Here is a 112,657-nt window from a genome sequence, read left to right as displayed (position 1 = left end):
GTGCCTGGTCTTCACCCGCAGCCTCGATGCCTCCGGCAAGACGCATTACGAGGACTATTTCTCCATCGACCCCGAGACCAAGGTCGCCAGCCATGTGGTGGACGACCGGCTGTGCATCGCGGGCCTGGACTTCAACAAATCCTACCAGGTGACGCTCAAGAGCGGGCTTCCCGCCGCCACCGGCGAGAAGCTGACCGAGGACGAGACCGTCCCGGTCGAGCTGCGCGACAAGCCCTCGCTGGTGCGCTTTGCCGGCGGCATCGTGCTGCCGCGCGAGAACGCCGAGGGCGTGCCGGTCACGACCGTCAACATCGCCAAGCTGCGCCTGAAGATCATCCGCGTCGGCGACCGGCTGCTGTCGCAGATCGAAAGCGGCACGGTGGACGAGACCACGCTCTATTCCTGGAAGGACACCGACCTGGAGAACAGCCAGGGCGCGCTGGTCTGGCAGGGCACGATGGACGTCGCCAACGTCAAGAACGATTCCGTCACCACCCTGATCCCGATCCGCGACATCCTGAAGGACAAGCCGCCCGGCGCCTATGTGCTGATCGCGATGGACGCGGCGCAGGACGAGACCAAGGACTATTACGACGAAGGCACCATCGCCGCCCAATGGGTGGTCGATTCCGATATCGCCGTCACCAGCTTCCAGGGCGCCGGCGGGCTCACCGTCTTCGCCCGCTCCTACGCCAGCGCGAAGCCGCTGAGCGGGGTCAAGCTCAACCTCGTCGCCAAGGACAACAACGTCCTCGCCACCGTGACGACCAATGGCGACGGCCGCGCCGATTTCGCGGCCGGGCTGTTGCGCGCCACCGGCGGCGACACGCCCGTCGTGGTGATGGCCTATGGCGCGGGCGGCGATTTCAGCTTCCTCGATTTGCGCCGCTCCGGCTTCGACCTGACCGACCGCGGCGTCAGCGGCCGCGAGGCGCCCGGCCCGATCGATGCGTTTCTTTATACCGAGCGCGGCGTCTATCGCCCCGGCGAGACGGTGCAGTCCACCACCCTGCTGCGCGACCGCATCGGCGCCGCGATCAGCTCGGTCCTGACGCTCATTGCGACAAGGCCCGATGGGCTGGAGGTTTCGCGCACCACGGTTCCCGCCGCCGCGCTCCAGGCGGGCGCCACGACCTGGCCGCTCAAGCTCGGCAATCGCGCGCCGCATGGGCGCTGGCAGATCGCCGCCTATATCGATCCCAAGGCGTCGCCGGTCGGCCGCGTGCAGTTCGACGTCGCCGATTTCGTGCCGCAGCGCCTGAAGGTGACACTGACGCCCGAGACCAAGGTCGTGAAGCCGGGCGAGGACATCAAGGTCCGCGCCGATAGCCGCTTTCTCTATGGCGCGCCGGCCTCCGGCCTTTCGGGCGAGGGCACGGCCAAGATCGAAGCCGACGGCACGCCGTTCCCCGAGTTCAAGGAATATCAGTTCGGCCGGGTGGACGACACGTTCTCCTCCGTCGACGTGCAGATGACGGTGCCGGAGACCGACGCCAACGGCTCGACCGAGGCGACCGGATCGGTCGGCGATCTCGCCGACACCACCCTGCCGCTCAAGGCCAGCGTCACGATCTCGATCCACGAGCCGGGCGGACGCACCACCGACAAGAATGTCGAGATCCCGGTGCGCACCCGCGATGCGATGATCGGCCTGCGTCCCGATTTCGACGACGGCTCGGTGGCCGAGAACGCCCGCGCCGGCTTCGAGGCCATCGCGGTCGATGCCGACGGCAAGCGCGTCGCGCTCGCCGGCCTGACCTATTCCTGGGTGCGCGAGGACACGACCTATCAGTGGTACCAGAAGGACGGCTCGTGGAAATACGAGGCGGTCACCCGCGACCGGCTGATGACCAGCGGCAAGATCGACATCGGCGCCGGCGCGCCGGTGAAGCTGGCACAGAACTTCCCCTATGGCTCCTACCGGCTGACGATCACCGATCCGAAGTCGGGCACGGCGTCGTCCTATCGCTTCTATTCCGGCTGGGCGGCGAGTTCCGCCGGCGATCGGCCGGACCGTATCCCGGTCGCGGCCGACAAGCCCTCCTATCGCGCGGGCGAGACGGCGCATGTCCAGATCAAGCCGACCGCGAACGGCAAGGCGCTGGTCGTGGTGGCCGGCGACAAGGTGTTCTCCTCCCAGGTGATCGACGCGCCGGCGGGCGGCGCCAGCGTCGACGTGAAGGTCGATGCCGATTGGGGCCCGGGCGCCTATGTGCTCGTGACCGACTACCGGCCGCTGAACGAGGCGACGGGCCATGAGCCGGTGCGCGCCATCGGGCTGGCCTGGCTGCAGGTCGACAACAAGGACCGGACGCTGACGGTGACCGTCGGCGGGCCGCAGAAGGTGACGCCGCGCCAGAAGATCGTCATCCCGGTGGCGATCGCCGGCCTGGCGAGCGGCGAGCAGGCCTATCTGACGCTGGCGGCGGTGGACGAGGGCATCCTCCAGCTCACCGATTTCGTCTCGCCCAATCCCAACGACTACTACTTCGCCAAGCGCCAGCTCGGCGTGACGATGCGCGACGACTACGGCCGCCTGATCAAGGCCGAGAAGGGCGCGGTCGGCGCGATGCGCGAGGGCGGCGACAGCTTCGGCGGACGGCCGCTGGCGGTGGTGCCGACGCGCACGGTGGCGCTGTTCTCCGGCCTGGTGAAGGTCGGCGCGGACGGCAGGGTCTCGGTCGCGCTCGACATCCCCGACTTCAACGGCGAATTGCGCCTGATGGCGGTGGCGATGACCGACACCAAGCTCGGCCATGCCGACCGGCCGCTGACGGTACGCGATCCGGTGGTCGCCGACATCGTGTTGCCGCGCTTCCTGGCGCCGGGCGATCATGCCGCCGCCGCGCTCAACATGAACAATGTCGAGGGCAAGCCGGGCACCTATGTCGCGACGCTGACCGCGTCGGGACCGGTCGGCCTGCCCAACGGCGCGCGCCAGACGGTGGTGACTGAGGCGCTGCGCGTCGGCCAGCGCGTGCTGGTGCCGATGGAGCTCAACGGCACCGGCATCGGCATCGCGACCATCGCGCTCAACGTCAGGGGTCCGGGCGGATTTTCCGTCGACCATTCCTGGCAGATCGAATCGCGCGCGCCGCAATTGGATGTCGCCCGCGACGAGACGGTGCCCTTCGCGCCCAAGGCGACCTATACCGCCAACGGGCAACTGGTCGCCGACCTGATCCGCGGCACGCCGACCGTGGGGCTGACCGTCGCTTCGGCGCACGGCTACAGCGACGTGCCGGGCCTTCTGAAATGGCTCGACAAATATCCCTATGGCTGCATCGAGCAGACCACCAGCCGCGCCATGCCGCTCCTGGTGTTCAACGACCTCTCCGATCTCGCCGGCCTGCCGCGCGACCAGGCGCTGCGCCCGCGGGTGCAGGACGCGGTCGACGCGGTGCTCGACATGCAGAACTACGCCGGCAATTTCGGGATGTGGGCGCCGGGCAGTGACGCCGATCCATGGATCAGCGTCTTCGCGCTCGACTTCCTCACCCAGGCCAAGGAGAAGGGCTATGTCGTGCCCAACGATGCGCTCAAGCGCGGCTCGACCTGGCTGCGCGGCACGGCGGCGAGCGATTCCAACTCCGACAACGTCCGCGCCTATGCCTTCTACCTGCTGGCGCGGTCGGGCCAGGTGAACCTGTCCGACCTGCGCTACTTCATCGACACGCGCGGGCCGGAGATGAACACCGCCATCGCGGAGGCGCTGTCGGCCTCGGCGGCGGCGCAGGCCGGCGACCGGGCGCGCGCGACCTATGGCTTCAACCGGGCGCGCGACATCGCGCTGAAGGGCGAGGCGTTCAGCTATCCGGTCGGCGATTACGGCTCGCTCTTGCGCGACGTGGCGGGTTCCACTGCTCTGGCGGCGGAGAACGGCCAGCCGGACCTCATCCCGGCCCTCTTGAAGAAAAGCGCCGAGCTCGACTCCAAGCTCGACGATACGACGACGCAGGAAAAGGCGTGGATGCTGCGCGCCGCCTATGCGCTGACGCGCCAGACCGTGCCGCTGAACATCCTGGTCAACGGCCAGCCGGGCATCCCGCGCGCCGGCGCGATCCGCCTGTCGCCCTCGCCGGCGCAGCTCAGCTCCGGCATCACCTTCCTGAACCGCGGCGACGCCAGCGTGTGGCGCACCACCTCGGTCCAGGGCACGCCGGCGGCGCCGCTGCCGGCCGAGGCGAGCGGGTTTACCCTCAGCAAGACCTATTGGACGATGGGCGGCACGCCGGCGGACCTGTCGCATCTGCACCAGAACGACCGCGTGATCGTGGAGGTCACCGGCCAGATGCAGCACAACACCTATCGCCAGATGGGCGTGATCGATCTTCTGCCGGCGGGGCTGGAGATCGAGATGCCGCTGGGCAGCGAGGACGGCAAGCCCTACGCCTTCCTCGACACGCTCTCCGACACGACGATGGCGGACGCGCGCGACGACCGCTTCGTGGCGGCGTTCACCATCGGCTCGTCCTATGTCAGCGACGAGGACAAGAAGAAGCCGGAGCCGCAGCCGATCTTCCGCATCGCCTATGTGGCGCGCGCGGTGACGACGGGCACCTTCGTGCTGCCGGCCGCCGCGGTGATGGACATGTACGCGCCGACGATCCACGCCCGCACGACCATGGGTAACGTGACGATCGCGCCGTGATTTTCCTCCCCCGCTGTTGCGGGGGAGGTGCCGAGCGGTGCGTAGCGACAGCGTGCGCACGGGCGGTGGGGGCTAGCGCCGGCGTTGGAGCGCGTTTCCGCCCCCTCCACCGCTTCGCGGTCCCCCTCCCCCGCAAACGCGGGGAGAGGAAAGAGTTGGCGATGAGATCGAGCCTTACACATAGTCTTGTAACATCCCTCTTCGCCCTCTTCGGCGCCGCCTGCGCCGTCGCCACGGCCGATGTCGCCAATCCGCCCGACATGACGCGCGCCATCCATGTCTCGCCCGAGGTCGTCGACCGCCATGGCGTGCCGCTGCGCGCCTTCCTGACCGACGACGGCTATTGGCGGATGAAGACCGATGTGCGGGACGTCTCGCCGCGCTATCTCGCCATGCTGATGGCCTATGAGGACAAGCGCTTCTACGACCACGCCGGCGTGGACCCCGCCGCGATCCTGCGCGCCGGACTGCAATTCGCCGGCGCCGGGCACATCGTTTCGGGCGGCTCGACGCTGACCATGCAGGTCGCGCGCATCCTGGAACCGCCGAAATCGCGCGGCATCGGCACCAAGCTGTTCCAGATGATGCGCGCTCTCCAGCTCGAAGAGCGCTATTCCAAGGACGAGATCCTGTCCTTCTACCTGACGCTGGCGCCGTTCGGCGGCAATCTCGAAGGCGTGCGCGCCGCCGCGCTGTCCTATTTCGGCAAGGAGCCGTCGCGGATCGATCTTTCGGAGGCCGCGCTCCTCGTCGCCCTGCCGCAATCGCCGGTGAAGCAGCGGCCCGACCGCCATGCCATCCGCGCCGCCAAGGGCCGCGACAAGGTACTGGCCCGCATGGTGAGCGAAAGCGTGGTCACGCAAGGCGACGCCGACGTGGCGCGGCGCGAGGGCGTGCCCTTCGCGCGTCAGGCGATGCCGCTGACGGCGCCGCATCTCGCGGTTCGGCTCAAGCTGCGCGATCCCCGCGCCACCCGTATCGTCACGACGTTGGACGCCGACCTGCAAGGCGCGGTCGAGCGCATGGCGGCCAACGAGCAGCCCTATTTCGGCGAGGGCACGGCGCTTTCCATCGTGGTGGTCGACAACCGCACGCGCGACGTGCTCGCCTATCTGGGCGGGGTGCATTATTGGGGACCGTCCGGGCAAATCGACCTGGCGCAGCGCTGGCGCTCGCCGGGCTCGGCGCTCAAGCCCTTCATCTACGGCATCGCCTTCGACAATCTCATCCTGCATCCCGCCTCGCTGATGACCGACGCGCCGACCATGTTCGGCGACTACGCGCCGAAGGATTTCGAGGGCAGCTTCCAGGGCGCGGTGTCGGCGACCGAGGCGCTGCGCATGTCGCTCAACGTGCCGGCGGTGATGGTGCTGGACCGCGTCGGGCCGCTCGCCTTCACCACCACGCTGGAGAATGCCGGCGCGCGGCTGGCCTTCCCGGCGGGCGACGGCAGCCCAAGCCTGCCCGTGGCGCTCGGCGGCCTCGGCATCAGTCTCGCCGATATCACCATGCTCTATGCCGGCATCGCCAATGGCGGCGAGGCGCGCGGGCTGCGCTATGTCATGGGCGCGCCGGACGCCGCCGATCACCGCCTGTTCGGGCCGGTGGCGGCGTTCTATCTCAAGCAGATCCTGCGGGGCGTCTCGCTGCCCGACGGCTGGGCGATGGGGCAGGGGATCGACCGCGCCCGCCGCATCGGGTTCAAGACCGGCACCTCCTATGGCTATCGCGACGCCTGGTCGGTCGGGTTTTCGAACGACTACACGGTCGGCGTGTGGGTCGGCCGCGCCGATGGGAGCCCGCGCGCCGGCCATGCCGGGCGCGAATCCGCCGCGCCGATCCTGCTCAAGACCTTCGAGCTCCTGCCGGCCGACCGCCATGCCGACGATCCGCCGCCCGCGGGCGCGCTGCTGACCACCGCGAACGACCAATTGCCGCCCTCGATGCGCCTCTTCCGGCGCGAGAGCGCGCCGGCGCCGCCGCGCGAGACCAATGTGCCGCCGCCGACCATCGCCTTTCCGCCCAACGGCACGGTGGTGCCGCTGCCACCCGACGACGCCAAGGACAAGAGTGTGGTGCTCAAGGCCGACGGCGGCAGGGAGCCGCTGACCTGGCTGGTCAACGGCCAGTTCATCGGCAATTTCACGCGGTTCCAGCCGGTGCTGTTCACGCCCGACGGCGAGGGCCTGGCGCGTATCACCGTGGTTGATGCGCAGGGTCGGAGCGATACGGCGCAGGTAAGGTTCAAGAAGGCGAAGAGCTGAATTCGCGTTTTCCTCCCCCGCAAACGCGGGGGAGGAAAACACATTGCTACCTTGCGCCGCGCCGCCTTGACCCCGCCATGCAATTGCGGTGCTTAGCGCCGCCATGCCCGACAAAATCCCCGATCCTCCCGCTGTGCGCGATGTCGTGCACATCACCACCCATGCCGAGCGCCGCCGTGCCTTCGCCATCCTGTTCGTCAGCCTGCTCTGCATGGGCGCCGGCCAGACCGTGCTGTTCAACATCCTGCCGCCGCTGTCGCGCCAGCTTCACCTGGGCGCCGTCCAGACCACCAGCGTCTTTGCGGTCTCGGCCGCGATCTGGGTCGTCACCGCGACCTATTGGGGCAAGAAGAGCGATCATTGGGGCCGCAAGCCCGTGATGCTGCTGGGGCTTCTGGCCTTCGCCGCATCCTTCGCGCTGTTCGCCAGCGTGATGCTGGCCGGGCTGAAGAACTGGCTGCCGGCCATCGCGATCTTTCCGCTGATGATCCTGACGCGCTCGATCTACGGTACGTTCGGTTCGGGCACGCAGCCCGCGGCCCAGGCCTATGTCGCCGACCGCACCACGCCGCAGGAGCGGCTGAAAGGCGTCGCGACCATCGGCTCGGCCTTCGGCCTCGGCACCGTCGGCGGGCCGGCGATCGCCAGCCTGTTCACGCCGTTCGGCCTGCTGGTTCCGTTCTATTTCATCTCGGGCCTCGCGCTCGCCAGCGCCGCGATGATCTGGTTCCTTTTGCCGGAGCGCACGCCGCCCAAGGCGCGGCGCGTCGAGAGCGTTGCGATGAAATGGCACGACCGCCGCGTGCGGCCCTTCGCGATCTTCGCCGTCGGGCTTTCGACCGCGAGCACGGTGCCGATCCAGACCATGGGCTTCTTCTTCATGGACGTGCTGCACGTCGCGCCGGAGCACGCCGCGCAATACAACATGATCGGCCAGCTCGCGACCTCGCTGGCGGCGCTCTTCGCCCAGCTCGTGGTGGTGCAGTACGTGCGCGTCTCGGCGCGGGTGCTGACCAATTGGGGATTGGGCGCGGCGCTGGTCTCGACCGTCGTCTTCCTCCTGTTCGGCAATTTCCTTCTGCTGGTGGTCGGCCTGGCGCTGTCGGGCCTCGGCTTCGGCATGGCGCGGCCGGGATTCACCTCCGGCGCCTCGCTGTCGGTGGCGCCGCACGAGCAAGGCGCGGTCGCCGGCATCATCGGCGGCGCCAGCGCCATGGGATTCATCGCCGGCCCGCTCATCGGCTGGATGTATGAATGGTCGCCCTATGTTCCTTATGCCTTCGCGGCGGTGCTGCTGGTCGGGCTGTTCGCCTATCAATGGCTGTCGCCGGCGCTGCGCAATGCCGGGATCGTTCCGCCGGATGTCGAGATCGTCGATGAGGATATCGAGACGCCGGTGGCGAATGCGTGACTAGAGCCCCTTGCTCTTCGCTTCGGTCAGGATCTGCGCCAGGACGCCCATGGTCGGAAACCCGTCGGCGGGCAGGGCGTGCGCCTTCTGCCAGAGCCTAAGTGCCGCCTTGCCGTCGTGTCCGATGACGCCGTCGATCTTGCCGGGATTGTAGCCGAGCTTGGTCAGTCCGTTCTGCAGCGCGATGCGCTCGTCATGCGACAGGGGCTCCTCGTCGCGCGGCCAGGACGCGACGATGGCGGGGCGGCCGGCGATCAGATCGGCGAGATAGCACACCGCCAGCGCATAGGACGCGGCGTTGTTGTATTTCAAGATCACCTTGAAATTGCCGAACGTCAGGAACGCCGGCCCGCGCGCCCCGGCGGGCAGATAGATCGCGCCGGCTTCGGTGTTCGCCGGCAGGGCAGCGCCCATCGCGGTGGTCACGCCGAGCTTGCTCCAATCCGCGACCGGCTTGGTCGAATCGCCGTCCGCCATCTCATAGGCGAAGTTCGCCGGCAGTTTCACCTCATAGCCCCAGACGCGGCCGCGCTGCCAGCCATCGGTCGACACCTCCACCGCCGCGCTCGCCAGCGCGTCGGGCGCGGAGTGCCACAGGTCGCGCCTGCCGTCGCCGTCGCCGTCGACCGCGCTTTTGAGGAAGGTCGAGGGCAGCATCTGAAGCTGGCCGAAGGCGCCGGCCCAGGACGCGACCATCTGGCCCGGATCGAGCTTCTCCTGCTGCATCATCTTCAGCGCATCGAGCAGTTCGGTGCGGCCGAAATCGGCGCGCGGCCCGTCATAGGCGAGCGTCGCCAGCGCCTGGAAGATGTTGAAGCCGCCGAGCGCGCCGCCGAAATCGGTCTCGTTGCCCCAGATCGAGACCAGGATCTCCTTCGGCACGCCGTATTTCGCTTCGATCGTCGCCAGCGCCGCCGCCTGCGACGCCAGCGCGGCCCGTCCGTCGGCGACGCGGCGCGGCGAGGCGGCGGTGTCGAGATAGGTCCACACCTGCTTGACGAATTCCGGCTGCGCCTCGGTCAGGGCCTCGATCTTGTCGCTGCGCTTGAGGCCGCCCATCGCCGCGTCATAGGTCGCGGGCGTGATCCCGGCGGCGAGCGCGGTCACGCGGAAGTCGGCGACGAACTGGGCGAATTTGACGTCCTGGGGGTCGATCTTGGGTTTGGGCGGCGCCGGCGCGTGATGCCCCGTGCGGCGATGGGCATCCACCGGTTCCACCGTGGTGCAGGCCGCGACCAGGACCGCCAGCGCCACCAGACCCAATCGGAAGCCGGCTCTCATCAAAAGTTGCATCCCCACCCTCGGTCGCCCCAAGCCGGGCGGATTACCATAGCAGAGCGCGCCGGCAAGGCCGGAATGTGGCGGAATTCCTGGGTTTTCTCCCGGTTGACAGGAAAAGGGGGGCCGCATAGCTTCCGCGCCTCTTTGCGGGGCCTTGTGGCCCAGATCCAAGGCCATAAGACCATGAAAGTTCGCAACTCTCTCCGCTCGCTCAAGAAGCGCGACAAGGACTGCCGCGTCGTCCGCCGCAAGGGCCGCGTCTACGTCATCAACAAGAAGAATCCGCGCTTCAAGGCACGCCAGGGCTAAGCCCGCGCCGTGCTAGCCTTCGTGCGTGGTTGAGGGGCGCACGCGTGGATTTTTCGCCACCCGATTCCGAGATCATCGCCCATGGCGCCGACATCGTCGCGGCGCTTCGTGCCATCGTGCCCGACGGGGTGGTGTCCGATCCCGCCGGCCTCGCCGCTTTCGACGCCGATGCGCTGACCGCCTATCGCCAGAAGCCGCTGGTCACCGTGCTGCCGCGCGATGCCGAGCAGGTGGCCGCCATCCTGGCCTATGCCAGCGAACACGGCGTGCCGGTCGTGCCGCGCGGGGCGGGGACCTCGCTGTCGGGCGGGGCGCTGCCGCGCGCCGATGCCATCCTGCTCAGCCTGACGCGGATGAGCCGGATCCTCGACATCGACATCGAGAACCGCTGCGTCGTCGCCCAGCCCGGCGTGACCAATCTGGCGATCACCCGCGCGGTCGAGGCAAGCGGCTTCTATTACGCGCCCGATCCGTCGAGCCAGATCGCCTGCACCATCGGCGGCAATGTCGCGGAGAATTCCGGCGGGCTGCATTGCCTGAAATACGGGTTGACGACGAACAACCTTTTGGGCGTCGAATTCGTGCTGATGAGCGGCGAACGGATGCGGCTCGGCGGCAAGGCGCCCGGCGCCGGCGGGCTCGACCTGCTCGGCGTGGTGTGCGGCTCCGAGGGACTGCTCGGCGTCGTGGTCGAGGCGACGGTTCGGATTTTGCCCAAGGCGCCCGCGACGCGCACGCTGCTGGCGGCGTTTTCCTCCGTGCCGGATGCCGGGCAATGCGTCGCCGACATCATCGCGGCGGGCATCGTGCCGGCCGCGATGGAGTTCATGGATCGCCGCTGTATCGCGGCGGTGGAGGCCTATTCCGCGCCCGGCTATCCGGCCTGCGAGGGCGTTCTCATCATCGACGCCGACGGCATCGGCGCCGAGGTCGATGACGCCATCGCCCGCATCGGCGACATCGCGAGGGCCAACGGCGCGGAAGTCCGCGAGGCGCGGGACGAAATCGAACGCGGCAAGCTCTGGGCCGGCCGCAAGGCGGCGTTCCCGGCGATGGGGCGGCTGGCGCCCGACATGCTGTGCATGGACGGCACGATCCCGCGCCACAAGCTGCCCGCGGTGCTGGCGCGGATGGGCGAGATGGCGCAGCACTACCGGCTCGGCTTCTGCAACGTGTTCCATGCCGGCGACGGCAACCTGCATCCGCTCATCATCTTCGACACGATGAAGCCGGGCGAGCACGACCGCGCCGAAGCGTTCGGCGCCGATATCCTGAGGCTCTGCGTCGAGGTCGGCGGCGTCTTGACCGGCGAGCACGGCGTCGGCGTCGAAAAGCGCGATTTGATGCCGGTGATGTTCACCGAGGCCGACCTGGCGCAGCAGCAGCGGCTGAAATGCGCCTTCGACGCCGGCGGGCTGCTCAATCCCGGCAAGGTGTTTCCGACGCTGTCGGCCTGCGTCGAGGGCGGGCATATGCATGTGAAGGACGGCCGCGTGCCGTTCCCGAACCTGCCGCGGTTTTGAAATGGTTGTCATCTTTGCTTCCAAAGCTCTCTTGTCATGGCCCGCGAATGCGGGCCACCCAGGTGACGCATGTCTTGCTTTCTCAGGACGGTCACCGCTTCTCCCTGAAAGGTCGCGCCGCGCTTCAACTGGGTGGCCCGCATTCGCGGGCCATGACAGTGTGGGTGTGATCTAGAGATGCCGACCCACAAAGCATCCACCGAAGCAGAGATCGTCGAGGCCGTGATGACGGCGCGCGCATGGAAATCGCCGCTCGAAATCGTCGGCGCCGGCACCAAGCAGGCTTTCGGCCGCGCCGTGGTGACGATGGGTTCGGTGCTCGACGTTTCGGGCCTGCGCGGCATTCTTTCGTACGAGCCCAACGAACTGATCCTGACCGCGGCGCCGGGCACGCCGGTGGCGGAGATCGCGGCGGCGCTCGCCGAAAAGGGCCAGCGGCTCGGTTTCGATCCGCCGGACTGGGGCCCCTTGCTCGGCGCGGCGCCGGGGCTGGGTACGATCGGCGGCGCGATCGCGTGCGACGCCAACGGTCCGGCGCGGGTGCGCCTGGGCGCGGTGCGCGACCAATTGCTCGGCTTTCGCGGCGTGAACGGCTTCGGCGAGGCGTTCAAGGCCGGCGGCAAGGTGGTCAAGAACGTCACCGGCTTCGATGTTCCCAAACTGATGTGCGGCGCGATGGGAACGCTGTGCGTGCTCACCGAGGTGACGCTGCGCGTGTTCCCCAAGCCGCCGCTGTCCACCGTGCTGGCGGTGCGCGATCTGTCGCCCGAAGAAGGTTTCGCCTTGCTGCGCAAAGTGTGGTCCTCGCCGCTGGACGCGACGGGGCTGGCCTTCAGCCGGGATCGCGCTCTCATCCGCCTGGAAGGCGAGAAGGCACCGCTGGCCGAGAAATGCACGATGCTGCGCGCGCTGCTGGGCGGCCGCGCCGCCGAAGAGGTGCCGGACGGCGAGATCGCCTTCCGCGCCATCGCCAACGGCGAGATGTTCCTCGATACGCCTTACGACGTGTGGCGCGCTTTCGTGCCGCCGGCGGCGGCGGCCGGGGTCGCCGCCGAGATCGACGCGCCGCTGTGGCTCGGCGACTGGGCCGGCGGGTTGCTGTGGCTCGGCACGCTGCCCGGCAGCGACACGGTGCGCGCGGCGGTCCATCGCGCCGGCGGCCATGCCGTGCTGCTGCGCGCCGCCGAGGAGACGCGCGAGCGGCTCGATACATTCGAACCGCAAAGCGCGGTTCGAATGGCGGTCACCAAGTCCGTCAAGGCGGCGTTCGATCCGCTGGGCTTGTTCAATCCCGGCCGGATGTGGGACGGGGTGTAGTGTTTCTTTCGATGAAAACAAAAAAGGTGTCATCCGCCGCGAATGCGGCGGACCCAGGTGATGCCTGCTCTGCAAGATGTCACCTGGGTGGCCCGCATTCGCGGGCCATGACATTCTTTTTTTGTCGGATTTGATCGGTAGTCCTGAGAGAAAATGCGCACCGCCTTCACGCCCACCCAGCTCACCGATCCGCACATCGCGGAAGCCGAGAAGAATCTGCGCGCCTGCGTCCATTGCGGCATCTGCACCGCGACCTGCCCGACCTATGTCCTGCTCGGCGACGAGCGCGACGGGCCGCGCGGCCGCATCGTGCTGATGCAGAACATGCTGCAGAAGGGCGGCGTGCCGGATGCCGAGACGGTGCTGCATGTCGACCGCTGCCTCTCCTGCCTGGCCTGCCGCAGCGCCTGTCCGTCGAGCGTCGACTATGCGCGGCTGATCGACGAGGCGCGGTCGCACATCCAGACCCATTACCGCCGCCCCTGGGGCGACAGGCTGCTGCGCTGGCTGATCGCCACGGTGATGACGCGGCCGGCGCTGACCCGCATCGGCCTGTTCGCGGCGCATCTCGCGGGGCCGCTGACCTGGCTGCTGCCCGGACGGCTCAAGGGCATGGCGCGCACCGGGCTCGCGACGCCGATCGCCGGGCCCGCCGCTTTGCCGCGCGCGATCCTGCCCAATGCGCGGCGCGTCGCACTGATGCCGGGCTGCGTGCAGGGCGCGATCGCGCCGGGGATCGACGCGGCGGTGGCGCGCGTGCTGGCGCGGCGCGGTATCGAGCTGGTGCCGCTGGAAGGCGCGGGCTGCTGCGGCTCGCTGGTGTACCATCTGGGCCGCAGCGAGGACGCCAAGAACTGGGCGCGCCGCGCCATCGAGGCCTATGAGCGCGGCGGCGGCGCCGACGCTTTCGAGGGCGTGCTGATCACCGCGACGGGCTGCTCGGCGCATCTGAAGGACCTGACGCATCTGTTCCTCGACGATCCCTTGTGGCTGCCGCGGGCGCGGGCCTTCGCGGCGGCGTCGCGCGACTTCCTCGACCTGGCGACGCCCGTCGCCGCGCCGGAGCCGCGGCCGCTGCGCGTCGCCTGGCATGCGGCCTGCTCGCTGCAGAACGGGCTGAAGCTGGCCGGCAAGGGCGAGGCGCTGCTCGCCGCCGCCGGGTTCGAGGTCGCCTCGGTGCCGGAGGGCCATCTGTGCTGCGGCTCGGCCGGGACCTATTCGATCCTGCAGCCCGAGATTTCCCAGGCCCTGCGCGCCCGCAAGCTCGACAATATCGCGGCGACCGAGCCCGACATCGTGGCGAGCACCAATTTCCCCTGCATGAACCATTTGGCGGGAGCCGACGGGCCGCCCTTCGTGCATGCCGCCGAACTGGTGGACTGGGTCGAGGGCGGGCCGATCCCGGTGGCGTTGATGGCGCGCGCGGGATAAAATCCGGCCATGCGCGTTCTCGCCGTTCTGCTCTTCTGCCTGATACCCGTCGCGGCTTCCGCCGCGCCGCTGGACGCGCTGTTCGGGCAGCTCAAGAAGGCCGCTTCGCCCGAGGAGGCCAAGCCGATCGAGGACAAGATCGGCGGGGTCTTCCTGCAATCGGGCAGCGCCAGCGTCGAGCTCCTGATGACGCGGGCCCAGGCGGTGCTGGCCGCCGGCGACAAGGACACCGCCAGGCAATTGTTCGACGCGATCACCGGCGTGGCGCCGAACTATGCCGAGGGCTGGCACGCGCGCGCCAGCCTGCAGCACGACAATGGCGACGATTCCGGCGCGATCGTTTCGCTGGAGCACACCATCCTGCTCAATCCGCGCCAGTTCACCGCGATGTATGAGCTCGGCAACATCCTGGAGGACTACGGCAACAAGGAAGGCGCGCTGAAGCTCTACCGCAAGGCGCTGGAGCTGGATCCGCAGCTCGAAGGCGCGCAGAAGCACGTCGATGCGCTCGGCCGCGATGTCGAGGGCCAGGGGATTTAGGCGCGGGCTTTGAAACTAAGCTGCCTTCTTCCGCTCGATAAAGACTTTCTCGCTGTCCTGTTCGATGTCTGGCTTGCGCCAGAATTTTTCGTACTCCCGGTCAACGGCACTAGTCAGCTTAGCTTCGAGCGCGTCGAGCTTTGGCGCAATAAGACGCTGCAAAAACCAAATGGTTTCGTCACAGTCCTTTGGGCCTAGAATGCGCAAGCCGCTAGCATGACGCTTTCCAAGATACTCCAGAGCCCTACCGGGAGGGGCGTTGTCCCATGCATCTCTAAATTCGCTATGGAAATACGCGAATGGGTCCATCAGCAAATCGCGCAACAGCGGGGACAGCATCTCCCGTTCTGCAGCCGACAGCGACTTGCGCGCCTTTAAGGCCAGCCCTCGGGATTTCTGGTTGCTAGCCTCAGCAAACACGCCAAGGGGGATAATAGGCGCCCCCTCGCGCGTCACATCCGTGACGTAGACGATTTGGGCGACTCGGAATTCGGGGTCGATCATCAGCACCTCCTCCTAGCAGAGTCCGCGAACGGCTGCACGCCGTTCGAGTAAATTCGCACAAATTGAGTCCCGGACGGCCTTCTCCAGGCAATTTCCGGGAATACGGTTAACAACCCCCTCAATTTCCTCATCTTTCATGGCTTCAATGCGACATGCAATCTCCTTCATTATAGCGGGGTCCGGCTCACCGAGAGGCGGATAGCAGGGAGGAAGCGTGCAGGTTGTGTGCAGGTTCCTTTCCCAAGCGTGATCAAGCGAAAATGCATAATCAATCCAAGCTGCTACTGGTTCCCCCGTGGGCAATACGGCAACCAGCACGTTCCCACCATTTTGGCGGTCGCCAGCAGCTATCCAAGCCTCGAATGGCACCATCGCGCTCATTGCAGGAACCAACGCTGCCCCAGCCACGCCCCCCAGCATCCCTCTAATCTGTCCCCATTGCAGCGGTTTCTCAAATGCCCATGCCGACACCGCGGCATAGAGATCTCCTGTGGTATTCCAGAGCGTAACTGGGGGAACTGGAAGACCGAGAAGATAGGCTAAGTCCGCAACAATCTTTTCTCTCGCTGCGATTAAGTTTCCGGATTGTGGTGTTCCTGGTTTTTTTACCCCAATAAGCCCATTCCTCGCCTTGACCAGGATAGGCCCGGTACTAGTAGGCCAGTTATGGGCAGTCTCCTGCCACGCATCACCGGATACGGCTGTCGTGCACCACGCCTCTTCAATGGCAACGGTGGCAGGCGCAAACCGACGGAAATTGAATGGCAGGTGGCCTCTCCCCCCGAAGAGTACAGCAATTCACAATCGTGGCTGGATTCGCCAGTAGTTTGCAATCTGCCTTTTCCTTGTTGGTGCAGGCAAAAGCCGGATCGATCCACACCCAAAGCATCTTGAGCGGAATCTGAACAATGCCGCGCCCATCGGCGTGGCGACATGGTTTGCTACTGCGCGGTCGGGATAGGACCAGGACGCCGGCCCTTGCGGGCATAATGGTTTCACAGTTTGACGTCGCGCACTCTATTGACTTCTGATCTTTCATATGTAAGTTATTTCTTACACATGAAAGAGGTATCCCCAATTGCCGATCACAGGCGACCAGTTGCTGACCGTGCTCGCGGCGCTCGCCAATCCGCACCGGTTGCGGATCGTCGCGGCGCTGAAGGCGGACGGGCGCAACTATGTCAGCCAGCTCGCCCGCGAGGTCGGCATCAGCCGGCCGCTGCTCCACCTGCATCTCCAGAAGCTGGAAGAGGCCGGGCTCGTCACCGGCAAGCTCGAACTCTCCGCCGACGGCAAGGCGCTCAACTATTTCGAGGTCGCCGATTTCGCCGTCGAACTCACGCCGGCCGCCATCGTCGCGGCGGCCAAGACCCTCACCGCATCGTCCACCAAATCCGAGTCGTGAAAGGACTTGCCATGTCTCCAACCATCTATCTCCTCACGCTGGGCGTGCTCTTCGGAACGATCCTGGCCGTGTTCGGCATGAAATACCTCGCCTCCGCGCGCGTCGCGCAGTCGCGCATCCTGGCGGAGGACACCTATCGCGCGCTTGCCGAAAAGGCCGTCGTCGCGCAGGCCGGGGGCGTGAGCGCGCTCTTGGCCGTCCAGGCCGATCTGGCCGAGATCAAGACGCGCCTCACGGCGGTCGAGAAGATCCTGAAGGAGGTCGGCTGATGTCCATGATCGCGTCGGCGCCGTTCGCGGCGTCCGGGAGAAAATCGTCCGAGGTCTCGCTGCTTCGCCTTTACGTGCTGCGCGCGACCTATCTGCTGATCGTCGTGGGGCTCGGCTCGGAGATCTGGCCGCAGATCTTCGACCATCCCCTGTCGATGCACCGGGCCACGTCGAGCCTGCTGGCCGGCGTGTCGGCGATGGCCGTGCTGGGCCTTCGATATCCGCTGCGCATGCTGCCCTTGCTGCTGTTCGAACTGTTCTGGAAATCGACCTGGCTGATCGCCATCGCGCTGCCGCTGTGGCGCGCCGGCCAGATCGACGCGGACACGGCGGAGTCGGTGAAGGCCTGCCTGATGGGCGTGGTCGTATTTCCGATCGTCATTCCCTGATCCTATGTGGTCGCGAACTACGTCAAGGCCGCGGGCGACCGCTGGCGGTGAGCGTCGAACGGAGCTGTCGGGATTTGAGAGATTTGGTGCGTGGACCGACTCGGTTCAAGGGCGGCGCGGAAATAAATCCGTAGACGGAGTTATCCGGCGGATGACTCACGCGGAGCCGCGGAGAACGCGGAGTTCTTGGCGATGCTGCGTGGATAAGTTCTTTGGGTGCGGCGCGGCGAACGATATTTCGTTTCGCGAAATATTTTCACCGCCGGCTCGCGCCATGGCGCAGACCGTCGACCAGCAGGGCGACCATGCGGCGGGCGTGGCCGGGCTTGTCGCCCGGGGCCTGCATGCACAGGCCCGCGACCGCGCTCAAAAGTTCGTCCGGCGCGATATCGGCGCGCACCTCGCCCGAAGCGGCCGCGGCGTCGAGCAGGGATCGCAGCGCCGGCAGGAGCCGTCCACTGAAATAGGCCGGCAAGCAGTCGAAGGCGGAGTCTCCGGAATGCAGGGCCGTCGCGAGGCCGCGCTTGGTCGCGACGAAGGCCGCGTAGCGCTGCAGCCAGCGCGCCAGCGCCTCGCCCGGCGGATGCGCCGCCGCCAAAGCCGGCGCGGCATCGGCGCAGGCATCGACCTCGTGGCGGAACACGGCGGCGACGAGATCGGCGCGCTGCGGGAAATGGCGATAGACGGTGGCGACGCCGACGCCCGCCTTGGCGGCGATCTCCCGCACCGGCGCGTCCACGCCCGACGTCGCGAACACCGCGAGCGCCGCTTCCAGCAAGGCGACCGTGTTGCGTTGCACGTCGGCGCGCACCGGCCGGGACTTCGGCGCCGCGCGCGCGGGGCCGCGCCCGGCCGCCTTTCCGCTCATGCGCAAATCTTCCCTTGCAAAACGGAACACTGTTCCGTATTAATGCGGAATGCCGTTCCGTTTCTAGCCGTCGTCGCGCGCCGCCGCAACGGTTCATCGCCTTGGGAGCAAAGCCATGCAGTACCGCACGCTGGGACGAACCGGCATCAAGGTCACCCCCTATTGCCTGGGGGCGATGATGTTCGGCGCCATGGGCAATCCCGACCATGACGATTGCATCCGCATCGTCCACAAGGCGCTGGATTTCGGCATCAACTTCATCGACACCGCCGACCGGTACGGTGCCGGCGAGTCCGAAGAGATCGTCGGCAAGGCGCTCAAGGGGCGGCGCGACAGGATCGTGCTCGCGACCAAGGTGTACGGGCCGATGGGCGACGACCCCAACCAGCAGGGCGGGTCGCGGCGCTGGATCGTGCAGGCGGTGGAGGGCTCGCTGCGGCGCCTGCAGACCGACCACATCGATCTCTACCAGATCCACCGGCCGTCGCCGGACACCGATATCGAAGAGACGCTGTCCGTGCTCACCGATCTGATGCGCGCCGGAAAAGTCCGCGCGATCGGCTCTTCGACCTTTCCGGTCTCCGAGATCGTCGAAGCGCAATGGGTTTCCGAGCGGCGCGGCCTGGCCCGCTTCCGCACCGAACAGCCGCCCTATTCGATCCTGGACCGCGGCATCGAGCGCGAAGTGCTCCCCGCCTGCGAGCGCTACGGCATGGGGGTGATGGTCTGGAGCCCGCTGTCGAAGGGATTGCTCACCGGACGCTATCGCAAGGGACAGCCGATGCCCGACAGCCTGCGCGCGAGATACTTCGCCAAACAGATGTCCGACGTACGCAATCTGGACGCGGTCGAGCAGCTCATCCCGCTGGCGCGGGACGCCGGGCTGTCGCTCACGCATATGGCGATGGCCTTCGCGATGGCGCATCGCGGCGTGACGTCGGCCATTCTCGGGCCGCGCACGATGCAGCATCTCGACGACCTGCTGGCCGGCGCCGGGGTCCGTCTCAACGACGACATGCTGGACCGGATCGACAGGATCGTCCCGCCCGGAACCGATGTCGGGCCGAACGGGGCGGCCTATGTTCCGCCGGCGATCCTGAAAGCCGAGCTGCGCCGGCGGCCCGTTGCCGAACGCGCGGCCGCCTAGAGTCGATATTTATCTCGGGAGATGATCATGCAGGACAAACAAGTCGCCCTGGTCACCGGGGCCAATCAGGGAATCGGCCTTCAGATCGCGAGGGATCTCGCCGGCCACCGCTTCACCGTGCTGGTCGGCTCGCGCGATCCGGCGCGCGGCGAGGCGGCGGCCAGGACGATCGCCGGCGACGCCCGCGCCATCCAGCTCGACGTGACGGATCGGACGTCGATCGACGACGCGGCGAAACGCATCCGCTGGGAATTCGGCCGCCTCGACGTGCTGATCCAGAACGCGGCGATCTCGCATACCGGAGGCATGTCGGGCCGGACCGTCGAGGAATACGCGCTGGCGAGCCGCCCGAGCAACGTGTCGCTCGATGAGATGCGCGCGGTGTGGGAGACCAATGTGTTCGGCGTGCTATCCGTCTACCAGGCGATGCTGCCGCTGCTGCGCGAGACGCCGGGCGCCCGTATCGTCAATGTGTCGAGCGGCGTCGGCTCGCTGACGCAGAACGCCGATCCGGCTTTCCCCTGGCGTGCGATTTTCGGTCCGGTCTATCCGGCGTCCAAGACGGCGCTCAACGCGCTGACGGTCGCCATGGCGATCGAGCTGGAGCCGGAGGGGATCAGGGTCAACGCCGTCACCCCGGGCTTCACCAAGACCAACCTCAACGGCTATGCCGGCACCGAGACGGTCGAAGAGGGCGCCCGCGAGGCGGTGCGCGTGGCGCTGCTCGGCCACGAGGCCCCGACGGGCACGTTCACACGCTGGGAAAACCAGACGGTTCCGTGGTGATGGGGTCCGGCGCCGTCAGCCCGCTTTCGGTCCCACGAACGCCACGCGCAGAAGGTTGGTCGAGCCCGGCGTGCCGAGCGGCACGCCGGCGGTGATCACCACGCGGTCGCCGGCGCGGGCGAAGCCTTCCTGCTGGGCGATGCGCGCGGCGCGGTCGGTCACGTCGTCGAGGTCGTGCGCGTCTTCCGTCAGCACGCAGTGCAGGCCCCAGCCCAGCGTCAGCCGCCGCGCGGTCTCGATCTGCGGCGTCAGCACGACGATCGGCGCCTCGGGCCGCTCGCGCGAGGCGCGCAGGCCGGTCGAGCCGGACTTGGTCCAGCACACCACGGCGCGGGCATGGATCGTGTGCGTCACCTGCCGCACGGCGGCCATGATGGCGTCGCCGGTGTTTTCCTCCGGCTCGTTGCGCTGCGCCTCCAGGATGGAGACGTAGAGCGGATCGTTTTCCACCGATTGGGCGATGCGGTCCATCATCTGCACCGCTTCGACGGGATGGGTGCCCGACGCGGTCTCGCCCGAGAGCATCACGGCGTCGGCGCCTTCGAACACCGCGGTCGCCACGTCGCTGACCTCGGCGCGGGTCGGCACCGCCGCGGCGATCATCGATTCCAGCATCTGGGTCGCGACCACGACGGGCTTTCCCGCCTTGCGCGCGGCGCGCACGATCTGCTTCTGGCGGCCGGGCACCGCCTCGGGCGGCAGTTCGACGCCGAGATCGCCGCGCGCCACCATCAGCGCGTCGGCGATGTCGAGGATGTCGGCGAGGCCTTCCAGCGCCTTGGGCTTCTCGATCTTGGCCAGCACCGCGGCGCGTCCCGCCACCACCTTCTTGATCTCGGCCACGTCGTCGGCGCGCTGCACGAAGGACAGCGCGATCCAGTCGACGCCGAGATTGAGCGCGGCGTCGAGGTCGGTGCGATCCTTCGGCGTCATCGCCGAGACCGGCAGCAGCGTGTCGGGAAGGTTGACGCCCTTGCGGTCCTTGATCTCGCCGCCCACCACCACCATCGCGTCGGCGTAATAGTCCTTCACCGTCAGCAGGCGCAGGCGCACGCGGCCGTCGTCGATCAAAAGCGTGTGGCGCATCTTCATCGCGGCGAAGACTTCGGGATGCGGGATCGGGATGTCGTTGGGGTTGTCGGCCTCGACCTTGCGCACGAAGCGGACCTGCTCGCCGTCCTTCAGGATGCGCGAGCCGCCGGGCAGGATGCCGAGGCGGATCTTGGGGCCCTGCAGATCGACCAGGATGCCGATCGGCCGCTCGGCCTCCACCTCCTGGGCGCGGATCATGCGGTGCAGGTCGGCCAGCATGGCGTGCGAGGTGTGGCTCATATTGATGCGGAAGACGTCGACGCCGGCGTCGAACAAGGCGCGGATCTTCCCCGGGCTCGACGAGGCGGGGCCCAGGGTTGCGACGATCTTGGTCTTGCGGCGGCGTCTCATGCGTCAATCCGAAAGGGTTTGGGTGAAGTCGTAGTGGTTGCCGGTGTCGATCTCGAAGAAGCCGCGCCGGTCATAGCCGCGCTCGGTGCAGCCGCCGCGGCCGACGATGACGAATTTCGCGGCCGTGCCGACGCAGAAGCTCTTGCCGCCGTCCCACACCCCGACCGCCCCGTCGGAGGCGTACATATAATAATAGCGCGCCAGCAGCTTGCCCGGCACCAGTTCGGTGCATTTGCGCGGTTCCACGCGCCACCAGCCCTCGCTGGCCCAGCGCGTGCCGTTGAACCGGCCGATCGCGACCGTCACGACACGGGCGCCCTTGTTGCAGACGCCGAGCCCTGCCTCGGCGGGACCGGCGGCGGCGAGGAGGAAGGCGAGGACGAGAGTGAATCGCATGAAGGTCGCCTTGCAGCCGGCCCGGTGTCGCGCAGGAAGGCCCGCGCTGTCAACGCACTTGCCCCGGGCGGAGGACCGCACAATGATCGGCTTGCATGACCGATCCTCCCTTCGAGCTGCACCGGCCGGCGGGCGCGGGCGCCGGGCTGCTGTTCCTGTGCGACCATGCCGCGAACGCGCTGCCGCCCGCCTATGGGACGCTGGGGCTGGACCCGGCTTTGTTCGCCACCCATATCGCCTCCGATATCGGCGCGGCCGAGGTGACGCGGGCGCTGGCCGCCGCGTTCGGGGCGCCGGCCGTGCTGGCGCGCTGGTCGCGGCTGCTGGTCGACCTGAACCGCGGCGAGGACGATCCGACGCTCGTCATGAAACTGTCGGACGGCAGCCTCATCCCCGGCAATGCGCGGATCGACGAGGCCGAGACCGCGCGGCGGATCGCTGCGTTCCACGCGCCCTATCACGCGGCGATCGCGGGCGAGATCGACGCGATGGGCATGCCGGTGCTGGTTTCGGTGCACAGCTTCACGCCGGTGTGGAAGGGCCAGCCGCGGCCCTGGGAGATCGGCGTCCTGTGGGACCGCGACGGCAGGCTGGCACGGCCGCTGATCGCGGAATGCACGCGCGCCGGTTTCGTCGTCGGCGACAACGAACCCTATGACGGCGAACTGGAGAACGACTGCCTCTATCGCCACGGCACGATGCGCGGCCTGCCGCATGTGCTGATCGAGATCCGCCAGGACCTGGTCGCGACGCCCGAGGCGGCGCGCGATTTCGCGGCGCGGCTGACGCCGATCCTGGAACGCGCGCTGGCCGCGATGGGGCCGGCCGCGCTATGCTTCACTAGGCCCCTGGCCGCGAAAGGCGCTGCGATGGACGAGAAGACCCGCACGGAACTCGAAGCCGCCGCGTTCCGCCGGCTGGTCGCGCATCTGCGCGGCCGCACCGACGTGCAGAACATCGACCTGATGAATCTCGCCGGCTTCTGCCGCAACTGCCTGGGCGACTGGTACCGCGAAGCCGCCGCCGAGAAGGGCATCGCGATCGAGAAGGACGCGGCGCGCGAGATCGTCTACGGCATGGCGCCCGCCGAGTGGAAGAAGCGCTATCAGACCGAGGCGTCGCCGGCACAACAGGCGGCGTTCGCCCAGGCCTCGAAGAAGACTCACAGCTAAAGCGTGCCGCGCGGTTGCGCGGCTTATCCCCAGACCCTAATTGTCATGGCCCGCGAATGCGGGCCATCCAGTTGAAGCGCCTTCGCTGTCGAATGCGTGCCGCGATCACCTGGGTGGCCCGCATTCGCGGGCCATGACAATAGCGCGGCGGAGGTAGCAGAGTGGCCAAGTCAGGCTTCGCGAAGGAACATCTTCGCTCGTTCATCGAGCGCATCGAGCGGCTCGAGGAAGAGAAGAAGGCGCTCGCCGACGACATCCGCGAGGTCTATTCCGAGGCCAAGGGCACCGGCTTCGACACCAAGGTGATGCGCCAGGTGATCCGCCTGCGCAAGATGGAAAGCGCCGAGCGCCAGGAACTGGAGGCCCTGCTGGAGATGTACAAGAGAGCTCTGAACATGGCTGAATAAGGCCAAGGCCTTTGCCTCAATCCCCACCTATCGAGTTCAGGGCGCCTATTCCGTTGAGATGATCTTCGATAAGCGTCGCGGCCTCGTGTAGCTTCTTGGAGCGTCGGTCCAATATGAGCAGGTAGCTATCGATCTGCTCGAGAGTCGGATGAAATCCGTTCGAAGCTCCCCGCAACATTAAGATCCGATCCGCGACATGGAACGTCCTGTAGATCGCTTGCACAACTGTACCGGCAATTTCCGCAGGTAAGTGTGCCGCCATTTTTGCACGCGGCAGGAGTTCAGCGAAGAATTTCGCCGACATGACTTCCCGGAACTGCTCAATAGGCATTTCGAGTCGCGATGCATCGTCGGCAACGAGATGCTCGCGCGTCTTGGCGAGCAAATTCGCGATGAATTCGACTTCATTGGCGGCATGCTCAAGCCAGAAGCACAAATCTATCGCTTCGGCAGTGGCGTCCTGCTTTCGCAGTATATCGTCACGTCGCCTTGTCAGTTCGTCCTGATAGTAGGCGCCCAGGACCACAGCGACCGCCGCCACGATCGCGGCGGTGAAGGCGCCATAGAATTCTGGTGCCTTGTCGCTCCCCCACAGTGCAATCGGAATTGCGGCCGCTACGCATAGCGCCGCCAGTGTCGAACCAATGAACAAATATCGCAGAACGGTCGATGGCACCTGTTCCCCCGACGTCGCGTATTCTCACGCAAGACGAGAGAGTTTGGCTTCGTGCTACCTAGGAGGTCAACCCACGACTTGCTGCTGCGCCGCCTCGTGCGGTGCTTCGGCGGCGGCCTGCGGCGCATCCGGATCCAGCCCCAGCTCCTTCAGCTTGCGATACAGCGTCGAGCGGCCGATGCCGAGGCGGCGCGCGACTTCGGACATGTGGCCGTCATAGCGGCTGATCGCCATGCGGATGACTTCGGACTCGATCTCCTCCAACTTGCGCATGTGGCCGGCGGCATCGGTGCCGCTGAGCGCGTAGGGCGAGACATGCGCCGGCGCCGGCGCGGGCGCCGCATAGCTCGGCGTCGGCGCGTGCGCCGACGACATCGCGGCCGAGGCCGGCGGCCGCGCGGCGCGGGCGTCGACGCCCAGCGCGGCGGCGATCTGCGGGAAATCCGCGACGTCGAGCAGCGTGCCGTCGCACAACACCACGGCGCGGAAAATCGTGTTCTCGAGCTGGCGCACATTGCCCGGCCAGTTGAACGCCTCCAGCAGCGTCGCCGCTTCCGGCGTCAGGCCGGCGACCGGCTTGTTTTCCTCCGCCGCGAAGCGGGCGATGAAGTGGCGGGCCAGCGCCGGGATGTCGTCGCGGCGGTCGCGCAGGCTCGGCACGAAGATCGGAAACACGTTGAGCCGGTAGAACAAATCCTCGCGGAACTGGCCGTCGCGGGCCAGCGCCGCGAGATCGCGGTTGGTCGCCGAGATGATGCGGACATCGACCTTCACCGGGCGCTTGGAGCCGACCGGATCGACCTCGCCTTCCTGCAGCGCGCGCAACAGCTTGACCTGCATGTCGAGGCGCAGTTCTCCGATTTCGTCCAAGAACAGCGTGCCGCCATCGGCCTCCTGGAACTTGCCCAGATGCTTGTCGGACGCGCCGGTGAACGAGCCTTTCTCGTGCCCGAACAGGATCGACTCGATCAGGTTCTCCGGAATGGCGCCGCAGTTCACGGTGATGAACGGCTTGCCGGCGCGCTCCGACGAGCCCTGGATCGCGCGCGCGATCAGCTCCTTGCCGGCGCCGCTTTCGCCTTCGATCAGGATCGGGATGTTGGACTGCGCCGCGCGGGTGCCGAGCCGGAAGACCTGGCGCATCTCGGGCGAGGTGGCGATGAGGTCGTCGAAGGTCAGGCGGTTCTCGGTCTTCTTCTTGAGCTGCTTCACCTCGCCGGTCAGCGTGCCGATCTTGAGCTGGTTGCGGATCGAGATCGCGATGCGCTCGGGCGAGGCGGGCTTGACGAGGAAATCGTTGGCGCCGGCGCGCATCGCCTCGACCGCCGAATCGATGCCGCCCTTGGCGGTCAGCACGATGACGGGAAGCTCGGGATGGGCCGGACGCAGCTTGGCGAGGACTTCGAGCCCGCCCATGTCGGGCATCACGAGATCGAGCAGCACCAGATTGATCTGCTCGCCCCTGGGGCCGCCGATCAGGTCGAGCGCCGGCCCGCCGCCGGGCGCGGTGACGACATGCATGCCCGAGCGCGTGATCGCGGCTTCCAGCAGGCGGCGCTGGACGGGATCGTCGTCGACAACAAGAATGGTCTGCGCCATGAAAGGAGTGCCTCGAAACGGAACAGCCGCCATTGTGGCGGAGAGGGGTAAACGGCACGTTTAGGCGCGCCGAATGAGGCTTTCCCCGGATTGCGCCCGTAACGTGGTGAAGGAACGGTAAAGATCGCGATGACCCTGGACGCGGCGGCGGTAAAGCGGTGGATTGCGGGCTTGGCGCTGCTCGGCCTCGCGCTCGCGCCGGCGCGCGCCGAGACGGTCGCCGCCGATGTGCGCTTCGCGCTGATCGACAACCGCGTCTTCGTGCCGGCGATGCTGAATGGGCGCGGACCCTATGCGCTGCTGCTCGACACGAGCACCGACACCGGCGGCGTGTCGCTCGCGGTGATGGAGGAGATTGGCGCCAGGGCCGATGGGCGCGTGGCCGGCGCCGGCCGGGCTGTCGTCTTCAGGACGCATGTCGCGTCGCTGCGCATCGGGCGGGCCGAACTGCGCAACCTGCCGGCGCTCGCGCAATCCTTCGCGGCGCCGAACGATGTCGACGGCTTTCAGCGGTTCGACGGCATCGTCGGGCAGGCGGTGTTGCGCCGCTATGTCGTCGACATCGATTTCGCGCGGCGGCGCCTGAGGCTGATCGAGCCGAAGGATTATCGCGGCCCCGCTGGCGCCATCGCGATCCCCTTCGCCGCCGGCGCCGCGCCGGCGGTGCGCGCCACCGTCGCCGGCGTGCGCGGCCGGTTCGTCGTCGATACCGGCGAGCCCTTCTCGCTGACGCTGTTCGGTCCGTTCTGGCGGGCGCATCAGCTCGACGACAAGCTCGGCCCCGGCGTCGAGGCGCTGACCGGCTATGGGGCCGGCGGACCCGTCAAGGGCATCGTGGTGCGCGTGCCGCAATTCGGTTTCGGCAAGGCGAGCGCGAAAGCCCTCGTGGCGCGGCTGTCGCTGCAGACATCGGGCGGTTTCACCGATCCCAAGATCGCGGGCGGCATCGGCACCGGCCTGCTCCGGCATTTCCGCACGATCATCGACTATCCGCACGGCCGCCTGCTTCTGGTGCCGCTGAAATCCGAGCCCGACCGTTTCGACCGCGCCGGGCTGTGGCTCGGCCGGCACGGCGCGCAGTTCGCGGCGCTCGACGTCATCGCCGGCGGGCCGGCCGACATCGCGGGGCTGCGAACCGGCGATATCGTCACCGAGATCGACCGCAGCAAGGTCGAGACGCTCGATCTGTTCGCGATCCGTGAGAAGCTGCGCGATCCCGGCTATAACGAGCCGGTGCTGATCGACTATCTGCGCGGCGGCCGCGCCGGGCAGGCGACGCTGCGCCTGCGCGATCTGCTGCCGGGAGGGTGAGATCATCGGCGAGGCGGTCGACTATTGGAAATTCTTCGCGGAGGACGCGAAGCGCACCGGCAGCGCGCTCTATGCGCGGCTGGCCGCCGGCATCGGCGCGGACGACGCGCTGAAGGCGCTGGCGGCGCGCGCCAGGCCGGGGCAGCCGCACGCGAACCTGATCCTGGGCGCGGTGCATTTCCTGATCCTGCGCGGGGCGACGCATCCGTTGACGCGGTTCTATCCGACGGCGGGCGGCGCGGTCTCGGCCGAGGCCGAGGATCCGATGCCGGACTTCCGCGACTTCGTGCGGACGCATCTGGGCGAAATCGAGACGCTGATCGCGACGCGGGTGACGAACACCAACGAGGTCGGGCGCAGCGCGCTGTTGCATCCCGGCTTTCGCGCCATCGCGGCGCGGACCGATGCGCCGCTGTCGCCGATCGAGATCGGCCCGAGCGCGGGGCTCAACCTCATCTGGGACCGCTATGGCGTGCGCTACACGCGGGATGGCCAAGTCGTGGCGGCGGTGAATGCGGACGCGCCGCTGGTGATCGATTGCGCGTTGCGCGGCGAGCGCGTGCCGCCGGCCGGACCCGCGCCGCGCGTCGCCGGCCGGGTCGGGCTGGAGCTCCATCCCGTCGATCTCGCGAAGCCGGAGGACCGCGACTGGCTGCGCGCCCTGATCTGGCCGGACCAGGTGTCGCGATTGGCGCGGCTGGATCGCGCCATCGATCTGTTCCGCGCCGAGACGCCGCCGATCCTCGCCGGCGATGCGCTGGCGCTGCTGCCGGACGCGCTCGCCCGCGTGCCGCGCGAGGCGACGCCGGTCGTCTATCACACCATCGCGGTCTATCAGTTCAGCCGGGAGATGCGCGAGGTGCTGGAGAGCATGCTGGTGATCGCCGGCCTGCGCCGGCCGGTGTGGCGGCTGTCGTTCGAATTCGACGGCATGCTCTATCTCCTGTCGGCGATCCGCTATGCCGACGGCGTGCGCGAGGAGACCCGACTGGCAAGTTGCCACCCGCACGGGACGTGGATCGAATGGCTCGGGTGACGCGGCGCGCCTTCGCGCGCCAGGGACTCACGCGGAGCCGCGGAGCACGCGGAGGTCTTCGCGAACCTCCACGTGCTCCGCGGCTCCGCGTGAGACAAAATGCGCTTCGCGCAGGCACCCATGACGGGATTGTCGATTCCATGCCAGATTGTCCGATATGAGCGACGACCTCTTCGAATCCGAGACCACCCAGATCCCGGCCGGCTTCGCGCCGATGAACTGGTCGCGCGGCTTCGGCCGCCAGGTCGGGCCGTTCTACGAGAAAGCCACGCCGGACGGCGGCTTCGTCCGCGCCTTCCAGGTCGGCGAGCACCACGTCAACGGCATGGGCAATTGCCATGGCGGCATGCTGATGGCCTTCGCCGACATGGTGTGGGGCCATTCCATCTCCAACAGCCGCTCGCATTACTGGGTGACGGCGCGGATGACGACCGATTTCGTCGCCGCCGCGAAACTCGGCGAGTGGGTCGAGGGGACGAGCGAATTGGTCGGCGACGAGGACGGCTTCTATACCGTCAAGGGCCGCATCTGGAGCGGACCGCGCACCATCATGACCGGCACCGGCGTGTTCAAGGTGATGGGCCCGCGCGCGGAGCCCCAATCTTCAGGGCATAAGCCATGAGCGATACGCCCAGCCTGCCGCCCTTGCCCGGCCTGACGGCCGAGGCCGAACAGCGGATGTTCTCCGTTTCGGCGACGCAGGGGCCGCTCGCCGGCTTCGACGGCGCGCCGCCGCCGGCGCCCAAATGGTTCGCGGAGGCGGTGGCGGTGACGCCGGAAAGCCGCTTCATCGAAGTGGCCGGCGCCCGGATCCACTATTCGCGCTGGGGCGATGCCCACCGGCCCGGCCTTTTGCTGGTGCACGGCAACGCGGCGCATGCCCATTGGTGGGACTTCATCGCCCCCTTCCTCGCCCGCGACTACAACGTCGCCGCCATGGACCTTTCCGGCATGGGCGACAGCGACTGGCGCCCGGGCGGCTATGCCATGGAGGTGTTCGCGCGCGAGCAGATCGCGGTCTGCGAGGACGCCGGCATGTTCAAGCTGGACGAGCCGCCGGTGATCGTCGCGCACAGTTTCGGCGGCTTCGTCACCATGCTGACCGGCGGGCTCTATGGCGAGCGGCTGGCCGGCGTGGTGATCGTCGATTCGCCGGTCAATCCGCCGGACCGGCCCGGCGGGCCGCCCGACCGCCCGGCGCGGCCGCACAATATCTATCCCACGCTGGCGACAGCGATGGCGCGGTTCCGCCTGATGCCGCCGCAAATCTGCGAGAACCTCTACCTCGTCGACCATGTGGCGCGGCACTCGCTGAAGGAGGTGCCGGCGCCGGGCGGCGGCACCGGCTTCACCTGGAAATTCGACCCGGCGATCTGGCAGCGCTTCTCCATCGGCGACATGGCCGAGCGGCTGAAGGCGACGCGCTGCCGCATCGCGGTGTTCCGCGGCGAGCATTCCGTGCTGCTGCCGCCCTCGATCGGGGAATACATGTTCAACCTGCTCGGCCGCCAGGCGCCGGTGGTCGAGATCCCCCAGGCGCAGCACCACATCATGCTCGACCAGCCGCTGGCGCTGGTGGCGGCGCTCCGGGCCCTTCTGGCCGACTGGGAGCACTCCACCGCGACGCGCAAGACCGTTTGACGACGGCGCCGAACCGTCCGCGACGGCCGGGGACGATTCGGCGAGCGAACCGTCCAAAAATCGTCGAAGGCGACCGCACCGCGCGGGTTGCCCCTCAAGGCGCAATTGCTATAGTCCCGCCGGTTCGAAAGCTTTGATTGGCGCGCAACGAACGTTGCGCTGATGGGGTACCGCATGGCCGCGCACGGCGATTCTCACGGCGATTACACACCCGGTTCGATGGACATCACCTCCCAGGTCAAGACCTGGGCCGGCTTCACGGTGTTCGTGAAATGGTCGGTCATCGGCGTCGTGGCCATCATGGTGTTCCTGGCCCTGTTCCGGACCCACGGCTGACGCCGGCAACACGATGAAACTCGCCGTCCTCAAGGAACGTCGCGACGGCGAGACGCGCGTCGCGGCCTCGCCCGACACGGTCAAGAAGTTCAAGGGCCTCGGCCTGGACGTGGCGGTGGAGGCGGGCGCCGGCGCCGCGGCGCGGGTGTCGGACGCCGATTTCCAGGCGGCGGGCGCGAGCATCGCGGCGGACGCGGCGGCGGTGCTTGCGGGCGCCGATATCGTCCTGTCCGTGCGGGCGCCCGATGCAAGCGAGATCGCCCTGATCAAGAAGGGCGCGGTGCTGGCCGCGCTTCTTGCTCCGTATACGGATAAGGACACGCCGGCAAAGCTGGCGGCGCAGGGCGTCGACGCCTTCGCGATGGAATTGCTGCCGCGCATTTCCCGCGCGCAGTCGATGGATGTGCTGTCGTCCCAGGCCAATCTGGCCGGCTACAAGGCGGTGATCGACGCGGCGGCGACCTTCGGCCGGGCGATGCCGATGATGATGACGGCGGCGGGCACCATCGCGCCGGCGCGGGTGCTGGTGATGGGCGTCGGCGTCGCGGGCCTGCAGGCCATCGCGACGGCGCGCCGGCTCGGCGCCATCGTGTCGGCGACCGATGTGCGGCCGGCGACCCAGGAACAGGTGCAGTCGCTGGGTGCGACCTTCGTCGCCGTGATAGACGAGGAATTCAAGAACGCGCAGACGGCCACCGGCTACGCCAAGCCGATGTCGCCCGAATACCAGGTCAAGCAGGCCGCGCTGATCGCCGAGACCATCAAGAAGCAGGACATCGTGATCACCACCGCGCTGATCCCGGGCCGCAAGGCGCCGGTGCTGGTGACCGAGGACATGATCAAGACGATGAAGCCCGGCTCGGTGATCGTCGACCTGGCGGCGGAGCAGGGCGGCAACACGCCCCTGACCAAGGCCAACGAAGTCTATGAGATCCATGGCGTCACGATCATGGGCTACACCAATCTGCCGGGGCGGCTGGCGGTGGATGCGTCGTCGCTTTACGCGCGCAACCTGTTCAACTTCGTCTCGCTGATCGTGGACAAGAAGACCGGCGCGCTGGCGCTGAACTGGGACGACGAGATCGTCAAGGGCGCCGGCCTGACGCGCGGCGGCGCGGTCGTGCATCCGAGCTTGAAGGGCTAGCCATGGAACTGGTCGATCCCATCGTCTTTAGGCTGACGATCTTCGTGCTGGCGATCTTCGTCGGCTATTTCGTGGTGTGGGGCGTGACGCCGGCGCTGCACACGCCGCTGATGGCGGTGACCAACGCGATCTCCTCGGTGATCGTGGTCGGCGCACTGATCGCGGTCGCGGTGCCGGTGCTCAATTCCGGCTCATGGATATCGAAAGGCCTCGGGTTCGGCGCCCTGATCCTGGCCAGCGTCAATATCTTCGGCGGCTTCCTCGTCACCGCGCGCATGCTCGCGATGTACAAGAAGAAAGAGAAATGAAGCTGAGCAGGACACAGTCCGAGTTGCTGGTGCAGATCGCCTTGGCGGCGCTGCTGACTCTGCTCTTCGCGGTCATCTTCTTCGTGAAGCCCGGCTCCAGCCCGGTCGTGATATACGGGCTCGAGATCGACGATTGGCTGACGATGGCGATGTCGGGGCTGGTCTTCGCGTTCAGCGCCGTCACGCTCGATCGCGTTCTGGCACGTCCGCCCGGGACATTTTCGAATGTCTGGATTGGCATCTTTTTCGCTCTACAGGATCTGACCAGGACGCATGACCGCGTCCTGACGACGATGAATCTGGCCGCGCTCGCGCTCTATGCGCTGGCGGGCGCCGTCATTCTGACGCGCCACATCATGGCGAGGATGGTCCGATGAAAGCCGATCTTGCCGCCATCGCCTATCTGATCGCGGGCGTGCTGTTCATCCTGGCGCTGAAGGGACTGTCTTCGCCCGCCTCGAGCCGCGCGGGCAACCGCAACGGCATGATCGGCATGGCGATCGCCGTCGCCACCACGCTGTGGGTCAGCGAGGTCGTGGACGGGCTGACCTGGGGCCTGATCGTCGCCGGCGTCGCGATCGGCGGCGGCATCGGGGCGGTGATCGCGCGGCGCATCGCGATGACGGCGATGCCGCAGCTCGTCGCGGCGTTCCATTCCCTCGTCGGCCTCGCCGCGGTTCTGGTGGCCGCGGCCGCGTTCTATTCGCCCGAGACCTTCGGCATCGGCGGCGAAGGCGCGATCCGCACCCAGAGCCTGATCGAGATGAGCCTCGGCGTCGCCATCGGCGCCATCACCTTCGCCGGGTCGCTGATCGCCTTCGCCAAGCTGAACGGCAACATGTCGGGCGCCTCGATCCTTTTGCCCGGGCGGCACCTGATCAACATCCTGATCGCGCTCGGCATCGTGGCGCTGATCGTCGTGCTGGTGATGCAGCAGCCGGTCTGGGCGTTCTGGGCGATCGCGGTCCTGAGCTTCGTGTTCGGCATCACGCTCATCATCCCGATCGGCGGCGCCGACATGCCGGTCGTGGTCTCGATGCTCAATTCCTATTCCGGCTGGGCGGCGGCGGCGATGGGCTTCACGCTGGAGAACACCGCGCTGATCATCACCGGCGCCCTCGTCGGCTCGTCGGGCGCGATCCTGTCCTACATCATGTGCAAGGGGATGAACCGCAGCTTCATCTCGGTGATCCTGGGCGGCTTCGGCGGCGAAGCCGCCGGCGCCGCCGGGCATGTCGAGACCCGGCCGGTGAAACAGGGCTCGGCCGACGACGCCGCCTTCATCATGAAGAACGCCGGCAGCGTGATCATCGTGCCGGGCTACGGCATGGCGGTGGCGCAGGCGCAGCACGCGGTGCGCGAGATGGCCGACATCCTGAAGAAGGAAGGCGTCAAGGTCTCCTACGCCATCCATCCGGTGGCGGGGCGCATGCCGGGGCACATGAACGTGCTGCTGGCGGAAGCCAATGTTCCTTACGACGAGGTGTTCGAGCTCGAGGACATCAACAGCCAGTTCGCCAACACCGACGTGGCCTATGTCATCGGCGCCAACGACGTGACCAATCCGGCGGCCAAGACCGATCCCAAATCGCCGATCTACGGCATGCCGATCCTGGACGTGGAAAAGGCCAAGACGGTGTTGTTCGTCAAGCGCGGTATGGGTTCGGGCTATGCCGGGGTGGAGAACGAGCTGTTCTTCCGCGACAACACGATGATGCTGTTCGGCGACGCCAAGAAGATGACCGAAGAGATCGTCAAGGCGCTGGGGTGATCCGGCGGGGGGACGTTCTGGAACGGCGCGCATTCGGCTTGCATTGAATCATCCAAACCCGTCATCGCCCGCTTCATGCGGGCGATCCATTTTTGTCCCCAGGAAAAAATGGATTGCCCGGACAAGCCGGGCAATGACGACATTTGGCCCCTACGCCGCGTTGCGGAACTGCCGCGGCGTCGTGCCGACGATGCGGCGGAAGTGCTTCGTCAGGTGGCTCTGGTCGCCGAAGCCGACAGTCGGCGCGATCTCGGCGATCGGCAGCTTGCTCGTCGCCAGCAGGTCCTTGGCCAGCTCGATGCGCCGGCGCAGGATGTATTGATGCGAGGCCATGCCCATCGAGGCGTGGAACGCCCGGCAGAAATGCGCGTAGCTGACGCCGGCGATGCCCGCCAGATCGGACAGCGTGATCTCGTTCACCAGATTCGCCTCGATATAGTCCTTGACCAGGCGCAGGCGCTTGGGCGTCAGCCCGCCGCGCGCGACGGCGGCCGGCGGCGCGCCGGCCTGGGCCCGCGCGGTCCTGACCGCGATCTCGCAGCACAGGCTCTCGACATAGAGCCGCCCCATCAGGCCCGGATGGTCGAGCTCGGCCTGCAATTCGTGCAGGCGGCCGGCGATCGCGCCGTCGCCGAGGTCGTGGCGATAGCAGAGCGCGACGCGGCCGCGCGGCTTCTCGTCGTCGATCATCTCGTCGAGCATCGCGGTTTCGATCAGCACGACGACATGGCGGAAATTCTCCGGGAAGTCCGACCAGCCTTCGATCGCGTGATGGGCGGGCAGCAGCATCACCTGGCCCAGCGAGCCGCCGGTCGTCTGCTGGGCGCCGCCGTCGCGCCGCACCGACATCCGCGTGTTGGCGCCCGCCGCGTGCAAGGCGATGGCGTGCCGGTTCAGCCGCTGGCGGAAATCGGTGCGCTCGCCATGCCCGCGCCGATCGAACACCAGCGCCTCGCCGCCGGTCCAATCGACGGATTGCTTCTTGAGCAGCTCGCCGCCGAACGAATAAGCCTCGCCGGGAAGGGCCATTGCCTCGCACATCGTCGCTCTCCTCCAATTGCTCGCGCCGCGGGCGTTCGCGGCTCGATCGTGCCGTGCCGGGTTCGCTATGGGCGATCCCGACGGGCCAAAATTATTGGAAAGAGCCTGGGCTGTCGCTCATGCTTAGGTATACGAATGCGAGACATTCGCACGCCGTGGCGATCCCGGATTCAGCCGAGCACGGCCAGGACCGCAAGCGCGCCGACCGGCACCAGCAGGGCCCAGGGCCCGGCCTGCGCGGTCATCGCGCCGGACAGCGCCGCGCCCAGGAAGAAGCCGCCCCATATGCCGGCCAGCCACAGCGCCCGCCGCAGATGGGTGTCCCACGCGCCCTCGCTGTCGGGCAGCGGCGCGCGCCTTGCCGCCAGGGCGAGATGCGTGCCCAGCCGGTTCAGCGTGCCGGTGACGAAGGTGAGGTTGACGGCCTGCCTGCCGACGCTCGGCAACGCGGTGTTCATCGCGCCCATCGCGATGCTGAGCAGCGCGACCGACAGGATCGTGATGGAATGGCCGGTGACGGCGAGGCCGAAGATGAACGCCAGCGCCAGCGCGATCGCGCCCAGCGTCGCGCGCCGCGTCAAGGGGTACAGATTGCCGGCGAAGGAGCCGAACAGAAATCCCACGATGCCGGTGCCCAGCAGCGGCACGACGGCGAATTGGCCGAGGCCGGTGTGATAGCCGACCTGCGTCGTGTTTCCGCTCATGAAGGAAAGATAGGTGCCGTAGCGCACGATGCCGTAGGCGTCCATGTAGCCGGCGACCGCGGCCAGCGCCATCGCCGTCAGCTCCTGGCGGCGGGCCGCCCGTTGTGCCTGAAGGTCCATGCCGTGTTCCTGGCAGAAGCGGACGGCGCCGCCTTGTGCGTCCTTGCGAGGACCATCGCGTTTTTTGCACGAATGTCTGTCGAACCCGACGCGCGATGCGGCCGGCTGGTCCGGGATCTGTCTTTCGCGACCGTGCCTTCAGCCCAGCAATTCGCGAACCGTGCCGACCACCGTATCGAACTGCGTGTCCGTCAGCCCGGCATACATCGGCAGTGAAACCGCGCGTTCGTAATAGCGTTCGGCGGCGGGGAACTGGCCGCGTTCGAAGCCCAGGCGCTGGAAGTCCGGCTGCCAAGGGATCGGAATGTAGTGCACGTTGACGCCGATGCCCCGGGCGCGCATCGCGTCGAAGAATTCGCGCCGCGAAAGCTTGGCACCCTCGGCAAGCTGCACGACATAGAGATGCCACGCCGAACCGCGCCCCGGCGCGACTTTCGGCAGGATCAGTGGAAGGCCGGCGAGCGCTCCGTCATAGGCCCGCGCGATGGCGTTGCGCCGCGCGATCCACGCGTCCAGATGCGAAAGCTGCGACAGGCCGAGCGCCGCCTGCATCTCGGTCATGCGATAATTGAAGCCGAGCGCGTGCTGCTCGTAATACCAGGCGCCTTCGTCGGAGCGCGTCAGCCGCGCCGGATCGCGCGTGATACCGTGGCTGCGCAAGTCCGCCATCCTTTGCGCCAGCGCGTCGTCATTGGTCATCGCCATGCCGCCTTCGCCGGTGGTGATGATCTTGACCGGATGGAAGCTGAAGACCGCGATGTCGGCATATTCGCAGCCGCCGATGCGTCCGTTGCGATAGGTCCCGCCCACCGCGTGCGCGGCGTCCTCGATCACCTTGGCGCCGTATTCGTGCGCGATGGCGCGGATCTCCGCCATGTCGCAGCTCTGGCCGGCGAAGTGCACCGGGATGATGACCTTGGGCAGGCGGCCGGTCTTTTTCGCCGCCGCGAATTTCTCCGCGAGGAGCTTCACGCTCATGTTGAAGCTGACCGGATCGATGTCGACGAAATCGACCTCGGCGCCGCAATAGCGCGCGCAATTGGCCGAGGCAACGAAGGAATTGGGGCTGGTCCACACCAGATCGCCCGGCCCGACGCCGAGCGCCAGGCAGGCGATGTGCAGCGCGCAGGTCGCGTTCTGCACCGCGACGCCGTGGCGCGCGCCGACCGCCTTGGCCAGCGCCTGCTCAAAGGCCGGAACGGCGGAGCCCTGGGTCAGGAAATCGGATTTGAGGACGCGCACGACCGCCGCGATATCGGCCTCGTCGATCGACTGGCGTCCGTAGGGAATGTGCATGCGTGGCGCTCTTTGCGGCGCCGGATGTTCTCAAGCGGGAATTAAGGAGTCGTAAAGCATAAGAAACCACTCGGTGTCATCCGCCGCAGTTCGTAGCGACAGCGTACGAACGGCGGACCCAGGTGAAACCCGCACTGCTGGAACGGGTGTCGCCTGGGTGGCCCGTTGATACGCTGTCGCTATCAACTCGCGGGCCATGACAGTCTTTATTTCATCCCAACACGAGCTGCACCGCATGCGTCTTGCCGTCGTCGGCGAGCGGGATGCGGTTGCCGGCGAGGATCTCCCCGTCGAGCTTCAGCGAAAGCACGCCGCGGCACACGCCCAGCGGGTTCTCCACCGCGATCGTATAGGTCGCGGTGCCGTGGCGGTAGACGATCTCGAAACTCGGCCAGCCGCGCGGGATGCAGGGATCGAGCACCACGCTCTCGCCCTCCTTGCGGAAGCCGAGCAGCCGTTCCAGCGCGGTGCGATAGAACCACGCCGCCGATCCGGTGTACCAGGTCCAGCCGCCGCGCCCGACATGCGGCGGCATCGAATAGACGTCGGCCGCCACGACATAGGGCTCGACCTTGTAGCGGTGCATCGCCGCCGGATTGTCGGAATGGTTGATCGGATTGAGCATCGCGATCAGCTCATGCGCCCGGTCGCCATTGCCCAGCATGGCATAGGCCTGCGCCGCCCACACCGCGCCATGGGTGTACTGCCCGCCATTCTCGCGGATGCCCGGCGGATAGCCCTTGATGTAGCCCGGATCGTGCGCCGGCCTGTCGAAGGGCGGCGTGAACAGAAGCGACAGCTTCTGGTCGCGCTGCACGAGATATTTGTCGACCGCCGCCATGGCGCGCGCCGCGCGCGTCGGCTCGGCGGCGCCGCTGATCACGCCCCAGGATTGCGCGATGGAATCGATGCGGCAATCGGCGCTGGAGACCGAGCCCAAGGGCGTGCCGTCGTCGAAATAGGCGCGGCGGTACCAGTCGCCGTCCCAGGCCTGGGCTTCCAGCGCATCCTTGATCTGGCCGGCATGGGCGCGCCAGCGCCGCGCCGCTTCGGCCGCCTCGGCGGAGTCGCGCCGCTCGGCGATCTTCGCAAAATCGCCCAGCGCGCCATAGAGGAACCAGCCGAGCCACACGCTCTCGCCCTTGCCGCCGGCGCCGACATTGTCCATGCCGTCGTTCCAGTCGCCGGTGCCCATCAGCGGCAGGCCGTGCACGCCGGTCGCCAGCGCGCCGTCGAGCCCGAGCACGACGTGCTCGAACAGGCTGGCGGTGCGCTCGGTGACGTTGGGCTGGGAGAAGCTGTCGTGATCCTGCGGCCGCAGCAGCGGCGCGTCCAGGAACGGCACCTGTTCGTCGAGCACGCCGAAATCGCCGGTGGTGTTCACGTAATGCGCGGCGACATGGGCGAGCCAGACCCGGTCGTCGCTGATGCGCGAGCGGATGCCGCGGCCGCTCTCGGCCAGCCACCAATGCTGCACGTCGCCTTCGGGGAATTGCCGCGCCGCGGCGCGCAACAAATGCTCGCGCGCGATGTCGGGCCGCGTCACGCACAGCGCCATCGAATCCTGGAGCTGGTCGCGGAAGCCGTAGGCGCCGCTCGCCTGGTAGAAGCCGGTGCGCGCCCACATGCGGCAGCCCAGCGTCTGATAGAGCAGCCAGCGGTTCATCAATATGTCAAGCGCGCGGTCGGGCGTCTTGACCTGCAGCGTGCCGAGCACGGCGTCCCATTGCCCGGTCGCGGCGCCGAACACCGCGTCGAGATCGGCGGCGCGGTATTTTTCGAGCAGGGCCTGCGCCTCGGCACGGGTCGCGGTCTCGCCCAGGAACACCACGACTTCGGTCGTGCCGACGGGGCTCAGCCTGACGCGCGTCTGCATCGCGCCGCAGGGATCGAAGCCGGCGCCGCAGCGGTTGGAGAGCCTGGTGCCATGCACCAGGCCGAGCGGCCGGTCGCGCCCGCCGTCGCGCCCGATGAACTCGGTGCGGTCGCCGGTCCAGCCGCTCTGCTTGCCGGCGAGGTCGAGGAAGGCGACGCGCTCGCCGGCATCGTTGTTCCAGCGGTTCTGCGCGAACATCGCGCCGGTGGTGCTGTCGATCTCGGTGACGATGACGGTGCGGCCCTGGCGCTGCGAGGCGCCCAGCACCCAATCGACGAAGGCGGTGACCGACAGCCGGCGCTCGCGCCCCGACAAATTGGTCAGCTTCAGCCGCGCGATCTTGATCGAGTCGTCCGGCGGCACGAAGAGCGTCAGCTCGGCGCCGATGCCGTGCGCATTGTGCTCGAACCGGCTGTAGCCCTGGCCGTGGCGCGCGGTATAGCGCGCGTTGCGCTCGCGGATCGGGGTGGAGACCGGCGTCCAGAGCTGGCCGGTGTCGTCGTCGCGGATATAGAGGCTCTCGCCCGGCGCGTCGCCGACCGGATCGTTCGACCACGGCGTGATCTGGTTCTGCTGGCTGTTGACGCTCCAGGTGAAGCCGCCGCCGCTGGCGGAGGCGAGGAAGCCGAAATCGCGGTTGGCGACGATGTTGCTCCACGGCATCGGCGTGCGCTCGCCGCCTTCCATGATGGTGACGAATTCCTTGCCGTTCTCGGCGAAGCCGCCGAGCCCGTTGAAGAACTCCATCGGCGGCGGCGGCAGCTGCGCCTCCGCCGTGCCGGGCGCGAAGTCCCGGCGCGGCGGCGGGGCGCCGACCGAGCGGCGCTCGCGCGCCGCGTTGATCTGGTCGACCAGCGAGCCGTGCTGGCCGCGCAGCACCGCGCGCGCCGATGCCTGCAACAGCTCGGCCGCCTCGCCCGCGATCAGATCGGTGCGCAGGGTGATCACGCTGCCTTTCACGTCGGCGCGCGAGATGTGCGGCATGGTCTTGTTCATGCGCACCAGGGCGTCGATCGCGCCCTGGAAGTCCTGGACATAGGACGCGGCGCGCTCGTTGAGGATCACCAGGTCGACGGCGAGCTGCTTGGCCCGCCAATATTCGTGCGCCCGCAGAAGCTGGCGCACCAGCGGCAGGTCGTCGTCCTCCGCCACGCGCACCAGCACGATCGGCAGGTCGCCCGACACGCCGCAGGCCCACAGCGTCGAGGCCTTGCGCACCGCGCGCTTGATGAACTCGGGCGGCGGCCTGAGCGTCGAGTCGGAATAAAGAACATGGTTGGCGAGGCGCTGATAGATATGCGCGTCGGCGGCGCGGATGCCCAGATGCTGGAGCTGCACCTGCGCCTGGGTCCAGGCCAATGTGCGCGCGCGGTCGAAGGCGCCCTCGTCGGCGTATTTCTCCGCGAGTTCGACAACCTCCTCGCGCGTCGGCGCCACCACGGTCCAGAACGCGACCCGCACCGTGCCGCCGCGCGGCACGGTCACGCGCCGCCGCAGCGAGAAGATCGGATCGAGCACCGGCCCCACCGTGTTCGACAGCGGCCAGCCCTCGGCGATGGCGGCCGGATTGCGGATCGTCTGGCCGCGGCCGAGGAAGCGGGCGCGGTCGGTCTCGAACTGCACCTCGCCCGAATGATGTCCCTCGACCACGGCCAGATGCGCCGCCCAGATCTGCGGATCGGCGTCGGAGCGGCGGCGCCGCGTGGCGAGGATCGCGCCGGGATGGGCCAGGAATTCGGTCTGCACGAACAGCTTGGCGAAGGCGGGATGGGCCATGTCGTCGGCCGGCCTGGCGAGCGACAGCTCGGCATAGGAGGTCAGCTCGATCTCCCGCGCCCGCGTGCCGTGATTGGTGACGCAAATGCGGCGCACCTCGGCGTCGTCCTCGGGCGAGACGATCAGTTCGAGCTGGGTGGTGATCGTGCCGTCGCGCCGCACGATCTCGGCGCGGTCCTCGGTGAAGGTCGCGGTGTATTGCGCCGGGTCGGCGACCGCCGGCTGATAGGCGGCCGACCACACTTCGCCGCTTTCGACGTCGCGCAGGAAGCAATAGCTGCCCCAGTCGTCGCAGGTCGGGTCCTCGCGCCAGCGCGTCACCGCGATGTCGCGCCAGCGCGTATAGCCGGAGCCGGCGACCGACAGCATCACGGTGAAATCGCCGTTGGACAGAAGATGGGTGCGCGGCAGCCGGCTATAGGCCGAGGTGTAGAGCCGCCGCAGGTCGGGCAGCACGGTGCCGATCTCGATGGTCTCGGCGACCTGGGCCGGCGGTGGCCGCGCCACCACCACGTCGCGCGGCATGCGCTCCTGCAGGAGGAGCTCGGCGGCCTGCACCATGGGCTCGGCGTGGAAGCGCTCGCGCATCCGCCCGCCATGCAGCGCGTTGCCGATGGCGATCAGGCTCATCGCCTGGTGATGCGCCATGTAGCAGCGCACGATCGCCACCTTGGCGCCCTCGGGCAGGCGCGACGGCGTGTAGTCCAGCGCCTCGTACCAGCCATAGGCGCCGCGTCCGCCCTCGTCGGCGAGCCGCACCAGATTGCGCGCGGCATTGTCGGGATCGACCATCGCGGCCAGCGCGGTGGCATAGGGCGCGATGACGATGTTCTCGGCGAGGCCGCGCTTGTAGCCGAGATCGGGCACGCCGAAGCTCGAATATTGATAGGTGCGCTCGATGTCGCGGGCGCTGAAGGCCGATTCCGAAATGCCCCAGGGCACGCCCAGCCCATCGCCATAGGCGCGCTGGCGGCGCACCACGAGCCGGTTGGTCTCCGCCAACAGGCTGCCGGCCGGCGCCCGCATCACGAGCGACGGCATCAGATATTCGAACATCGAGCCCGACCAGGAGATCAGCGCCGAGCCGCCGGGCAGCGGCGTCAGCGTGCGGCCGAGGCGGAACCAGTGGCGCGCCGGCACGTCGCCCTTGGCGATGGCGATGAAGCTGGCGAGCCGCGCCTCCGAGGCCAGCATGTCGTAGAAATTCGCGTCCAGGCTGGTGTCGCCGACGCGATAGCCGATGGAGAAAAGCTGCCGGCTCGGGTCGAACAAAAAGCCGAATTCCATCGCGTCGAACATCGCCATCGCGCGCTCCGCGAGCTTTTCCAGGCGCTGGGCGAGCCTGGCGGCGGCGAGCGCCGCCGGATCGTCCTCGTCCGCCGCGACCAGAAGCTGCGCGTCGCGCTTGTGCGAATGCACGGCGGCGAGAAGGGCGTCGGCCCAATGGGCGGCGTCCGGCCCGATCTGTTCGCCGAAGGAACGGATCTTCTCGCATTTGATCTCCAGCGCGGTGAGCTGATCCGCCGCGCCGCCGGTCGCGGTCTTCAAGGTTTCGCGCAACTCGTCGAGCAGCGCCGTCAATTGCGCGGGCGCCGCCTTGCGTCCGTCGCCGCCGGCGGTTTCGCGCACCAGGTCGGCGGCGTCGGCGATGCCGTCGCGCCAGGCGGGGCTGAGCGGCGCTGCCGCGAATTCGCGCAAGGCATGGGCGAGCGCGATCAGATGGCCGGCGAGATTGCCGCTGTCGACCGAGGAGATATAGCGCGGCTCCAGCGCCTTCAGGCTCTGGGTGTCGTACCAGTTGAAGAAGTGGCCGCGCTGGCGCTCCAGCCGGTCGAGCGTGGCGAAGCTCGCCTCCAGCCGTTCCACCGCCTCGCTGGTGCCGATCCAGCCGAAGTCGCGCGCCGAGATCACCGCGAGAAGATAAAGCCCGATATTGGTCGGCGAGGTGCGATGGGCGACGACCGGCTCGGGGTCTTCCTGGAAATTGTCGGGCGGCAGGAAATTCTCGTCCCGCGTCACATAGGTCTCGAAGAAGCGCCAGGTGCGCCGTCCGGCCAGGCGCAGGATGCGCGCATCCTCCTCGGCGACATGCAGATCGCTGTCGTCGGGCGGCGGCGTGCTGGCCCAGCGCGCGATGAACGGCGAGAACAGCCACAGCACGCCGAACGGCGCCGCCACCGGCCAGGTGTCGTGGCCGACGAACGCGATCGCCGCGCCGGCGATGGCGATGGAGACGGCGCTGGCGCCGACCTGGACCGCCAATCGGCGGCCGTCGAAGCCGTTCTCGCCGCTGGTCTGCGCCGTCGTCACCCATTCGAGCAGGCGCTTGCGCCGCACGAAGAGCCGCCAGACGGTGCGGCCGATGGCGTCGACCATCAGCCAGGCCTGGTGCGCCAGGAAGGTGAGCAGGAACGCGCTCTGGATGACGCCGAGCTCGACATCGCGCGCCACGCCGCGCCAATGGCTGCGCAGCGAGACGCCGACCCGGCGCGGCAGAAGTCCCGACAGCGCCGGGATCAGGGTCGGCAGGGCGAGCAGCGCGAGGACGAAGACGGTCCAGGCGAAGGCGACTTGCGCGGTGGTCAGCCAGCCGATCAAGAGCGTGAGCAGGGTCGAGGGCGCGGAGAGCGAGCGGCGCAGATTGTCGATCAGCTTCCAGCGGCCGGTCGCCGGCACGGCGGTGCGGCGCTTGGAATGGCGCGGGCCGCGGCCGAAGATCCACGGCAGAAGCTGCCAGTCGCCGCGCACCCAGCGGTGCTGGCGCGACGCGGCGACGTCGTAGCGGGAGGGGAATTCCTCGACCACCTCGATGTCGGAGGCGAGGCCCGCGCGCGCGAAAATGCCTTCCACCAGGTCGTGACTGAGCACGGTGGAGACCGGGAAGCGCTGCTCCAGCGCCGCCTCGAACGCGTCGATGTCGTAGATGCCCTTGCCGAAATAGGAGCCCTCTTCATAGAGGTCCTGGTAGACGTCGGAGACGACGATGGCATAGGGGTCCAGCCCGTTGGGGCCGGAGAACACGCGCTGGAACAGCGAGCCGCCGTCGCCGAGCGGCAGCGACGGCGTCACGCGCGGCTGCAGGATGCCGTGGCCGCGCACCACGCGCCCGGCCTTGGGATCGAAGCGTGGGCGGATCAGCGGATGGGCGATCTTGCCGACCAGCCGCCGCGCCGCGCCGATCGGAAGCCGCGTGTCGGCGTCCAGCGTGATGACATAGCGGATGCCGTCGGGCGCGCTCGGCATGTGGCCCTCGACGGCAACGAAGGTCGTGTCCGTCGCGCCGCGCAAAAGGCGGTTGAGCTCATGCAGCTTGCCGCGCTTGCGCTCCCAGCCGAGCCATTTGCCCTCGCCCTCGGTCCACACCCGCCGGCGATGCAGCAGCAGGAAGCGCGCGCCGTCCGCCTGGCGCGGATGGCGCGCATTGATCGCGGCGATCGCGGCGGCGGCCTTGGCGAGCAGCGCCTCGTCGCCGTCCATGTGCTCGGCCGGCGCGTCCCTCCAGTCCGACAAAAGCGCGAAGGTGAAGTTGGCGTCGGGATTGGAGAGGTAATGCACCTCCAGCCGATCGACCTGCTCGGTGATGTCGGCCTCGGAGGTCAGAAGCGTCGGCACCGCGATCAGCGTCTTCATGTCGTCGGGCACGCCGCCGAGCAATTCCAGGCCGGGAAGCTGCATGGCGCCGACCTGGTGGGTGATGACGCGGTTGACGATGGCGATGGCGAGGTCGGAGGCCGGCACCAGCGCGGTGATCGCCAGCGCGGCAATCGCCAGCGGCGGCAGGCCGAAATCGATCGCCGCGACCAGGCCGACCGCGACGATCAGCAGCGTGAACAGTCCCACCATCGCGACATAGCTGGCGACGCCGGCCCGCGCGATGCGGCGATAGAGGGCGGTCTTGGGATGGATGGCGCAGCCCAGCTCGCGCTCGAAGGCGCGGCGGCCCTCCGCGATGAGATAATAGCCCGCGTCGCATTCGCGCCGCGTCGCCCGCTCGGCCGCGGTCACGCCCTTGCAGGCGCGGCCGGCGGCGTCGGCGGCGCGCTCGGCGACCTCGACCTCGTCGCGCCCGGCCTCGTGCGCCAGCGTCTCGATGGCGCGGCGATAGAGGTCGCGGGTGGGAAAATCCATCGCCGCGAAATTGGTCTTCTCGCGCAGCGCCGCGTCGACCAGGCTGACGCTCTCGAAGAATTCCGGCCAGTTGGCCGACGAGATCAGCCGCATCGAGGTGATGACGTTGCGCACCGTGACGTTCATCGTGCTCTGGCGCTGCACCTCCTGGCGCACGATGTCGTCGGCATTGGTGCCTTCCTGGGCGAGGCGCTCGTTCAGCCAGCGCAGGGCGGGCGTCACGTCGGGATCGCGGTCGCGCAGGCGCTGCGCCAGCTCGACGGCGAACGGGATCGACCACGGCCGGCGCGCCAGCTCGGCGAGCAGGTCGCCGATCGGCTCGCTCGCCTCCTCGCCGAGGATGCGTTCGGCCAGCGCGTCGGCTTCGGCGCTGGCGGTCAGCCGGGTGATGATGCCTTCGGCGACGCGGCGCAGATTCTCCACCAGCGTGATGCGCAGCGTGATCGCGATGGCCCATAATTCGCCGATGGTGAGCGGCTGGACGCGCTGATAGGCCTCCACGAAGCGCGTCAGCTTGGCGACGTCGAGCGCGCTGTCGGTATGGGCGATCACCGCCCAGGCGATGCCGAACACCCGCGGATAGCCCTGCAGATGGCCTTCGATCAGCTTGGGCAGCCGGCGGTAATAGCCGGGCGGCAGGTCGTCCTTGATCTCGCGGATCTGCTCGTCGACGATGTGGTAATTGTCGAGCAGCCATTCGGCCGCCGGCGGCACCGAGCGGCGTGCCCGGGTCGCGAGCACGATGGCGCGATAGGCGTCGGCGATCAGCCGCGCATTCTCCTCCAGCCTTGTGGCGAGCGGGCGGCCGCGCTCGACATCGGGCGAGACGCGCTGCGCCACCGCCAGGCTGGCCGCGTGCTGCTCCAGCCGTTCGATGCTGAAGAGTTCGGATCGGATCGGACCTTCGTTCGGCTCCAGCACCTGGCGCCAGGACGCGCGGCGGCCGATCTCCGAATAGTTCATGACGCGTCGCCCTTACCCACGCACAGCGATGCCCGCCGGCGGCAAAGGCCCAACGTACGGTCGAATGCGGTGCTGTCGGAGAAGAAACGCGCCAGGCGCGCGCGAGTTCCCGGAACTCGGGCGAGCGGCGACTACATCCAGAACGCCTCAGACGCGATAATGGTCGCGATACCAGGCGACGAATTTGGGAATGCCGACCGAGATCGGCGTCGTCGGCTCATAGCCGAGGTCGCGCCGCGTCGCGTCGATATCGGCATAGGTCCTGGGCACGTCGCCCGGCTGCATCGGCTCCAGGCGCTTGTCGGCCTTGCGCCCGATCGCGTGTTCGAGCGCGGCGATATAGTCGAGCAGCTTCTCCGACCGGTGATTGCCCAGATTGTAGACCGCGTGCGGCGGCGCGCCGGCCGCCGGCCGGTCGAGCGCGCGCAGCACGCCGTCCACGATGTCGTCTATATAAGTGAAGTCGCGCCACATCTCGCCGTCGTTGAAGACGTGGATCGGCTCGCCGGCCAGGATGGCGCGCGCGAAGATCATCGGCGACATGTCGGGCCGGCCCCAGGGGCCGTAGACCGTGAAGAAGCGCAGGCCCGTGGAGGGCAGGCGGTAGAGATGCGCATAGGTATGCGCGATCAGCTCGTCGGCGCGCTTGGTCGCGGCATAGAGCGAGTTGGGCCGGTCGACCCGCTGCTCGACCGAGAACGGCATCTCGGTGTTGGCGCCATAGACCGAGGACGAGCTCGCATAGACGAAGTGGCGCGGCGATTTCAGCCGCCGCGCCATCTCCAGCATCACCACCTGGCCCATGACGTTGGACTGGATGTAGGTATAGGGATCGATCAGCGAATAGCGCACGCCGGCCTGGGCCGCGAGATGCACGACGCGGTCGATGTCGCCGTGGCGCTCGCCGAGCGCGAGGATGGCGTCGCGGTCGGAGATGTCGAGCTTCTCGAAATGGAAATTGGCGTGCGGCGTCAGCCGCGCCAGCCGCGCCTCCTTGAGCGAGACCTCGTAATAGTCGTTGAGGTTGTCGATGCCGACAACGTGCTCGCCCCGCGCCAGCAGGGCGGCGGCGACATGGAATCCGACGAAGCCGGCGGCGCCGGTGACGAGCACGGTCATGCGGCTTTCATACCGCGCTTTATCACGGTGGCGAAAGGGCTGGGGGGTGGGACGAAATATGCCGGGTCAAAAGTTCATACTCCCGGTGTCATGGCCCGCGAATGCGGGCCACCCAGGTGAAATCTGCTGCGGCGGTGCAGACTTCACCTGGGTCCGCCGCATTCGCGGCGGATGACACCTTTATTTTGAATTCAGCGAACGCCCGGCTCACGCCCCTAAAGCAGATCGACTCCCTTGGCGCTCAGCGCGCTCTTGATCGCGTCGACCGCCTTGTCGGTGATCGTCGAGATCACTGGCCCTAGCACCCACGCAACCGGACCCGACAAGGCGCCGAGCGACGATTTCATCGCCACATCGGCCAGTTTCGACAATCGCGCCTTGATGGCGCCGCGGATCGATTCCGGCTGGAACGCACCCTTCGGCCAGGGCGGCTGCGGGATCTCGGTCTTGAGCGCGCCGATCAGCGGAACGATCGGCAGGCAGCCGTCCTCGCGGTAGTCGTCGCGCTGGCCGGGCGTCCAGCGCGGGGCGTCGAACAGCGAATTCGTCTCCGGCAGGACGAATTCGGTGCGCAGGAATTCCTGGCAGTTGCGCCGGCCCAGAAGGAAATCGTGCTCGCGGAAATGCGACGACAGGAAGCCACCAAAGGCGCCCAAGGGATTGGTCGCGATGGCGGCGCCGCCGGTCAAGACGGTCGGCGCGCTGTCGCCGGGCAGCGTCGCCTTGCGGACGGGATTGACGAGGAAGCGGCTATAGAGGTCCTCCGCGGTATAGAGGTCGAGATCGGCGGTCTCGAAGCGGGTGCCCTTGGTGAAGGCGCCGACGGTGGAGAGCGCGGTGTCGAGCAGCCCGTTATCGGTCATCGCGCCGACGCCCGGCACGGCGGCGAAGGGATCGACCAGGAGCACGGCGCGGTGGGCCTTGGTGCCGTCGCGTTCGTTGTGGGCCGTCACGCCGGCCAGCCATTGGCGGGCGAATTCGGTCGGCTCGTTGTTGAAGCAGCCGCCATCGACCGTCAGGAACGCGTAAGGCGTGGCCGGTCCGTCGCCGACCGGGATCATGAAGGGCCAGGACGGCCGCAGCCATTCGACGCTCGGCGGCGCGGTGGGGTCGATATCGTCGAGCACGGCATAGCGGTAGCGGTAATGCCGCGGATCGCGCTCGATCCGCTGCGGCGGCAGGCCGACCGGGAAGGCGGAGCTGCCGCGCGCGGCATGGATCGCGGTCGCCCAGCCCTGGCAGCCGGCGGCCGGCGCGTCGGCGATGCCGATCTCGTAGGGCGCGAGGTCCGCCGCCGTCGGCGGGTTCTTGCCGGTGATGTCGGCCTTCAGGCGGACATGGTCGGCATAGTTGGAATAGTATTCCGCCCGCCCGCTGGTGCCGCGGAAATCCGCCGAATAGGGCACGCCGCGCAGATTGGTCAGCGTCAGCACGATCGGCAGCTTCTGCTCGACATAGTCACGCACCGCAGGCGTGTTGCTCGCCGGGCCGAGCGGGATCGGCGTGTAGTCCGCGATTCTGTCGCCCACCGCGTCGAGCTTGTCGGCGCACAGCAGCGACGGCACCGTCTTGCCGGTAAGATCGGTGGTCGCCAGCATGTCGGTGATGTCGACCTGGTTGACCCAGCAATCGTAAAGCGGGTTCAGCGCGCGCGTCGCGGCGGGCGTCGTCGCGTCGACATGCGGAAAGCCGGAGCACAGGATGCGCGCCAGCAGCACCGAGGTCAGCGCGCCGCCCGACGTGCCGGCGAAGATCCGGATGATGACGTTATGCGTCGGCGCGCCGCCCGCGTTCTTCGCGAGCGTCCAGGCATCGAGCGCCTGGATGAGGAAATCCACCACGCCGGCGGTATAGGCCGCCGCCGACACCGTGCCGCCCAGCACCAGGCCGATCTCGAACGTGCCCGGATCGGGCGGCGGCGTCTGCAGCGGGAAGTAGTGGCCGACCGGCTGGTCGGGCTTGGGAAAATCGATCTTGGGATCGGAATTGGGAACGACCGGATCCGCCATGGCGCACCTCCGCTTTGGCTGCTGGAGAGACTGGTGCTGGCGAGGAGACGCCGCCTTACGCGACAGGGCCGCGGCGAAGATGGGGCATGCCTGTGCCGCCGCGACGAGACGGCAGCGTCGGACAAGCCCTGTGTCTTGTCAACGTGTGGCGGCGGTTACTCGGCGGCGATGCGTTCGGGCGCGGCGAGCTTGCGCGCAACCGGATGCGCTTTAGAGAACTGCATCGTGCCGTCGTCCACCGCGCCGAAGCGCAGCGTCAGCATGTCGAGCGCGTAGTTCTGATAGAGCCGCCACGGCTTCCTGGCGCCCTGCTTGGGCAACACGTCGCGGGCCCGCTGCACATAGCCCGACGAGAAATCGAGCCACGGCAATTCCTCGACCGCCGGATCGCTCACCGGCGTGGCGATCTCATAGCCCTTGCGGTCCATGTAGTTGATCATGCGGCAGACATAGCCGCAGGTCAGGTCGCATTTCAGCGTCCAGGACGCGTTGGTGTAGCCGAACGCGGCGGCGAGGTTGGGCACGTCGGAATACATCATGCCCTTGTAGCTCATCGTCTTGGCCATCGCCTTCGGCGCGCCGTCGACGCCGACCTGCATGCCGCCCAGCAGATTGAGCTTCAGGCCCGTCGCGGTGACGATGATGTCGGCTTCGATCTGTTTGCCGGATTTCAGAAGGATGCCGCCCGGCGTGAAGCGCTCGATATGGTCGGTGACGACCTCGGCCTTGCCGTCCTTGATCGCGCGGAACAGGTCGCTGTCGGGCACCAGGCAGAGCCGCTGGTCCCACGGATTGTAGCGCGGCGTGAAATGCTTGCCGACATCGTAGTCCGGCCCGAGTTCCTTGCGCACCATGTCGATCAGGCCGGCCTTGACCTTCTCCGGCTTCTTGCGCGCCATGTTGAAGAAGAACATGCCGAGCAGCACGTTGCGCCAGCGCGTGATGCCATAGGCGAGCATCGGCGGCAGCCTGGCGCGCAGCCAGTTCGCCGTCGCGTCTTCCGCCGGGCGCGACACGACATAGGTCGGCGAGCGCTGCAGCATGGTGACGTGCGCGGCCGTCTTCGCCATCTCCGGCACCAGCGTGACGGCGGTGGCGCCGCTGCCGATCACCACGACCTTCTTGTCGGCGTAGTCGAGATCCTCGGGCCAGAACTGCGGATGCACGATCGCGCCGGCGAAGTCGGCGCGCCCGGCGAACTGCGGATCGTAGCCGCCGGCATAGTCGTAATAGCCGCTGCACATGAAGAGGAAATTGCAGGTGAAGCGCGCGATCTGTTTCGCCGCCCCGACCTCGGCCTCCACCGTCCAGCGCGCCTCCGCGCTCGACCAGTCGGCGCGCGTCACCTGGGTGTTGAAGCGGATGTGCTTGTCGATGCCGTTCTCGGCCGCGGTCTCGCGCACGTAAGCGCGGATCGACGGGCCGTCGGCGATCGCCTTGGCCTGCACCCACGGTTTGAAGGCATAGCCCAGCGTGTACATGTCGGAGTCCGAGCGGATGCCCGGATAGCGGAACAAATCCCAGGTGCCGCCGATGGCGTCGCGCCCTTCCAGGATGGCGTAGCTTTTGCCCGGGCAATTCGCCTGCAGGTGATAGCCGGCGCCGATGCCCGAAAGCCCGGCGCCCACGATGATGACGTCGAAATGCTCGAGAGCCATGGCTTTCCCACCCTGCGTTGGACCGCTCATGCCACACCGGGCCAGAAATGACAAGTTGTCAGTCGCGTGATCGCACTCACGCGGCGGGCTGGGCGTTCATGAAAATGTCGACCACGCCCTGAGGCGCGGTGTCGTCGAAGAACAGCGCGAGGTTGCGGTCCGCTTCCGCGGCGGCGGACGCGCTGCGGGGAAAGAGGTCCGTTTCATAGGCGGCGAGCGCGGCATCGATGTCGCCCGGACGGGCGGCGATGGCCCGCGCGAGTTCGGCGCCGTCATACATCGCGAGGTTGGCCCCCTCGCCGGCGAACGGCGACATCAGATGCGCCGCGTCGCCGAGCAGCGTCACCCCGGGGGCGCGATCCCATCGGTGCTCGATCGGGAGCGTATGGATGGGGCGTGGCACGGGGTCGGTCTCCCCGTCGGCGATGAGCGCGGTCAGGGCCGGCGCCCAGCCGTCGAACTGCGCCGCGATGCGGGCCACGGCCGCCGCCGGATCGGAGAAATCGATGCCGGCCATCCAGTCCTCCGGCTTCTTCAGCGCCACATAGGTATGCAGCGTTCCATCGGTCTCGCGGTGCGCGAAGATGCCTTTGCCCGGCGCGATCGCCAGCATCGCGCCGTCGCCAACCGCTTCGGCGCTTGGCTTGTGGCGGGTGTCGCCGTCGAACAGATAGGTCTCGATGAACGAGAGGCCGGCATAGGTCGGTTTCGCCTCGGACAGAAGGGGCCGCACTTTCGACCAGGCGCCGTCCGCGCCGACGAGGAGGTCGGCCGTCGCCATCGCGCCGTCGGCGAAGCTCAGCCCATGCCGGCCGCCGCCGAGCGGCGACACCGCGGTGAGTTTGTGTCCCCAGCGGATCGTGTCGGCGGGAAGGGAATCGAGCAGGATCCGGCGAAGCGCACCCCGGGGGACTTCGGGCCGGCCGCCATTGCCCTTGTCGGGCTCGTCGAGCAGGACGTTGCCGTCCTTGTCGAGTATCCGCTGCGCCTCGGCGCCGGCCTGGATGATCCCGAGAAACTTCTCGTAGAGCCCCGCCGCCTTGAGCGCGAGCTGCCCGTTATATGTGTGGATGTCGAGATTGCCGCCCTGCGCGCGCGCATCCGCCGAGGCTTCCGCTTCATAGATGATCGCCGCGATGCCGTGGACGTGGAGGACGCGGGCCAGCGTCAGGCCGCCGAGTCCGGCACCGATGATCGTGATTGGAGTGTTCATGCCGATCTCTTCGCGGTTGCGGGCCGCCGTCGGGAATTCGGCAGCGGTAATGGAACGTCATTCCATGACCTTGGAACGGCATTCCATTTGTGTCAAGCTGCGGCATGGTCAGGAAAGCGCACGGCACGCAGCGACGCGAAGAATCGCTCTCGCGCGATCGCATCATCGACGCGGCGATCGCGCTGCTCGACAGCAGCGGAGAAGACGGCCTGACGTTTCGGACCTTGTCCGAACGGCTCGCCACCGGACCCGGCGCCATCTATTGGCATGTCGAGAACAAGAGCGACCTGCTGATCGCCGCCTGCGACGCCGTGGTCGCGCGCACGCTGGAGACGCGCGTGGCCGGCGCGACGCCCAAGGCGGCCGTTCGCGCCCTCGCGCGGGGCCTGTTCGACGCGATCGACGCGCATCCCTGGGTCGGCTCGGCGCTCACGCGCGCCCCGGGGCAGTTGCCGATGGTGCGCATCCTCGAAGTCATCGGCCAGCAGATCCGCGCGCTCGGCGTTCCGTTCGACGAACAATGGGAAGCGGGGTCGGCGTTGCTGAGCTACATCCTCGGCGTCGGCGGGCAGAACGCGGCCAACCGGCAGTTCGCCCGAACGCGAGGCCTCGATCGGTCCGACTTCCTGGACGCGGTGGCGACCGCCTGGTCGCAGCTCGATCCGGAGGTGTACCCGTTCACTCGTAGCCTGGCCGGGCAATTGCGCGTCCACGACGACCGGGTCGATTTTCTCGCCGGGGTCGATCTCATCCTGCGCGGCATCGAGTCCCGCTACGGGCGCCGGCCGCCTTGCGCAGAATTGGGAAAGCTCTAATCTTCGCGAACTCTTGTCCCTGGCCGCTCTGGCCGTGGAAGTTCTATATTCGACGCCGCGTTTTCGCGCTCGACGGTCAATCGGACAATTGCGGGGAGATAGAACATGCCCAATTTCAAGGTCGTCGACCTGTCGCATTACAGCCCGACGCCGGACTTCGCCGCCGCCAAGGCGGGCGGGGTGCTCGGCATCGTCCACAAGGCGACGCAGGGCTCCGGCTATGTCGACGCCAAATACGCCGCGCGCGCGGTGCAGGCCAAGAAGGCCGGCCTTCTATGGGGCGCCTATCACTTCGGCACCAGCGCCGATGTCGATGCCCAGGTCGCCAAATTTCTCTCGGTGGTCAAGCCCGATGCTTCCACGCTGGTCGCGCTGGATTTCGAGCAGAACGAAGCTTCGCCCGCCCAGACGATGTCGCTGCCCCAGGCCAAGCAGTTCCTGAAGGCGATCGAGGCCAAGCTCGGCCGCAAGGCGGTGCTCTATGGCGGCTCCTATCTGAAGTCCAAGCTCGGCACGACGGTCGATCCCTATCTGGCGCAGCACCGGCTGTGGTGGGCGCAATACGGCAACGCCGCCCTCATTCCGCCGACCTGGAAATCCTATTGGCTGTGGCAATACACCGACGGCCATAACGGCCCGACGCCGCACGCCGCGCCGGGCCTCGGCTCGCCGGACATCGACACCTTCGACGGCACCGACGCCGAGCTTGCCACGCAATGGGCGAGCTGAGGGCCACGGTCCGCTAGTGTCCTGAAAGGGACGTTCACACCACTCGGTGTCATCCGCCGCGAATGCGGCGGACCCAGGTGAAACCTGCACCTGCGGAGCGGTATCACCTGGGTGGCCCGCATTCGCGGGCCATGACACCTTTATGTTGAATTCAGCAAACGTCCCGTTCGGGACTCCAGCGCTCCCTTCTCCTCGGTCATCGAAACCGCGATCGTTCCCCACCGGAAGCGATGGCGGCGATGCGCGGCTTGGCCGTACAATCGCGCCATCGATCATTCCAGGAGAGGAAACAGACATGGCCATCGACTTCGAGATTCCGGCGGAAGCCAAGGCGATCCGCGAAAAGGTCCGCCAATGGGTGCAGGACGAATGCATCCCGGCGCAGGAAAAGCTGCTCGCCGGCGCCGACTACAAGACGACGCTCGGCGCCCTGCGCAAGAAGGCCCGCGAGCAGGGCCTGTGGTGCCCGTTCATCCCCAAGGAATATGGCGGCATGGGTCTCGGCCCGCTCGCCAACGCGCTGGTGCAGATGGAGCTCGGCGAGAGCTATCTCGGCGCCCTCTCGATGAACACCCAGGGCCCCGACGACGCGACCATGCTGACGCTGTTGCAGAACGGCACCGATTTCCAGAAGGAGAAATTCCTCAAGCCGCTGCTCAACGGCGAAAAGCGCATCTGCTATTCGATGACCGAGAAGGCGGCCGGCGCCGATGCCACCGGCATGCAGACCCGCGCCGAGAAGAAGGGCAATTCCACCTATGTGCTGAACGGGGAGAAATGGTTTTCGAGCGCCGCCAGCGTCGCCGACATCGCGCTGGTGATGGCCAAGACCAATCCGGACGCGCCGCGCCACCAGCAATTCTCGACCTTCCTGGTCGAGCTGCCCAACCCCGGCTACAAGATCAAACGCGACATCAAGACGATGGCGGCGGAAGGCCCGCTCAGCCACATCCTCGGCGGCGGCCATTCGGAGATCGAGATCACCGATCTCGAAGTGCCGGCGGAGAACCTTCTGGGCGGCGAGGGCAACGGCTTCAACATGGGCCAGCATCGCCTGGCCTATGGGCGCCTCAGGCATGGCATGCACAATGTCTCGATGGCGCAGCGCGCCCTCGACCTCGCGGTCAAGCACGTCACCAGCCGCACGACCTTCGGCAAGAAGCTCGACGAGCGCCAGGCGGTGCAGTTCATGCTGGCCGAATGCGCCAGCCAGATCTACATCGCCCGCCTGATGATCCTGCACATCGCCTACAAGGCCGAGAAGGGGCTGGACCTGCGCAACGAGAACGGCATCGCCAAGGTCTATCTCGCCAACATGGTGCACAAGGTGGTGGACACCGCGATCCAGCTTCACGGCGCGCTGGGCTATTCGATGGATACGCCCTTGGCCGGCTGGTACACCCATATCCGCTCGCAGCGGCTGGTCGACGGCCCGGACGAGGTCCACAAATGGACCACGGGCCGCAACGTCATCAAGGCCTACAAGCAATACGGCACGACGGCGTCGGCGACCGGCGGGGATCTGCTGTAGGGCTGTTCGGCGTAAGGTCATCCATTTGCAAGCCGTCATTGCCCGGCTTGTCCGGGCAATCCATTTTTCGCGCGGCAAAATTGGATCGCCCGCATGAAGCGGGCGATGACGACTTTGAGTTTGGAGTTTCAGCCCAAAAGGAAATGCACCGGCCGCGCGAAAGTCGAGCGGCGGACGGGGCGGCGCGCTAAGCTCGGCGCGCCGTTTCGTTTCGTTCGGGGGGGACCGCGCCGTGATCTATTACCTCTTGACCCGCTATCTGGTCGATCCGGCCGGCTGGGTTTTCTATTTGATGATCGCGGCGTTCGTCGCCGGCCGCTATGGGCGCCGCGTGCTGCAGCAGCGCCTGTTCGCCGGCGCGGCCGTCCTGCTTTTCGGCGTGCTGTTCCTCCCGATCGATCAGATCCTGGCGCGGCCGCTGGAGAACGCCTATCCGCGCCCCGCTTTGCCGGCGCATGTCGACGGCATCGTGGTGCTGGACGGTTCGATGAACGGCCGCGTCTTCGCCGATCGCGGCGTTCTGGGCCTGACCGAGACGCCGTTGCGGCTGCTCGCCGGCGCCGAGCTCGCCCGGCGCTTTCCGGGCGCGAAGCTGGTCTTCTCCGGCATCGTCGGCAGAAATGCCCGCCAGCGCGAGGCGGAGCACGCGGCCGCCGAACACGCCTTCCTCGCGATGGGCCTCGCGCCCGGCCGCGTGCTGTACGAGCGCACCTCGCTCGACACCGGCGAGAACCTCGTCAATTCGATGAAGCTGGCGCGGCCCAGGCCGGGCGAGACCTGGCTGCTGGTCACCTCGGCGGTCCACATGCCGCGCGCCATGGCGATCGCGCGAAGGCTCGGCTGGACGATGGTGCCCTGGCCGTCGGACTACATCTCGACCGCCGGCGCCGGCGTGTATCTCGGCTCTCCCTCCGACGGCCTGGTGGAGATCGACAGTGCGCTGCATGAGTGGATCGGGCTCGCCGCCTACCGGCTGACCGGGCGGGCGCGCTAGCGGACGCGGCGGCGAATTCTGATATGGTCCCGCCGCTTCGACGGGAAAGTGATTTGCCATGCATGTGCCTTATGCCGCCGCGCTGTTCGCTGTCCTCCTGCTCGCCGGTTGCGGCGACAAGGCGGGGGCGCCGCAATACGATCTGACGCCGGAATCCAACGCCAAATTCCTCGCCGACAACGGCGCGCGCAAGGACGTCAAGACGCTGCCCGACGGGCTGCAATACCGCGTCATCAACGCCGGCCATGGCAAGCAGGTGACGAGCCCCGCCGATACCGTCACCGTGACCTACAAGGGCTGGACGATCGACGGCCATGTCTTCGACCGCACCCAGCCCGGCCAAACCGCCAGCTTCCCGGCCGGCCAGCTCATCCCCGGCTGGGTCGAGGCGCTCCGGCTGATGCATGTCGGCGACGAGTGGCAGATCGTGATCCCGGCCGACCTCGGCTATGGCGCGGAGGGCGCCGGCGCCGACATCGGTCCGAACCAGACCCTGGTGTTCAACATGCAGCTCATCGCCGTGCAGCCCCCGCCGCGGGAATAGGCCGCCTCACGCCCGCGCCGGCAGCACGCGCGGATTGCGCAGCACCGCGGCGGAGATCAGCGCGATGATCAGCCCGACGGGGAAAATCTCGAGGAACGTCATCGGCAGGCGGAACAGCGGATTGGCGTATTGCGCCTTCATCGCGTTCAGTTGCGCGACCTGCGCCGCCAGCGCCGCGCCGGTCACCCCATGCGCCTTCTGCGCCGCGATCAGGCCGGCGACATAGGCGTCCATGAAATGATAGCCGGTGGAGGCGAGGTAAATCTCCCACACCAGGGCATAGATGACGCCGGCCACGACGGCGATGGCCAGCCCCAGGAGGAACGCGGGCAGGAATTTGATGACGCCGCCCTTCTCGTTGTCGCGATAGCGCTTGATGCCGAGGAAGATCATCGACAGCGCCACGATCATGCTGAGATAGCCGAACCATTCGGTCGTGATGAAGCTCAGGCCGCGCAGCACGGTCAGCCCGGCGATCAGGACGAGGATGACGATGAGGCCCGCGATGGAGCCGAAGACGAGCGAAATCCTGAGCATGGCGATCCCCCGATATGCGACGAACGAGGGCCGAGCATAGCCACGCCCGGCGCCATCGCGGTATCGCCCGAAAGGGTGAATCGCCGGAAATCGGCGGTTTTGGGGACCCCCGCTCTCCCCGCCCATCCATCGCGCGAAGCGCAGATAGATTCGCGCGGAGCCGCGGAGAACGCGGAGTTCTTCTTGAATCTCCGCGTTCTCCGCGGCTCCGCGTGAGTCCTTGGCGCGCTAACGCGCGCCGGATGGATGGCGGCTCTGGGGGCCGGCCATGACGACGGGTCTGGGCAATGCCCCTACCGCACCAGCCTGAGCTCCCGCGCCTTCCGCACCGCCTGGGTCCGCCGCTGCACCTCCAGCTTCTCGAACAGGTGCAGGATGTGCGACTTCACCGTATTTGGCGACACGCCCAGGCTGCGGGCGATCTCCTTGTTCGACTGCCCGGCCGCCAGGAGATCGAGCACCGCGACCTCGCGCTCCGTGACCCCGAGCGAGCGGAGCGCGGCGGCGTTGCGCTCGAACGCCTCGGCGGCTCGGCGCGGCGTCAGCCGGTAGCCGGCCCACACGCCCAGCCCGGCGAACGCCAGGGCGATCAGCCCGACATAGAACTCGGTCGCGAACATGCGCGTGACATATTGGTATTGCAGCCATTGCAGCGCGAAAGCGCCGCCGGCCAAGAGGCACGCATAGAGAAGAATGGCCTTCCACATCGGCGAAGCTTGCCAACAACGCCGCGCGTTCGCTAGACCGCCCGCGCTCTGTTAGAACCGCGTCATGACCGGCACCTTCTCCATCGGCGGCGTCCCCATCGGCGGCCGCGTCCTGACCGCGCCGATGACCGGCGTGTCGGACCTGCCGTTCCGCCGCGCCGCCTCGCGCCTCGGCGCCGCCTATGTCGCGACCGAGATGGTGGCTTGCGAGCTGTTCGCCGCCGGACGCCCCGACGTGGTGCGCCGCGCCGCGGTCGGCGACGGCTTGAAGCTGACCGTGATCCAACTCGTCGGCCGCCGCGCCGAATGGATGGCGCGGGGCGCGCGGATGGCGGAAGCCGCCGGCGCCGACATCATCGATATCAACATGGGCTGCCCGGCCAAGGAAGTGACCGGCGGGCTCTCCGGCTCGGCCCTGATGCGCGACCTCGGCCTCGCCGAGCGCCTGATCGCCGCGACGGTGGACGCAACGCGCCGCCCCGTGACGCTGAAAATGCGTCTGGGCTGGGACGACGCCTCCAGGAACGCGCCCGAGCTCGCCGCCCGCGCACAGGCGCTCGGCGTCCGCGCCATCACGGTGCATGGCCGCACGCGGCAGCAATTCTATGGCGGCAAAGCCGACTGGCGCGCCGTCGCGCAGGTGAAGGCAGCCGTGACCATTCCCGTGATCGTCAACGGCGACATCGTCGATGCCGCCAGCGCGCGCGAAGCCCTGGCGCAATCGGGCGCCGACGCGGCGATGATCGGCCGCGGCGCCTATGGCCGTCCCTGGATCGCCCCGGCGATCGAACGCGCGCTGCAGGGCGGCGGCGACGCGATCGAGCCGGCGCGGGACGAACGCCTCGCCATCGTGCTCGATCATTTCCGCGACTCGCTGGGCTTCTACGGCGACCGGCTGGGCCTGAAGATCTTCCGCAAGCATCTGGCCTGGTACATCGAGACCGCCGGCCTGCCGGCGTCACCCGAAGCGCGCCGCGAGACCAAATCGCGCCTGTGCCGCCTCACCGATCCGCGCGCGGTGGAAGACGCGCTGACCGCGCTATGGCAGCCGGACGGCCTCGCGCTCGCCGCCTGACGATGGCCGCCTTCGTCTATGTCCTCCTGAGCAGGTCGCGCCCGAAGCGGACCTATGTCGGCTGGACGCTCGATCTCGACCGCCGCCTGGAGCAGCACAATGGCGGCAGCGGCGCCAAGTTCACGCGCGGCGGAAAATGGACGCTGATCTACGCCGAGCGCCACCGCACGCGGAACGGCGCCATGCGGCGCGAGGTGTTTCTGAAGAGAGACCGCATATTCCGAGCGATGCTCCGCTCCCAATAGTGTCATGGCCCGACAGCTTTTGGTTTGGAATTGATCGCACGCGGAGCCGCGGAGAACGCGGAGGAGCAATCCCCTCCGCGTTCTCCGCGGCTCCGCGTGACTCCATCTTCAGCCCCGCCCCACGAACGGCATCTTCGTCGCCATCACCGTCATGCTCAGCACATTCGCATCCAGCGGCAGGCTCGCCATGTAGAGCACCGCCTTGGCCACCGCCTCCACGTCCATCGTCGCCTCGGGCCTCAGCGTGCCGTCAGGCTGCGGCACGCCCTTGCGCATCCGCGCCGTCATCGGCGTCTCGGCATTGCCGATGTCGATCTGGCCGCAGGCGATGTCGAACGCCCGCCCGTCCAGCGCGGTCGCCTTGGTCAGCCCCGTGATCGCATGCTTGGTCGCGGTATAGGGCGCCGAGTTCGGCCTGGGCGCATGCGCCGAGATCGAGCCGTTGTTGATGATCCGCCCGCCGCGCGGTGCCTGTTCCTTCATCAGCCGCATCGCGCCCTGGGTGCACAGGAACGGCCCGGTCAGATTGACGTCCACCACCGCCTGCCATTGCGCCAGGGTGAGGTCCTCCAGCGCCACCGGCGGTGCCCCGGTGCCGGCATTGTTGAACAGCAGGTCGAGCCGGCCGAACCGCGCCTTCACGCCCGCGAACAGCGCCGCTACCGCCGTCGCGTCGGCGACATCGGTCGGCACCGGCACCATGGTCGCCTCCGGCGCCAGCGCCGCCGTCCCGGCCAAGGCCTCCGCCCGGCGCCCCGCCAGCACCACGGCATAGCCGTCCAAAGCCAGCGCAACCGCCACGGCGCGGCCGATGCCGCTACCCGCGCCGGTAACCAAGGCGATCTTCCGCATGGAACTCTCCTGTCCCGAACCGGGATTTTGACACAAACTCCGCTACAGTGGGGCCTCGGCTCGCGGGAGAACAGCCTTGGGAATGTTGTGGTGGTTGGCGCCGGTGGCCGTGGCCGTGTTCGGCGTGCTCTTCGTGATCAGCGGCGTCGGCAACGTCTTCCAGGGCGAGCACGGCCGCGCCGGCCGGCGCATGGTCGGCGGCACGCTGGCGGCGGCGGTCGGCCTGGCGCTCAGCCTGGTCGGCCTCAACATGCAGCTCTTCACGCGGCTGACGCATGAGGGCCCGGTGGCCGAGGTCCGCGTCAAGGCGCTCGATCCGGCGCACAATCTCTATCTGGTGACGGTCCACCGGCTCGACGGCGCCATTCCCGACCAGCCCTGCAGGCTGCAGGGCGACGAATGGCTGATCGGCGGGCGGGTGCAGAAGTGGAAGGCGTGGGCCAATGTGCTGGGCCTCGACGCGACCTACACGCTCGACCAGGTCTCCAACAAATATTTCAACGCGGAGCGCGGCAATGGCCGGCCGATCACGTCCTGCGACCTCATCGGCAAGCCGGCGGTGAATTCCTATGTGCCGGACGCGTGGCGCAACTGGCTCCTGACGCAGTTCTACACCGAGGACCGCAGATTCGGCGACGCGAACTACATGCCGCTGGCCGACGGCGCGGTGTACAAGGTCGTGATCACCCAGTCGGGCTTCAACGCCGAGCCCGAAAACGACGCCGCCAAAGCCGCGAACGACGCGCGGCCTTAGCGCCCACAGTTAGGGTTTGAAGCTCGCCGCGTCTTCCGCCGCCAGCACCAGCGACGTCACGCTGACGCTCACCACCGCCGCCTCCTCGACCAGCAGCGCGGCATCGCGCGCTTCGAGCTGCGCCCGGATGTCGGCGTGCTTGGCCGCGTCCAGCCGCCAGCCCCACACGCACACCCCGCCCAGCATCACGAACAGGATCGGGCCGGTGATGAACAGCCATTGCAGCGCGCCGATCGCCGCCGGCGTGTTGTGCGCGCCGTCCCTGGCGACATAGCCGAAATATTCCAGCAGCGGCAGGCTGAGCCCGATGGCGAAGGCGGCGGTGAGCTTGCCGGCGATGCTGAGCACCGAATAGAGCAGGCCGATGCGCTCGCGGCCCTGCTGCAGGCGGATCTCGTCGCCGACATCGGCCATCATCGCGTTGATGGTGAGGCCGAACCCCGCCGCCATGAAGCCGCACCACGCCATCACCGGCACGCTGCCCCACACATTGCCGAACGGCACCAGCGGAAGGCTGAGCAGCGCGACCGAGAACCCCGCCGTCGTCACCATCAGCGTGCGATGCTTGCCGATGCGCGCCGAGAGCCGCGCGGTCAAGGGCGCGCCGACGATGCCGATCAGGATATAGACGAGCAGCAGGACCGTCGCCTGCTGCTGGCCGAAGCCCTTCACGTCGTGGAAATAGAACAGGTACATCGCGCTCATCCAGCCCGGCCCCAGCGTCAGCGCGACCTGGGCGAGGAAGAGGCGCACCACCTCCGGCTTGGAGACGATCTCCCAGTAATCGCGGATCGCGAAGCGCTGCACCGCGTTCTTGTTGACGCGCTCCGGCGTGCGCCACACCGTGAGCCCGACGCCGACCGGCGTCATGACGACGATCGCCCAGCCCATCGCCTGCACGCCCTCGGCACTCGACATCCCGGCGAGCGGCGCGAAGACCGGGATCAGCAGGGAGGCGACGACCGCCACCACGCCGACCGCCGCGCTGACGCCGAAGACGCGCGAGCGCTCGTCGTAATGGGTGGCCAGGGTCGCGCTCCACGCCCATTGGGCGAGGTAGAGGATCGAATTGGCGAAGTAGAACGCGAACAGCCAGAAGAACAGGTAATAGCCGCCGATGCCGGGCGAGGCCAGGAACAGCATGTAGGTCGCCAGCATGAACAGCGGCACGCCGGCGGCCAGCCACACCCGGTAGCGGCCGAAACGGGTCTGCGTGCGGTCCATGAAATGGGCGAGCACCGGATCGATGAAGAGATCGACGGCGCGCACCGTGAACCAGACCCCTCCGATCAGGCCGAGCGAAAGGCCCAGATGGCCGGACAGATAGGGCGGCAGATAGACGAACGGCACCACGCCCATCGCGGCGATCGGCATGTTGGAAAGCGAAAAGATCAGGATCGTCGAAAGCGACAATTTCTTCGTCGTGGGACCGCTCATGGGCGCGAGCCCGCGCGGATTGCCTCGACCAGCCCAGCCGCGAATTGCGACAGCGTGTCGTCGCGCGCCCCCATCACCACGATGCGGTCGCCCGCGCGCGCCAGCGCCAAGAGCTTGGCGCCGCACGCCTCGCGGTCGTCGAACACATGGGCGGCGCGCCCGCGCGCCTCGACGCCGCGCACGATGTCGACGGAGGTCACGCCGCGGTCGACCGTGCCGCCGAAATACACCGGCTCGGGCATGACGAGGACGTCCTCTTCCTTCAGGTTGCGCGCGAAGCCGTCGATGAAAAGGTCCTTCATCAGCTTCAAGGGCCGAAAGCCATGCGGCTGGAACATCACCAGCAAGCGCCCCGGAAAGTCGTGCAACGTCGCCAGCGTGGCGGCGATCTTGTCCGGGTTGTGCGCGAAATCGTCATACACCGTGACGCCCCTGGCCTCGCCGACGATTTCGAGCCGCCGGCGGATGCCCTTGAAATCGCCGAGCGCCCGGGCCGCCTCTTCCAGCGACACGCCCGCCGCGCGCGCCGCCCCGATCGCCGCCAGCGCGTTGGCGACATTGTGCCGCCCCGGCACCGCGAGCCGGACCCGCGCCGGCGCGCCGCCATTGCGCTCGCTGACCTGAAAGGCGATGCCGCCGGGCAGGGGTTCGATGTCCTGCGCCAGGAGGTCGGCCTTGGGATTGGACAGGCTGTAGGTCAGCCTTTTGGCCGGTGGCATCTCATAGGCGAGCGTCGCGGTCTCGTCATTGTCGAGATTGATCACCGCCAGGTCGGCCTTGGCGACGAAGGCGCGGAACAAGGCGCGCAATTCGTCCATCGATTTGTGATCCAGCGCGACATTGTTCAGCACCGCGACGCGGGGGCTGTAGCGCGCGATGGAACCGTCGCTCTCGTCGACCTCGCTGACGAAAAGATCGCTCGTGCCGACCAGCGCGCTGGCGAACGGCGCGTCGTCGCTGGCGAAATTGATCATCACCGCGCCGTTCATCACGGTCGGGTCGAGCCCGCAGGCGAACAGGATCCAGCCGATCATGCCGGTGGTTGTGGATTTGCCGCTGGTGCCCGCGACACCGATGGCGTTGGGCGCCTCGTTGAACAGCCGCGACAGAAGTTCGGCGCGGGTCGTCAGCGTGGCGCCGACCCGCCGCGCCGCCTGCACGTCGGGGATGGTCTCCTCCACCGCCGCCGAGGTGACGACGATGGTCTCGCGCGCCGTCACGCCGCTGCCGTCCTGGGGGAAAAGTTCGATGCCGGCGCGGCGCAGATAATCGAACTTCGCCGCCAGCCGCCCCTGGTCCAGCGCGCGGTCGGAGCCGGCAACCTCGTAGCCGCGGGCTTTCACAATGAGCGCCAGCGGAAGCATCCCGCTGCCGCCGATGCCGCAGAAGAAGTAAGGTCTCGTTTGTGCCATCGCCGGACGCTATAAGCCGGACACCGGCGTGACAAGCGAGGGACCTGGATGAAGATCGGCATCGTCGCGCCGGCGTCGCGGCTGCAGCCGCAAACCGCCGAGCGCGTGACCGCGCTGGCCGCGTCCGCCTTCGGCCGGCGCGTCGAACTCGTCTTCCATCCGCAATGTTTCCTGGCCGAAGGGCACTTCGCCGGCGCCGACTCGGCGCGCGCCCGCGCCTTCCTCGAAGTCGCGAACGATGAAAACGTCTCGGCCGTCTGGTTCGCGCGCGGCGGCTATGGCTCGGGCCGCATCGCCGACGCGGTGCTGGCGGGACTGGGCCCCGCCGCCCGCGCCAAGACCTATCTCGGCTACAGCGATGGCGGCTTTTTGCTCGGCGGTCTTTACCGAGCCGGCTACCGCGTGGCGCATGGGCCCATCCCGCACGACATCCGCCGCGCCGGCGGCGAAGCGGCGGTCGCGCGCGCGCTCGCCTATCTGGCGGATGGCGACAGGAGCGGTCTCGAACCCAGCCTCGACGGCAAGGCGCCGGCGGTTGCGTTCAACCTCACCATCCTGGCGATGCTGATCGGCACGCCCTTGATGCCCGACCTCGCGGGTCACATTGTGATGTTGGAAGACGTATCGGAGCACCTCTACGCCATCGACCGGCTGATGTTCCACGTCACGTCGAACGCGGGCATGCGCCGCTGCGCCGGGATTAGGCTGGGCCGCGTCAGCGACATTCCCGACAACGACCCGCCCTTCGGCCAGACGCCGCAGGAGATCGCGCGCCACTGGTGCGCGGTGTCGGGCATTCCCTATCTGGGCGACGCCGACATCGGCCACGACGCGGCGAACAAGATCGTGCCGTTTGGGATTTGAGAACCAAGCGAAATTACGAACAATAAACCGTCATTGCCCGGCTTGTCCGGGCAACCCAATTTGGCGAGCACAAGAAAATTGGGTCGCCCGCATGAAGCGGGCGACGACGTTTTGGTTTTGGGCGATTCACGTCGCGATCACGACCTTCAGCGCCGCTGTCTCCGCCGCGCGGCCGAACGTGTCATAGGCGTCCAGGATGTCCGCGAACGCGAAGCGGTGCGTGATCAGCTTGGTCGCGTCGATCCGGCCCGCCTGCACCGTCTTCAGCAGCATCGGCGTCGACACCGTGTCGACCAGCCGCGTGGTGATGGAAATGTTCTGCGACCACAGCGTCTCCAGGTGCAGGTCCACCTTCTTGCCGTGCACGCCGATATTGGCGATGGTGCCGCCCGGCCCGACGATCTGGGCGCACAATTCGAACGTCGCCGGCACGCCGACCGCCTCGATGGCGACATCGACGCCGCGCCCGTCGGTCAGCTTCATCACCGCCGCCGTCGCTTCCTCCGCCGCCGCCTTGACCGTCTTGGTCGCGCCGAAACGCTTGGCGACCGCCAGCCGGTTCTCGTCGAGGTCGATCAGGATGATCTCAGCCGGCGAATAGAACTGCGCCGTCAGCAGCGTCGCGAGCCCGATCGGCCCGGCCCCGACGATGGCCACGGTATCGCCCGGCTTGACCTTGCCGTTCAAGACGCCGCATTCGAACCCGGTCGGCAGGATGTCGCTCAGCATGACGAGCGCCTCCTCGTCGGCGCCCGGCGGGATGCGGTAGAGGCTGGTATCGGCATGCGGCGTGCGGACATACTCCGCCTGCGTGCCGTCGATCGTGTTGCCCAGGATCCAGCCGCCCGTCGTGCAATGCGAATACATGCCGCGCCGGCAATACTCGCACTTGCCGCAGGCCGAGATGCAGGAGATCAGCACATGATCGCCCTTCTTGAACGCGGTGACCCCGGCGCCCACGCTCTCCACGATGCCCACGCCCTCATGGCCCAGGATGCGCCCCGGCGCGCAGGTCGCGACATCGCCCTTCAGGATGTGCAGATCGGTGCCGCAGATCGTGGTCCGGGTGACCTTCACGATGGCGTCGCTGGGATTTTCGATGCGCGGCATCGACCGCTCTTCCACGGCCTTCTGTCCGGGACCGTGATAGACGAGCGCTTTCATGGAAATTCTCCGTGTCGTATTTGCGACGTCAGTGGCTCATGAACACCGGCAGGGGCGCCTTGTGCAGCACCTCGCGCGTGAAGCCGCCGAAGACGAATTCGCGCGCGCGGCTGTGTCCATAGCCGCCCATCACCAGAACGCCGGCCTCCAGCTTCTGATCCGCCGCCTCGAGCAGGACCTCTGCGGCATTTCGGTCGTCGGCGCGGACATGGCCGGCCTGGGGCTTGAGCCCGTGCCGGCGCAGATGCGCCGCCAGCCGCTCGGCGGAGGCGAGCACCTCGTCCTCGTCGGCGCGGCCCTCGGCGATGCCGAGGACATGGATCTTGCTGGCCTTGACGAGCAGCGGCATCGCCGCCGCCACCGCGCGCGCCGAGGCGGCGCCCGGCTTCCACGCCACGACGACCGTGGTGAGCGGCTTGGAAGAGGGTGTGGACGGCGCCAGCAGCAGCGGCCGTCCGCTATCGACCAGCACGTCGGAAGTGCCGTCCATGGTCATGTCCTGCGGTGCGGCCGGCCGGCCGATCACGACCAGGTCATGATAGCGCGCCTCGTCGATGGTGGCGTCCAGGTTGTTGCCGTCCATCTCGCGGAACGAGGCCGAGGCGGTGGCGAGCCGGGGGCTGGCGCAGAACGCATCGAAGATGCGGCGCGAGCGCTCGGCGCAGGACTTGTCGCCGGCCACCATCGCCTCCCAGATCTGGGTGGTGTACATTGAGGTTTCCAGGTCCAGCGAGCCGGTATAGCGCGCCAGTTCGCGGGCGTCGGGATGGACATGGAGGAAGGTGACATGTCCGGGTCCGGCGACCTTGCAGGCCAGCTCCATCGCCTGCTCGTCGCACACCGAGGTCAGGCTCGGCACCAGGACGCTTGTGAACATGTCGCCACTCCGTTTCGAATGCTGGATCATCGCGCGTCGCGGCCCAAAGCGTCTTGATCGGTGTCAAGCACCTTGCTTGCGGCAGGGCAGGGCGATGGGAGCGACCGTCCGCCCGATCGAAACTATCTCAACAACAACCGTCATTGCCCGGCGCATGCAGAATGAAGGTGTCATGGCCCGCGACTGCGGGTGACTGTGTTGTCAGTCAAGCATTTTGGCGGGATGCCAGGGGGTATCGGCTTTGACGATGCTGTTTGCCAGAGCGATGAGCTTTCGCGCGACGGCGACGATGGCGACTTTTCTGGGCTTTCCGGCGTCGACGAGCCGCCGATAGAAGGCCTTGAAGGTGGGATTGCAGCGGATGGCGGAGACCGCCGCCATATAGGCTGCGGTTCGCACGCAAGAGCGGCCGCCGCCGATATGATCGCTCCGCAGGGATGTTCCGCTGCGCTGGGGATGGGGGGCAAGACCGGCCAGGCTGGCGGCCTGATGGCGGTTGAGGCTTCCCAGCTCGGGCAGGTCGGTGATGAGGACGGATGCCACGACGGGTCCGATCCCCGGAATCGTGCGCAGCAGCTCGTTCCTGTGACGGATGGCGTCGTCCTGCGCGATCGCCTGGGCGAGCGCGGCCTCGATGCGGCAGCGTTCGGCGTTGAGGCCGGCGATGACGGTTCGCAGGCTTTGAAGGACGAAGCGGTCGCGCGTCATCTTCAGCCGGGTCTTCTCCTGGACCAGGAGCTCGACCAGTTGGCGGCGCCGGGCCGACAGGCCGCGGATCGCTTCGGCCTTTTGGCTGGGAATGGGACGGATGTCATCCTCCGGCATGGCCAGAGCAAAGCGCGCGATGAGTTCGGCGTCGAGGGCATCGGTCTTGGCCCGCCGGCCCAGGAAGTTGCGATAGCCGCGCACCCGGCCGGGCTGGACGCGGGCGACCTGAAGGCCGGCGTCGCTCAACGCCCGGGCGGCCGGATACTCGAGCCCGCCGGTGGCCTCCAGCACGACCCGCTGCACGCCGCGACGCTGCAATTGCCGGCGCAGCGCCGCGATCCCGCGCCCGGCATTGTCGAAGGCCAACGAGATGCGCTGCGGCAATACAAAAACATCCAGCCGGGCTTTCGACACGTCGATCCCGGCAACACAAAGTGCTGTCATGAGATGGTCCTCGCCTGTATGCGGGCTCGCCGCCACGGCGACGGCCCTTCTGACTGTCCGGACAAACTCCTACGATGCCGCCGTGCGCAAACCCGCGTCTCGAACCGATCCGAAGGATCGTTCCGCCACCCAGCGCGCTACGGCAGCACCGGCAAGCTTAACAAGCCCGCAAGAACACACATACAGGCCACCCAGGTGAAATCTGCCGCGGTCGTGCAGGTTTCACCTGGGTCCGCCGTTCGTACGCTGTCACTACGAACTCGCGGCGGATGACACCGAGTGCCGCGAACTTCTGACTCTGGACACTAGCAACAGCGAAGGACGGACGATGACGACGGTTTCCCTCCGCGCCACGCGATTTCGAGGTTAGAGTTCCCCCATGTCCCCCTTCGAGCTCGTCGCCGCCCTGATGACCGTGGTCGCCCTGGCGGGCTGGCTGAACGCCAGGACCCTGCATTTGCCGCATGGCGTGGCGATGCTGCTCGCCGGCCTCGCCGCCGCCGCCGTCCTCTATGCCGCCCAGCTCCTGTTCCCCGATTTCGCCGGCCTGCGCGAGATCGCCGCCTATATCGACCGCATCGACTTCGCCTCCACCGTCACCGGCTACATGCTGGCCTTCCTGCTGTTCGCCGGCGCGATGCAGGTCGATCTCGGCGAGATGCGGCGGCGCTGGCTCTCCATCGGCGCGCTGGCGACGCTGGGAGTCGCGGCCTCCATCGTCATCGTCGGCTTCGGCCTGTGGGCGGTGGCGCATGCGCTCGGCCTTGGCCTGCCGCTCGCCTGGGCGCTGGTGTTCGGCGCCCTGATCAGCCCGACCGATCCCGTCGCCGTGCTGGCGACGGTGCGCCACACGAAATTGTCGAAGACCCTCACCGTGGTGCTCCAGGGCGAGGCGCTGTTCAACGACGGCGTCGGCATCGTCGCCTTCACCGCGCTGGTCGCGCTCGCGGCCGGCGGCGCCGGCACGAGCCCGCTCGCCGTCGTCGGCGACATCGTGGTCGAGGCCGCGGGCGGCCTGTTGTTCGGCATGGCGCTGAGCTATGGCGTCATCCGTCTGATGGGCCTGCTCGACGATTTCGCGGTCGAGGTCTCGCTGACCATCGCGCTGGCGATGGGCAGCTACGCCGCGGCGCAGGCGCTGCATCTGTCGGGCGCCATCGCGGTGGTCGGCGCCGGCATGCTGTTCGGCGGCGAGCGGGCGAAGAAGGCGATGGCGGGCGCGACCGAGCGCTACCTCACCGCCTTCTGGACCCTGGTCGACGAGATCCTGAACGCGCTGCTCTTCCTCCTGCTCGGCGTCGAGATGATCGCGGTGCGGTTCGCCGCGCACGAGACCGGCCTGATCGCCGCCGCGATCCCCATCGTGCTCATTGCGCGGTTTGCGGTCGTGCTGCCCTGGGGCCAATGGTTCCGCCTGCGCGATGCCGAGCGCGGCCCGACGCTGATCCTGGGCTGGGGCGGGTTGCATGGCGCGCTGTCGCTGGCGCTGGCCCTGTCGCTCCCCGCCGGCCCGGAACGGGCGCTCTTATTGTCCGTGACCTACGCCGTGGTGGCCTTCTCGATCACCGTGCAGGGCCTGACCTTCACCCCGCTGGTGCGGTGGATCGAGCGCAAAGCTTGAGGGAAATTTCACGGACGGCGCCGGTAAGCCAAAAACTCCGCGTTCGCCGCGTGAAACCCCATGCTGCACCTGCTCGGTTCGAATCTTGCGAATTTACCGTGAACGGATTGTTTCCCTTGTAGGGCGAAGTAATCGGGAGCAGCATTTATCCACAGTTCGCTGGAGGAGCACGCGAAATGCTGGTCAAGCACATCCTGGGCGACAAGGGCCGCGAGGTCGTCGCCATTTCCGCCGACGCCACGCTGTCGGAGGCCGCGCGCCTTCTGGCGCGCAAGCGCATCGGCGCCGTCGTCGTGCGCGACGCGAACGGGATGCTCGCCGGCATCCTGTCGGAGCGCGACGTGGTTCGCGCCGTCGCCGACGGCAGCGTCGCGGCGCTCGCCCGTCCGGTCAGCATGTACATGACGCGCGCGGTGGCGACCTGCACCGAGACCGACACGGTCCAGGACATCATGGAGATGATGACCATCGGCCGTTTCCGTCACGTGCCGGTGCTGGACAACGGCATGGTGGCGGGCATCGTCTCGATCGGCGACGTGGTGAAGACCAGGATCGAGGAAACTGTCCAGGAAGCCACCTCCCTGCGCGAATACATCACCGCGGCTTAAGACGTTGCCAATAAAAAATGGTGTCATCCGCCGCGAATGCGGCGGACCCAGGTGACATCTGGCGGATCGCGCGTCACTTGGGTGGCCCGCATTCGCGGGCCATGACAACTTTTTGCATTGCCCTCACGCCCTCTGCCGCGCATAACGCGATGGCGTGTCCCCCATCTGCTGGCGGAACGCCGCGATGAAGGCGCTGGTGCTGGCATAGCCCGCCGCCGCGCCCGCCTCGGTGACCGACGCGCCCTGCTCCAACAGCGCGATGGCGTGCAGCAGCCGCAACCGCTGGCGCCATTCCACGAAGCGCAGTCCGGTCTCCTCGCGGAAGACGCGCTGCAGCGTGCGCACGCTCGCGCCCACCTGTCGCGCCAGCGCCTCGATGCCGTCCTCGCGCGCCGGATCGTCCCGCAGCAGCCGCGCGACGGCGGCGGCGCGGCTGTCCTCAGGCATCGGCACGAACAGCGGCAGGCTCGGCGCCGCCGCGACGAGATCGAGGAACACCGCCGCCAGATGCCGGTGCGACGCCTCCTCGGCGCGCAGCATGCGCAGGCCCACGATGTGCACGATCATCTCGCGCAGCAGCGGCGCGATATCGATGGCGTGCACCGTGCGCGGCAGCGCCTCGGCCCGCGCGGCCGGCACATAGATCGTGCGCATCGCGACGGCGCCGCGCATCTCGATGGCGTGCGTCACGCCGGCCGGCGCCCACAACGCGCGGGTCGGCGGCACCAGCCACAGCGTGTTGCCGGCCGCGACCTGCATCGTGCCGCTGATGGCGTAGATGAGCTGGCCCCAGGGATGGGCGTGCGGCGCCAGGACATGGCCGCTCGAAAAGCTCTGCCCCAGGCTGCGCAGGGCGTAATCCGCCACTTGTCGCCTTCCCGATAAAAGTTGTCGTTCTAATGATATCGCGCCACGCGCCGCCGGGCAAAACTGCCCCCAAGGGAGACGCCATGGCCAACCACATCCGCTTCTTCGCCATCACCGCCGCCGATGTCGAGCGGGCGCGCAAATTCTACGAAGCCGTGTTCGGCTGGACTTTCGAGGATTGGGGCCCGCCCGGCTTCTACCTGATCCACGGCGCCGGCCTGCCCGGCGCGCTGCAGCAGCGCCACGAGCCCCTGGTTGGCACCCATCCGCGCTCCTTCGAGCTCACCGTCGGCGTCGCCGACATCGACGACATCGCGCGCAAAGTCGTGGCCGCCGGCGGCGTGATCGTCATGCAGAAATCGCACATCGAGACGGTGGGCACGCTGATCCACTTCACCGACACCGAAGCCAATCGCCTGGGCGCGATGCAATACGACGACGAAAGCTGAAGGAGACCCGCGATGGAAAATCCCGTCTATCCCGACACCCTGGGCGGCGCCGCATGAGCGTGCTGAACGATCCGAAGCTCGAAGCCTTGCTCGCGGCCTTGCACGAGGAAAGCGACGGCCAATCCGCCGCGATGCGCGCCTATTTCGCGCGCCGCGCCAAGGAGGGCACGCTGAGCTGGGACCGGTTCGACGCCGAGTCCGACCGCTTCTTCGCCGACAAGCTGGTGGCGCTGGAGAAGGAGAAGGGCGAATTCTGCTACGCGCTGTGCCGCGCCCTGCGCGCCCGCCGCGTGGTGGAGGCCGGCACGTCCCATGGCGTCTCGACGCTCTATCTGGCCGCCGCGGTGCGCGACAATGCCGGCCTCAAGCAGCGAAGCGATAGGCCATCGAATGACTCCGGCCTCAAGCAGCGAAGCGATAGGCCATCGAATGACTCCGGCCTCAAGCAGCAAAGCGATGGGCCATCGAACAGCTCCGGCGGCGTCGTCATCGCCACCGAATATGAACCGGCGAAGGCGAAAGCCGCGCGCGCCAATTTCGCCGCCGCCGGCCTTTCGGAATTCGTCGATCTGCGCGAAGGCGATCTGCGCGAGACGCTGAAGGACCTGGAAGGCCCGGTCGATTTCCTGCTCTGCGACATCTGGACCGAGATGGCGGCGCCGACGCTCGCCTTGGTCGCGCCGCACATGCGCCCCGGCGCCATCGCGGTCGCCGACAACACCGACACCTATCGCCGCCAATACGGCGACTACTTCGCGACACTCGCGGCGAACGGCTTCACCACGCTGACGCTGCCTTTCGATGGCGGATTGGAGATGAGCGTGAAGGGATGACAATTGTACGCGCGCGGAACCGACGGAACACCCGTCACCCGCTCGCGTTCCCTCCCCACGGGGGCAGGGAGACGAACCATGAAAATCCTTCTCGCCGGCGCCGTGCTGGCCCTCGCGATGTCCGCCGCCTCGGCGCAAACCATGCCGAACGCCAACCAGACGCCCGAGCAATCCAACCAGCAATCCAACCAGCAATCCAATCAAAGCACCGCGATGCCCAACGCCAACCGCACGCCGGAAGGCTCGAACGCGCTGCCCAATGCCAACGGCACGCTGGCGCCCGCGCCGACCACGCCAAGTCCCGCGCCGCAGCCGACATCCTGCGCGGGCGGCGCGCCGTGTCCCGCCTGTCCGGCGCCGCCCGTGCCGCCGCCGGCCGGCTCGCCGCAAACCATTCCCTCGCCGCAATGTCCGGTGCCCTGAGCGCTGTTCCCGGAACGCGCCGCTCCGTGTGGACGTTGTCACTTCAGTTGAACACCATCGAGGAACGCCCATGACCCGCCTGCTTGGAACCGTCGCCGTCGCCGCCCTGCTGCTTGCCGCCGCGCCCGCCGTCGCGCAGCAAAGCACCGACAACCCCAATGCGACGCCGCAGACGCGGACGCACGCCACCCGGCCCAACACCGATTCCACCGCGCCGACGCAGCCCGGACCGACCAATGCCGGCGGCCAAAGCATCTACGACACCAATCCGACGCCGCAGGAGCGGGCGCAGACCGACCAGCTCAACACCAACGCCGCCGCGGACGCGCGGACGCCGCCGGCGCCGCCCGCGGCCGACGCCGCGGACTATGCCGCCAAGAAGGCCGATTACGACCGCAAGATGCGCGCCTATGACGCCCAGCGCGCGACCTATGACCACGAGCGCAGCCGCTATCGCGCCGACCGCGCCGACTATGTCCATCGCTGGGACGCGTTCTACGGCTATCGCGGCTTCCGCAACGTCGATTACATGCGCGGCGACGAGCTGTTGGGCGTGCGCGTCAACGCGCGCGGCGGCGCCCGCATCGGCCGCGTCCGCGACGTCGATACCGACCGCGACGGCCGCATCGTCCGCGTCGCGGTGTCCTCGGGCGGCGGGGCCGTGGCCTGGATCGACGCCGAGGATATCCGGTTCGATCCGGCGAACCGTCTCGTTCTGACCGATCTCTCCCGTACCGAGGTCGACGGCTTGGCGCATGTGCCGCGCTTCTAGGCAGGCCGCGTTGCGCGAACGCCACAAAGATATCGGTTTGCACCGGTATCTTTGATGGCGCGCAACGACTAGCGGTCGAACACGTTCACCCTCCGTAGGTCCTCCTTCAGACAGAGCGCGTCATGGCCGTTTCCAAATTCGCCGTTGCCTGCATCGCCGCCGTTCTCGCGGGCGGCGCCACCGCCGGCCTCGCCAACAGCGACATCCATGCGGTCCCCACCCAGGTCGCCGAGGAAACTCCGGTCACGCCGGTGTCCGCGATCGCCGATCCGTCGCGGCTGCTCGCGGGCGTGGCGGTCCGCTTCGTTTCGGGACAATCCTTCGGCCGCGTCGTCGCGGTTTCGACCGACGCCGCCGGCCACGCCACGCGCATCCAGGTCGCGCTGGATGGCATGCCGGGGACGGAGCTTTGGATCGATCAGAGCGACCTGGTCTACAGCCGCGCCCGCGATTCCATCGTCGCTCACGACGTGCATGCCCCCGCGATGACGGTGGCGGCGCGTTGATCTGTTTCCTCTCCCGCTTCGCGGGAGAGGACGCAAAATCCTGCGCTTAGCGAAGCGCAGCTAAGTGCTTGGATTTTGCTGGTGAGGGGAAGGGCCGCGAGGCAGGCCCTCACCCGACGCCGCTTCGCGTCGTCGACCTCTCCCGCAAGCGGGAGAGGTTACTCACACTCCCACCACATCCTTCAGCGCCGCCGTCCAACCGACCCAGCGGTCATCCGGCCCGCGCATCCCATCCCACAGCATGTTGTTGCAGACATAGCCCACCGCCACGCCGCTCTGCGGATGGGCGAAGCCGATCCGCCCGCCGGCGCCGTCATGGCCGAACGAGCCCTCGCCCAGCATCGGCGCCGCCGACCGGGTCAACTGAAAGCCCAGGCCGTAGCGCAGCGGCGACGGGTTCGGCAGCTTCGCGAAGTCCCCCGGCACGGTCAGTCCCTCGGTCCGCGGCGCCATCGCGCGCGCCACCGTTCGCGGCTGCAGCAGCCGCACGCCATCGACTTCGCCGATCGTCGCCGCGTACATCCGCGCCAGCGATGCCGCGGTGCCGATCATGTTCGCCGCCGGGATCTGCGCCGCATGGCCCTCGCGCGAATTGATGATGGCGACCGCCTCCGCCGTGCCGATCAGCCCGTGCGTCATGGCCCGCGCCAGGGGGCTTTGCGCATCGATGCCGAAGCCGTTGAGCAGCATCGTCCACTGCTCCAGCGTCAGCCCCGGCCGGCGCGAGAAATACGGCGCCACGCGATCTTCCTCGGCCTCCGCCAGCCCGATCCACAGGTCCAGCCCGAGCGGGGCGGCGATCTCCTCCGCCAGGAAGCGTCCCGGCGTCTTGCCCGATACGCGCCGGATGACCTCGCCGACCAGATAGCCATAGGTCACCGCGTGATACATGAAGGCCGTGCCCGGCGGCCACAGCGGCGCCATTGCCGCCAGCGCCTCGGTGCATTTGTCCCAGTCGAGCAATTCGCGCGGCCCCACGCCGCTGTGCGCCCCGAAGCTCGACAGCCCGGCGCGATGGGTGAGCAGGTCCGCCACCGTCACGCCTTCCTTGCCGTTCCGACCGAACGCCGGCCAATACGTCGTCACCGGCGCATCGAGATCGAGCAGCCCGCGCTCGGCCAGCATATGCGCCGCCGTCGCCACCGCGCCCTTGCTCACCGACATCATGACGGCGAGGGTCTGGTCCGTATACGGACGGTCCTTGACCGTGTCGCGCCCGGTCCACAGATCGACGACCTTGCGGCCGCCGCGATAGACGCAGAGCTGCGCCCCGCCTTCGTCCGCCGTCTGCCCCTCCGCGAAGGCCTCGCGGACCTTCTCGAAGCCGGGCTCGACAGTCCCGCCAACGTCGCTCATGCGTGTCTCCCCTTTGTCCGAAGCGCTCCGCGCAGTTGAAGGGAAGACCGCACGCAAATCCAGATCGTCAGGGCAGGGGCTTCTGGGCGCCGTGGCGAATGCGCAGGATCACGACGCGCTCGGGCTCGACGCGGTAGCGGATCACGTAAGGCCAGACGATCACCAACTCGCGCCGGCCGCCGCCGATGGGCCGGCCGCGCTCGGAGAATTCCGCGAGGCTCTCCGCCGTCTCGAAGAGACGCGCCGCGAAGCGCATCGCCGCCGATGGATTGAATTGCCCGATATAGTCGCGAATGCCGCGCAGGTCGTCGACCGCGAGCGGCGACCAGATTATTCGCCGCACTTCGGCGGCGGCAATTCGTTCGGCTTGCCCCACGAAAGCAGCCAGCGGCGCACCGCGTCATGCGAAACGAACTTGCCCGCCGCGACCTGCGCCTCCGCCGCTTCGAGCGCCTTTTCTTCCGCCGCGTCGTCGGCAGGCTCGAAAACGGATGCGTCGGAAGCCGATTTGCTCATGTGCGGAACATAGCACAATCGCAGGTCTTTCGCACGCGCCCGCTCTCACGCCCTTGCCAGCACGATCCCGCGCGCGCCCTTGGGCAGCGGCAGGCTCTTGAACTTGGTGTGCGGCATCGCCTTGGCCACCGCCATCAGCACCGCGCGCCGGATCTGCGTTTCCATCGCGTCCGCGATCTCATCGGACAGCGCGACGCCGCCGAGATCGACGATCACCCGCGTGCCGCCTTCCGCCGCTTTCGCCGCCGATGCGCCGCAGGCCAGGCTCGCGCCCAGCGCCATCAGCGCGCGCCGATCCACGGATTCGCCGCTCTTCCCCGCCATTCCCTCGTCCCTCGCCGAAACCTGCGGCGAAAATATAGCACCCGTTCGCGCGCCGGCCTGCTCGGCAAATTCGACATAAAGTTACGTCAGGCCGCTCGACCCCTATATGATGTGGCGGCGCGCGCGACGCCGCCGCACGATTCCGCACCGCAAAACAACGCGATCCGCTCTATCCACAGGCTGGCAAAAAAATCGTTTCTTTTCGGCGTTTTACCGTTTGACAGGGCAAAGCCCCCCGCCTATACACCGCGCCCACGCCGAACGCAGGCGATGAGCTCTGCGGTCGGCGGACTTCTGCCGGAAGACATGATTTGTCGAAAGACAGTCAAATGCCGTTCGGCGGCGCTGTTTGACATTGTGATTTAAGGAAGGGGAACGTGGGCGGCGGCTCGGCCAGCCACGCTTCGAGATCTTGTATCTCGAGGCTAACTAATCGAGCTCTCGATGCTCGCGTTCTTCAGCAAGACAAAGTTGAATATGTTCGGTTGTCTCGGACCTGTGACGGGACCGAGGCGACCAAACCCTAGTCAATCAGTTTTGCGAATAACGCAACAATGAGTCAGCGAGAGTTCAGGATCATAACTTGAGAGTTTGATCCTGGCTCAGAACGAACGCTGGCGGCAGGCCTCAAACATGCAAGTCTAGGGGTGTAGCAATACACACCGGCGGACGGGTGCGTAACACGTGGGAATATACCTTTCGGTACGGAACAACTGCGGGAAACTGCAGCTAATACCGTATACGTCCTAACGGAGAAAGATTTATCGCCGAAGGATTAGCCCGCGTTCGATTAGCTAGTTGGTGGGGTAACGGCTCACCAAGGCGACGATCGATAGCTGTTCTGAGAGGAAGATCAGCCACACTGGGACTGAGACACGGCCCAGACTCCTACGGGAGGCAGCAGTTGGGAATCTTGGACAATGGGGGAAACCCTGATCCAGCCATGCCGCGTGAGTGATGAAGGCCTTCGGGTTGTAAAGCTCTTTTACCCGGGAAGATAATGACTGTACCGGGAGAATAAGCTCCGGCTAACTTCGTGCCAGCAGCCGCGGTAATACGAAGGGGGCTAGCGTTGTTCGGAATTACTGGGCGTAAAGCGTGCGCAGGCGGTTTCTCAAGTCAGTGGTGAAAGCCCGGAGCTCAACTCCGGAACTGCCATTGAAACTGTGAAGCTCGAGGACGAGAGAGGTGAGTGGAATTCCCAGTGTAGAGGTGAAATTCGTAGATATTGGGAAGAACACCGGTGGCGAAGGCGGCTCACTGGCTCGTTTCTGACGCTCATGCACGACAGCGTGGGGATCAAACAGGATTAGATACCCTGGTAGTCCACGCCGTAAACGATGATTGCTAGCCGTTGGGCAGCTTGCTGTTCAGTGGCGCAGCTAACGCATTAAGCAATCCGCCTGGGGAGTACGGCCGCAAGGTTGAAACTCAAAGGAATTGACGGGGGCCCGCACAAGCGGTGGAGCATGTGGTTTAATTCGACGCAACGCGCAGAACCTTACCAGGGTTTGACATCCCAAGACCGCCTCTTAACAGGGGTTTTCCCGCAAGGGACTTGGAGACAGGTGCTGCATGGCTGTCGTCAGCTCGTGTCGTGAGATGTTGGGTTAAGTCCCGCAACGAGCGCAACCCTCGCCTTTAGTTGCCATCATTAAGTTGGGCACTCTAGAGGGACCGCCGGCGACAAGCCGGAGGAAGGTGGGGATGACGTCAAGTCCTCATGGCCCTTACACCCTGGGCTACACACGTGCTACAATGGCGGTGACAGTGGGCAGCTACTTCGCGAGGAGCGGCTAATCCCAAAAAACCGTCCCAGTTCAGATTGTACTCTGCAACTCGAGTACATGAAGGTGGAATCGCTAGTAATCGCAGAACAGCAGGCTGCGGTGAATACGTTCCCGGGCCTTGTACACACCGCCCGTCACGGCATGGGAGTTGGTTCTACCCGAAGGCAGTGCGCTAACCGCAAGGAGGCAGCTGACCACGGTAGGATCAGCGACTGGGCCGAAGTCGTAACAAGGTAGCCGTAGGGGAACCTGCGGCTGGATCACCTCCTTTCTAAGGATCGAAGTCTTCGGATGAATGAGCCTCAGGCTCGACTCTCACGAGGAATCCCAGACATCGGTACTAAGACAACAATGGCGAATCTTGCCGCCGCCTTCGTTTCCCTTCCTTTCCGTCGAAATCCGCTGGGCCGATCCCATGCGGACTTCGCTGCAACCTCATCGGGCTCGTAGCTCAGGTGGTTAGAGCGCACGCCTGATAAGCGTGAGGTCGAACGTTCAACTCGTTCCGGGCCCACCACGCCCAGCTTCGCAGCCCGGCAAAACTAACGGGGCCATAGCTCAGTTGGGAGAGCGCGTGCTTTGCAAGCATGAGGTCGTCGGTTCGATCCCGTCTGGCTCCACCAGTTGTCGAACCTCGCAGCATCCGAACGACGGAAAAGACAATCAGCTTCGAACCTGGTTCGCGCGCGCTGCGCGCTGCCCAAGTTCGCGAGAAGCTCTTCTCTTCGGTTCATCCGAAAGAGAGAGCGTTGACATTGTGAAGGCGGGATTGAGCCGGTTTGCACAACCGGTAAGATCTTAATACGACACTTAAAACTGATCGCATGAAAACCATTTCCAGGTTGAACGCGGTGCATGGAGTCGTCCATGCGCTGGCTTTCTTTCTGGGCATGGAACGAATGCTGAGCGATCAAGCGTTAAAGCAAGGGCGTCTGGGGGATGCCTTGGCACACACAGGCGATGAAGGACGTAGCACGCTGCGATAAGCTGCGGTGAGGGGCGAGCACCCTTTGACCCGCAGATCTCCGAATCGGGAAACCGAATGCGCAAGCATTATCTGTCCCTGAATACATAGGGGAGAGAGGCAAACGCGGGGAACTGAAACATCTCAGTACCCGTAGGAAAGGACATCAATTGAGACTCCGTTAGTAGTGGCGAGCGAACGCGGACCAGGCCAGTACGTCTTCTCTAAAAACCGGAACGACTTGGAAAAGTCGGCCATAGCGGGTGATAGCCCCGTACGGGTAAAAAGGAGAAGGCGTCTCGAGTAAGGCGGGACACGTGAAATCCTGTCTGAAGATGGGGGGACCACCCTCCAAGCCTAAGTACTCGTGTGTGACCGATAGCGAACTAGTACCGTGAGGGAAAGGTGAAAAGCACCCCGGCGAGGGGAGTGAAAGAGACCTGAAACCGGACGCCTACAAACAGAAGGAGCAGGCTCACCAAAGGTGAGCGGTTCTCTTCAACCTTGCTTCAAACGCAGATGTCGAAAACACGAAAGCCCGCAAGGTGATCGTGCGATTTCCCATGTCTCGCGCAAGCGACAGCATGGGGGTCCGCATCTGAATGAAGTGAGGAATAAGCTGAAGAGGTGACGGTTCGCTTTTGGCGAGCCTGTGACTTCGTACCTTTTGTATAATGGGTCAGCGAGTTCGTCTGTCTAGCAAGCCTAAGCCGTCAGGTGGAGGCGCAGCGAAAGCGAGTCTGAATAGGGCGACTGAGTTAGACGGATGAGACCCGAAAGCAAGTGATCTAGCCATGACCAGGTGAAGGTGCGGTAACACGCACTGGAGGACCGAACCCACGCCTGTTGAAAAAGTCGGGGATGAGTTGTGGCTAGGGGTGAAAGGCCAATCAAACTTGCAGATAGCTGGTTCTCTGCGAAAGCTATTTAGGTAGCGCGTCACATATCACCACCGGGGGTAGAGCACTGGATGGGCTAGGGGGCTTCACCGCTTACCAAACCTAACCAAACTCCGAATACCGGTGAGTGCTGAGTGTGGCAGACACACGGCGGGTGCTAACGTCCGTCGTGAAGAGGGATGAAAACCCTGACCTACAGCTAAGGTCCCCAAGTCATGGCTAAGTGGTTAAGGATGTGAGGTTCCCAAAACAATCAGGATGTTGGCTTAGAAGCAGCCATCATTTAAAGAAAGCGTAACAGCTCACTGATCTAACACAAGGAACTTTGCGCCGAAAATGTATCGGGGCTAAAGCCATGCACCGAAGCTTAGGATTCACCGCAAGGTGAATGGTAGCAGAGTGTTCCGTATGCCTGCGAAGGGTGAGCGTGAGCGAGCCTGGAGGTATCGGAAGTAAGAATGCTGACATGAGTAGCGATAAAGAGGGTGAGAGACCCTCTCGCCGGAAGTCCAAGGGTTCCTGCGTCAAGTTAATCTGCGCAGGGTTAGCCGGACCCTAAGGCCAGGCCGAAAGGCGTAGCCGATGGGAACCACGTAAATATTCGTGGGCCTGTGGGAAGTGACGGATCTCGTATGTTGTTCTCCCTTACTGGATTGGGAGGGCCGCGAAGAGGTCCCAGGAAATAGCTCCCACGTTCAGTCCGTACCCCAAACCGACACAGGTGGACTGGCAGAGTATGCTAAGGCGCTTGAGAGAACTGTGTTGAAGGAACTAGGCAAATTGCCCTCGTAACTTCGGAAGAAGAGGGCCCGGTTGCCACGCAAGTGGTGGCCGGGGGCACATAGCAGGGGGGTGGCGACTGTTTACTAAAAACACAGGGCGCTGCGAAATCCAAAGATGACGTATAGCGTCTGACGCCTGCCCGGTGCCGGAAGGTTAAGAGGAGATGTGAAAGCGTTGAATCGAAGCCCCGGTAAACGGCGGCCGTAACTATAACGGTCCTAAGGTAGCGAAATTCCTTGTCGGGTAAGTTCCGACCTGCACGAAAGGCGTAACGACTTCCCCACTGTCTCCAACACAGGCTCAGCGAAATTGAATTCCCCGTGAAGATGCGGGGTTCCCGCGGTCAGACGGAAAGACCCCGTGCACCTTTACTGCAACTTTACGCTGGCATTAGGACTGCGATGTGTAGAATAGGTGGTAGGCTTTGAAGCTTGGGCGCCAGCCCGAGTGGAGCCGAAATGTGAAATACCACCCTTTGTGATCCTGATGTCTAACCGCGACCCCGAAACGGGGTCCGAGACCGCGTATGGTGGGCAGTTTGACTGGGGCGGTCGCCTCCCAAAGAGTAACGGAGGCGCGCGATGGTAGGCTCAGACCGGTCGGAAATCGGTTGTTGAGTGCAATGGCAAAAGCCTGCCTGACTGCAAGAGCGACGGCTCAAGCAGAGACGAAAGTCGGTCATAGTGATCCGGTGATCCCGTGTGGAAGGGTCATCGCTCAACGGATAAAAGGTACGCCGGGGATAACAGGCTGATCGCACCCAAGCGTCCATAGCGACGGTGCGGTTTGGCACCTCGATGTCGGCTCATCACATCCTGGGGCTGTAGCCGGTCCCAAGGGTATGGCTGTTCGCCATTTAAAGTGGTACGTGAGCTGGGTTTAGAACGTCGTGAGACAGTTCGGTCCCTATCTGCCGTGGGTGTTCGAAACTTGAGAAGACTTCTTCCTAGTACGAGAGGACCGGAAGGAACGTACCTCTGGTGGACCGGTTGTGGCGCCAGCCGCATTGCCGGGTAGCTATGTACGGACGAGATAAACGCTGAAAGCATCTAAGCGTGAAACTCACTTCAAAACTAGGTTTCGCTTGAGAGCCGGGGAAGACTACCCCGTCGATAGGCCAGGTGTGTAAGCGCGGCGACGCGTTGAGCTTACTGGTCCTAATCGCTCGATTGGCTTGATCGCAAGCAGCACCGTTCCATGTCTGGAAACAAAGCCAGGCATCACGCACTTCGAACAATTCGTTTTCATCGAGCGGATTTTCGAAGGTCGTGCCTCGCGCATAAGCGCGAAGCATGAAACACTGTCGACGACCCGACGACAGCTCAGCTAACTTCGTCTCGCGCGAGCGCGGCGAAGGTTAAGTGTCGTATTTCAATCCCAATTGCTGTTCTTTGCCGGACTGGTGGTCCTTGCGGGGGAATTCCACCCGATCCCATTCCGAACTCGGCCGTTAAAGCCCCCAGCGCCCATGGTACTGCGGCTCAAGCCGCGGGAGAGTAGGTCGCTGCCAGTCCTGCCAAGAACAGCTAAGGCGTACGCGAGAGCGTGAGCCCGAAAAATTGAGATCCGCCTTCACACATCCGAAAAGCCCCCGCGCGCAAGCGTGGGGGCTTTTTGTTTTCGGCACAACTGTCATCCCCGGCGAGCGCCGCGAAGCGGCGCGAGGGAAGGGGACCCAGGCGTCGAAGCGCGTCTGGTCTATCGGGTCAAGGATCACTTGCGGCGACCAGTTTCAGAGTCGCTTGCGCAGAGCGCGCATAACGAAGAACGTCGTCACCGAGTTCTGCCAAGACCGGTTTGATCTGAATGTCATTACGCCAGCCATCAGGCTTGAACCACCACGCGCAAACGTCACGCGAACGAGTCCACATCACGCCTGCAACGAAATCGGGATCGTCCCAAACGATCAGATGCGTGCCGTCGTCATGTCCTAACATGAGAATCTCCTACAGCGTTTTTGTGGAGTCCAGCGATCCGCAAATTGGACCACCCCGACATCCTCCAAAGCTAATCGATCGCGACGAGATTTCAAGGTACAAACTTTCAAATCCTCGACTCTTCTGATTGTGGTGGAGAGCCGCGCGTGGCGCGGCTAACATTGGAAATATCTTGCACGGAGGGACACATGGCCGCCCGCAACTATTCCGACTTCAAGACCCCGCTGCCCCATCCGGGCGAACATCTGCGCGAGGAGTATCTTCCCGGTTTCGGCCTGTCGCCCGGCGCCTTGGCGAAGGCGATGGGCCTGAAGGATCGCACCCGCATCGAACGGCTGGTTCGCGAGACCCAGCCGATGACGCCCGACACCGCGCTGCGCCTTGCCAAGGTTTTCGGCACGTCAGCGGACTTCTGGATGAACCTTCAGGCCCAGCACGACCTGTCGGCCGCCGCCATCGCGGCACGCGACGAGCTGAAAGGCATTCGCCCGCTGAAGCCCGCGGCGGCATAAGCGGCTCAGGACGCGGCGCCGCCGGTCCTGCCAAGAACAGCGTTTGAGAGCCGCCTTCTCAGATTCGAAAAGCCCCCGCGCATTGAGCGTGGGGGCTTTTTTTTGATCACCGAGCTTGAACCGAAGAAGTGTTCTGAAGGCGGATCAGATCTCTCTCGCTTCCTGTTCGGCCACAAAGGCTCCTGTTTGCCGGTCGAATTCAACGATCCGCATGACCGTTTTCGTCGGGAAGCATTCGGCGATGGAGCGTGGATCGGCATTTTTGTCCTTCGGGATTGCTGCAATTACATGAAAACGACCGCCGCAATGGTCCTCGGCCCAAGCCAAATTTTCCACCCACTCGCTGAATCCAGGCCGTTTCCTCTCGCCTAGTGTGAACCCTGGACGGGCGTAAATCAGTCGGTTGTCGCGCCGTGAGAATTGATCTTGCCAAAGCGTCGCTACGACGATCTTTCCATCATCGCTGCGGGCGGACCAACTCCAACGCGTGTTCCACGGTCGGACGCCGAAGCTCTCGAAGGCCGCCGTATGAGTCCATTTCTTTGTCACTGGCCCAATCCTCTCCAGCAGTTGTCGCGGCTTGAAAAGTCCGACACGGGATCGTTACTTCCTCACCGCCTGTTCCAGCGCCATGCGGATGAATCGCTGATACGGCACGCCGGCGCGTTTCGCGCGCAGCCGAACCGCGTCCAGCAATTGGCCCGGCAGCCGCAGATTGACCGACTTGTCCTTCGGCTTCAGCTCGAAGCGGACGAACTCGCCGCCCGCCAAATCGTATTGCGTCAGATCCGCCTGGTCGACGAACCGCTCCGCCGCCCGGTCGCTCTTGAGCGCCGGCAGTTTCTTAAGGGCGGCAGGCTTTCTCATAGTGCTCGACTTCCTTCCTGTGCATGTACCGTGCGCTGATCGGACGGATCAGCCTGCCGCCATCCCGCTCGCGCAATGTGAATACGACGAAGATCGCCCGGCCTTGCCCGGTGCGCCCGATGGCGCGAAAGCGCTTCTCCGTCTGCGAGTGCGCATCGTCCGGCAGGATCGTCAAACCCGCGGCAAACAGGGCTTCGATGGCGGCGGCCGAAACGCCATGCTTCCGGCACTTGGACCGGTTGCCGTCATCCCAGTCGAAGCCCGAAAATTCCATCCCCGCCCCGCAGTTCCTTTATATAGACAAATGCCTATACAAATGCAACACATCGCGGCGCCTCCGGCCGCCATCTTCAATTTGCCCCTGGAACAGCATGCGCGTCTTCGATTTCGATTCCGCCATCGTCCGTACGCCCGGGCGCAGCGTCGTGGATGGCATCCGCGCCGATGCGGCCGCCGTGCCCGACTACGACACGATCCTCAAAGAGCACGCCGCCTATGTCGCCGCGCTCTCCGCCGCCGGCGTCAGCGTCGATATCCTGCCGCCGCTCGAAGCCTTTCCCGATTCTGTTTTCGTCGAGGATCCGGCGCTGGTCTTCGGCGAGGGCGCGATCCTGCTGCGCCCTGGCGTCGCCGCGCGGCTGGGCGAGGCGGAGCACCTGCGCCAACCCCTGGCGCGCCACTTCGATCGCGTTCTGGAGCTCGAAGGCGACGAATATGCCGATGGCGGCGACGTGCTGGTCACGCCCGACGCCGTTCTCATCGGCCTGTCGAAGCGCACCACCCGAAAAGGCGCCGAGGCGCTGAAGCACAAGCTCGCCCAGCTCGGCCGCGACGCGCGCATCGTCGAGACGCCTGAGGGCGTGCTGCATTTCAAGACGGCATCCTCTCTCCTCAGCGAGGACACCGTGATGGTCACGCGCCGCCTGGCGGACACCGGCGCCTTCGCCGGCCTGAAAATCCTCGTCGTGCCCGACGGCGAGGAGGGCGCGGCCAATTTCCTGAGCGTCAACGACACCGTCTTCGTCGGTGACTGCTATCCGCGCACGCTCGATGCGCTGCGCGCCGCCGGCTTCGCCGCCAAAGCCCTGCCCATCGGCGAGGTCCGCAAGCTCGACGCCGGCTTGTCCTGCATGTCCCTGCGCTGGCATACCTTGTCCTGAACGGCAATCGAGCGAGCGCATGACCGAACACGACGCCGACGATCCCACCCCGCGCGACGCCGATCTCGATCTGCTGTCGGCCTATCTGCATGCGCCGGGCGTGACCGACGACGTCATGACCTTGTCGGAACTCGACGGCTTCCTGACGGCCGTCGCCATCGGGCCCGAGCCGATCGGCGAGGAGGAATGGATCCCGGTCATCTGGAACAACACCGAGCCGCGCTTCGAAAACAGCGCCCAGGCGGTCGCCGTCCGCCGCGCCATCTTCGCCCGCTATGACGACATCGTGCGCGAGGTCGAGGCCGGCGCCTACGCCCCGGTCTTCGATGTCGGCGACGACGACGAACCCTTGCCGCAAGGCTGGGCCGTCGGCTTCATGACCGGCGCCGCCCTGCGCCTCGAAGCCTGGTCGGCGCTGTTCCAGTCCGAAGAGGACGACACCATCGCCTATCCGATCCTCGCCTTGTGCGAGGACGAGAACGGTGAACCCCTGCTGGAGCTTTCCCGGAAGGACCGCGAATTCCTGCTCGCCCAGTCGCCCGACCTGATCGCGCAGGCGGTGATCGACATCGCCGACTACTGGCAGCAGAAGAACAAGCCGCCGCCGGCCGGCGCCATCGCCGTCCGCACCGCGCCGAAGATCGGCCGCAACGATCCCTGCCCCTGCGGGTCGGGCCGCAAATACAAGAAGTGCTGCGGCCAGCCGGCTGACGCCGCCCGGCCGCGTTTTCACCTTGGGCGCGATTTGCGTAAAACTGCTTAACGTCCCGGCACGGAACAATCCGGATCGTTCGGGCCCTGGGCGGCGTTTCCACCTTGCTATGACAACATTGCCGCCAACCGACTCCATCCGCCACGTTCTCGTCGTCGAGGACGAGCCGCTCATCCGCTGGTGCGCCGCCGAGATGATCGAGGAGGCCGGCTACGCCATCGTCGAGGCGGAAAACGCCGACGCCGCGCTGCGCATCCTGGAGGCGCGCGACGACATCGACTGCATCTTCACCGATGTCGACATGCCCGGCTCGATGAACGGCCTGGCGCTGGCGCGCACCGCGCACGACCGCTGGCCGCCCATCAAGATCATCGTGACCTCGGGCAAGCGCATGCTCTCGAGGGACCAGCTGCCGCAAGGCGGCCGGTTCCTCGCCAAGCCCTACCGCGCCAGCGATATCCTGGGCGCGCTCGCCAAGTTCGCGCCCTGGGGCGCCTTGGCGGCCTGACGCGCCCCGCCGCGTTCAGCCCTCGTATTTGAACGACAGCGACACCCGCGCGCGATAGGTCGCGACCTTGCCGTTCTCCACCGTCATGTCGAGCTTGTGCACTTCGGCCACGCGCAGGTCGCGCAGCGTCTTGGCGGCGGTCTCCACCGCGCGCTTGGCCGCGTCCTCCCACGATGTCGGGCTGGTGCCGATGATCTCGGTGACGCGATACACACCGCTGCTGGATGCCGTCTTGGCCATGGCGTTTCCTCCTGGGTGCGGGGGCGTTGCTCGCCGTCCGTCGGCGCCATCCTAGTCCCGCCGGACCCGCCCTGGTTGTTTATTTGCCGCCACCCCCCCCCCATCACGTCCCCGTGCGCGCCCTTCGCAAGACGCGCCATCCTGGCCTAGACTTCGCCCGTTCTTCCGGGGTTCCCGTCATGAAGCTGTCCTCCGCCATCGGCGCCGCCGTGCTGGTCCTCGCCACCGCGACCGCCGCGCTCGCCCTCGATCCGCTCGCGCCCGCCGGCGCCCCGCCGCAGCCGGCCGATATCGCGCCCTCCCCGGTCACCGAGACGCTCTGGGGCAAGCCGGTCACCGACGCCTGGCGCGGCATGGAAAAGCTCGACCCCGCCACCATCGGCTGGATGAAGGCCCAGGGCGCCTATACCACCGCGCTGCTGGACGCGATCCCCGGCCGCGCCGATCTGGGCAAGCGGGTCGGCGCCTTCACCGGCAGCTTCGGCTTCATCAAGAGCTATGCAACCTATGGCGGCCGCGAATTCTACCAGGAGCGCGCGCCCGGCGCCGACAATTACGACCTCGTGGTCCGCGACGCGAAAGGCACGCGCAAGATCGTCGACATCGCCAAGGTGATGGCCGATCACGGCGGCAAGCCCTACGCCATCAACTACGTCCTGCCCTCGCCGGACGGCGCCAAGGTCGCGGTCGGGCTCTCCGAGGGCGGCTCGGAAGACGCGGCGCTCACCGTCTACGACGCCGCCACCGGCAAGCCCATCGCCGGCCCGATCGACCGCGCCGAATTCGGCCCGACCTCGTGGAGCAACGATTCCAAGACGCTCTATTTCGTCCGCCTGAAGCTCCTGAAGCCCACCGATCCGGGCACCGAGAAATACCGCGACGCCATGCTCGACGGCTGGGACCTGAAGTCCGAGCCGGTGCCGCTCTACGGCTCGCTCGCCGGCCACGGCCCCGCCTTCACGCCGGACGAGACGCCGGCACTGGTCTTCGTGCCCGCCTCGCCGGTCGCCGCGCTGATCTCCATCAACGGCGTGCAGAACGAATACAAGCTGTGGACCGCGCCGGCCGCGAAGGCCGCGGACCCCGCCGCCTGGACCATGCTGGCCGACCGCGCCGACGGCATCACCTCGCTCGACGTCCACGGCTCGACCGTCTTCCTGCTCAGCCACAAGGACGCGCCGACCTTCCAGGTGCTCAGCGTCGAGGCCGGCAAGCCCTTGGCGCATGCCAAGGTGCTGGTGCCCGCCACGCCGGACCGGGTGATCAAGAGCGTCCATGCCGCGGCCGACGGGCTTTACGTGCTCGCCACCCGCGGCGTCTATTCCGAGCTCCTTCGCGTCGACTACAAGACCGGCAAGGCCGAGGCGATCGCGCTTCCCGTCAAGGGCGATGTCGGCGACTTGTTCAGCGACCAGCGCCGCCCCGGCGTCGTGCTCGACCTGTCCTCCTGGGTTCTTCCGCCCACGGAATATCGCTACGATCCCAAGACCGGGAAATTCGCCGATATCAAGATCGGCACGCGCGGCGACATCGATCCCGCCGATTATGTCGTCAGCGACCTGAAGGCGCCGGCGCGCGATGGCGTCCTGGTGCCGCTCTCACTGGTGCGGCCCAAATCGGCCAGCGGCCCCGGCATCGTGGTGGTGGAGGCCTATGGCTCCTACGGCATCTCCAACCTCGCCGATTTCTCCTCGCGCCGCGCCGTGTTCCTGAAGGAGAACATCTCCTACGCGGTGTGCCATGTGCGCGGCGGCGGCGAGCTGGGCGACGCCTGGCGCCTCGCCGGCAAGGACGCCAACAAGCACAACACCTGGCAGGACGAGATCGCCTGCGGCCAGTATCTCGTCGACCAGGGGATCACGACCAAGGCCCAGCTCGCCATCATGGGCGGCTCGGCCGGCGGCATCACCATGGGCCGTGCGATGGAGGAGCGTCCCGATCTCTTCGCCGTCGTGCTCGACGCGGTGCCCGCCGCCAACACGATCCGCATGGAGTTCACCCCCAACGGCCCGGACAACATCCCCGAATTCGGCACCGTGACCACGGAAGACGGCTTCAAGAACCTGTGGGAGACGGACAGCGTCCAGCATGTCGAGAAGGGCGTCGCCTATCCGGCGGTGATGATCTCGACCGGGCTGAACGATCCGCGCGTCGCGCCCTGGGTGCCGGCCAAGTTCGCCGCCGCGCTGCTCAGCGTGGACCCGCCCAATCCGGTTCTGCTGCGCATCGACGCCCAGGCCGGCCACGGCATCGGCTCGACGCGCAGCCAGACCGACACGCTGGCCGCCGACTGGATCGCCTTCGTGAAATGGCGCGCCGGCGACCCGGCGTGGAAGCCGGTGTTCCCGCCCAAGCCCTGAGGCTTTTCGTTTCGCCGGCCAGGCCTTATTTTACGGGCTTGATTCGGCGACCAAGGAGGTCCCCATGGCCAATCGCGAACAGCGCGGCAACAAGGAAAAGAAGAAGCCCAAGGCCGACAAGAAGGCGCCTGCCGTGCCGGCGACGGGCGGCAAGCCGCCGGCCTATGTCGAGCCCCAGCTCGTCCGCAAACCCCACAAAGGCAAGGATTGGACGTAATTGCGCCAAAGGCGCGGTCGATCGGGTTCACGCGGAGCCGCGGAGAACGCGAAGAAAACTCCGCGTCTCCGCGTGAAATTCTTCACGCGCCCTGCATGCCCATCACCTCTGGTGTAAGCTCCGTTCCGCCCTACCTTTCGAAGGGCCGCACCGGAGCGATGCCATGAGCCAGCCCGCCCTCAAGCCCGACGACACGATCCACGCCGCCTTCAACTACGCCGTCGACACCGGCGTGAAGCCGGTCGCGCAGACCGGCGGCAAGGACGGGCTGGAGCGCAACTCCACCACCGTGATCGCCCGCCGTGTCGTGCCCGTCGCCGACGCCCGCCCGCTGCGCGCCACGCTGTCGCTCGACACCGCCGGCTTCGAGCTCGCCGACCAGCCGACCCGGGTGAAGGACTTCCTCGATCCCGACGAACTGCGCAGCGTCTATTATCCGGAGACGGAGGCGCTGATCGCCGCCCGCTCCGGCGCGGCCCGCGTCCACATCTTCGACCACACGGTGCGCCACGGCGACGCCGACGCCCGCGCGGCGAAGAAGCTGCGCGAGCCGGTCAAGGCGGTGCACAACGACTACACCGACTGGTCGGGGCCGCGGCGCGTGCGCGATTTCTTTCCCGGCGCGGCGGCCGATCTTCTCTCCCGCCGCGTCGCGATCGTCCAGGTGTGGCGCGCGATAAACGCGGCCGTAGAGCGCGATCCGCTCGGCATCGCCGATGCGCGTTCGATCGCGCCCAAGGATTTGATCCCGACCGAGCGCCGCTTTCCCGACCGCGTCGGCGAGATCTATCAGTTCACCTACAACCCGGCGCATCGCTGGTTCTGGTTCCCGCGCATGCACCGCGACGAGGCGCTGGTGTTCAAGGTCTACGATTCGATGACCGACGGCCGCGCCCGCTGGGGCGCGCACGCCGCGTTCGACAACCCGCTGGCGCCGCCCGACGCGCCGCCGCGCGAGAGCATCGAGATAAGGGCGTTCGCGTTTTATTGATCGGGCGATGATCCTACCGGCGGCGGAGGCCGTGACACGGCCATGCCGCATTCGCCCAACCACGTCACCGTCAACGACAAGATGCAGCGCGGCTATCGCTATGCGCTCACGGCGCCCATGGGCCGTGATTTCGCGCCCGGTTTCGCGCCGCAACTGACGCCGAAGGAGATGCTGGCGCTTGGCGTGTTCGGCGGAAAATACATGACCGACTGCGCCGCGGAATTTCCCGAAAACTGGTTCGCCACCGCCAGGCTTTCGCCTTCGGCCAAGGACACCAAGCTCAATTTCTTCGGCGTCGATGCTTCGCAGCCGCTGTCGGAATGGCGCCGCAAGGGCTGGCTTCACGAGGCCGATCCGCGCGGCTGGTTCCAATGGTATTGCCGCTATTACATGGGACGGCGGATGGAGGACGACGCGCGGCAGATCCGCCGCTGGCGCCAGATCGCGCGCCATGAAGCGCAGCTCAAGAAGGCCTGCGAGCCCGGCGACCTTCGCTGCCGCCCCCGCCAGCGCCAGGCGCTGCTTCACTGGGCCTATGACAGCCGCAAGATGTGACGCTACATCTTCGCCAGATCGTCGAGCGCCGCTTGCGTCGAAGCGAAAAACCGCTCGTTGCCGATTGCCCTGCGCAGCACCAGCGCCTTCTCGAACGCCGCCCGCGCCTCATCGCGCCGTCCCATCTCGACCAGGCATCGCCCCAGATGATGCAGCAGGAAATTCTCCTGCTCGCGAAAGCCTGTCTCGGCGCAAAGCCGCAAGCCCTCTTCGAACAGCGCCACCGCCGCGTCGCGCTCGCCGAGATATTGCCGCGCCGTCGCGAGTCCCAGGAGCCCGTCGATCTCCGTTGCGCGGTCGCCTTGCGCGCGCGACAGCGCCAGCGCTTCTTCCAGCAGCGCCGCCGCCTCCGCTTCCCTGCCCTCCTGCATGAACAGCGCCGAGCCGAGCTCGCCCGCCGCCTCGATCAGCGCCATGCCGCCTTCGCCGCTTGCGCGCACTTGCGCCAGCGCCGTACGGCACTTTTCGACGTATTGGAGAAAAGCCTCGCGATCCGGCGGTACGGCCCGGCGAAAAAATGGGCCGTGGGGATTGTCGCTCATACCCCCTCAGTGCTGCGCGGCTTTCCAGCTCTGCAGCGCCGCCAGCATCGTGTCGACATGCTTGGAATAGTCGAGGTCGGCATGGACCGCGAGCACATGCCCGTCCGGCGCGATCAGGTAGGAGATGCGGTCCGCGAGGTCGGGCGCCCGTGCGAACACCGAGTCATAGGCCTTCATGATGTGCTGGTCGCCGTCCGACGCGACGGGAAACTTGCTCGCGCAGTCCTTGGTCGAGAACTGCTCCAGCGTCGCGATGTCGTCATGGCTGACGCCGATCACGCTGGCGCCCAAGGCGGCGAATTGCGGCATCGCCTCGGCGAAGGCATGCGCCTCCAGCGAACAGCCCGTGGTGAACGCCTTGGGATAGAAATAGACCACCACCGGCCCCTTCTTCAGCGCGTCGGCCAGCGCGAAGGTGAACGGCTTGCCGCCCAGCGCCGCCGGCGCGGTGAAGTCCGGCGCCGCGTCGCCCGGCTTGAGCGCGCCGAGCGCGGGGGCCGCGAACAGCGCGGCGGCGAGCAGACCCGTGGCAAGTCGTTTCATGGCGAACGTCCCGAAAATGGCCGTGGACAATGTGCCCGCAACGGGCCTCCAAGTCACGCGCAAGTCCTTCCAAATCCTGCGTCTCGAAGATTTACGCCGCATAATTGTCCAACACCCCCGCCGGCGGGCGGATACTGCGCCCCGACACGGCAAGGAGTGAGCCATGCAAGAGGATTGGCGCGAGAAGGCCGAGCGCGAACACGCCGAATACGAGGCCGAGCGGGCCGCGTACCGCAAAAGGCGCGAGGAGTTTCAGGAGAAATTGTTCGGCTCGCCGGAGCCCTATGACTGGCGGGCGCCGGCCCCGGTGGAGAATTTCGACGCGCTTCTCGCCGAGCACGCCGCGCAATTGCGCAATGCCGTGCGCCAGGCGATGGGCTTTGTCCTGGCGGACAACATCGGCGCCAAGGAGAACGCCCTGGCGGCGTCCGCTCTGACGCGCCTGATCCAGGCCAACATCGCCATCGCCAAGGTGCTGGGTTCGCGCGCGACCGCGAAAACAGTACATGGTGGAGCAGAGGCGAAAGAGCCACAAGATTGAGTGGCCGCGGCGCTCCCCTCGGCAATCTGCGCGCCCTCAAGCATGGCGGCTACCGCGCCGAGGCGCGCGCCTTCCGCCGCCATGTCCATGAGCTGGTCAGCGCGGCGCGGGCCACGCTCCGCGCGCGGTCACACGCCGTAATTCTGGTACGGGTAGCAGCGCTCGCGCGTCAGCGTCAGGCCGAAATGGCGGCCCAAGGCGGCGATCGCCTCGGCTTGGCTCGCGAAGGGATCGGTGTTGGCCGGCCCCACGACGATCAGGCGGAAGTTTTCGTCGTCCCGGCCGCCCGGCGGCAGCATCGCGGTGGCGAGCGGCGTGCCGTCATGCTCGCGCAGGGTGAGGAACAGCGGCATGGTGCGCTGGACATGGGCGGCAAGCCCGATGTCGCGCTCGATATAGCTCATCGACGGCGACGGCCGGTATTTGCGCACCGCCGCGTCGCGCTCGCGGCGGAAATATTTCTCCACGGCGTGGCGCATCGTTTCGGACTCGGCGGTGGCTTCCGCTTCCGACTCGATGCGGAACCATGCCTTGCGCCCGGGTGCATCGCAGATGAACTGCATGTTCGCGACTCTGAGCTCCACCGCGATGCTAGCGCGATTTTTCGGCCGCCATCACCACAACCTCGTCATGGGATGCCGGTTTCGCGGCGCTGTAGCTTTCGCGCCGCGTCGGCGTCCGCCGCCCACAAGATCCGCCCGGAAGCAGGGCGTCGCCGGCCCGCCGTCCCAGGATGGGTCGGGGCGGATTTCCTTCCGGATTTGGCGGGTTTTCGTGCCGTAACGGGCGCTTTGCCGCCGGCCCGGGGATGTGATTTTATGCGCCCCGCTATTCGCGGAAAGCCCGAAACGGGTTCCGCCGTCCGCTCAACAACCACGGGAGTTACGGGAATGCAGGATCATCTTCAGTTCTATATCGACGGCAAATGGGTCGACCCGGTCGTGCCCAAGACGCTCGAGGTCGAAAACCCCGCGACGGAAGAGCCCTTCGCGCGCATCTCGCTCGGCTCCAAGGCCGATGTCGACAAGGCCGTCGCCGCCGCCAAGAAGGCGTTCGTCTCCTTCTCGCAGACCACCAAGGCGCAGCGCATCGAGCTGCTGCAGGCCATCATCGCCGCCTACCAGAAGCATATCGGCGAGGTCGCCGAGGCGATCCACAACGAGATGGGCGCGCCGATGTGGCTCGCCAAGGCGGCACAGGCCCCGGCCGCGCTCGGCCATATCGGCACCACGCTGAAGGCGCTCACCGAGTTCGAGTTCGAAGTGCCGCGCGGCAAGAACCGCATCCGCTACGAACCGGTCGGGGTGTGCGGGCTGATCACGCCGTGGAACTGGCCGATCAACCAGATCGCCGCCAAGGTCGCCCCCGCCATCGCCGCGGGCTGCACCATGGTCCTCAAGCCGTCGGAGATCGCGCCCTTGGACGCCATGCTGTTCGCGCAGGTGATGCATGAGGCGGGCGTGCCCGCCGGCGTGTTCAACCTCGTCAACGGCGACGGGCCGAGCGTCGGCGAAGCGCTGTCGCATCATCCCGACATCGACATGATGTCGTTCACCGGCTCGACCCGCGCCGGCATCCAGGTTTCCAAGGCGGCGGCCGAGACGGTCAAGCGCGTGGCGCTGGAACTGGGCGGCAAGTCGGCCAACATCGTGCTGGAAGACGCCGATTTCGGCAAAGCGGTGCAGGCGCAGATGGGCGGGCTGATGGTCAATTCGGGCCAGTCCTGCAACGCGCCGACGCGCATGTTCGTGCCGCGCAAGAAGCAGGACGAGATCGCCGGCATGGTCAAGGTGGCGATGGACAACGTCAAGATCGGCGACGGTTCGCCGGGCTCGATCGGCCCCGTCGTGAGCGAGGCCCAGTACAACAAGATCCAGGGCCTGATCCAGAAGGGCATCGAGGAAGGCGCCAAGCTGGTCGCCGGCGGCCTCGGCCGTCCCGAGGGCGTCAACCGCGGCTACTATGTGCGGCCGACGCTGTTCTCCGACGTCAGCAACGACATGACCATCGCGCGCGAAGAGATCTTCGGACCCGTCCTGGCCATGATCCCCTATGACAGCGAGGCCCAGGCCATCGCGATGGCCAACGACTCGCTCTACGGCCTCTCCGGCTATGTCCAGTCGGGCAGCCTCGAACATGCGCGCAGCGTCGCGGCGCAGTTGCGCACCGGCAATGTGCATCTGAACGGCGCGCCGGTGGACGTGACCGCGCCGTTCGGCGGCTACAAGCAGTCGGGCAACGGCCGCGAATGGGGCGGCGAGTTCGGCATCGAGGAATATCTCGAGATCAAGGCCGTCATCGGCTACGAAGCGGCGTAGGCATCGCTTCACGAAATGCGAAAGGCCGCCATGGCGACATGGCGGCCTTTTCGTTTTAGAGCCCTTTCGGTTTGAAATTATGCATCGGAAGCCGTCATTGCCCGGCCCACGCTGTCGCTAGGCCTGCCCGGGCAATCCAATTTGGCCGCACAAAGAAAATTGGATCGCCCGCATAAAGCGGGCGATGACGATTATTCTTTGAATGATTCAATCCAAACCGAAACGGCTCTAGCGATAGACCTCGCGGCGGTTGCCGATGCGCACGACGACGATGCGCAGCACCCTGTCCTCGATCGACGCGACGATCCGATAGTCGCCGACGCGATATTTCCAGAACGGGTTCAGAGGCCCGCGCAACGCCTCGCCGATGCTGCGCGGATCGTCCAGCGGCGCCACGCGCTCATGCAGGAAGCTTAGGATGCGTTTCGCCGTCTGCGGATCGAGTTTCCCGAGTTCGCGTTCCGCCGCGCGCTCGAACTCAATCCTCCACGCCATAGCATTTCATCACGTCGCTCAAGGGAACCGTTCCGGACTTGCCGGCTTTGAGCGCCGCGACACGCTTTTCGGCGAGGTAGACGTCTTCCAGATCGGCGAGATGTTCGAGGATCGCCTCGCGAACATAGAACGACTTTGTGCGGCCGGTCTTCTTGGCCAGCGTGTCGAGGCGAGCTTCGATGTCGGGAGGCAGGCGAATGGCGAGCATGATGGGGTCCGGCGAGCGTGAGATACTTGTATAGCAAAAACCGGCCGGCCCGCCAACGCAACCCGTATTCCGACATTTTCGACCGGCTTGGGCTGCCCTAATCCTTCGCCCGCTCGACGTAGGAGCCGTCTTCCGTCATCACCACGACGCGCGTGCCGACCGTGATATGTGTCGGGACCATCGTCTTGACGCCGTTCGACAGCAGCGCCGGCTTGAACGAGCCCGACGCCGTCTGGCCCTTGACCACCGGCTCGGTCTCGACGATCGCGAAGGTCGCGCGCTGGGGAATTTCCAGGCTGATCGGATTGCCCTCGAAGCTCTGCAGCGTGACTTCCATGTTCTCCATCAGGTAGGGCGCCATGTCGCCGACCACGTCCTTGCCGACATGGACCTGGTCGAAGGTCTCCGGCTGCATGAACACGTAGTGGTCGCCGTCCTGGTAGAGGTAATTGTACTTGGCCTGATCGATGAAGGCCTTCTCGATCGAATCCGTGGTGCGCAGGCGCTCCACCGTCTTCACCCCGTCGGAGATGCGGCGCATCTCCAGATGCGTCACCGGCGTACCCTTGCCGGGATGGATGTTCTCCGCCGTGAGGACGACATAGAGCTTGCCCTCCTTCTCGATGACATTGCCCTTACGGATGGAGCTTGCGATGACCGAAACCACGGACGACCTCTGCTGGGAGACCGGGGCTCATAGCAGGGCGGGACGCCCCGGCCAAGGGGCGCCCCTAATGCCGCCCCAGCGCCTCGGCCAGCGCGTCGGGCGCCGAGAAGAACGGCGAATGGTCGGTGTCCAGCCGGAACACCCGCTGGCAGGGCAGCGCCGCCTGCAATCGCCGCTGCAGGGCGATGGAGATCGCCTGGTCCTTCAGGCATTCGATATAGGTGCGCGGCAGCCGGCCGAACCGCTCCGCCGTCGTCCGCATCGGGGTCCGGAAGCCGACCGTCGCTTCCCGCCCGAGCCGCTCGCGCGCGAACGCCACGTCCGCGTCGGAACATTCGCCGTAGAAGCATTCGCGGATCGCGTCGGGCCTGACCCGCGCCGTCGCGTCGTCGTCGGAGGCTTCGACCTTGCCGTTCAGCCGGCTGTCGTCGTCCGCGCGCGCCATGTCCAGCACGGCCTGGCCGTCCTGCAGCAGGAAGGCGGTGACATAGACCAGGCTCTTGATCTTCTCGGGCCGGCGCTCGGCGGTTTGGGTGATGACCGCGCCGCCATAGGAATGGCCGACCAGCACGACCTTCTCGTCCTCGGCGTCGATGGTCTGGCAGATCCGGTCCACGATGTCGTCCAGGGTCACGCCCGCGATCGGGATGTCGTCGTCGCCGCGGCCGGGCATGTCGGGCGCGACCGCGCGGTGGCCCATCGCTTCAAGGCGCGGCACGATCTTGTGCCAGCACCAGCCGCCATGCCATGCGCCATGCACCAGGACGAAGGTAGTCATCTATACTCTCCCCGCGCAGTGGAAAGGCCCGGCGACCGACATGACAAGCTCACCCTGGTGGTCCCCGAGCAGGCACGCCGACCGGCGGCCGCTGCTAGGCCAGCGCAACCGCGTCAAGAAAGCAATACGGGCCCATTTCGAAACCCAAGGTTTCACCGAGGTCGAATGCGGCGCGCTCGTGGTTTCCCCGGGCAATGAGGCGCATCTGCACGCCTTCGCGACGCGGGCGCTGACCACGGCGGGCGAGGGTCGGACGCTCTATCTGCACACCTCGCCGGAATTCGCCGCCAAGAAGCTGCTCGCCGCCGGCGAGACCCGCATCTTCGATTTCGCCCGGGTGTTCCGCAACCGCGAACGCGGCGCCCTGCACGCGCCGGAGTTCACCATGCTGGAATGGTACCGCGCCGGCGAGCCCTATGCCGCCGTGCAGCAGGACTGCCTCGACATTCTGCACCTCGCCGCCGACACGGCCGGCGCCGAGGCGTTCCGCTTCCGCGATCGGGTCTGCGATCCGCGCGCCGTGCCGCAGCGCCTGACGGTGGCCGAGGCCTTCACCTTTCACGCCGGGCTCGATCTGCTCTCGACCTTGTCGCCGTCGGGCGAAGGCGACCGCGACGCCCTGGCAACCAAGGCCCGCCGCGCCGGCTTCGTCGTGACCGAGGCCGACAACTGGTCCGACATTTTCAGCAAGGTGCTGGTCGCCGCCGTCGAGCCGAAGCTCGGCAACGGCGCCCCGACGATCCTCTACGAATATCCGCGCTGCGAAGCCGCGCTGGCCCGCGCCGCGCCGCACGATGCGCGCGTCGCCGAACGTTTCGAGCTCTATGCCTGCGGCGTCGAGCTCGCCAACGGCTTCGGCGAGCTCACCGATCCGGTGGAGCAGCGCCGGCGCTTCGAAGCCGAGATGGCGGAGAAACAGCGCATCTACGGCGAGCGCTATCCGATCGACGACGACTTCCTGGCCGCGCTGGAGCACATGCCGCCGGCGAGCGGCGTGGCGCTGGGTTTCGACCGGCTGGTGCTGCTCGCCACCGGCGCGCCAAGGATCGACGACGTGCTGTGGACGCCGGCGCCCTGACTTAACCCTCCCGCTCGCGGGGTCCGTAGCGACAGCGTACGGACGCGGCGCGAAGCAGAGCAGGGGTCGAAAAATATCGAGCGCAGCGAGAGATTTTTCGGGGAGGGGACAGTGGCGAAGATCGCGCTCTGCCGGAGAGACTGTCCCCTCCCCGAAATTCGCCTCGCTACGCTCGGCAAATTTCGACCCTCCCGTGAACGGGAGGGTAAAGCTAGCGCGTCAGCGACTTGAAGAACGCGCTCACCTTGTGCCGCGTCTGCTCCCACCACACCACGCGCCCGTTGGTCACCCAGTTGAGCTGGATCACGCGGCGCGGGCCGGCGAAGGCCTCGAAGCCGTGCCAGGCGTTCGGTTTGTTCTCGAACACCAAGAGCGTGCCCTCGTCCGGCGGCACTTCGGCGATGACGTCGTTGAGGTTGTCGGGCGAGCGCAGCAGGCGAAGGCGCCCGCCCGGCGCCTCCCATCTGCCGTTCATGTAGATCAGCACGGTGACGAGCTTGGTCACGCTGTCGGTGTGGATCTGCCCGTCGCGCGCCGCCGAGATGCCGCGCACCGTCACCATGGTCGGGCGCCGGTCGAGATCGACGCCGAGCTTCTTCGCCACCGCGGCCTTGAACTCCGATCCCTTGATCGCATCCATGAAGCGCGCGAATTCCGGGCCGTATGTCAGGGTCGGCAGCGGAAAGCTGCCGGCATGCGCCACCGCCGGAAAGTCCGCGTTGATCGCCGCCAGCGCCTCGGTGCGCACGAAGCCCGGCACCATGAACCACGCGAAAGGCTCGCGCGCGACATTCGCCCGCCCGATCGCCTCGACATCGATGGGAAGCGCCGCCATCGCCTTACCGGTATTCGTCGTTGAGGGCGGCGAGCTTCGCCGAACCCGGGCACAGCTCGCGCTCGCCCAGTCTGTTCAGCGGCGTCGCCGTCGTGTTCAGCCCGGCATGGAGATCGTCGGCCTGCTCCTCGACATAGAGCAGCCCGGTCAGCACCTCGCCCTTGCCGTGATGGTGCTGGATATAGGCCATCGCCGCCGCCCGGTCGGTCGGATCGTAGTCGGCATGCAGCTTGGAAAGCTTCAGGAAGGTGCCGTCATGCTGCTGCACCATCTGCACCGTGCCCGGTTCGTAGTCGGCCGTGATCGGGGCGCGGTCGACCATGAAATCGATGCGGTTCACCGCCTCGTTGTGCTCGCGCACGAAATCGTAGGACTTGGTGGATTGCGGATTGTTGTTGAACTGCACGCAGGGGCTGATCACGTCGATCACCGCCGAGCCCTTATGCGCGATCGCCGCCTTCAGGATCGGCACGAGCTGCTTCTTGTCGCCGCTGAACGAGCGCGCCACGAAGGTCGCGCCCAGCACCAGCGCCAGCGACACCAGGTCGATCGGATTGTCGGTGTTGACCGCCGTCTTGCTGCGCGAGCCCTTGTCGGCGGTCGCCGAGAACTGGCCCTTGGTCAGGCCGTAGACGCCGTTGTTCTCGCAGATATAGGTCATGTTCACGCCGCGCCGCACGCAATGGGCGAACTGGCCGAGCCCGATGGAGGCGCTGTCGCCGTCGCCCGATACGCCGAGATAGATCAGGTCGCGATTGGCGAGATTGGCGCCGGTGAGCACGCTCGGCATGCGGCCGTGCACGCTGTTGAAGCCGTGCGCGTTGCCGAGGAAATAGTCCGGCGTCTTGGACGAACAGCCGATGCCCGACAGCTTGGCCACGCGATAGGGCTCGAGGTCGAGCTCATAGGCCGCCTGGATCAGCGCCGCCGAAATCGAGTCGTGGCCGCATCCCGCGCACAGCGTCGAGATCGAGCCTTCATAGTCGCGATGGGTGAAGCCCAGCTTGTTGGGCTTGAGCCCCGGATGATGCAGTTTCGGCTTGGCGATATAGGTCATTCCGCGTGCTCCTCGCTTGACTCTTCAGCGTCATCAGTCTCCCGAAGTGGCAGAGACTGCACTCGAGCAGCAAATACCCTTTTAAATCGATTCATCTTTTCCAGCATCCAGCTATGAAGGGCGGGATATTGCTCGGCGTCCGACGGGTCTACTCCTCGCTTATACAAGGCAATGCGTATGGCCTTCCTGCCGGGGAGTTCCTGCCACTCGAGTGGCTCGCCGAATTCGCGCTCAATGGCTTCTTTCTGCGAATGTAGCAAATTATAAGCAATTTTATTGATGTCATCGGATGCGTAGAGCTCAACGCCAATGCGCTCCTTTTCGGTGCTAATGGTCGCGCTGATTCCAAAGCCCGTCCTACCGATGGCAAACCACTTCCAATGATCTTTGTTCGGCCGGTTAATCCTGAAAGTCGAGTTCGCCTTTCTGAGAAATTCAGAAAAGGCAGCCCAATAAGCCAGCCGAACTTGATGTCGTTCGGCAAGATTTTTGTCTGTAATTTGGCGCGCCGCAGCACGCACATCGCGCGCCCAATCGTTGGGGCTCGAAACTACGTTGAACTTGGGGGCTGGAGAAGACATTCCAATTCGCCAAAGCTCAACTTCTACTGCAAAAAAAGAAAACTCTTCCGACGTATTGGAGTTTAGCCAATCGATAGCAGCGCGATGGTCTTGGCGTACTTCCTCAGCGACCCAGACAATTGTCTTCGCGGATTCAACTCCGGCAAGATAGGTAAGGATTTGTCCCAAGTGACCATGATCAGTGCGTCCAAATTGATTTTCGATGATTACGAGGTGCTCTTCTGGTTCGCCAGCGACTCGCGCAACAATGTCTGCTCGAAAGTCACCCACCTGCTTTTCAACGCCGTCAACTTCGAGACTTAGTTTGAGGGCATGGCCAAGGAGGGCGATCGCCTCTGCCAGCCACTTGGTAAAGTTGCCATGTTCCGTCGGCCACGCGTCTGTTATGGCGACGCGCTCAAGTGTGCCAAGAGGAATTATTGCCGCCATTTACTCCGCCGCTTCCTTGTGTGTCACCTTCATCCGCTCGGCGATCGCCTGGGTGATGAACCGCGCCGTGATCGGCGTGCCGTCGTAATGCAGGATCGAGATGAACCGCGCCGGATCGATGGCGCATTCGTTGACCATCAGCTTCTGGAGCTGGGCGTCGCGGTTCTGCTCCACCACGAACACCTGGTCGTGCGCCTGCACGAAATCGACCACGTCCTCGCCGAACGGGAACGCCCGCACCCTCAGCGTGTTCAGATGGACGCCCTGTTTCTCCAGCGCGGCCAGCGCCTCGTCCATCGCCGGCGCGGTCGAGCCGAAATAGATCGCGCCGGCCTTGGTCTTCTCCTTGGCGGCGCGGCGCACCGGCGCCGGCACCAGGCTCTTGGCCGTTTCCAGTTTCCGCAAGAGGCGCTGCATGTTGTAGACGTAGTCGGCGCCTTCCTCGGAATATTTCGCCATCGCGTTGCGCGAGGAGCCGCGCGTGAAATAGGCGCCCTTGCTCGGATGGGTCGCCGGCAGCGTGCGATAGGCAATGGCGTCGCCGTCGACATCGGTATAGCGGCCGAAGAACTTGCCGGCCTCCAGCTCTTCCGCCGTCATGATCTTGCCGCGGTCATATTTGCGGCTGTCGTCCCATTCCAACGGCTTGCACAGCCAGTCGTTCATCCCGATATCGAGGTCCATCATCACGAACACCGGCGTCTGCAGCCGCTCGGCGAGATCGAACGCCTCGGCCGCGAATTCGAACGCCTCGCGCGGGTCCTCGGGGAACAGCAGGACATGCTTGGTGTCGCCATGGCTGGCATAGGCGGCGAGCAGGATGTCGGATTGCTGGGTGCGCGTCGGCATGCCGGTCGAGGGGCCGCCGCGCTGGATGTCGAACACCACCGCCGGCACCTCGGCGAAATAGGCGAGGCCGAAGAATTCCTGCATCAGGCTGATGCCGGGTCCGCTGGTGGCGGTGAACGACCGCGCGCCGTTCCAGCCGGCGCCGATCACCATGCCGATGGCGGCGATCTCGTCCTCCGCCTGCACGATGGCGAAATTGTTCTTCTTGGTCGCCGGATCGACGCGGAAGGTCTTGCAATGCGCGGTGAACGCCTCGGCCAGCGAGGTCGAGGGCGTGATCGGGTACCAGGCGCACACCGTGGCTCCGCCATAGACCGCGCCGAGCCCGGCCGCGTCGTTGCCGGCGATGAAGATGCGGTCGCCGACCAGGTCGGCCTTCTCGACCTTCAGCCTGCACTTGCCCGCGAGATTCGCCGCCGCGTAGTCGTAGCCGAGCTGCATCGCGCGATAGTTCAGCTTGATGAGCTTGTCCTTGCCCTTGAACTGGTCGGCGATCAGCGCCTCGATGGTCTCCAGATGCATGGACAGCAACTGCGCCACCGCGCCCAGATAGATCACGTTCTTCAGGAGCTGGCGCTCACGCGGGATCGTGCCTTCGAGCTGGTTCGAAAGGCTGGTCAGCGGCACGCCGAGCAGGTTGATGTCGGCGCGCAGCTTCTGCGTCGTCAGCGGCTTGGTCGAATCGTGGAGCAGGTAGCCGCCCGGCTCGATGCCGTCGACGTCCTTGTTCCAGGTCTGCGGATTCATCGCGACCACCAGGTCGGCGGTATCGCCGCGCCGCCCGAGCCAGCCCTCGCCCGAGACGCGCACCTCGTACCAGGTCGGCAGGCCCTGGATATTGGACGGGAAGATGTTGCGCGAGCAGACCGGCACGCCCATGCGCAGGATCGACCGCGCGAACAGCTCGTTGGCCGACGCCGAGCCCGAGCCGTTGACGTTGGCGAATTTGACGACGAAATCGTTGGTCGCGGCGATGGGCTGCATTCTTAAACTCCGTCATGGGCGGGCTTGACCCGCCCACCCAACTGAATCACGCGGAGCCGCGGAGAACGCGGAGTCGAGCGCGATCCTCCGCGCCTCCGCGTCTCCGCGTGCGAATACGTCACTTGTGACATGCGCCGGCCTTTGCGGTTTCCAGATAGAACTTCTTCATGTCCCAGGCCCCGGTCGGGCAGCGCTCGGCGCACAGCCCGCAATGCAGGCAGACATCCTCGTCCTTCGCCATGACGCGCCCGGTCTTCAGCACGTCGGAGACATAGATATCCTGCGTCAGGTTCACACTCGGCGCCTGCAGATGGGTGCGCAGCACCGCTTCCGGATCGTTCTGCGTGAAGGTGATGCAATCCTCCGGGCAGATGTCGACGCAGGCGTCGCACTCGATGCACAGGCTCTCGGCGAACACCGTCTCGACATCGCAATTGAGGCAGCGCTCCGCCTCCTTGAAGCCGAGCTCGCGGGTGAAGCCCAGCTCCACCTCCATGTTCACGTCGCGAAGGGTCTTTTCCTTCGGCGCATGCGGCACCTTGAAGCGCAAATCCATCGACACGTCGTTGTCGTAGGACCATTCATGGATGCCCATCTTCTGGCTCGACAAATTCACCAGCGGCGACGGCCGCGCCCTCACGTCCGCGCCGTTGCAGAAAAGGTCGATCGAGACCGCCGCCTCATGGCCGTGCGCCACCGCCCAGATGATGTTCTTGGGCCCGAACGCCGCGTCGCCGCCGAAGAACACTTTCGGATTGGTCGACTGAAAGGTCACGGCGTCGACGACGGGCATGTCCCATTTGTCGAAGTCCAGGCCTAGATCGCGCTCGATCCACGGGAACGCATTCTCCTGGCCGACGGCCACCAGGACGTCGTCGCATTCCATCAGCACGTCCGGCTCGCCGGTCGGAACGAGATTGCGGCGCCCCTTGGCGTCCTTCTCGGCCTTCACCTTCTCGAACACCACGCCGGTCAGCTTGCCGCCCGCGTGCTTGAATTCCTTCGGCACCATGAAATTGTGGATCGGGATGTCCTCGTGCATCGCGTCTTCCTTCTCCCAAGGAGACGCCTTCATCTCGTCGAAGCCGGAGCGCACCACGACATCGACCTTCTCGCCGCCGAGCCGGCGCGAGGTCCGGCAGCAATCCATCGCCGTGTTGCCGCCGCCCAGAACGATGACGCGCTTGCCGATGCTGGTGGTGTGGCCGAACGAAACGCTCGACAGCCAGTCGATGCCGATATGGATGTTCGCCGCCGCTTCCGTGCGGCCCGGCAGTTCCAGATCGCGCCCGCGCGGCGCGCCGCAGCCGACGAACACCGCGTCGTAATCCTCAGCCAGCACGTTCTTCAGGCTGTCGATGCGCTGGCCGAACTTGGTCTCCGGCTCCAGCGCGAGGATGTAGTTGCACTCCTCGTCCAGTACATGTTCGGGCAGGCGGAATTTCGGGATCTGCGTCCGCATCATGCCGCCCGCGTTCGCGTCGGCGTCGAAGATCGTGACGTGATAGCCGAGCGGCAGAAGGTCGCGCGCCACGGTCAGCGAGGCCGGCCCCGCGCCGATCAGCGCGACGCGCTTGCCGTTCCTGGTCGCCGCCGCCTTCGGCATGCGGCCCGACACGTCGTCCTTGTTGTCGGCGGCGACGCGCTTCAGCCGGCAGATCGCGACCGGGTCCTCCTCGACGCGCCCGCGCCGGCAGGCCGGCTCGCACGGCCGGTCGCAGGTGCGGCCGAGCACGCCGGGAAACACGTTGGAGTGCCAGTTGATCATGTAGGCGTCGGCGTATTTGCCCTCCGCGATCAGCCTGATGTATTCGGGCACCGGCGTATGCGCCGGACAGGCCCATTGGCAGTCCACCACCTTGTGGAAGTAGTTCGGATCGCTGACGTTCGTCGGCGCCATCCCGGGGCGGCGCGCAGGCGCGGGCGCTGGGCGCCCTTCGGCCGTGACACTCATATGTTGGTTTTGAACTCCGTGCTCATGCCCGCCGGCTGTGTCAGGTGCCCCTTCCAGGCGGCGCACTTATAGACGCGTCAGTCCGGGTTTTCCCCTCAAACTTCAGTTTAGTCAGGGTGGTAGCGGGCGCAACAGGCTTGGCTGAAATCCGGTGGCCTCTGGCAACAAACCCAAAGGCTTGATCGGGCTTGCAAATCCGGCGGTTTCCTCGGGCCAAATCCCCTGACACTATGAGGGACATGGACATCACGCTCTCCGCCGACCACCGCGCCATCGAGGAAAATGCCGGCCGGGTCGTGGCCCGCTTCGGCGACGACTATTGGACGCAGTGCGATTCGGCGCCGCGATTCCCGTTCGAATTCCACAAGGCGATGGCCGAGGCCGGCTGGCTCGGCATCGCCATGCCGGTCGAATATGGCGGCGCCGGCCTCGGCGTCACCGAGGCGGCGATCCTGATGCACACGGTCGCGAAGGGCGGCGGCGGTTATGCGGCCGCGAGTTCGATCCATCTCAACATCTTCGGGCCGCACGCCATCGTCGTGCACGGCTCGGACGAACAGAAGCGCCGCATGCTGCCGCCGCTGATCGCGGGCGAGCAGAAAGCCTGCTTCGCCGTCACCGAGCCCAATGCCGGCCTCGACACCACGAGCATCGAGACCTTCGCGCGGCCGGCACCGGGCGGCTACATCCTGAAGGGCCGCAAGATCTGGACGACGACGGCGCAGGAGGCCGACAAGATCCTCATCCTCGCCCGCACCGCGAAGAAGGAAGACGGGCGCAAGCCGACCGACGGCATGACGCTGTTCTACACCGATCTCGACCGTTCGAAGGTGGAGGTGCGCCGCATCCCGAAGATGGGCCGCGCCGCGGTGGATTCGAACACCGTCTTCATCGACGATCTCTTCGTGCCGGAGGTGGACCGCATCGGCGAGGAGGGCAGGGGCTTCCGCTACCTGCTCGACAGCCTCAATCCCGAACGCATCCTGATTGCCGCCGAGGCCATCGGCCTCGGCCGCGACGCGCTGGACCGTGCCGCGCGCTACGCAAGCGAGCGCGTGGTGTTCGGCCGCCCGATCGGCCAGAACCAGGGCATCCAGCATCCGCTGGCCGAATGCTGGACCTATCTGGAAAGCGCCTGGTGGCTGACCCTGCGCGCCGCCGCGCTTTACGACGCTGGCGAGCCCTGCGGCGCCGAAGCCAACGCCGCGAAATTGCTGGGCGCCCGCGCCGCGTTCGACACCTGCACCAAGGCGATGATGACCCATGGCGGCATGGGCTATGCGAAGGAATACCAGATCGAAAGACTGCTCCGCGAAAGCATGATCCCGCGGCTGGCGCCGGTGAGCGAACAGCTCATCCTCTCCTTCATCGGCGAGAACGTGCTGGGCCTGCCGAAGTCGTATTGAGCCGCGCTTTTACCCTCCCGTTCACGGGGTCCGTAGCGACAGCGTACGGACGCGGCGCGAAGCAGAGCAGGGGTCGAAATTCGCGTCGCGCAGCGACGGGAATTTCGGGGAGGGGACAGCCTCTCCAGAAGAGTTCGGATTTTACCCCTGTCCCCTCCCCGAAAAACCGCTCGCGTCCGTTCGCTGTCGCTCACGGACCTCGCGCTTTTTCGACCCTCCCGTGAACGGGAGGGTAGTATGCGTCGATCCCGACACCGGCGGTTCGAGCCGATGGAGCGTCCGGGCCCCGCTGGTTCGGCTCGGGGCGCCCTGCCGGGCGACATCCACGCCGCGGAGTGATTTTGCCCGCCGCCGCGCTATAACCGGCGCATGGACCGTCTCATTCAAGGATACCGCGCCTTCAAGGCCCGCCGCTGGCCGGAGGAGCGCGCGCAATACGCGGAACTCGCCGCCAAGGGCCAGAAGCCGGCCACCCTCGTGATCGCCTGTTCCGACAGCCGCGCCGATCCGTCCACCATCTTCGACGCCGCGCCCGGCGAGCTTTTCGTGGTGCGCAACGTCGCCGGCATCGTGCCGCCCTACGAGACCGACAGCGGCTATCACGGCACCAGCGCCGCGCTCGCCTTCGCCGTGGTGCAGCTCGGCGTCAAGCAGATCCTCGTCCTCGGACACGCTCAATGCGGCGGCATCGCCGCGGCGCTCGACGGCAGCCTGATCGCGGGGGTTCCGTTCATCGGCAACTGGATCGCGCTGCTCGAACCGGTCCGCGCCCATTCCGCCCATATCCACGACGCCGCCGCGCGCCACGCCGCCATGGAGCGCGATTGCGTCGGCCTTTCGCTCGCCAACCTGCTCACCTTTCCCTTCGTGGCCGAGCGGGTGCGGGACGGGCGGCTGGCCTTGCACGGCGCACGCTTCGGCATCGCCGACGGCCGTCTCGAAATCCTGGATCGCGCCACGGGCGCCTTCGTCGCGGTGGAATGACATGGCTATCCCGACCCTCGAAACCGAACGCCTGATCCTGCGCGGCCACACGCGCGACGACTTTCCCGCCTATGCCGCGATGTGGGCCGATCCGGAGGTCACGCGCTTTATTTCTCCGCCGCTGTCGCAGGAGGATGCCTGGGCGAAGTTCATGCGCGTGTTCGGCCATTGGGCGCTGACGGGCCACGGCTTCTGGTCGGTGCACGAGAAAGAAACCGGCCGGCGCGTCGGCGAAACCGGATTTTTGAGCGTCAAGCGCGACCTGGTGCCCTCGCTCGAAGGCCTGCCGGAGGTCGGCTGGGCGTTCGACCGGCCGGCGCAGGGCAAGGGCTATGCGACCGAGGCGGTGCGCGCCGCGCTCGCCTGGGGCGAGGATCGCTTCGGCCGGACGCGCTTCGCCTGTATCATCGCGCCCAACAACGCGCCGTCATTGAACGTCGCCGCCAAGACCGGCTTCCGCGAAGCCGTCCGCACGACCTACAAGGGCGCGCCGACGGTGGTGCTGTATCGCGATCCGTGACTCGAACCCTCCCGTTCACGGGAGGGTCGAAATTCGCGCAGCGAATTTCGGGGAGGGGACAGCCTCTCAGGATGAGCGCGACCCGCGCCACCGTCCCCTCCCCGAAAATCCGCGTGTACACTGTCGCTACACGCCGCTCCGATTTTTCGACCCTCCCGTGAACGGGAGGGTTTGTCGGCGCCTCCACTTGCGGCATAACGACAGCCACGCCATCGGAACGCCCGCATGCCCGGTCTCTATTTCGAACAATTCCACGTCGGCCAGAGCTTCGACCACGCCATCCGCCGCACCGTGACGGAGGCCGACAACGTCCTCTTCACCGCGATGACGCACAATCCCGCCGCGCTGCATCTCGACGAGGAATACGCCAAGACCACCGAGTTCGGCGCCCGCATCGTCAATTCGCTGTTCACGCTCGGCCTGATGATCGGCATCTCGGTGCACGAGACGACGCTCGGCACCACCGTCGCCAATCTCGGCATGACGGACGTGATCTTCCCCAAGCCCGTCTTCCACGGCGACACGCTGCATGTGGAGACGACGGTTCTCGAAATCCGCGAGAGCAAATCGCGTCCCACGCAAGGCATCGTCGTCTTCGAGCACAAGGCGATCAACCAGCGCGGCGAGGTCGTCGCCCAATGCAGGCGCAGCGCGTTGATGCATCGGACGCCGGTCGATCCCGGTCTCAAAGAGCGGCAACGCGAGGCGGCCCGCAGGCTGATAGAGTTGGGCGGAAGCGACCCGAATGCGGTTGCAGCTCCTCGCCGACGCCCTTGGACCGATGACGAGAGTCAGTGAACTGACATGATCCTCCGCTCCCTCCTCTTCGTGCCCGCCGACAGCGAGAAGAAGCTCGCCAAGGCGAAAGCCTTGCCGGCCGACGCGCTGATCCTCGATCTGGAGGATTCCGTCGCGCCGCAGAACCGCGTCCGCGCGCGCGGCCTCGCGCGCGAGTTCCTCAAGGAGAAGCACCGCCCCGCGGTCTGGGTGCGCATCAATCCGGTCGGCTCGGACGATTTCGTCGCCGACATGCAGGCCGTTATCGCCGGCGCGCCGGCCGGCCTCGTCGTGCCCAAGCCCGACGGGCCGCAGGACCTGCTCACCCTCGACGCTCATCTCATCACGCTGGAGACGCAGGCCGGCCTCGCCCAGCGCTCGATCCGGCTCCTGCCCGTCGCCACCGAGACGCCGACCGCCGTGTTGTCGCTGCAGGACTATCGTTCGCCGCCGCCGCGCCTCGCCGCGATGAGCTGGGGCGCCGAGGATCTGGCCGCCGCGCTCGGCGCCGCGACCAACCGCGACGCGGCCGGCGAATTCCTCTTTGTGCACAAGATGGTGCGCGCCCTGGTCCTCATCGCCGCCAAGGCCGCCGGGGTCGATGCCATCGAGACGCTGCACGCCGATTTCCGCGACGGCGCCGGTCTCGAACGCGCCGCGCGTGCCGCCCAGCGCGAGGGCTTCTCCGGCATGCTCGCGATCCATCCTGATCAGGTCCCGACGATCAACGCCGCCTTCACGCCGTCAGCGGCAGACGTCGCGCACGCGGAGAAAGTCGTCGCCGCCTTCGCCGCGGGCGCCGGCGTCGCATCGCTCGACGGCAAGATGCTCGACCAGCCGCATCTCAAACAGGCGCGTCATGTCCTCGCTTTGTGTGAGGCATTGCGCTCAAGCAGCGAAGCGGTAGCGCATTAAAGACTCTTGTTGCGGGCCGCCATCCAGCCATAGAGGCCCGCCACCAGCGCCGCGAACACCACGATCCCGATCGGATCGGCGGCCGCGAAATCCGCCGGTACCAGCGCCAGCGGCGCGTCCTTCGCCAGCGCCACGATCAGTCCGGCGAGCAGGACGCCGAACAGGCTCTCGCCGACGATCATCCCTGACGCCACCAGCGTGCCCAGCCGCTCGGCGCGCTGCGGGTTGGCCGCGCGATGGGCGCCGCGATTGTAGAAATGCCCGATCACCGCGCCGAGCGTGATCGGCAGCGTCGCCGACATCGGCAGATAGATGCCGATCGCCACCGCCAGCGGCGGCAGGCGCAGCCACTTCAAGAGGCCCATCGCCTCGTCGGCGATCACCATGGCGACGCCGAGCGCCACGCCGATCCCGATCATCGTCCAGTTCAGATTGTGCCCGATCACGCCCTCGGCCAGCGCGGCTATCAACACCGCCTGCGGCGCGGCCAGCGCGTGCGCCGTCGCGTGCGGCGCGCCCGCGAAGCCATAGGCGTGCGCCAGGAGATTGAGCACCGGCGGGATCACCGCCGCGCCCGCCACCACGCCGACCAGGAGCGCGATTTGCTGCCGCCACGGCGCCGCGCCGACGAGCTGGCCGGTCTTCAGGTCCTGCAGATTGTCGTTGGAGATCGTCGCCACCGCGAACACCACCGCCGTCACGATCAGCGCGAAGGCGACCAGCGGCCGCGGCGGGCCGGGCAGGGCGACGAGCAGCAGAAGTCCGGCGCAGGAGACAACGGTGAGAATGCCGACGCTGCTGATCGGGCTGTTGGACGAGCCGAGCAGCCCCGCCATGTAGCCGCACACCGCCGCGATCAGAAATCCCACGATCAGCACGAAGGGCAGCGACGCCAGCGTCAGCGTCCAGGCCTGGCCGCCCAGCCCCGCCGCGCTGGCGAAGCTCGCGATGACGAAGGCGGCCAGCGCCAGGCAGGCCAGCGTCAAGCCGCCGATCCAGCCGCCGCTCAGATCGCGGTCGCGCACGTCGATGCCGGCCGCGGTCGTGCCGCGCGCCGAGGCGAGGGTGCTCACCAGCCCGACCATGACGGGCCGCGCCAGCTTGACGAGCGTCCAGATCGCCGCCACCGCGATGGCGCCGGCGCCGATGAAGCGGACCTGGTGGCTCCAGATCGCCATCACATGCGCGTCGAGCGCGGCCGACGGATCCGGCATCGCCGCGGTCAGCACCGGCACCGCCACGCCCCAGCCCAGGATCACGCCGAGCAGTCCAGCGATGCCGACCGACAGGCCGACCAGGTGTCCGGCGCCGACCAGCGCCAGGGAGAAGGAAAAATCGAGCGTTGTGCCGCCCTTGCCGATGGTGAAGAACCGCTGGAATTCGCCCGTCGCGATCTGCGTCGCCGCCACCGCCACCATGCCCAGCGCGGCGAGCGAGCCCAGCACCACGGCCAGGAATCCCTCGCGCGCTTCCGCCGGATCGGCCTTGCTGCCGTCCTCGCGCTCGCCGGCCCCGACCTTCAGAACCTCCGCCGCCGCCACGCCTTCGGGGTAGGGCAGGTCGGAATGGGTGACGAGCGCGCGGCGCAGCGGAATCGTGAACAGCACCCCCAGCGTGCCGCCGCTGAGGCAGATCAGGAACGAGGTCCAGAACGGAAAGCCGGTCCACCAGCCGACGATGACGAGCCCCGGCAGCACGAAGATGATCGACGACAGCGTGCCCGCCGCCGAGGCGACGGTCTGTACGATGTTGTTCTCCAGGATGGTCGAATTGCGGAACGCGCTCAGCACCGCCATGGAGATCACGGCCGCCGGGATCGACGACGCGAAGGTCAGCCCGACCTTCAATCCCAGATAGACGTTGGCGGCGGTGAAGATCAGCGTGATCAGCACGCCAAGGATAAGGCCGCGGATGGTGAGTTCGGCGGCGGGGCGCATGGAGGGGGAGGGCATGGCGACTCTTCGATGGCAGCCGGGCGACGTTACAGGAACGGCCCACCGTTTCACCCTCCCGTTCACGGGAGGGTTGACCGTGAAAGCGCGGCCTCAAGTAGCGTAAGCGGTAGGCCGCGCTTTCCAAAAAAAAGAGGGAGAGCTTTCGCCCTCCCTCTCCTTCGGACGCCGCCGTTTGCCCCCGGCTGCGTCCACGCGGACTGGAAATTACGGGGTCGTCGAATAGTGCACGACCTGCACATTGTTGCCGACCGCCGAGGACGTCACCCCGACGCTGCCGCCGATATTGCGGACCGCCACATTCGCCGTCGAGAACACGTTGGAGGTGTTGGTCTGCGCCAGGTTGGTCGGCGCGTTGGCGGCGTTGGTGTCCTCGGTATAGGTGTTGCCATAGGCGGTCGACTGGACCGCGACGTCGCCCGCGACATTGCTGATCTTGCCGTTGATCTCCGAGCCCGGATCCTGGGCGCCGCAATATTGCTTGCTGTCCACCGCGGTGACGTTGGGATCGGTCGACACGTCGGTCGAGTTGCAGACCGCCGTCCCCGAGATGCTCACGCCGCCGCCGACGCCGTTGACATTGGCCGTGACCGTCGAGCCGATATTGGTGCTCTCGTCGTCCTGGCTCGACTTCACATGGGTGTCGTCGAAGGTGACGGCTTCGAACATGTTGCCCGCGCCCTGGCTCTGGATCACCACGTCGCCGCCGACATTGTTCGCCGTCGTGGTCACGGTGGACCATTGGGCGCCGAAGCTCACTTGGCCGTTCAGGATCGTGCTGCCGGTAGCCGTCGCGGACGAGCCGTTACTCTGACCCGCGAAGGCCGTCGCCGGCAGGATCGCTAGAGCCGTAGTAGCGATAAGGATCTTGGCGAGACGCGTCATTGTTGTGTTCCTCGTTGCGGGCGGTGACGGGATTGTTGTCGTGATGGTCGAGCGGCGGGGTGTGGTCGCCGGCGTCGGCCAGCGGATCGGTGCTGGCGGTGCAGGAGCCGCTGGTGTGGTAGAGCCTGGCGGTCATTTCCAGCACGGCGCGCTCGATCACCGAGCGGACCGCGAGCTGGATCGGCTCCAGGGCGCTCTCGCCCACCGAGGCGTCGAAGAAGTTCGCGCCCAGGAAGTCGAACACGCCGGCCGAGACCTGATGGCCGATGATCTGCTTCTGGTAGGAGATCACGTCGACCACCTGCAGCGTCTTGGTGTCGACCAGGCGAAGATCGAGGCCGACATTCATGACGTACATGTTGCCGCCGACCTGGCCCTTCAGCCCGTTGGTGGCCGTGCCGCCGCCGTCGCCGCTGGCGCCTTCGGAGCGGATGTTGAAGTTCAGCTCGGTGATGCCGCCGACCAGGTAGTAGTCGGAGCCCGGGATCGAGCCGGCGATGATCTGGCGATAGTCCGGGCCGCCGGGCTGGCCGCCCGCCTGGTCCGCGCCGATCAGCTTGTTGTTGGCGTATTTGAGCTCCATCTCGGCGACCGAGGTGTCGAAGCGCTCGACCAGCTGCACGCCGGCCTTGCTGAGCGCGCTCATCGCCATCAGGGCGGCGCCCTGGGTGATCTTGCGGCCCGAATTGTCGCTTTCGGCCTTGCCGGTGTAGTCGGCGATCTGGCCGACCGCGACCTTCAGCGGACGCTGGCCGGTGTATCCGGCCATGCAGCGCAGGGCGGCGGAGTAGGGCGTCTCGTTGGAGATCACCGGCGAGCCGCCGATCGGCGCCGTGTAGCGGCCGGTGATGCTGTCGGCCTGCGGGCTGATGCAGCCGGCGAGCGACAGGCCGGCGATCACGAGGATCAACGGCTGTAGGAGATACTTTTTTCCGCGACGAGTCATGGGAGGGGCTTCCCTTTGGCTTTCTGCTGTTAGTGTCCGTTGACGGTATTGGTGGCTGTCTGATTTCCGTTGTTGGTCTGCACGGCGTTGACGACGACGGTGTTGTTGTTTCCGAGGGTCACGACGTTGAGCTGATTTCCGATGGCCGTTGCCGCACCCGTCGTGCTCGATGCACCGCTCGTGCCAGCGCCCGAGAAGGACGAGCTGACGCCCGAGCCGGCGGCGCCGGCGCCCGCGGCGGGGCCGAAATTGGCGCTGGTGAACACGCCGTTCACCACGGTGAGATTGCCGTTGGCGTCGCGCAGCGAGGTGTTGGGCGGCGCGTTCTCCTGGCCGGCCTGCATGCCATAAGGCGCGTTGTAGTTGCTGGCATTGCTGTAATCGCCGGCCTGGGCGGCCGTGGCGAAAACCGCGAAGGCCGCGGCGGCAATGCAGAACTTGGTGTGCTTGGCCATGTTGGGTCTCGATGCGTGAATGGTTCTGCCACCCAGGTGAGCAACCCCCGTGCCATGGCGCTGCGGCGCGCCCAGGCGCGCCAGCGAATTGTCACGCGGAGCCGCGAAGAACGCGGAGGAAAGCCGGGAATCTCCGCGAACTCCGCGGCTCCGCGCGAGTCATTTGGACCGATCCGCGGTCCGGCGGCCGGGGGCGTGTTTCAAAGCGGCACGCGGCTGCGCTAGTTTGGGGCACACGCCGCCCGGAGACCTTATTGGCCA

106 protein-coding genes, 2 tRNA genes and 3 rRNA genes (2 of these 111 running past the window's edge) are annotated in these 112,657 nt (G+C 66.6%); 62 read left to right on the top strand and 49 right to left on the bottom strand.

The features are described from left to right. From WDM86_17845 to WDM86_17835, 3 genes are all read left to right on the top strand, one after another. Positions 1-4,651, top strand: partial view of an alpha-2-macroglobulin gene (locus tag WDM86_17845; protein ID MEI9991886.1) — the 3' portion only. Its footprint begins 242 nt before the window's first position; the window shows 4,651 of its 4,893 coding nt (coding positions 243-4,893); its start codon lies beyond the left edge, outside the window; the stop codon is at positions 4,649-4,651. Between the two features lie 161 nt (positions 4,652-4,812). Further along, positions 4,813-6,915 (top strand): penicillin-binding protein 1C, encoded by a 2,103-nt coding sequence (pbpC, locus tag WDM86_17840; protein ID MEI9991885.1) that lies wholly within the window; start codon positions 4,813-4,815, stop codon positions 6,913-6,915. Positions 6,916-7,018: 103 nt separating this feature from the next. Further along, a complete protein-coding gene (locus tag WDM86_17835; protein MEI9991884.1) occupies positions 7,019-8,326 on the top strand; it encodes an MFS transporter in 1,308 nt (435 codons plus the stop codon). Here WDM86_17835 and WDM86_17830 read toward each other — a convergent pair whose 3' ends face one another. Continuing rightward, positions 8,327-9,607: a lytic murein transglycosylase gene (locus tag WDM86_17830; GenBank protein ID MEI9991883.1), complete on the bottom strand. Its 1,281-nt coding sequence runs from the start codon at positions 9,605-9,607 to the stop codon at positions 8,327-8,329. A 183-nt stretch (positions 9,608-9,790) separates the two neighbouring features. Between WDM86_17830 and ykgO the strand changes: the two genes are divergently transcribed. The 5 genes from ykgO to WDM86_17805 all read left to right on the top strand — a co-directional run bounded on the left by ykgO (position 9,791) and on the right by WDM86_17805 (position 14,727). Next, the gene (gene ykgO, locus WDM86_17825) at positions 9,791-9,916 is read left to right on the top strand and encodes a type B 50S ribosomal protein L36 (protein ID MEI9991882.1); all 126 of its coding nucleotides are present in this window, start codon (positions 9,791-9,793) and stop codon (positions 9,914-9,916) included. 44 nt (positions 9,917-9,960) lie between these two features. Then, entirely contained in the window at positions 9,961-11,439 is a 1,479-nt protein-coding gene (locus tag WDM86_17820) for an FAD-linked oxidase C-terminal domain-containing protein (protein MEI9991881.1), read from the top strand. A 177-nt stretch (positions 11,440-11,616) separates the two neighbouring features. Next, positions 11,617-12,756, top strand: coding sequence for a glycolate oxidase subunit GlcE (gene glcE / locus WDM86_17815; protein ID MEI9991880.1), 1,140 nt, complete (start codon positions 11,617-11,619; stop codon positions 12,754-12,756). Positions 12,757-12,909: 153 nt separating this feature from the next. Beyond that, the gene (glcF, locus tag WDM86_17810; GenBank protein MEI9991879.1) at positions 12,910-14,187 is read left to right on the top strand and encodes a glycolate oxidase subunit GlcF; all 1,278 of its coding nucleotides are present in this window, start codon (positions 12,910-12,912) and stop codon (positions 14,185-14,187) included. Positions 14,188-14,196: 9 nt separating this feature from the next. After that, positions 14,197-14,727 carry a tetratricopeptide repeat protein gene (locus tag WDM86_17805; GenBank protein ID MEI9991878.1) on the top strand — a complete coding sequence of 177 codons (531 nt, stop codon included), beginning with the start codon at positions 14,197-14,199 and terminating at the stop codon, positions 14,725-14,727. Positions 14,728-14,742: 15 nt separating this feature from the next. Here WDM86_17805 and WDM86_17800 read toward each other — a convergent pair whose 3' ends face one another. Next, entirely contained in the window at positions 14,743-15,231 is a 489-nt protein-coding gene (locus WDM86_17800) for a hypothetical protein (GenBank protein ID MEI9991877.1), read from the bottom strand. Between the two features lie 1,078 nt (positions 15,232-16,309). Between WDM86_17800 and WDM86_17795 the strand changes: the two genes are divergently transcribed. From WDM86_17795 to WDM86_17785, 3 genes are read left to right on the top strand one after another with little or no spacing between them, the layout of a single operon-like run. Next, on the top strand, positions 16,310-16,636 hold the full coding sequence (locus tag WDM86_17795; protein ID MEI9991876.1) for a helix-turn-helix domain-containing protein: 327 nt from the start codon (positions 16,310-16,312) through the stop codon (positions 16,634-16,636). Positions 16,637-16,647: 11 nt separating this feature from the next. After that, on the top strand, positions 16,648-16,905 hold the full coding sequence (locus WDM86_17790) for a hypothetical protein (GenBank protein ID MEI9991875.1): 258 nt from the start codon (positions 16,648-16,650) through the stop codon (positions 16,903-16,905). After that, positions 16,905-17,294, top strand: coding sequence for a hypothetical protein (locus WDM86_17785; protein ID MEI9991874.1), 390 nt, complete (start codon positions 16,905-16,907; stop codon positions 17,292-17,294). The genes WDM86_17790 and WDM86_17785 overlap by 1 nt, the downstream gene beginning before the upstream one ends. A 256-nt stretch (positions 17,295-17,550) precedes the next feature. Here WDM86_17785 and WDM86_17780 read toward each other — a convergent pair whose 3' ends face one another. Further along, positions 17,551-18,162, bottom strand: coding sequence for a helix-turn-helix domain-containing protein (locus tag WDM86_17780; protein MEI9991873.1), 612 nt, complete (start codon positions 18,160-18,162; stop codon positions 17,551-17,553). Between the two features lie 115 nt (positions 18,163-18,277). On the opposite strand from WDM86_17780, the gene WDM86_17775 reads away from it, so the two are divergent. After that, the gene (locus WDM86_17775; protein MEI9991872.1) at positions 18,278-19,309 is read left to right on the top strand and encodes an aldo/keto reductase; all 1,032 of its coding nucleotides are present in this window, start codon (positions 18,278-18,280) and stop codon (positions 19,307-19,309) included. 27 nt (positions 19,310-19,336) lie between these two features. Then, positions 19,337-20,095, top strand: coding sequence for an SDR family NAD(P)-dependent oxidoreductase (locus WDM86_17770; GenBank protein MEI9991871.1), 759 nt, complete (start codon positions 19,337-19,339; stop codon positions 20,093-20,095). A gap of 15 nt (positions 20,096-20,110) precedes the next feature. Here WDM86_17770 and pyk read toward each other — a convergent pair whose 3' ends face one another. Continuing rightward, positions 20,111-21,538 carry a pyruvate kinase gene (pyk, locus tag WDM86_17765; GenBank protein ID MEI9991870.1) on the bottom strand — a complete coding sequence of 476 codons (1,428 nt, stop codon included), beginning with the start codon at positions 21,536-21,538 and terminating at the stop codon, positions 20,111-20,113. A 3-nt stretch (positions 21,539-21,541) separates the two neighbouring features. Next, complete coding sequence (locus tag WDM86_17760) at positions 21,542-21,934, bottom strand: DUF1036 domain-containing protein (GenBank protein MEI9991869.1); 393 nt, start codon at positions 21,932-21,934, stop codon at positions 21,542-21,544. 95 nt (positions 21,935-22,029) lie between these two features. Here WDM86_17760 and WDM86_17755 point away from each other — a divergent pair, with 95 nt between their 5' ends. Together WDM86_17755 and WDM86_17750 are read left to right on the top strand one after the other, a co-directional pair. Beyond that, positions 22,030-23,106 carry a DUF1244 domain-containing protein gene (locus WDM86_17755; protein MEI9991868.1) on the top strand — a complete coding sequence of 359 codons (1,077 nt, stop codon included), beginning with the start codon at positions 22,030-22,032 and terminating at the stop codon, positions 23,104-23,106. Between the two features lie 161 nt (positions 23,107-23,267). Next, complete coding sequence (locus WDM86_17750; GenBank protein ID MEI9991867.1) at positions 23,268-23,513, top strand: DUF2312 domain-containing protein; 246 nt, start codon at positions 23,268-23,270, stop codon at positions 23,511-23,513. A 16-nt stretch (positions 23,514-23,529) separates the two neighbouring features. Here WDM86_17750 and WDM86_17745 read toward each other — a convergent pair whose 3' ends face one another. Together WDM86_17745 and WDM86_17740 are read right to left on the bottom strand one after the other, a co-directional pair. Beyond that, entirely contained in the window at positions 23,530-24,189 is a 660-nt protein-coding gene (locus tag WDM86_17745) for a hypothetical protein (protein ID MEI9991866.1), read from the bottom strand. Positions 24,190-24,255: 66 nt separating this feature from the next. Continuing rightward, a complete protein-coding gene (locus WDM86_17740; protein ID MEI9991865.1) occupies positions 24,256-25,788 on the bottom strand; it encodes a sigma-54 dependent transcriptional regulator in 1,533 nt (510 codons plus the stop codon). 129 nt (positions 25,789-25,917) lie between these two features. On the opposite strand from WDM86_17740, the gene WDM86_17735 reads away from it, so the two are divergent. From WDM86_17735 to WDM86_17695, 9 genes are all read left to right on the top strand, one after another. Further along, positions 25,918-27,099, top strand: a complete 1,182-nt coding sequence (locus WDM86_17735; protein ID MEI9991864.1) for an aspartyl protease family protein — start codon at positions 25,918-25,920, stop codon at positions 27,097-27,099. Continuing rightward, positions 27,035-28,135 (top strand): DUF2332 domain-containing protein, encoded by a 1,101-nt coding sequence (locus WDM86_17730; GenBank protein ID MEI9991863.1) that lies wholly within the window; start codon positions 27,035-27,037, stop codon positions 28,133-28,135. Before WDM86_17735 ends, WDM86_17730 begins: the two co-directional genes overlap by 65 nt. Positions 28,136-28,292: 157 nt before the next feature. Beyond that, positions 28,293-28,757: a PaaI family thioesterase gene (locus WDM86_17725; protein ID MEI9991862.1), complete on the top strand. Its 465-nt coding sequence runs from the start codon at positions 28,293-28,295 to the stop codon at positions 28,755-28,757. Beyond that, on the top strand, positions 28,754-29,776 hold the full coding sequence (locus WDM86_17720; GenBank protein ID MEI9991861.1) for an alpha/beta hydrolase: 1,023 nt from the start codon (positions 28,754-28,756) through the stop codon (positions 29,774-29,776). The genes WDM86_17725 and WDM86_17720 overlap by 4 nt, the downstream gene beginning before the upstream one ends. 174 nt (positions 29,777-29,950) lie before the next feature. Further along, on the top strand, positions 29,951-30,112 hold the full coding sequence (locus WDM86_17715) for an aa3-type cytochrome c oxidase subunit IV (GenBank protein MEI9991860.1): 162 nt from the start codon (positions 29,951-29,953) through the stop codon (positions 30,110-30,112). A 13-nt stretch (positions 30,113-30,125) separates the two neighbouring features. Continuing rightward, positions 30,126-31,256 (top strand): Re/Si-specific NAD(P)(+) transhydrogenase subunit alpha, encoded by a 1,131-nt coding sequence (locus WDM86_17710; protein MEI9991859.1) that lies wholly within the window; start codon positions 30,126-30,128, stop codon positions 31,254-31,256. Positions 31,257-31,276: 20 nt separating this feature from the next. Further along, positions 31,277-31,564 (top strand): proton-translocating transhydrogenase family protein, encoded by a 288-nt coding sequence (locus WDM86_17705; GenBank protein MEI9991858.1) that lies wholly within the window; start codon positions 31,277-31,279, stop codon positions 31,562-31,564. Continuing rightward, positions 31,561-31,941: a hypothetical protein gene (locus tag WDM86_17700; protein MEI9991857.1), complete on the top strand. Its 381-nt coding sequence runs from the start codon at positions 31,561-31,563 to the stop codon at positions 31,939-31,941. The genes WDM86_17705 and WDM86_17700 overlap by 4 nt, the downstream gene beginning before the upstream one ends. Beyond that, on the top strand, positions 31,938-33,335 hold the full coding sequence (locus tag WDM86_17695; GenBank protein ID MEI9991856.1) for an NAD(P)(+) transhydrogenase (Re/Si-specific) subunit beta: 1,398 nt from the start codon (positions 31,938-31,940) through the stop codon (positions 33,333-33,335). The genes WDM86_17700 and WDM86_17695 overlap by 4 nt, the downstream gene beginning before the upstream one ends. A 150-nt stretch (positions 33,336-33,485) precedes the next feature. Here the strand turns inward: WDM86_17695 and WDM86_17690 are convergent, their stop codons facing one another. From WDM86_17690 to WDM86_17655, 8 genes are all read right to left on the bottom strand, one after another. Beyond that, positions 33,486-34,376: an AraC family transcriptional regulator gene (locus WDM86_17690; GenBank protein ID MEI9991855.1), complete on the bottom strand. Its 891-nt coding sequence runs from the start codon at positions 34,374-34,376 to the stop codon at positions 33,486-33,488. Positions 34,377-34,546: 170 nt separating this feature from the next. Beyond that, positions 34,547-35,200: a YoaK family protein gene (locus tag WDM86_17685; protein ID MEI9991854.1), complete on the bottom strand. Its 654-nt coding sequence runs from the start codon at positions 35,198-35,200 to the stop codon at positions 34,547-34,549. A gap of 138 nt (positions 35,201-35,338) precedes the next feature. Next, positions 35,339-36,496, bottom strand: coding sequence for a UDP-4-amino-4,6-dideoxy-N-acetyl-beta-L-altrosamine transaminase (pseC, locus tag WDM86_17680; GenBank protein ID MEI9991853.1), 1,158 nt, complete (start codon positions 36,494-36,496; stop codon positions 35,339-35,341). A gap of 211 nt (positions 36,497-36,707) precedes the next feature. After that, on the bottom strand, positions 36,708-45,239 hold the full coding sequence (locus WDM86_17675; GenBank protein MEI9991852.1) for a glucoamylase family protein: 8,532 nt from the start codon (positions 45,237-45,239) through the stop codon (positions 36,708-36,710). A gap of 147 nt (positions 45,240-45,386) precedes the next feature. Next, positions 45,387-46,358 (bottom strand): NAD-dependent epimerase/dehydratase family protein, encoded by a 972-nt coding sequence (locus WDM86_17670; protein ID MEI9991851.1) that lies wholly within the window; start codon positions 46,356-46,358, stop codon positions 45,387-45,389. A 215-nt stretch (positions 46,359-46,573) separates the two neighbouring features. Continuing rightward, on the bottom strand, positions 46,574-48,367 hold the full coding sequence (locus tag WDM86_17665; GenBank protein ID MEI9991850.1) for a patatin-like phospholipase family protein: 1,794 nt from the start codon (positions 48,365-48,367) through the stop codon (positions 46,574-46,576). Positions 48,368-48,522: 155 nt separating this feature from the next. Then, positions 48,523-50,025 carry an NAD(P)/FAD-dependent oxidoreductase gene (locus WDM86_17660; protein ID MEI9991849.1) on the bottom strand — a complete coding sequence of 501 codons (1,503 nt, stop codon included), beginning with the start codon at positions 50,023-50,025 and terminating at the stop codon, positions 48,523-48,525. A 76-nt stretch (positions 50,026-50,101) separates the two neighbouring features. Continuing rightward, complete coding sequence (locus WDM86_17655) at positions 50,102-51,238, bottom strand: NAD(P)/FAD-dependent oxidoreductase (protein MEI9991848.1); 1,137 nt, start codon at positions 51,236-51,238, stop codon at positions 50,102-50,104. A 104-nt stretch (positions 51,239-51,342) separates the two neighbouring features. Here WDM86_17655 and WDM86_17650 point away from each other — a divergent pair, with 104 nt between their 5' ends. From WDM86_17650 to WDM86_17630, 5 genes are all read left to right on the top strand, one after another. After that, the gene (locus tag WDM86_17650; GenBank protein ID MEI9991847.1) at positions 51,343-52,053 is read left to right on the top strand and encodes a TetR family transcriptional regulator; all 711 of its coding nucleotides are present in this window, start codon (positions 51,343-51,345) and stop codon (positions 52,051-52,053) included. Positions 52,054-52,158: 105 nt separating this feature from the next. Then, entirely contained in the window at positions 52,159-52,782 is a 624-nt protein-coding gene (locus WDM86_17645; protein MEI9991846.1) for a glycoside hydrolase family 25 protein, read from the top strand. 295 nt (positions 52,783-53,077) lie between these two features. Then, entirely contained in the window at positions 53,078-54,313 is a 1,236-nt protein-coding gene (locus WDM86_17640) for an acyl-CoA dehydrogenase family protein (protein ID MEI9991845.1), read from the top strand. Between the two features lie 232 nt (positions 54,314-54,545). Further along, positions 54,546-55,307, top strand: coding sequence for a YdcF family protein (locus WDM86_17635; GenBank protein ID MEI9991844.1), 762 nt, complete (start codon positions 54,546-54,548; stop codon positions 55,305-55,307). Between the two features lie 58 nt (positions 55,308-55,365). Further along, positions 55,366-55,851 (top strand): FKBP-type peptidyl-prolyl cis-trans isomerase, encoded by a 486-nt coding sequence (locus WDM86_17630; GenBank protein ID MEI9991843.1) that lies wholly within the window; start codon positions 55,366-55,368, stop codon positions 55,849-55,851. Between the two features lie 6 nt (positions 55,852-55,857). On the opposite strand, the gene WDM86_17625 is transcribed toward WDM86_17630, so the two are convergent. Beyond that, positions 55,858-56,388, bottom strand: a complete 531-nt coding sequence (locus WDM86_17625) for a DUF4199 domain-containing protein (GenBank protein ID MEI9991842.1) — start codon at positions 56,386-56,388, stop codon at positions 55,858-55,860. Positions 56,389-56,681: 293 nt separating this feature from the next. After that, a complete protein-coding gene (locus tag WDM86_17620; protein MEI9991841.1) occupies positions 56,682-57,095 on the bottom strand; it encodes a response regulator transcription factor in 414 nt (137 codons plus the stop codon). Between the two features lie 64 nt (positions 57,096-57,159). Here WDM86_17620 and dusB point away from each other — a divergent pair, with 64 nt between their 5' ends. Further along, on the top strand, positions 57,160-58,170 hold the full coding sequence (dusB, locus tag WDM86_17615) for a tRNA dihydrouridine synthase DusB (GenBank protein MEI9991840.1): 1,011 nt from the start codon (positions 57,160-57,162) through the stop codon (positions 58,168-58,170). A gap of 2 nt (positions 58,171-58,172) precedes the next feature. Continuing rightward, a complete protein-coding gene (locus tag WDM86_17610; GenBank protein MEI9991839.1) occupies positions 58,173-58,415 on the top strand; it encodes a GIY-YIG nuclease family protein in 243 nt (80 codons plus the stop codon). A 108-nt stretch (positions 58,416-58,523) separates the two neighbouring features. Here the strand turns inward: WDM86_17610 and WDM86_17605 are convergent, their stop codons facing one another. Then, the gene (locus WDM86_17605; protein ID MEI9991838.1) at positions 58,524-59,267 is read right to left on the bottom strand and encodes an SDR family oxidoreductase; all 744 of its coding nucleotides are present in this window, start codon (positions 59,265-59,267) and stop codon (positions 58,524-58,526) included. An 82-nt stretch (positions 59,268-59,349) separates the two neighbouring features. Here WDM86_17605 and WDM86_17600 point away from each other — a divergent pair, with 82 nt between their 5' ends. Beyond that, entirely contained in the window at positions 59,350-60,021 is a 672-nt protein-coding gene (locus WDM86_17600) for a hypothetical protein (protein MEI9991837.1), read from the top strand. 9 nt (positions 60,022-60,030) lie between these two features. On the opposite strand, the gene WDM86_17595 is transcribed toward WDM86_17600, so the two are convergent. Together WDM86_17595 and WDM86_17590 are read right to left on the bottom strand one after the other, a co-directional pair. After that, positions 60,031-61,458, bottom strand: a complete 1,428-nt coding sequence (locus WDM86_17595) for an MFS transporter (protein MEI9991836.1) — start codon at positions 61,456-61,458, stop codon at positions 60,031-60,033. Further along, the gene (locus WDM86_17590; protein MEI9991835.1) at positions 61,455-62,870 is read right to left on the bottom strand and encodes a Mur ligase family protein; all 1,416 of its coding nucleotides are present in this window, start codon (positions 62,868-62,870) and stop codon (positions 61,455-61,457) included. Before WDM86_17590 ends, WDM86_17595 begins: the two co-directional genes overlap by 4 nt. 48 nt (positions 62,871-62,918) lie before the next feature. On the opposite strand from WDM86_17590, the gene WDM86_17585 reads away from it, so the two are divergent. Next, the gene (locus WDM86_17585; GenBank protein MEI9991834.1) at positions 62,919-63,734 is read left to right on the top strand and encodes an LD-carboxypeptidase; all 816 of its coding nucleotides are present in this window, start codon (positions 62,919-62,921) and stop codon (positions 63,732-63,734) included. A gap of 126 nt (positions 63,735-63,860) precedes the next feature. Here WDM86_17585 and WDM86_17580 read toward each other — a convergent pair whose 3' ends face one another. From WDM86_17580 to WDM86_17570, 3 genes are all read right to left on the bottom strand, one after another. Next, positions 63,861-64,898: a zinc-dependent alcohol dehydrogenase family protein gene (locus WDM86_17580; GenBank protein ID MEI9991833.1), complete on the bottom strand. Its 1,038-nt coding sequence runs from the start codon at positions 64,896-64,898 to the stop codon at positions 63,861-63,863. 28 nt (positions 64,899-64,926) lie between these two features. Next, complete coding sequence (locus tag WDM86_17575; protein ID MEI9991832.1) at positions 64,927-65,775, bottom strand: universal stress protein; 849 nt, start codon at positions 65,773-65,775, stop codon at positions 64,927-64,929. A 201-nt stretch (positions 65,776-65,976) separates the two neighbouring features. Further along, positions 65,977-66,927: an IS110 family transposase gene (locus WDM86_17570; GenBank protein ID MEI9991831.1), complete on the bottom strand. Its 951-nt coding sequence runs from the start codon at positions 66,925-66,927 to the stop codon at positions 65,977-65,979. A 379-nt stretch (positions 66,928-67,306) separates the two neighbouring features. Between WDM86_17570 and WDM86_17565 the strand changes: the two genes are divergently transcribed. Then, positions 67,307-68,548, top strand: a complete 1,242-nt coding sequence (locus tag WDM86_17565; protein ID MEI9991830.1) for a sodium:proton antiporter — start codon at positions 67,307-67,309, stop codon at positions 68,546-68,548. A 176-nt stretch (positions 68,549-68,724) separates the two neighbouring features. After that, a complete protein-coding gene (locus WDM86_17560; protein ID MEI9991829.1) occupies positions 68,725-69,156 on the top strand; it encodes a CBS domain-containing protein in 432 nt (143 codons plus the stop codon). Between the two features lie 123 nt (positions 69,157-69,279). On the opposite strand, the gene WDM86_17555 is transcribed toward WDM86_17560, so the two are convergent. Continuing rightward, positions 69,280-70,023 (bottom strand): helix-turn-helix transcriptional regulator, encoded by a 744-nt coding sequence (locus WDM86_17555; protein ID MEI9991828.1) that lies wholly within the window; start codon positions 70,021-70,023, stop codon positions 69,280-69,282. Between the two features lie 83 nt (positions 70,024-70,106). On the opposite strand from WDM86_17555, the gene WDM86_17550 reads away from it, so the two are divergent. The 5 genes from WDM86_17550 to WDM86_17530 all read left to right on the top strand — a co-directional run bounded on the left by WDM86_17550 (position 70,107) and on the right by WDM86_17530 (position 73,006). After that, complete coding sequence (locus WDM86_17550; GenBank protein ID MEI9991827.1) at positions 70,107-70,472, top strand: VOC family protein; 366 nt, start codon at positions 70,107-70,109, stop codon at positions 70,470-70,472. A 53-nt stretch (positions 70,473-70,525) separates the two neighbouring features. After that, on the top strand, positions 70,526-71,305 hold the full coding sequence (locus WDM86_17545; GenBank protein ID MEI9991826.1) for a class I SAM-dependent methyltransferase: 780 nt from the start codon (positions 70,526-70,528) through the stop codon (positions 71,303-71,305). A 78-nt stretch (positions 71,306-71,383) separates the two neighbouring features. After that, entirely contained in the window at positions 71,384-71,728 is a 345-nt protein-coding gene (locus tag WDM86_17540; protein MEI9991825.1) for a hypothetical protein, read from the top strand. A gap of 70 nt (positions 71,729-71,798) precedes the next feature. Next, positions 71,799-72,500 carry a PRC-barrel domain-containing protein gene (locus WDM86_17535; GenBank protein MEI9991824.1) on the top strand — a complete coding sequence of 234 codons (702 nt, stop codon included), beginning with the start codon at positions 71,799-71,801 and terminating at the stop codon, positions 72,498-72,500. Positions 72,501-72,622: 122 nt separating this feature from the next. After that, positions 72,623-73,006, top strand: a complete 384-nt coding sequence (locus WDM86_17530) for a hypothetical protein (protein ID MEI9991823.1) — start codon at positions 72,623-72,625, stop codon at positions 73,004-73,006. 162 nt (positions 73,007-73,168) lie between these two features. Here the strand turns inward: WDM86_17530 and WDM86_17525 are convergent, their stop codons facing one another. From WDM86_17525 to WDM86_17510, 4 genes are all read right to left on the bottom strand, one after another. Next, on the bottom strand, positions 73,169-74,362 hold the full coding sequence (locus tag WDM86_17525) for a serine hydrolase domain-containing protein (protein MEI9991822.1): 1,194 nt from the start codon (positions 74,360-74,362) through the stop codon (positions 73,169-73,171). Positions 74,363-74,429: 67 nt separating this feature from the next. Further along, complete coding sequence (locus tag WDM86_17520) at positions 74,430-74,705, bottom strand: type II toxin-antitoxin system RelE/ParE family toxin (protein ID MEI9991821.1); 276 nt, start codon at positions 74,703-74,705, stop codon at positions 74,430-74,432. Further along, complete coding sequence (locus tag WDM86_17515; protein ID MEI9991820.1) at positions 74,693-74,878, bottom strand: CopG family transcriptional regulator; 186 nt, start codon at positions 74,876-74,878, stop codon at positions 74,693-74,695. Before WDM86_17515 ends, WDM86_17520 begins: the two co-directional genes overlap by 13 nt. A gap of 45 nt (positions 74,879-74,923) precedes the next feature. Continuing rightward, the gene (locus WDM86_17510; GenBank protein ID MEI9991819.1) at positions 74,924-75,202 is read right to left on the bottom strand and encodes a hypothetical protein; all 279 of its coding nucleotides are present in this window, start codon (positions 75,200-75,202) and stop codon (positions 74,924-74,926) included. Positions 75,203-75,781: 579 nt separating this feature from the next. On the opposite strand from WDM86_17510, the gene WDM86_17505 reads away from it, so the two are divergent. From WDM86_17505 to rrf, 5 genes are all read left to right on the top strand, one after another. Beyond that, positions 75,782-77,263 (top strand): 16S ribosomal RNA (locus WDM86_17505). 169 nt (positions 77,264-77,432) lie between these two features. Beyond that, a tRNA-Ile gene (locus WDM86_17500) sits at positions 77,433-77,509 on the top strand. 30 nt (positions 77,510-77,539) lie between these two features. Further along, positions 77,540-77,615: transfer RNA gene (locus WDM86_17495), tRNA-Ala, on the top strand. Between the two features lie 285 nt (positions 77,616-77,900). Then, a 23S ribosomal RNA gene (locus WDM86_17490) occupies positions 77,901-80,820 on the top strand. A gap of 216 nt (positions 80,821-81,036) precedes the next feature. Continuing rightward, a 5S ribosomal RNA gene (gene rrf / locus WDM86_17485) occupies positions 81,037-81,151 on the top strand. The 16S, 23S and 5S rRNA genes sit together here with 2 tRNA genes alongside, the layout of an rRNA operon. A 193-nt stretch (positions 81,152-81,344) precedes the next feature. Here rrf and WDM86_17480 read toward each other — a convergent pair. Beyond that, a complete protein-coding gene (locus WDM86_17480; protein ID MEI9991818.1) occupies positions 81,345-81,575 on the bottom strand; it encodes a hypothetical protein in 231 nt (76 codons plus the stop codon). Between the two features lie 188 nt (positions 81,576-81,763). On the opposite strand from WDM86_17480, the gene WDM86_17475 reads away from it, so the two are divergent. After that, positions 81,764-82,087: a HigA family addiction module antitoxin gene (locus WDM86_17475; protein MEI9991817.1), complete on the top strand. Its 324-nt coding sequence runs from the start codon at positions 81,764-81,766 to the stop codon at positions 82,085-82,087. Between the two features lie 144 nt (positions 82,088-82,231). Here the strand turns inward: WDM86_17475 and WDM86_17470 are convergent, their stop codons facing one another. From WDM86_17470 to WDM86_17460, 3 genes are read right to left on the bottom strand one after another with little or no spacing between them, the layout of a single operon-like run. Next, a complete protein-coding gene (locus WDM86_17470) occupies positions 82,232-82,636 on the bottom strand; it encodes a hypothetical protein (protein MEI9991816.1) in 405 nt (134 codons plus the stop codon). Between the two features lie 54 nt (positions 82,637-82,690). Continuing rightward, on the bottom strand, positions 82,691-82,954 hold the full coding sequence (locus WDM86_17465; protein ID MEI9991815.1) for a BrnA antitoxin family protein: 264 nt from the start codon (positions 82,952-82,954) through the stop codon (positions 82,691-82,693). Continuing rightward, on the bottom strand, positions 82,932-83,228 hold the full coding sequence (locus tag WDM86_17460) for a BrnT family toxin (GenBank protein ID MEI9991814.1): 297 nt from the start codon (positions 83,226-83,228) through the stop codon (positions 82,932-82,934). Before WDM86_17460 ends, WDM86_17465 begins: the two co-directional genes overlap by 23 nt. 97 nt (positions 83,229-83,325) lie before the next feature. Here WDM86_17460 and WDM86_17455 point away from each other — a divergent pair, with 97 nt between their 5' ends. The 3 genes from WDM86_17455 to WDM86_17445 all read left to right on the top strand — a co-directional run bounded on the left by WDM86_17455 (position 83,326) and on the right by WDM86_17445 (position 85,334). After that, complete coding sequence (locus WDM86_17455; GenBank protein ID MEI9991813.1) at positions 83,326-84,114, top strand: arginine deiminase family protein; 789 nt, start codon at positions 83,326-83,328, stop codon at positions 84,112-84,114. Positions 84,115-84,133: 19 nt separating this feature from the next. Next, positions 84,134-84,877, top strand: coding sequence for a UPF0149 family protein (locus tag WDM86_17450; protein ID MEI9991812.1), 744 nt, complete (start codon positions 84,134-84,136; stop codon positions 84,875-84,877). 67 nt (positions 84,878-84,944) lie between these two features. Beyond that, the gene (locus WDM86_17445; GenBank protein ID MEI9991811.1) at positions 84,945-85,334 is read left to right on the top strand and encodes a response regulator; all 390 of its coding nucleotides are present in this window, start codon (positions 84,945-84,947) and stop codon (positions 85,332-85,334) included. Positions 85,335-85,349: 15 nt separating this feature from the next. Here the strand turns inward: WDM86_17445 and WDM86_17440 are convergent, their stop codons facing one another. Continuing rightward, a complete protein-coding gene (locus WDM86_17440; protein ID MEI9991810.1) occupies positions 85,350-85,574 on the bottom strand; it encodes a dodecin family protein in 225 nt (74 codons plus the stop codon). A gap of 179 nt (positions 85,575-85,753) precedes the next feature. Here WDM86_17440 and WDM86_17435 point away from each other — a divergent pair, with 179 nt between their 5' ends. The 4 genes from WDM86_17435 (at position 85,754) to WDM86_17420 (ending at position 89,697) form a co-directional block, all read left to right on the top strand. Next, the gene (locus tag WDM86_17435) at positions 85,754-87,934 is read left to right on the top strand and encodes a prolyl oligopeptidase family serine peptidase (protein MEI9991809.1); all 2,181 of its coding nucleotides are present in this window, start codon (positions 85,754-85,756) and stop codon (positions 87,932-87,934) included. A gap of 64 nt (positions 87,935-87,998) precedes the next feature. Beyond that, on the top strand, positions 87,999-88,151 hold the full coding sequence (locus WDM86_17430) for a hypothetical protein (protein ID MEI9991808.1): 153 nt from the start codon (positions 87,999-88,001) through the stop codon (positions 88,149-88,151). 163 nt (positions 88,152-88,314) lie between these two features. Continuing rightward, positions 88,315-89,142: a CmcJ/NvfI family oxidoreductase gene (locus WDM86_17425; protein ID MEI9991807.1), complete on the top strand. Its 828-nt coding sequence runs from the start codon at positions 88,315-88,317 to the stop codon at positions 89,140-89,142. Between the two features lie 42 nt (positions 89,143-89,184). Then, complete coding sequence (locus tag WDM86_17420; GenBank protein MEI9991806.1) at positions 89,185-89,697, top strand: hypothetical protein; 513 nt, start codon at positions 89,185-89,187, stop codon at positions 89,695-89,697. Between the two features lie 2 nt (positions 89,698-89,699). Here WDM86_17420 and WDM86_17415 read toward each other — a convergent pair whose 3' ends face one another. Further along, entirely contained in the window at positions 89,700-90,113 is a 414-nt protein-coding gene (locus WDM86_17415) for a tetratricopeptide repeat protein (protein ID MEI9991805.1), read from the bottom strand. A gap of 132 nt (positions 90,114-90,245) precedes the next feature. Continuing rightward, entirely contained in the window at positions 90,246-90,782 is a 537-nt protein-coding gene (locus tag WDM86_17410; protein MEI9991804.1) for a peroxiredoxin, read from the bottom strand. A 163-nt stretch (positions 90,783-90,945) separates the two neighbouring features. On the opposite strand from WDM86_17410, the gene WDM86_17405 reads away from it, so the two are divergent. After that, positions 90,946-91,323 carry a hypothetical protein gene (locus WDM86_17405; protein ID MEI9991803.1) on the top strand — a complete coding sequence of 126 codons (378 nt, stop codon included), beginning with the start codon at positions 90,946-90,948 and terminating at the stop codon, positions 91,321-91,323. Between the two features lie 128 nt (positions 91,324-91,451). Here WDM86_17405 and WDM86_17400 read toward each other — a convergent pair whose 3' ends face one another. Next, positions 91,452-91,886 (bottom strand): hypothetical protein, encoded by a 435-nt coding sequence (locus tag WDM86_17400; protein MEI9991802.1) that lies wholly within the window; start codon positions 91,884-91,886, stop codon positions 91,452-91,454. A gap of 327 nt (positions 91,887-92,213) precedes the next feature. On the opposite strand from WDM86_17400, the gene WDM86_17395 reads away from it, so the two are divergent. Continuing rightward, complete coding sequence (locus WDM86_17395) at positions 92,214-93,641, top strand: aldehyde dehydrogenase family protein (GenBank protein ID MEI9991801.1); 1,428 nt, start codon at positions 92,214-92,216, stop codon at positions 93,639-93,641. 228 nt (positions 93,642-93,869) lie between these two features. Here WDM86_17395 and WDM86_17390 read toward each other — a convergent pair whose 3' ends face one another. The 4 genes from WDM86_17390 to WDM86_17375 all read right to left on the bottom strand — a co-directional run bounded on the left by WDM86_17390 (position 93,870) and on the right by WDM86_17375 (position 95,789). Next, positions 93,870-94,136: a type II toxin-antitoxin system RelE/ParE family toxin gene (locus WDM86_17390; GenBank protein MEI9991800.1), complete on the bottom strand. Its 267-nt coding sequence runs from the start codon at positions 94,134-94,136 to the stop codon at positions 93,870-93,872. Next, complete coding sequence (locus tag WDM86_17385; protein MEI9991799.1) at positions 94,120-94,344, bottom strand: DUF6290 family protein; 225 nt, start codon at positions 94,342-94,344, stop codon at positions 94,120-94,122. The genes WDM86_17390 and WDM86_17385 overlap by 17 nt, the downstream gene beginning before the upstream one ends. Positions 94,345-94,441: 97 nt before the next feature. Further along, on the bottom strand, positions 94,442-95,011 hold the full coding sequence (efp, locus tag WDM86_17380) for an elongation factor P (GenBank protein MEI9991798.1): 570 nt from the start codon (positions 95,009-95,011) through the stop codon (positions 94,442-94,444). A 64-nt stretch (positions 95,012-95,075) separates the two neighbouring features. Beyond that, positions 95,076-95,789 (bottom strand): alpha/beta fold hydrolase, encoded by a 714-nt coding sequence (locus WDM86_17375; GenBank protein MEI9991797.1) that lies wholly within the window; start codon positions 95,787-95,789, stop codon positions 95,076-95,078. A 40-nt stretch (positions 95,790-95,829) separates the two neighbouring features. Here WDM86_17375 and epmA point away from each other — a divergent pair, with 40 nt between their 5' ends. Next, entirely contained in the window at positions 95,830-96,867 is a 1,038-nt protein-coding gene (gene epmA, locus WDM86_17370; protein MEI9991796.1) for an EF-P lysine aminoacylase EpmA, read from the top strand. Positions 96,868-97,078: 211 nt separating this feature from the next. Here the strand turns inward: epmA and WDM86_17365 are convergent, their stop codons facing one another. The 5 genes from WDM86_17365 to WDM86_17345 form a co-directional block, all read right to left on the bottom strand. Beyond that, positions 97,079-97,702, bottom strand: a complete 624-nt coding sequence (locus tag WDM86_17365; GenBank protein ID MEI9991795.1) for a 2OG-Fe(II) oxygenase — start codon at positions 97,700-97,702, stop codon at positions 97,079-97,081. A gap of 4 nt (positions 97,703-97,706) precedes the next feature. Next, the gene (locus WDM86_17360) at positions 97,707-98,759 is read right to left on the bottom strand and encodes a 2-oxoacid:ferredoxin oxidoreductase subunit beta (protein ID MEI9991794.1); all 1,053 of its coding nucleotides are present in this window, start codon (positions 98,757-98,759) and stop codon (positions 97,707-97,709) included. Further along, the gene (locus tag WDM86_17355) at positions 98,756-99,769 is read right to left on the bottom strand and encodes a DUF4268 domain-containing protein (GenBank protein MEI9991793.1); all 1,014 of its coding nucleotides are present in this window, start codon (positions 99,767-99,769) and stop codon (positions 98,756-98,758) included. Before WDM86_17355 ends, WDM86_17360 begins: the two co-directional genes overlap by 4 nt. Then, positions 99,770-101,602 (bottom strand): 2-oxoacid:acceptor oxidoreductase subunit alpha, encoded by a 1,833-nt coding sequence (locus tag WDM86_17350; protein MEI9991792.1) that lies wholly within the window; start codon positions 101,600-101,602, stop codon positions 99,770-99,772. It abuts the gene before it with no gap. Between the two features lie 118 nt (positions 101,603-101,720). Continuing rightward, complete coding sequence (locus WDM86_17345; GenBank protein ID MEI9991791.1) at positions 101,721-103,502, bottom strand: FAD-dependent oxidoreductase; 1,782 nt, start codon at positions 103,500-103,502, stop codon at positions 101,721-101,723. A gap of 293 nt (positions 103,503-103,795) precedes the next feature. Here WDM86_17345 and WDM86_17340 point away from each other — a divergent pair, with 293 nt between their 5' ends. From WDM86_17340 to WDM86_17320, 5 genes are all read left to right on the top strand, one after another. Then, complete coding sequence (locus WDM86_17340; protein ID MEI9991790.1) at positions 103,796-104,962, top strand: acyl-CoA dehydrogenase family protein; 1,167 nt, start codon at positions 103,796-103,798, stop codon at positions 104,960-104,962. 369 nt (positions 104,963-105,331) lie between these two features. Next, on the top strand, positions 105,332-105,946 hold the full coding sequence (locus WDM86_17335; protein ID MEI9991789.1) for a carbonic anhydrase: 615 nt from the start codon (positions 105,332-105,334) through the stop codon (positions 105,944-105,946). 1 nt (position 105,947) lies between these two features. After that, positions 105,948-106,466: a GNAT family N-acetyltransferase gene (locus tag WDM86_17330; protein ID MEI9991788.1), complete on the top strand. Its 519-nt coding sequence runs from the start codon at positions 105,948-105,950 to the stop codon at positions 106,464-106,466. Positions 106,467-106,691: 225 nt separating this feature from the next. Beyond that, positions 106,692-107,264 (top strand): MaoC family dehydratase, encoded by a 573-nt coding sequence (locus WDM86_17325; GenBank protein ID MEI9991787.1) that lies wholly within the window; start codon positions 106,692-106,694, stop codon positions 107,262-107,264. 6 nt (positions 107,265-107,270) lie between these two features. Next, a complete protein-coding gene (locus tag WDM86_17320; GenBank protein MEI9991786.1) occupies positions 107,271-108,158 on the top strand; it encodes a CoA ester lyase in 888 nt (295 codons plus the stop codon). Here the strand turns inward: WDM86_17320 and WDM86_17315 are convergent. The 4 genes from WDM86_17315 to hfaA all read right to left on the bottom strand — a co-directional run bounded on the left by WDM86_17315 (position 108,155) and on the right by hfaA (position 112,396). Then, positions 108,155-110,110 carry an oligopeptide transporter, OPT family gene (locus WDM86_17315; protein MEI9991785.1) on the bottom strand — a complete coding sequence of 652 codons (1,956 nt, stop codon included), beginning with the start codon at positions 110,108-110,110 and terminating at the stop codon, positions 108,155-108,157. The genes WDM86_17320 and WDM86_17315 overlap by 4 nt on opposite strands. 207 nt (positions 110,111-110,317) lie before the next feature. Further along, the gene (locus WDM86_17310) at positions 110,318-110,995 is read right to left on the bottom strand and encodes a hypothetical protein (protein ID MEI9991784.1); all 678 of its coding nucleotides are present in this window, start codon (positions 110,993-110,995) and stop codon (positions 110,318-110,320) included. Further along, positions 110,916-111,941, bottom strand: coding sequence for a holdfast anchoring protein HfaB (hfaB, locus tag WDM86_17305; GenBank protein ID MEI9991783.1), 1,026 nt, complete (start codon positions 111,939-111,941; stop codon positions 110,916-110,918). The genes WDM86_17310 and hfaB overlap by 80 nt, the downstream gene beginning before the upstream one ends. A gap of 29 nt (positions 111,942-111,970) precedes the next feature. After that, positions 111,971-112,396, bottom strand: a complete 426-nt coding sequence (hfaA, locus tag WDM86_17300; GenBank protein ID MEI9991782.1) for a holdfast anchoring protein HfaA — start codon at positions 112,394-112,396, stop codon at positions 111,971-111,973. A 254-nt stretch (positions 112,397-112,650) separates the two neighbouring features. Here hfaA and WDM86_17295 point away from each other — a divergent pair, with 254 nt between their 5' ends. Then, on the top strand, positions 112,651-112,657 hold the 5' portion of the coding sequence (locus tag WDM86_17295) for a 2-hydroxychromene-2-carboxylate isomerase (GenBank protein MEI9991781.1). The gene runs 596 nt beyond the window's last position; only the first 7 of its 603 coding nucleotides appear in the window; the start codon lies at positions 112,651-112,653; its stop codon lies off the right edge, out of view.

Origin of the sequence: Rhizomicrobium sp. (genome assembly GCA_037200045.1) — a bacterium.
Lineage (GTDB): Bacteria > Pseudomonadota > Alphaproteobacteria > Micropepsales > Micropepsaceae > Rhizomicrobium.
The sequence above is the reverse complement of the archived record's forward strand: the minus strand, read 5'-3'. Positions and strand labels throughout refer to the sequence as shown.

Excerpts from the sequence above, each read along its gene's own strand:
- WDM86_17760 (MEI9991869.1), bottom strand. The coding sequence starts at position 21,934 with ATGCGATTCACTCTCGTCCTCGCCTTCCTCCTCGCCGCCGCCGGTCCC.
- WDM86_17465 (MEI9991815.1), bottom strand. The coding sequence starts at position 82,954 with ATGAGAAAGCCTGCCGCCCTTAAGAAACTGCCGGCGCTCAAGAGCGAC.
- WDM86_17805 (MEI9991878.1), top strand. The coding sequence starts at position 14,197 with ATGCGCGTTCTCGCCGTTCTGCTCTTCTGCCTGATACCCGTCGCGGCT.
- WDM86_17835 (MEI9991884.1), top strand. The coding sequence starts at position 7,019 with ATGCCCGACAAAATCCCCGATCCTCCCGCTGTGCGCGATGTCGTGCAC.
- WDM86_17785 (MEI9991874.1), top strand. The coding sequence starts at position 16,905 with ATGTCCATGATCGCGTCGGCGCCGTTCGCGGCGTCCGGGAGAAAATCG.
- WDM86_17510 (MEI9991819.1), bottom strand. The coding sequence starts at position 75,202 with ATGGCGGGGAAGAGCGGCGAATCCGTGGATCGGCGCGCGCTGATGGCG.
- WDM86_17575 (MEI9991832.1), bottom strand. The coding sequence starts at position 65,775 with ATGTTCACAAGCGTCCTGGTGCCGAGCCTGACCTCGGTGTGCGACGAG.
- WDM86_17625 (MEI9991842.1), bottom strand. The coding sequence starts at position 56,388 with ATGCTCAGGATTTCGCTCGTCTTCGGCTCCATCGCGGGCCTCATCGTC.
- WDM86_17325 (MEI9991787.1), top strand. The coding sequence starts at position 106,692 with ATGCCCGGTCTCTATTTCGAACAATTCCACGTCGGCCAGAGCTTCGAC.
- WDM86_17320 (MEI9991786.1), top strand. The coding sequence starts at position 107,271 with ATGATCCTCCGCTCCCTCCTCTTCGTGCCCGCCGACAGCGAGAAGAAG.
- epmA (MEI9991796.1), top strand. The coding sequence starts at position 95,830 with ATGACAAGCTCACCCTGGTGGTCCCCGAGCAGGCACGCCGACCGGCGG.
- WDM86_17475 (MEI9991817.1), top strand. The coding sequence starts at position 81,764 with ATGGCCGCCCGCAACTATTCCGACTTCAAGACCCCGCTGCCCCATCCG.
- WDM86_17540 (MEI9991825.1), top strand. The coding sequence starts at position 71,384 with ATGAAAATCCTTCTCGCCGGCGCCGTGCTGGCCCTCGCGATGTCCGCC.
- WDM86_17600 (MEI9991837.1), top strand. The coding sequence starts at position 59,350 with ATGTTGTGGTGGTTGGCGCCGGTGGCCGTGGCCGTGTTCGGCGTGCTC.
- WDM86_17770 (MEI9991871.1), top strand. The coding sequence starts at position 19,337 with ATGCAGGACAAACAAGTCGCCCTGGTCACCGGGGCCAATCAGGGAATC.
- WDM86_17350 (MEI9991792.1), bottom strand. The coding sequence starts at position 101,602 with ATGCAGCCCATCGCCGCGACCAACGATTTCGTCGTCAAATTCGCCAAC.
- WDM86_17410 (MEI9991804.1), bottom strand. The coding sequence starts at position 90,782 with ATGAAACGACTTGCCACGGGTCTGCTCGCCGCCGCGCTGTTCGCGGCC.
- WDM86_17800 (MEI9991877.1), bottom strand. The coding sequence starts at position 15,231 with ATGATCGACCCCGAATTCCGAGTCGCCCAAATCGTCTACGTCACGGAT.
- glcF (MEI9991879.1), top strand. The coding sequence starts at position 12,910 with ATGCGCACCGCCTTCACGCCCACCCAGCTCACCGATCCGCACATCGCG.
- WDM86_17315 (MEI9991785.1), bottom strand. The coding sequence starts at position 110,110 with ATGCCCTCCCCCTCCATGCGCCCCGCCGCCGAACTCACCATCCGCGGC.
- WDM86_17395 (MEI9991801.1), top strand. The coding sequence starts at position 92,214 with ATGCAGGATCATCTTCAGTTCTATATCGACGGCAAATGGGTCGACCCG.
- WDM86_17440 (MEI9991810.1), bottom strand. The coding sequence starts at position 85,574 with ATGGCCAAGACGGCATCCAGCAGCGGTGTGTATCGCGTCACCGAGATC.
- WDM86_17740 (MEI9991865.1), bottom strand. The coding sequence starts at position 25,788 with ATGGCGCAGACCATTCTTGTTGTCGACGACGATCCCGTCCAGCGCCGC.
- WDM86_17715 (MEI9991860.1), top strand. The coding sequence starts at position 29,951 with ATGGCCGCGCACGGCGATTCTCACGGCGATTACACACCCGGTTCGATG.
- WDM86_17570 (MEI9991831.1), bottom strand. The coding sequence starts at position 66,927 with ATGACAGCACTTTGTGTTGCCGGGATCGACGTGTCGAAAGCCCGGCTG.
- WDM86_17310 (MEI9991784.1), bottom strand. The coding sequence starts at position 110,995 with ATGACGCGTCTCGCCAAGATCCTTATCGCTACTACGGCTCTAGCGATC.
- WDM86_17340 (MEI9991790.1), top strand. The coding sequence starts at position 103,796 with ATGGACATCACGCTCTCCGCCGACCACCGCGCCATCGAGGAAAATGCC.
- WDM86_17735 (MEI9991864.1), top strand. The coding sequence starts at position 25,918 with ATGACCCTGGACGCGGCGGCGGTAAAGCGGTGGATTGCGGGCTTGGCG.
- WDM86_17330 (MEI9991788.1), top strand. The coding sequence starts at position 105,948 with ATGGCTATCCCGACCCTCGAAACCGAACGCCTGATCCTGCGCGGCCAC.
- WDM86_17450 (MEI9991812.1), top strand. The coding sequence starts at position 84,134 with ATGACCGAACACGACGCCGACGATCCCACCCCGCGCGACGCCGATCTC.
- WDM86_17390 (MEI9991800.1), bottom strand. The coding sequence starts at position 94,136 with ATGGCGTGGAGGATTGAGTTCGAGCGCGCGGCGGAACGCGAACTCGGG.
- WDM86_17515 (MEI9991820.1), bottom strand. The coding sequence starts at position 74,878 with ATGAGCAAATCGGCTTCCGACGCATCCGTTTTCGAGCCTGCCGACGAC.
- WDM86_17685 (MEI9991854.1), bottom strand. The coding sequence starts at position 35,200 with ATGGACCTTCAGGCACAACGGGCGGCCCGCCGCCAGGAGCTGACGGCG.
- WDM86_17595 (MEI9991836.1), bottom strand. The coding sequence starts at position 61,458 with ATGAGCGGTCCCACGACGAAGAAATTGTCGCTTTCGACGATCCTGATC.
- WDM86_17670 (MEI9991851.1), bottom strand. The coding sequence starts at position 46,358 with ATGACCGTGCTCGTCACCGGCGCCGCCGGCTTCGTCGGATTCCATGTC.
- WDM86_17720 (MEI9991861.1), top strand. The coding sequence starts at position 28,754 with ATGAGCGATACGCCCAGCCTGCCGCCCTTGCCCGGCCTGACGGCCGAG.
- pbpC (MEI9991885.1), top strand. The coding sequence starts at position 4,813 with ATGAGATCGAGCCTTACACATAGTCTTGTAACATCCCTCTTCGCCCTC.
- WDM86_17405 (MEI9991803.1), top strand. The coding sequence starts at position 90,946 with ATGCAAGAGGATTGGCGCGAGAAGGCCGAGCGCGAACACGCCGAATAC.
- glcE (MEI9991880.1), top strand. The coding sequence starts at position 11,617 with ATGCCGACCCACAAAGCATCCACCGAAGCAGAGATCGTCGAGGCCGTG.
- WDM86_17645 (MEI9991846.1), top strand. The coding sequence starts at position 52,159 with ATGCCCAATTTCAAGGTCGTCGACCTGTCGCATTACAGCCCGACGCCG.
- WDM86_17710 (MEI9991859.1), top strand. The coding sequence starts at position 30,126 with ATGAAACTCGCCGTCCTCAAGGAACGTCGCGACGGCGAGACGCGCGTC.
- WDM86_17530 (MEI9991823.1), top strand. The coding sequence starts at position 72,623 with ATGGCCGTTTCCAAATTCGCCGTTGCCTGCATCGCCGCCGTTCTCGCG.
- WDM86_17725 (MEI9991862.1), top strand. The coding sequence starts at position 28,293 with ATGAGCGACGACCTCTTCGAATCCGAGACCACCCAGATCCCGGCCGGC.
- dusB (MEI9991840.1), top strand. The coding sequence starts at position 57,160 with ATGACCGGCACCTTCTCCATCGGCGGCGTCCCCATCGGCGGCCGCGTC.
- WDM86_17375 (MEI9991797.1), bottom strand. The coding sequence starts at position 95,789 with ATGACTACCTTCGTCCTGGTGCATGGCGCATGGCATGGCGGCTGGTGC.
- WDM86_17780 (MEI9991873.1), bottom strand. The coding sequence starts at position 18,162 with ATGAGCGGAAAGGCGGCCGGGCGCGGCCCCGCGCGCGCGGCGCCGAAG.
- WDM86_17640 (MEI9991845.1), top strand. The coding sequence starts at position 53,078 with ATGGCCATCGACTTCGAGATTCCGGCGGAAGCCAAGGCGATCCGCGAA.
- WDM86_17415 (MEI9991805.1), bottom strand. The coding sequence starts at position 90,113 with ATGGCGCTGATCGAGGCGGCGGGCGAGCTCGGCTCGGCGCTGTTCATG.
- WDM86_17690 (MEI9991855.1), bottom strand. The coding sequence starts at position 34,376 with ATGTGCGAGGCAATGGCCCTTCCCGGCGAGGCTTATTCGTTCGGCGGC.
- WDM86_17545 (MEI9991826.1), top strand. The coding sequence starts at position 70,526 with ATGAGCGTGCTGAACGATCCGAAGCTCGAAGCCTTGCTCGCGGCCTTG.
- WDM86_17335 (MEI9991789.1), top strand. The coding sequence starts at position 105,332 with ATGGACCGTCTCATTCAAGGATACCGCGCCTTCAAGGCCCGCCGCTGG.
- WDM86_17830 (MEI9991883.1), bottom strand. The coding sequence starts at position 9,607 with ATGAGAGCCGGCTTCCGATTGGGTCTGGTGGCGCTGGCGGTCCTGGTC.
- WDM86_17420 (MEI9991806.1), top strand. The coding sequence starts at position 89,185 with ATGCCGCATTCGCCCAACCACGTCACCGTCAACGACAAGATGCAGCGC.
- WDM86_17385 (MEI9991799.1), bottom strand. The coding sequence starts at position 94,344 with ATGCTCGCCATTCGCCTGCCTCCCGACATCGAAGCTCGCCTCGACACG.
- WDM86_17565 (MEI9991830.1), top strand. The coding sequence starts at position 67,307 with ATGTCCCCCTTCGAGCTCGTCGCCGCCCTGATGACCGTGGTCGCCCTG.
- WDM86_17345 (MEI9991791.1), bottom strand. The coding sequence starts at position 103,502 with ATGGCGCCGACGAACGTCAGCGATCCGAACTACTTCCACAAGGTGGTG.
- WDM86_17620 (MEI9991841.1), bottom strand. The coding sequence starts at position 57,095 with ATGTGGAAGGCCATTCTTCTCTATGCGTGCCTCTTGGCCGGCGGCGCT.
- WDM86_17655 (MEI9991848.1), bottom strand. The coding sequence starts at position 51,238 with ATGAACACTCCAATCACGATCATCGGTGCCGGACTCGGCGGCCTGACG.
- WDM86_17790 (MEI9991875.1), top strand. The coding sequence starts at position 16,648 with ATGTCTCCAACCATCTATCTCCTCACGCTGGGCGTGCTCTTCGGAACG.
- WDM86_17550 (MEI9991827.1), top strand. The coding sequence starts at position 70,107 with ATGGCCAACCACATCCGCTTCTTCGCCATCACCGCCGCCGATGTCGAG.
- WDM86_17700 (MEI9991857.1), top strand. The coding sequence starts at position 31,561 with ATGAAGCTGAGCAGGACACAGTCCGAGTTGCTGGTGCAGATCGCCTTG.
- WDM86_17365 (MEI9991795.1), bottom strand. The coding sequence starts at position 97,702 with ATGGCGGCGCTTCCCATCGATGTCGAGGCGATCGGGCGGGCGAATGTC.
- WDM86_17455 (MEI9991813.1), top strand. The coding sequence starts at position 83,326 with ATGCGCGTCTTCGATTTCGATTCCGCCATCGTCCGTACGCCCGGGCGC.
- pyk (MEI9991870.1), bottom strand. The coding sequence starts at position 21,538 with ATGAGACGCCGCCGCAAGACCAAGATCGTCGCAACCCTGGGCCCCGCC.
- WDM86_17425 (MEI9991807.1), top strand. The coding sequence starts at position 88,315 with ATGAGCCAGCCCGCCCTCAAGCCCGACGACACGATCCACGCCGCCTTC.
- WDM86_17605 (MEI9991838.1), bottom strand. The coding sequence starts at position 59,267 with ATGCGGAAGATCGCCTTGGTTACCGGCGCGGGTAGCGGCATCGGCCGC.
- WDM86_17630 (MEI9991843.1), top strand. The coding sequence starts at position 55,366 with ATGCATGTGCCTTATGCCGCCGCGCTGTTCGCTGTCCTCCTGCTCGCC.
- WDM86_17460 (MEI9991814.1), bottom strand. The coding sequence starts at position 83,228 with ATGGAATTTTCGGGCTTCGACTGGGATGACGGCAACCGGTCCAAGTGC.
- hfaA (MEI9991782.1), bottom strand. The coding sequence starts at position 112,396 with ATGGCCAAGCACACCAAGTTCTGCATTGCCGCCGCGGCCTTCGCGGTT.
- hfaB (MEI9991783.1), bottom strand. The coding sequence starts at position 111,941 with ATGACTCGTCGCGGAAAAAAGTATCTCCTACAGCCGTTGATCCTCGTG.
- WDM86_17610 (MEI9991839.1), top strand. The coding sequence starts at position 58,173 with ATGGCCGCCTTCGTCTATGTCCTCCTGAGCAGGTCGCGCCCGAAGCGG.
- WDM86_17590 (MEI9991835.1), bottom strand. The coding sequence starts at position 62,870 with ATGGCACAAACGAGACCTTACTTCTTCTGCGGCATCGGCGGCAGCGGG.
- WDM86_17535 (MEI9991824.1), top strand. The coding sequence starts at position 71,799 with ATGACCCGCCTGCTTGGAACCGTCGCCGTCGCCGCCCTGCTGCTTGCC.
- WDM86_17525 (MEI9991822.1), bottom strand. The coding sequence starts at position 74,362 with ATGAGCGACGTTGGCGGGACTGTCGAGCCCGGCTTCGAGAAGGTCCGC.
- WDM86_17755 (MEI9991868.1), top strand. The coding sequence starts at position 22,030 with ATGACCGATCCTCCCTTCGAGCTGCACCGGCCGGCGGGCGCGGGCGCC.
- WDM86_17360 (MEI9991794.1), bottom strand. The coding sequence starts at position 98,759 with ATGACCTATATCGCCAAGCCGAAACTGCATCATCCGGGGCTCAAGCCC.
- WDM86_17400 (MEI9991802.1), bottom strand. The coding sequence starts at position 91,886 with ATGCAGTTCATCTGCGATGCACCCGGGCGCAAGGCATGGTTCCGCATC.
- WDM86_17560 (MEI9991829.1), top strand. The coding sequence starts at position 68,725 with ATGCTGGTCAAGCACATCCTGGGCGACAAGGGCCGCGAGGTCGTCGCC.
- WDM86_17660 (MEI9991849.1), bottom strand. The coding sequence starts at position 50,025 with ATGGCTCTCGAGCATTTCGACGTCATCATCGTGGGCGCCGGGCTTTCG.
- pseC (MEI9991853.1), bottom strand. The coding sequence starts at position 36,496 with ATGCACATTCCCTACGGACGCCAGTCGATCGACGAGGCCGATATCGCG.
- WDM86_17580 (MEI9991833.1), bottom strand. The coding sequence starts at position 64,898 with ATGAAAGCGCTCGTCTATCACGGTCCCGGACAGAAGGCCGTGGAAGAG.
- WDM86_17675 (MEI9991852.1), bottom strand. The coding sequence starts at position 45,239 with ATGAACTATTCGGAGATCGGCCGCCGCGCGTCCTGGCGCCAGGTGCTG.
- WDM86_17430 (MEI9991808.1), top strand. The coding sequence starts at position 87,999 with ATGGCCAATCGCGAACAGCGCGGCAACAAGGAAAAGAAGAAGCCCAAG.
- ykgO (MEI9991882.1), top strand. The coding sequence starts at position 9,791 with ATGAAAGTTCGCAACTCTCTCCGCTCGCTCAAGAAGCGCGACAAGGAC.
- WDM86_17435 (MEI9991809.1), top strand. The coding sequence starts at position 85,754 with ATGAAGCTGTCCTCCGCCATCGGCGCCGCCGTGCTGGTCCTCGCCACC.
- WDM86_17665 (MEI9991850.1), bottom strand. The coding sequence starts at position 48,367 with ATGGCGGATCCGGTCGTTCCCAATTCCGATCCCAAGATCGATTTTCCC.
- WDM86_17480 (MEI9991818.1), bottom strand. The coding sequence starts at position 81,575 with ATGTTAGGACATGACGACGGCACGCATCTGATCGTTTGGGACGATCCC.
- WDM86_17355 (MEI9991793.1), bottom strand. The coding sequence starts at position 99,769 with ATGGCGGCAATAATTCCTCTTGGCACACTTGAGCGCGTCGCCATAACA.
- WDM86_17775 (MEI9991872.1), top strand. The coding sequence starts at position 18,278 with ATGCAGTACCGCACGCTGGGACGAACCGGCATCAAGGTCACCCCCTAT.
- WDM86_17695 (MEI9991856.1), top strand. The coding sequence starts at position 31,938 with ATGAAAGCCGATCTTGCCGCCATCGCCTATCTGATCGCGGGCGTGCTG.
- WDM86_17650 (MEI9991847.1), top strand. The coding sequence starts at position 51,343 with ATGGTCAGGAAAGCGCACGGCACGCAGCGACGCGAAGAATCGCTCTCG.
- WDM86_17585 (MEI9991834.1), top strand. The coding sequence starts at position 62,919 with ATGAAGATCGGCATCGTCGCGCCGGCGTCGCGGCTGCAGCCGCAAACC.